Genomic DNA, 115343 nt, shown 5'->3' with positions numbered 1-115343 from the left:
CTTTTTTATCTAATGGCGGAATTACAAACACTTTTTCCTTTTCTTCAGAATGATCGACAATCCATTTATTAATGAGCAGCTGAAGCCGTTCGGAAGATAGGATCATGATGCCGATTGTCAGGAATACATACGGGACCGGGATGAACAAGCGCACCTTATCTGCCTTCACTTTGACGCGCATCATTTATTCGATAAACACGGAAACCGTATCGCCGTCAGCCGATTTGACATCCACGATTTGTCCGTCTAATTCATTATCAATTGCCTCGATAAGCACATCGATATCAATGTCTTTCACGTACTTCTCGGATTGAGGAATGTTCCCCGCAATATTATGACCCGCCTTTAACAGGACTTTGATAAGCTTGATTGGCAAGTTGACAGAAACATTGTCGTTATCCGCCGATACGACACGAATTTTCAATGTCTTATCTGTATATGCAGTCGGCTTAGATGATACGCTTCCTGAATCCCTATTTTTCAATACTTCAATTAGCTCTGACGCCTTCTCCGCGTCCACTTTCCCCTCTTGTACAAGCATCAACACTTTTTCAATTTCCGTTTTCATTATGAATTCCCCCTATTCATCTTTTAACAGTTTAATTGCTTCTTCCGGAGTGATTTCTCCGCTTTCTAACATGGCAACGACTTTCTTCTCATCCACCTCGTTTTTCTTTTTTATCTCATAGCCGAGCGAGCCGACAACTTCATTCAGCTTGCCTCGGACAGTCGGATACGAAATTCCAAGTTCTTTTTCAACTTCTTTAATATTGCCTCTGCATGCCAAAAACACTTCGACAAAATGGAGTTGTTCCCCAGACAACGCTGCCAATTTGGAAAGCTCAAATTCATTTTCAATGGATGTATGGCATCGGTTACAATGAAGTTTTGTAACTTTCAGCGTTTCGTCGCAAACAGGGCAATGACTAATAACGGGATATGCCATAATTATCTGAATTCCCCTTTCATTTGAATTCATCATATCTCATCTATTTCTAAATAGCAAGCATGAAATTAATTATTTTAACTCCAGAATTAATAATATTAATTATAGACTTTAATTTCATCACTATTTTCAAACTTACATTTAAAAAGGTGAAGGAGTTTGAGCTCCTTCACCTTTTGTGTCGATAAATCTTTATTTACGATTCGCTTTCAACCAGCCATTGTTCATAGTACTCATCCAGCTTTTTCTGCAACGCATTAATTTTCGCCGTCTTAGATTCGTAATCACTCCAGTCGGTTTCCATAGCTATATTCTTTTCCAAACGTTCTATTTGAAGTTCCAAAGAAGCGATTTCCTCTTCTATGTTTGTTTCCTTACTCGACCTCGGCTTCTTGTTAACCGGTGTTTGCTTTGGAGATTCCGCGACTTTCGTCTGCTGCAATTCAACCCATTTCTGCCGAGCCCAGTCGAAAGGACCTTCAAACATCGTCATCATTCCGTCTTCAAGCCACGCCGTGCGGGAAAATAATTTATTCAAGAAATATCGGTCATGTGAAACGGCGAGAAGCGTTCCTGGAAAATCTTCCAATGCATCTTCGAGCACTTCCCGTGATTCGATGTCCAAATGATTTGTCGGTTCGTCCAATACGAGGAAGTTCACATCTTGATGCATGAGCTGGGCAAGCCGCAATCGCGTACGTTCGCCACCGCTTAAATCACCAATCCTTTTAAATACATCCGGTCCGTAAAACATGAACTTCGCAAGTATATGCCGTGCTTCGCCTTCCTCAACGCCAATATCTTTACGGAATACGTCAATCAGACGGGCTTTAGGTTCATTGATCGCGAAGTGTTGCGACAAGAATCCCACTTTTACACTGGCCCCCAATTTGCAAACCCCTTCGTCGGGGGCAAGCTCGGCTAGAAGCATTTTCAGTACAGTCGTTTTCCCGCTTCCATTCCGTCCAACAATCGCCGCCCGGTCCTTCCAAAGAACCTGTAGATTGGCGCCGCGCAATAATTCATTTGTACCGAATGATTTTACAGCTTCTTGCATGATGACGACTTCCTTGCCGCTTCTCGGCGCAGCCTCAAAGGACAATGCCATTTTTCGAGGATCAATTAACGGCTTCCGCAGCTTCTCCATTCGTTCAAGCGCCCGCTCCATATTTCTCGCTTGCCGATGCAAACCCGCATTCGGCGGATTCGCTTCGTTCGCCCATATACGAAGCCGCTTGATTGCCTCTTTCATTTTCTTGATCTTCTTCTGTTGCTCCTCATAGTCCTGGAATTCGCGCAGGAGCCGCTCTTCTTTTTCTTTGACGAATGAACTGTAATTGCCGTAGTACAGATGAAGCTCTCCGTCTTCCAGATCCGCTATCTTTGTCACGACGTTATCAAGGAAATAACGGTCATGTGAAATGATGACGACTGTCCCTGCATATTCCGTTAAATATGCCTCCAGCCATTCGACCGCGAATAGATCCAAATGGTTCGTAGGTTCATCTAATAGAAGTAAATCCGGCTCTGTGAGCAGTAGCTTCCCTAACATGATTTTCGTCTGTTCCCCGCCGCTCATCTGGCTGAAATCCTGCTCGACGAACGCACGTAATTGTAGACCGTTAATAATCTTTTCGATTTCCGAATCCATCGCGTACCCGTCGCGACGGACAAACTCATCCTGCAATTGGCCGTATCGAAGAAGCAGCCGCTCCATGTCCGCCGTATCCGGATTCGATAATTCCATTTCCATTTCGGATAGCTGCTGTTGAATGGTTCTTAATTCCGCAAATGCGCTTTGAAGCACTTCATATCCGGTCATCGGCTGTTCGAATGAAGGGATTTGCGATAAATATCCGATTTTGGAACCTTTCTTAAAATGGATGCGCCCAGCATCCGGCCGTTCGACATCCGCAATGAGCTTGAATAACGTCGTTTTCCCGCTTCCGTTTCGTCCGACGACACCTAGTTTGTCACCTGTTTTAATGTCCAATGAAAGATTTTCAAAAATGGTGTTGCCACCTAACATTTTGCTTACTTGTTGTATTGTACAGATCATAATTTTCCGCTTCCTCTCTGATTTCACAGCAAGGAAAGCACAAAAAAAGACTGCGTCTAGGCAGCCTCAGACTGTTGACAAGCGCTCGCATTCTTCGTTGCTTGGATTCGTTGTAAGCTCATGAACTAAAGTTCTATTCGCTTCCGCCTCATCCTGCGCGCCTCGACTGACAAGCGCTTTCAATCAGTCTGAGGAACGCACCAAAGAATAATGAGATTGTCTACAATATTAGACTGCCACTGAGCAATCCCTTCCTACTTCAATAGTAAGAAATGATGTGCTAAACAGCTGTGTGATTACTGAAATTGTCTAAAAAAGGGCATACGTATCCCGTTGACGGTAATTTCATGAGTAATCGCACATGAAGTGGCTAAATATTCCAGTAAACTTTCACGTGCATACACAGTGTCCAACATCATTCCTCACCTCCGTCCGATTTATAGTAAGAATAGTTTAGCATGAATGTTTCGTTTTCACAATTGAATTTTTCTACATTTCAGGATTCGCGACAACGCCCATGAACAAAACAACTCCTGTTTCATCATCGGTAATCGCAAAGAAAAACGGTCGGTTCACATCCATGACGAATGGGTCGTCTACAGGCGCAGAAGTAGTGTCCACTTGAATACCTGTCACAGCAGCTGCTTCGGTTCCTTCTTCATTCACATCGATATATGTTTTTTGTTTAACTTTGCTAATGAACAGCGAAGCATCACCTTCAACCATCTTGCTAAAATCTGCATTACCAGAGAATGCGCTTACCATGCCGAGGGCTTCCAGTGCATCATTTAGTTCCGTTTCATACGACATTTTGAACTTCGGAAGAAGAATCGTTCCACGCGTGCTATTCATCCCCGATTGAATTTCTTCCCATTTACCATTTGTTAAAGTACTTTGAAATACATCTAAACCAACGCCTTCATTCGGCAAGATGACTGTCATGCTCATTTCGCCATCCGCATACGGCAGTTGAATGGCTTGGAATTCACTGTTCGCCATGTACAATAACTTCTCCTGCAACTTCATGAAAGATACTTCTTTATCAGTTCCGTCATTGAGATAGAACGCTTTATCATTAGTCTCTTTTTTATCAAATGGATATGTCCAATCTCCTTTGAAATAAATGGCGTTCAACAGCATCGCAACTAGATTATCATCCAACGGTTCATCGACCATTTTGTCGATTTTGCCATTTGTCGCTTTTTTCACCCAGTCATTGATTTGTTTTGGCGAATCATTGCTCGTAATGTCAATTTCCATGATTTTCGCGTTGAAATAATCCTTTGATTGATTAGCAAATCCGTCTTGAAACTTATATTGGTCGTTTAGCCAAATGGAGTTGGCGACTTGAAGTTGAATGGCGTCGTTGTCTTTATTCAGCATCGTCATAAAGGAGGCATTTGCTTTATTCAGGTCTATCGGGTCTATCCCTTCCATTTGTAAAGCTTTCGAGATTTCTTCCTTCGTCACTCCGTCCGCGCCGTTATAAACCATCGCCAGCGCCATCATTAGACTCGTCGGAGAAATGAACAGATTACCGTCATCATCCGCTTCGATTTCTTTTAGTAACTTGAAGCCCAATTCGTTGTTCGGTTCAACGATTGTTTCATAATCCATTTCTCCAAATTCAACTCCTTCAGCAATTTGAAGACTGCTTTGATTAGTACTTGTTCCACAGCCCGTCATAGGCAGCAATAGGATCATTCCAATAAGTGAAGCGGTAAATTTCCTTTTCAAATGAATCACCGTCCTTGTAAACGTAGACTTCATCGGGATGGAAAAGGTTACAAGAAACATGCCTGCTTCTATATTTTCAAGCTAATTGATTTCCCTTTCTAATTTCTCCGTATATGTACTGATTTCTTCTTTGCCCGCTTTCTCGACAAAGAAATGATCGCCAATTGTGATTGTCGCTTTTCGGCATTTCCAAATGTCTTTCAAATTCGCTGGCCCTTTATATGTGACCGGAACAATCGGGACTCTTGCCAGACCAGCTATGGTGACGGCTCCGCGCTTTGCTGGGGCACCCTCTGCTGTCCTTGTTCCACTTGGAAATATCCCAACAATTTCTCCGGACTTCAGTAATTTTATAGGCTTTTTAATACTACTAGGTGACGGGTTTTCACGGTCAATTGGAAAAGCTTTAATGTTCGTTAAGAAAGCAGCAACTATTTTTATTCTAAAGAGTTCCTTCTTTGCCATGAAGTGAATCGGTCGAGGCAATGAAATACCGAGCGCGATAATTTCCAACCATCCTCGATGTGCACACGTAATTACGTATCCCCCATTTTCAGGTAGTTTGTGTATATTCTTTAATTCGATTTTGATAATGATGAAAAAGATGAACTTTGCCAATGCGGCTGTTAATTTATACATGTTGCCCTCCCGTTATCATCAACATTTAGTACCTGGTACTAATTATAAACTAACTACATTATTTTACAACTAACCAGGCACTTATCCCGCTTGTATGATCGAAAAAATCCACGTTTACCTTCAAAATTGACAGGTACTTTTTGCGGTTAAATGCAACAAATTTAATTGAATATAAACCGTCATCGTACCAAGAAGAACGGAACTTCATCCTTCCTCCACTTATAATAATTAGACTTATTTATATATTTAATCTTCAACAAAACTAATAAACTTAGTTGACATTATTTTTAATCGTGGTAAAGTTGTAAGCAATTCAAATTTCATACAAAATTTCTTATCAAGAGAGATTGAGGGACAGGCCCTATGACATCTCGGCAACGGTTTTTTTAAACTACGTGCCAATTCCTGCAAACAGTTTTCTGTTTGGAAGATAAGAAGAGAGAAGCTTTTTCATATTCTACAAATTTAGTAGAAACGCCTTCTTTTTTCATATCTTCTTATAGATATGGAAAAAGAAGGCGTTTTTATTTGGAGGGGATTTTATGATTACATTCGAAAATGTATCGAAAACATTTGTTGTCGGAAACAGGAAAGTCGAAGCAGTCAAAAAGGTGACATTTGACGTTGAGGAAGGCGATATTTTTGGCATTATCGGATTCAGCGGGGCCGGAAAGAGCACATTGATCCGACTTGTCAACGGCCTGGAACGTCCGACTGAAGGGAAAATTCTTATCAAAAAAACTCCCTTGCATGAACTGAAGCCTAAACAGCTTCGGGGAGTGCGCAGAAAGATCGGAATGGTATTTCAAAACTTCAATCTCTTTTCTTCCCGCACTGTGGAACAAAATGTCGAATACCCTTTGAAACTATCAAAGGTACCTAAAGCAGAACGGAACGCAAAAGTGAAACAACTTCTTCAATTCGTAGGTCTTGCGGATAAAGCGAAAAGTTATCCCGAGCAATTATCAGGAGGGCAAAAACAGCGTGTCGGCATTGCCCGCGCACTTGCAACAGACCCGGAAATTCTGCTATGCGACGAAGCGACGTCCGCACTTGACCCGAACACGACGCGTGATATTTTGAATCTATTGCAAAAAGTGAATCGGGAATTAGGGATTACAATCCTGCTGATCACACACGAAATGCAGGTTATCCAATCTGTCTGCAACCGTGTTGCCGTAATGGAGACGGGGATAGTTATTGAACAAGGCGAAGTGTTCGAAACATTTACCAATCCTCAGCATGCAACGACAAAAGAATTCATAGCCGCCACTGAACAAAGCTTGCCCTCCCCTCAACTGCTTAATGAATGGCGGGCAAAAGGCGGAACCACTTTGTACCGCATCATTTTCAAAGGGGAACGGGCAAGCGACCCTATTTTATCAACAGTTACTCGAAAGCATCAAATTGATTTCAATATCATTTACGGTTCTATCCGGGAACTGCAGCAACAGTTTTTTGGCAATCTAGTCGTTTCATTCGAAGGAAAAAATGATGCAGTGACAGCTTGTATCCAGGAATTGAAAGATATCGTGGACATTGAGGAGGTGAATACAAATGAAAGTTAATTGGGAGACGTTTTGGATTCGTATTGTAGAGGCGACCGGTGAAACGATTACGATGGTTTTAGGAACTTTGGTTTTTAGTTCAATTATCGGGATGGCATTAGGCATTCTTCTGTTTACCACAAGAGAAGGAAATATACTTGAAAATCGGTTCATTTCAGGTTTACTAAATTTCTTTATTAACATCATTCGTCCGATTCCTTTCATCATTTTGCTTTTCGTTCTTTCACCTGTTACACGCGAAGTGATTGGAACGACGATCGGGACGGCGGCTGCCATTTTCCCAATGACGATTGCTGCATCGTTCGTTGTCGCAAGAGTCGTCGAAAACAACTTGATCAGTATCGATCCGGGTGTCATCGAAGCTGCTGAAGCAATGGGAGCAAGTCCGCGCCAAATCATTTTCACAGTATTGATCCCTGAAGCGCTTGGACCACTCATCCTTGGATTGACTTTCGTTACGGTCGGTTTGATCGACTTTTCAGCTGTTGCAGGGACAGTTGGCGGTGGCGGATTGGGCCACGTTGCGATGACGCATGGCTACCAACGATTCGACAGTTCAGTCATGTTTGTTACGGTCGTTATTCTGATTATTCTTGTTCAGTTTGCGCAATGGATCGGAAACTTCTTATCTAAGAAAGTGATGCGCCGTTAACAAATTCAAATTGAAACATTTTTAAATAAAAAACAATTGGAGGATTCACTATGAAAAACATTATTAAATCACTTGGAATTCTTTTACTGCTATCCATTCTTGCTGCCTGCGGTAATAATGGATCTGCTAACGATGATGTTGTAGTAATTGGTGTTACTGGAGCAGACGGTGAGCAGTGGAATGTGCTAAAAGAGTTGGCGAAAGAAGAAGGCATTACAATTGAGTTGAAAGAATTCGCGGACTACACATTACCGAACAATGCGCTTGCCAATGGCGACATCGATTTGAATTCATTCCAGCATATCGCATTTTTAAGTCAATTTGCTGAAGAGAACAATGTTGATATCGTACCGATTGGTTCAACTGTTATCGCTCCGCTCGGCATTTATTCCGATAAGCTTGACGATATTTCCGACATAAAAGAAGGCGACAAAATTGCGGTTCCCGATGACCCTTCTAATTTAGGACGTGCTTTACGATTATTGGAAACTGCAGGCCTCATCAAATTAAAAGAAGGCACTGGACTTTTCGGAGATACAACATCCATAGAAGAGAACCCTAAAAACTTGGAAATCATCCCTATGGTTGCGCAACAGACGCCCCGTGTACTACAAGATGTTGCAGCATCCCTTATCAACAACGGGATCGCTGGACAGGCCGGGTTCAATCCTATTGAGGATCCAATCTTTTTGGAAGATGGCGACAGTGAAAACGCCTTACCTTATGTGAATGTCTTTGCAGCACGTGCGGAGGATGCACAAAACGAGACGTATTTAAAAATCATCGAGCTTTACCAGTCTGAACAAGTGAAGAAAGCAATTGAAGAAGAAACGAATGGCGGCTCAATTTTATTGAACATACCGCAAGATCAGCTAATCGATACATTCGAACAATTGAAGGGGGAAGAGTAAATTGACGACGACAACCAATCAAATCCATTCATTTTTAACGGAAAATCGTGCACGCTTTGTTGAAACGAGCCTATCGATCCACGCCAACCCTGAAATCGGAAATGAAGAGTATTTTGCCTGTGAGCAATTAACGACTTTGCTTCGCTCCGAAGGGTTCGAAGTGGAAACAAATGTTGCAGGTCACGAAACCGCGTTTTACGCACAGTTCTCAAGTTCGAAACCAGGTCCGACAATTGCTTATTTGGCAGAATACGATGCCCTGCCAGGAATCGGCCATGCTTGCGGACATAATATTATTGGAACGACGAGTGTCGCCGCTGCGATTGCACTTTCCAAAGAACTTGAATCTACTGGCGGAAAAGTGGTCGTCCTAGGAACTCCTGCAGAAGAAGGCGGTCCAAACGGCAGTGCCAAAGGAAGTTTCGTCCGCCACGGTTATTTAAGTGATGTAGACGTTGCATTAATGGCCCATCCTTCCGGAAAAACAGGCGTAACGTCAAACTCGTTAGCTGTCGATCCATTGGATTTCCATTTTTACGGCAAGCCAGCCCATGCTTCAGGTGCACCCGAGCATGGCATTAACGCACTTGACGCAGTCATATTACTCTTCAACGGTATTAATGCACTTCGTCAACAATTCCCGCAAGATATCCGTGTGCACGGCATCATTACACATGGCGGCGAAGCGCCGAACATAATTCCCGAATATGCTTCAGCACGGTTTTTCATTCGCGCGTCCACTTGGAAACGGACAGAAGAAATCGCGGCAAAAATACGGAATATTGCAGAAGGTGCCGCACTTTCTACTGGCGCTACTGTCAAAATCGAACGCTTTCAAAATGAAGTGAAAGATTTCGTCATTACAGACGCACTTGATCAAGCAGTGAAAAACAACCTCGAATCTCTTGGGGAAATCGTCTATACTGAAAAAAGAAAAGGTCTTGGATCGACAGATGCAGGAAATATCAGTTATGAAGTGCCTACTGCCCATCCTTATATTAAAATTGGTGATGATGATTTGATCGGACATACTGTACCGTTCCGCGAAGCAGCCAAATCTGATCGCGGTATGGAAGCGCTCCTGATCGGCGCAGAAGCGCTTGCAAAAACAGGGCTTGACTTACTGACAGACGCAGCACTTTTAAGCGAAGTTAAAGTAAGTCACGCGCAAGCATTGGAAGCAAAATCACATCAGTAAACATAGCAAACCGGACAACACTTTCCATTCGTGTATTGTCCGGTTTTTTAATGCATATATACCCCATGTAAAATAGAGCAGAATAAAAAGAACAAAAACGTAGAAAGGCTTCCTCCTTGAAGTCTTTCAGCAAACGCAACCTCTCAAAGGAATATATTAGCCAGTCTCATTTACAATTCATTCAAACGGCCATTCCGGCAGCATATGGCTTAACTTTTTATCCTCACGGTAGCCTAATACATATTCCGCTTGCATGATCGTATGGATTTCACGTGTTCCTTCGTAGATGACCGGCGCTTTCGAGTTACGCAGGAAGCGTGCGACCGGATATTCATCCGAATAGCCGTACGCGCCATGGATTTGGAAAGCGTCGTCCGCTGCTTTATTGGCAAAATCACATGCTTGCCATTTAGCGAGGGACGTTTCGCGTGTGTTACGCAGTCCTTTATTCTTCAACTCGCCTGCACGATAAACAAGGAGGCGGCTCATTTGGTAGCCTGCTTCCATATTAGCGAGCATTTGCTGGACGAGCTGGTGCTTGCCGATCGGCTTGCCGAATGTTTCGCGCTCGTGGCAATACTTCACGCTTTCCTCGATGCAGCCCATAATCAATCCGACTGCGCCTGCCGCCACTGTGAAGCGTCCGTTATCGAGTGCGGACATCGCGATTTTGAACCCTTCGCCTTCCTCGCCTAACAAGTTTTCTGCAGGGATGCGCATATCTTCGAAAAATAATTCGCCCGTATTGCCCGCACGGATACCGTATTTCCCTTTGATCGCTTTCGATGAAAAACCTGGTGTCGTGCGCTCGACGATGAATGCGCTAATGCCGTGATGCTTCTTTGATTTATCCGTGTATGCGAAGACGAGGAAATGGTCTGCAACGTCGCAAAGAGAAATCCAAGTCTTTTGCCCGTTGATGACGTATTCATCCCCATCGCGCACTGCGGTCGTCGCCATCGCTGCAACGTCGGAGCCCGCGCCAGGTTCCGTTAGCCCAAATGCACCGATTTTTTCACCTTTCGCTTGTGGGACCAAATATTTCTGCTTCTGCTCTTCGGTTCCCCATTGCATGAGCGTCATGGAATTCAAGCCGATATGGACGGAAACCGCCGTCCGGAATGCCGTATCCCCGCGTTCCAGCTCTTCGCAAAGGATCGCGAGAGAGTTATAATCCATCCCGCTGCCCCCATATTGTTCAGGAACACAGACACCCATGAACCCTAAGTCCGCGAGCTTTTTCCAAATGGCCGGATCGAATCCGCCCTCCGCATCCCATCGCTGGATATGCGGCATGATCTCCTCATCTACGAATTGACGTGCCGTCTTGCGCAGCATTTGTTGTTCTTCTGTGAACATAAAATCCACTTCCCCAACCCCTTTCCCTTACTAGCTATTACACATGAGCTTCCTGTGTTTTCACTGTTTCTCCAATGACAACTCCGCGCTTTTTCATCTCTTCGATATATTGTTCTCCTGGGACGATTTCTTCCGGTGGATGAACGCCGCGTTTCGTAATTGTCCCGTTGCCAATCATTTGGGCGACGATCGAGATTGTGTTCGCTGTTGCACGGGCCATCGCCGTTTCATTCACCGACAGATCCTTTTTCGTCACTAAGTTATATTCATACGTCGCTGGCATTCCGTGCGCTTCGCCGCTCACAATGACTCGAAGAAGGACGGCATCAGACTTGTCGCCCAATCGTAATTGCGGGGAAAGCTGTTCACGCATGACATCACGGACCTTCACTTGCTTATCGCCTACTGTTACTTTATTGTCGCGCGACAATAAGCCGAGATCGACAAGCAATTGGAACTTTTCAGCATGCCCTTTATAACGGATTGTCTTATACTCCAGCGTCTGTACGTTCGGGAATGTCTTCGTCAACGTTGACGTACCGCCTGACGTATGGAATGCCTCCAATTCACCGAATTCATCAAAATGGATCGTTTCCACTTCGGATAATGAAGGAACCTCCATCAGCTGTCCATTTCGGATAACGTGGGACGGGTCAGTATAATGATCGAAGACCCCTTCCAGTGAGAACACTACATTGTAATTAAGCGGAGGCTCCGGCTTTACAGGTATCCCGCCTACGTAAAGCTTGATGCTTTCCACCTTGTCAAGTTTGCTCGCCCCGTAGCCTGACAAAATGTTGATCATTCCCGGCGCCACTCCAAGATCCGGAATGATCGTTACGCCTTTCGCTTCGGCTTTTTCTGCCAACTCCAATACTGCATCAGTCGCACCGCCGATATGTCCGCCAAGATCGATGGAATGGACGCCGATATCAACAGCAGTTTTCGCAACCTTTTCATTGAACGTGTAGAACAGCGCATTAATGACGACATCCCCAAGCGCCATCACTTCCTGCAGCTGAAGATCATTCGTCGCATCAAGCTGCAAGAGATCCAATTTGTCGGACATGAGCTGCTCTGCAAAATCTTCCGCCGCTCTTAGATGCAAGTCCGCCAAATACACTTTCGTCACATCATCACTTTTCACTAGATCGCGTACTGCCTCTTTCCCCATTAAGCCTGCTCCTAGTACAACCACTTTCATATGAACATCCCCTTTTACCCAAGATTATCCCGCATTAACTGGCTGTAAGCCCCCCTGCTAGGGGGCAACAGCCAGTAATTGCCCGATTGGTTCAACTAACAATCAGTGGAAAAACGTCACTGATTGAAGTTTCACTTTAGTCCGTGTCGATTTGCGCCCGTTGCAGTTTTCCACTGAAATCGACGTAAATGCTCTTCCACTCTGTGAATACGTCAAGCGCAGCAACACCTGAATCGCGGTGTCCATTACCAGTTCCCTTCGTTCCCCCGAATGGAAGATGGATTTCCGCTCCCGTCGTTCCTGCGTTCACATAGACGATTCCCGTATCGAGATCCCGTTGAGCTCGGAATACTTTATTCACATCCTGCGAGAAAATGGAGCTGGACAAGCCATAAACGACGCTGTTGTTCACTTCGACCGCCTCGTCCAAGCTTTCGACTTCAATGAGTGACACGACCGGGCCGAAGATTTCCTCCTGCGCCAATCGGCTATCCCATTTTACATCTGTGAATAAAGTCGGTTCGAAGTAATGGCCTTTCTCAAAGTCGCCATCTGTCAGTACATTTCCCCCTGCCAACAGCTTCGCGCCTTCTTCTTTCCCGATTTCCACATAGCTTTGGATTTTCTCCAATGCCTTTCCGTTGATGACCGGCCCGATTTTCACAGACTCGTCCAACCCGTCCCCAATCGTCAAATGCTTCATTGACGCTAATAATTTCGTTTCCAACTCTTCCTTTACATCTTTATGCACGATGACCCGGCTGCATGCGGTGCATCGTTGGCCCGCTGTACCGAACGCGCTCCAAAGGATTCCTTCCACCGCCAGGTCGATATCCGCATCATCCATGACGATGACCGCATTTTTTCCGCCCATTTCAAGCGACACTTTCTTCAAATGACGGCCTCCCGTTTCCGCAACATGACGGCCTGTTTCCGTTGATCCTGTGAATGAAATGACACGGACGTCCGGATGCTCGATCATCGCAGTGCCGACTTCTGATCCCGATCCGAATACGATATTGGCAACACCCGCCGGCAGCCCTACTTCTTCGAAAATCTTCGCCATTTCATACGCCATCATCGGCGTTTCCGTAGCCGGCTTCCAAATGAATGTATTCCCTGCAACGATTGCCGGGAATGACTTCCACGTCGCAATTGCCACCGGGAAGTTCCAAGGCGTGATCAATCCGACGACCCCGATCGGTGCACGGACGCTCATCGCGAATTTATCCTGCAGCTCAGAAGGAACTGTTTCCCCAAACAGCCTCCGACCTTCTCCGGCCATATAGAAAGCCATGTCGATCCCTTCCTGTACTTCGCCGCGGCCCTCTTCGATCACTTTCCCCATTTCACGCGTCAACACTTGAGCCAAATGCTCTTTTCGCTCCTTCATAAGATTGCCGATTGCATATAAGTAATCTGCCCGCTTTGGTGCCGGAACGAGCGCCCATTTTTTCTGCGCTTCCTTCGCCGCCTTCACAGCCAAATCCACGTCTTCACTCGTCGATAAACGCACTTGCGCCAGCTCTTCCCCGTTTGCCGGATTCGTGACAGCTGTATATTTCGCACCCCCGCTATCCTGCCAGGAACCTCCGATAAAGTTGTTTAATTGCATGTCCTCATTTCCCCTTTCCAACACGTACTTTTTGAAACCGCTTACAGTCTATCTATTTCGACATTATCCTTCCGAATTCCTTCTTTTATTTAAATTAATTATGGAAAAACCCACTAAAATTAAGCTTCAAAATCGAGTAGGAGGGAGTGATTAACTCCCGACCTCTCACACCACCGTACGTACCGTTCGGTATACGGCGGTTCAATTAAGATTGATAACGCAAGTCTTCGTAACGAGATATCAGACTTTTAAGCCCTTGGGAACTCCAATACGGGTCCCCAAGGGTTCTGTGTAGTATCGGACTTTTAGATATTCTCCAGTAACTTTTACGTGAATTGCCCCATTCATATGCTTTTCCCCTCGGGACGCCTAGTCCAATGAGTTTTCTCACCTTTGTACTTGGTTTCTTCCAGTTCTTCCACATACACATTCGTAGTCTTCTTTTAATCCACGAGTCAAATTTAATAAACACACTTGGCGTGTCAGCCAGTGCGAAATATCCACACCATCCCATCAGATATTGATTAAGTTTCTTGATCCGGTATTCCATCGCATAAGGTATCTTCCTTGAAGTGATTTCACGGATTTTGTTCTTCATTCGCTTCACACTTTCCTTGGCAATGCGAACCTTCGGTTCCTTACCACTTGTGAAACTAAAGCCAAGAAACTTCCTTTTCCATGGACGGTCAACTGCGGACTTATTCAGGTTCACTTTCAACTTAAGTTTACCTTCAATAAATGAAGTGATGGAGCTCATGACCCGATTACCTGCTTTCTGTGTTCTCACGTAGATATTGCAGTCATCGGCATATCGGACAAACTTATGCCCCCTCTTCTCCAATTCATTATCAAGTTCATCAAGGACGATGTTGGAAAGGAGTGGACTCAAAGGTCCTCCTTGCGGAGTCCCTTCTTCACTCATTGTCACGATACCATTTATCATGATGCCCGATTTGAGATATTTACGGATTAATCTAAGAAGATGTTTATCTTTGATTCGTTTCGCAAGTGTCCCCATGAGTCTGTCATGGTTCACTTTATCAAAGAATTTCTCCAAGTCGATATCGACAACCCAGCGATTTCCCTCCTGTATGTACCCTCTTGCTTTTCTGACTCCATCGTGAGCACTTCGATTAGGACGAAATCCATAACTATGGTCTGAGAATGTCGGGTCATATAGAGAAGTTAATACTTGGGCTATCGCCTGTTGGATAAAGCGGTCTATCACGGTAGGGATACCTAATAGACGCACACCCCCGTCAGGTTTCGGGATTTCGACCCTGCGGACAGGTTGCGGTTCATAGGTTCCCTGAAGAAGTTCCATTTTCATGGATTCCCAATGTTCTAGGATGTGCTTCCGTAGGTTTTGTACGGGCATTTCATCCACACCGTAGCTTCCTTTATTGCGCTCCACCCGTTTCAGGGCAGAAAGCAGGTTTTCACGTGACAGTATTCGCTCCATCAACATGCGTTACGCCTCTTTCCGTGAACAACGGTTCTTCTTATGCCAGTCCTGCTCCACCATCTCGAAGTCCCCCGTGGAATTCACCACTTCCTCCTTCAAGCATGCCTTATCGGTTATCTGTGTTCTTCGCAGGTTGCTGAATGCCAAGATGTTGTTCTCTCTTAATTGTTCAGCCCTTCCCATTCTTCTCGAGTTCGAATGGTACTATGGCGTCTGCTGACTTCTGATTGTTCAGCTACCCATCACTGAGTAGGTTACCAAGTGTACTTGGCATACCAATCAGACCTCCCCAGGTAAGAACGTAGTCTTTCCCTCCATCTATCTGCTTCATTTACTACATATGACCTTCGGCAGAAAGGGCTTTGTTTTGAATTGCAAACTCACCCAATCATACATAGCCTTATATGAAGTTCGTGTTCCTCAGACCGGAGGTTTGCCGCTCGCTTCCTTCAGATTCCATGTCACCATGGACACCCTTGCGTTAAGCTAACTGCTACTTCTGCCTTCACAGTTCGGGACTTGCACCCTATAGACTACGCCCATGCTGGGCGCACAATATAAAAAAGGCGTAGACGAGTTGTCTACACCTTTTTTATTCCTTCACAGTCTTCGTTTCAATTGAATCATCCGCAGTCGGAAGGTTCATGTCTTCATATTTCGGAGGTAGTACTCTTTTAATGAACAACGTGAGAATCAAGGCTACAACAGCAATAATGGTAGCAATGAAGAACGAGTAATTGATGCCGTCCAGCATCGCCTTCAAGCCAATTTCATGCTCCAACGCCGCCATTCCACCTTTATCAGCAGGTATATTCCCGCTTGCCGCTGCATCTTTAAAAAGGGATTCCCCTGATTTCTCCATCCGCTTCGTCATGATCGTAAGCAGAATCGCAGAACCGATTGCACCGGAAACTTGTTGCAGCGTATTATTCATCGCCGTTCCGTGCGGGTTCGATTTCATCGGCAACTGATTCAAACCGTTTGTCATGATCGGCATCATGACCATCGACATCCCGAACATCCGGATTGTGTAAAGCGCCATCAAATAGTAATACCCTGAATGCAATTCAAGTCTACTCAAATAAAACGTCGTAACGACCGTGATCAACAGTCCAACGATCGCAAGTGTTCGAGCACCATATTTATCGAACAGGCGACCTGTGATCGGCGACATGATTCCCATGAGCACTGCACCTGGAAGCATCAAAATTCCTGCTTCAAACGGCGAAATGCCGCGAACTTCCTGAACGTAAAGCGGCGTCAGGATCATCCCTGAGAACATCGCTACTGACAAAACAATCGAAATGACTGATGCAAGAGCAAACATCGGGTACTTATAAATTCTAAAGTCCAACATCGGATCTTCCATCCGCAACTGGCGAAGGATGAATACAATTAGTGCAATCGCTCCAATTGCAATTGTCCCATAAACAACCGGGGCACCCCATCCTTTTTCTCCCGCTGAGCTGAATCCATACAGCAGACCGCCGAAACCGACGCTCGACAAAGCGAGGGAGAAAACGTCTAGCTTCACAGACGTATTCGGCGTAATATTTTTCAACTTCCAAAGCGCAAAAAGGATCGTAATGATCGCAAACGGCAACACGATTTCAAAAAGTGTGCGCCATGAATAATGTTCGACAATCCAACCTGACAATGTCGGCCCGATTGCAGGCGCCGTAAACATGACAAGCCCGAACATCCCCATCGCCGATCCCCTTTTCTCAATTGGGAATGCGACAAGCATAACGTTCATTAATAACGGCATCATTAACGCGGAACCCGATGCCTGGATCATACGCGACGCAACGAGCAAACCGAATGTCGGCGCAAAGATGGCGAAAGCCGTTCCAATCGTAAATAACGTCATCGCCGTTAAAAATAGTCTACGGTTCGTAAACTTTTGGACAAAGAAAGCACTCGCTGGAATCATGATACCGTTCACAAGCATATAGCCGGTCGTCAGCCATTGAACCGCAGACGGCTTTACCGCAAACTCATTCATGATAGAAGGCAAGGCAATATTCAATAATGTATTGTTCAAAATCGCGACGAACGCCCCGAAGAATAAAATCGCTATCATTCCGTAAGGAGGCTTTTCGTGCATTTTCTTTATATCCATTTCCAATAGAATTCCTCCATTCATAATCATTCAATTCACGTACACAATTTAATAGTTTATACTCACAGTCCAAAATGAGCAAGTAAAAAATTCGACTTCTAATAAAAAAAGTTTTCACCACTGTCATTAAAGCGTTTTGTCTGATAAAATCAATTTATACTTCAAGTCTAAAATGTAAGGTGAGATAGATGAACGAGCGTAAACGACAAGTCATGTTAACCGCAAAGAAGCTATTTATTGAAAAAGGATTCACATCCACTTCCGTCCAAGACATTTTGGAGGAGGCGAAAATCTCCAAAGGAACGTTCTATAATTATTTCACTTCCAAAAACGAATGCCTCATGGCCATATTGGAAGATGCTCATAATGAGTCTGTCATTCGAAGGCGCGAACTGCTCGCTGGTCGGGATAAAAAGAATAAAGACATATTGGCAGAGCAAATCCTCGTCCGGATGCAAGTAAACCGGGAGCTAAATTTACTTCCGATTTACGAGGCAGTTTTTTATTCCAATGATGAAGAGCTACGAAATTTCGTGAAAGCGTACCATCTCGGCGAGTTGAAATGGATTGCCGGTCGCCTCGTCGACGTCTATGGCAAGAAAGCGGAACCCCATGCATTCGATTGCTCCGTCATGACTCTTGGGATGATCCAACAACTGAACCACTTCTGGAAAGCCGGCTCCTCCAAAGATCTAGACATCGGAAAGCTTGTCCATTTCACGTTTCGGAGGATGGACGCCCTTATGTCCGACTTAATAGAACAGAAGGACGTCCTTCTTGAAAAGCATATGATTACACCTATAGGGGTTCCTTCCAAAGAGTTGAAGGAAAAAATCCATGAAGTACTAGTCGCACTGAAAAGGGAGTTGGAGCTGGATGAAAGCAGTCTGGAATATACGGAATTCCTATTAACGGAGCTGCAAACCGAAAAACCAAGGGTATCCCTATTGGAAGCGGTCGGTCGTTCATTCCGCGAAGCGAGCAACGGCACACAGCTTGCCGATCGTGTGAATGAAGTCTTATATTTACTTTGGAAATATATCGATACAATTAATACAAAGTAATGAAACTTTCGATGAAGTCTGCCGTACAATTAATCAGCAACTAAATTGGAGGAGGCTATTTATGAACAATCACGAAATCGATTTCAAACTGTATGGAGACGATATGCAATTTGTAGAGGTCGAACTCGATCCCGGCGAAACAGTCGTCGCAGAGGCCGGTTCTTTGATGATGATGGAGGACGGAATTGAGATGGAGACGATCTTCGGAGACGGCTCTGGCAACTCAGGCGGCGGACTTATGGGCAAATTGATGGGAGCCGGAAAACGTTTGTTGACTGGGGAAAGCCTCTTCATGACAACGTTCACGAATGAAGGTTCAGGTAAAAAGCACGCTTCCTTTGCAGCTCCTTATCCCGGCAAAATCATTCCGATGGATTTAAGTGAATATAACGGCAAGATCGTCTGTCAGAAGGATGCATTTTTAGCAGCTGCAAAAGGCGTTTCTGTCGGGGTTGAATTTCAAAGGAAACTTGGCGTCGGCTTTTTCGGCGGCGAAGGCTTCATTATGCAGAAGCTTGAAGGGGACGGCATGGCGTTCGTTCACGCGGGAGGAACAATCATCGAGAAAACCCTTTCCCCAGGTGAAACACTACGTGTCGACACAGGATGCCTCGTCGCTATGACGCAGGACGTCGACTATAATATTGAAATGGTGAAAGGCGTCAAAACGGCATTGTTCGGCGGCGAAGGATTGTTCTTCGCAACATTAAGAGGGCCGGGCAAAGTATGGATTCAATCATTGCCGTTCTCCAGACTCGCAAGCCGCGTCTTCGCAGCAGCTCCGCAAACTCCAGGCGGCGGCTCACGCGACGAAGGCAGCATCGCAGGCGGATTGTTCAATATGCTTGGCGGAAAATAAGAAAGTAAAACCGGAACGCCTCGGCGTCCCGGTTTTTTCATGCTCGAACCACTCATAAAGTTGCAAAATCACGCATAAATTTGTCGAATGAAGCATAAATCCAAAATTCAACGCATAACCGCTGTCAGACGCGCATAAATCCTCAAATTGACGCATAAACCGCCAATATCGCTCATAAATGCAGAAATTCACGCATAAACGGACATATTACTTTAATTTGCGCCATTCAACAACAGCCAAACATAGCGCGCTTCCTCTTCACTTCCCGGTTGGATGTTCATCTGTTTCGGATAATCGATTGTTTTCGCCTTGAACGTCATCAAATGCATGACGTGGCCATTCGCCTTCGCCGCTTTTTCGAGCATTTCCCTAGCTTCTTCCGATTTCCCGCCTGATGCATCAAGCTCCAATTTCCAATCAAGGTATAAATACGTCGCATCACTTTGTGAACCTTTTTCATAGCGGACCATCAGTTCAGCAGCTTCGTTAAATCGCTCGGCATGGATCAAACAAGCAACCGCTTCAAAGCGTGCGCCTTGATTATCTGTCGGGTTCATTCGGACGAGATCCTTGAATACGTCTGCCGCCTCATCAAATTCTCTTTGTTTGAATAAATGGACGCCATACGCGAAAGCGGCTCGCATGAATGGCCGGTTCGGAAGATTCATCCACGGATTTTCACCAGGCTCGAACGTCTTGCTCGCATTGCGAATCGCCTTTTCGTATAGGGCGGACGCTTTCTTCATATCACCTTCTACTTCCGCCTCAAGCAATAGTGCATCCGGAAGTGTAGGCGAAATCGCTATCGCCTTCGCAGCGAGCTCCCGACGTTCCTCTTCGCTTTCTGCGGCAAACGCTTCATATGCAAGCATTTGCGCCCTTCCTTCATCGACATCAGGCTTCCGTTCCGGTTCAACGACACCAGCCGTCGTCATCGCCGTTTCCCAAAGACCTTTTTCTGTAAGACGCGGATCGGTGCCGATGTCGTACACAACATTCGCCATCGGTTCATCGAAGCTGCCCATCATTTCTTCATATAAGGAGGATAAATCGTCAACAAACGGCTTCATCCCTTCACATGACGCTTCATAGCGGGATGCAATTTCCGCCTCACTATCTTCTAGACCTCTCACGACGCCGAGCTTTGCACCCGTCCAAACAGCAGCTGCAACAAAATCATTCACCGATGGAATTTCCTGCTGAACATTCATGAAGTACGCGACCGCTAATTTATGCATATTCTCCCGCGTGTCAGCGTCCTGTCCGAGTTCACGCAACGCCACTTCCAACGCTTTCAATGCATCCAATTGCGAAGGAACGAGTACTTCCTCGACCAATTCATTAAGCGACGCCAAGCTCCGTTTAATGAAAAGCTCATAAATATCGAGCGCATGTGCACGCACGAATTCCTCAGGTGTCTTCCCTTCATTGTCTTCTCGCAATTCCATCAACGACCGCTTCGTCTGCTTGCTCCATTTTGCGAGGAACATCATCGAAGAAACCGGCGCGATTGCGTCTTCCCTTTTGCGCGGATCACGCAACACCGCCCCGAACATTAACGTTCCTTCGTCGACTGGCATTCCTTCATTGCGGGTGACATAATATTCTTCTCCGGTGAACAGCTGACGGACTTTCAGCATGCTCGTTTCAGCGCCGACCACTTCCGCGAGAAGCATGAAAGGCTCGTCCCACGCCTTTAAAACCGAAACGACCGCTTCACGCTTCGCTACCCCTAATTGCTCCTGTATGTATTCATGCCAGCCGGTCGGATTGTAGACGAATAAATAAAATTCACCCGCTGCCTCTTCGATATCATCCTTCATCCAGCTGTCCGAAAGACGAAGTAGCCACTCCCGCATCATCCGGATCATCTCTTTCCGGTCTTCCCCTTTTGGATAAAGCTCAAAGAAATTACCAAGGATTTGATCCACCTCTTCATTCACAAGCATTCCGACTAAATCAGGCCCCGTCTTCCCGCAGCATTTCTTATACTTTTTTCCACTCCCGCACGTGCAAGGATCATTTCTGCCAATCATCATACAACCCCCTCTTGATGCTTTCCCTCATCATAACAAATATGATGTGGCGATGTCGCTTCGGCTATTTTTTTGTAGTTCAATGGTCCTGAAATGACAATAACTCTTAGGAAATGATCGATAACTTCCGGGAAATGAACGATAACTCACTTCAATTGACCGATAATTTCTGGGAAATGATCGATAAACCTTTAGAAATGATCGAAACTAAAAACACCCGGGGCCTCCCGGGTGTTTTCAACTTCCCCTATAGCAATAAATACGCAATTGGCGTCACGATAATGATTGTCAAAATGACACGTTGCACCCAGATCGCAATGAGCTGCGGAATGGAAATCGGAATTTCTGTTGAAACGATACACGGCACAACCGCAGAGAAAAAGATGATGGACGAAACCGATACGACCGCAATGACGAACTTGACGACCAATGCCGATTCCACAACGAGCAATGCCGGCAAGAACATTTCCGCGATGCCGAGCGCGCTCGCTTTTGCAACTAACATCGGCTCCGGCAGCTGCAATGCCCATGTGAACGGATAGAAAATATATCCGAGCCAATCGAAAACAGGTGTGAATTCAGCCAACACAAGCCCCAACAGTCCGATGGATAAGATTGAAGGCAAGATTGCCATTGCCATCAGAAGTCCGTCTTTAACATTCATGACGATATTTTGCCCGAGTGTCGGCGCTTTCGATACTGTCTCCATCGCTTCACTCCAAGCAGTTACAAAGCGCTTCCCTTCCGGCTTCACTTCGGGCTGAGGCGTCGATCCTTCATAATACTCGTTTTTAATAGAACGCAACGGCCATAAATGCACCGTAATTGCCGTGACGATAAAAGTGACAACTAACGTCACCCAGAAATACAAATTCCACATGCTCATCAAGTCGAGCGTCTTCGCCACGACGACCATGAAAGTCGCAGAAACCGTCGAGAAGCCCGTCGCAATGATAGCGGCTTCCTTTGCCGTATATTTCCCTTCTTTATATACACGATTCGTAATTAAAAGCCCTAACGAATACGATCCGACGAATGAAGCAACGGCATCGATCGCAGACCTGCCCGGCGTTCTCCAAATAGGACGCATGATTGGCTGGACGAGGACACCGATGAATTCCAATAGGCCATAGCCGACTAATAAAGCTAGGAATATCGCGCCGATTGGGACTAATAATCCTACAGGTATAACTAACTTATTTAACAAAAACGGTCCCATGTCAGGATCAAAAAGCCATGCCGGTCCAATGTTGAAGACGAGCATGATGCCGACAACTAAACCGATCACTTTGAAAAAGGAAAAAACGACATCGACCTTCGATTTTTTCCAAGTGCCTGAAACGAACGGATAAACTGCACCGGCTAAAATAACGAGCAACGCATAATACGGCAGTGCCCCGCCGCCATACGTTTGAATCCATGTGACGATATGATCCAGCATAATTGAATTCTTTCCGCCGATTGTGACAGGAACGAAAAACATAAATGCCCCAAACGCGCTAAAGACAAAAAACTTCCACATGCCAGGATTTGATTGCGTTTTCACTTTCTCCCCTACTTGCGCCATAAACTTTCCCCCTTCTCCTAATGTTCCAATAACTTCAATTGAAAGAAAGCCGTGAATGAATCCAGCATCTGTTCATCCACGGCAAAACCTTACCCTACGACCAATTCTCCCTTTTTCCAAACCTTATCGACATGATTCACGCCGAATAAATATTGAAGCTCCTGATAGTTCGAGATGTCCCACATGACGATGTCCCCTTGCTTGCCGACTTCGAGCGACCCGACTTTGTCCTCCATCTTGATTGCGCAAGCGGCATTCATCGTTGCCGCGACAAGCGCTTCCGCAGGAGTAAGTCGCATTGAGATGCACGCCAAGTTCATGACGAGCGGCATTGAAGTCGTCGGTGACGAGCCCGGATTACAGTCTGTCGAAATAGCGACAGCTACGCCTTCATCGACCATTTTCCGTCCCTTTGCAGCATCCTCGCGTAAGTACAATGCAGTTGCTGGCAATAAACAAGCGATTACTCCCGCTTCTGCCATTTGCTTAATACCTTCGTCAGATGCTTTCAATAAATGCTCCGCCGAAATGGCGCCGACTTTCGCCGCAAGCTCCGCCCCTCCGTACGACTCAATTTCGTCCGCATGGATTTTCGGAATCAGCCCAAACTTCTTCCCCGCCTCCAAAATGCGTTCAGATTGCTCTGGTGTGAACACGCCCACTTCGCAGAACACATCATTGAAAATCGCGAGCTTCTCTTCTGCCACGACAGGAAGCATATCGTTAATAATGCTATCAATATATTCATCTTCATTGCCTTTATATTCTTGCGGGACGGCATGCGCACCCATGAATGTCGGTACGAGGTCGATCGGATGGATTTCATTCAACCGCTTCATCGCCCGAAGCTGCTTCAGTTCCGTCTCAAGATCGAGTCCGTAGCCGCTTTTCCCTTCGACAGTCGTCACACCGTGCTTTAGGAATGAATCCAGTCTGCGCAACGTTTGCTCCACGAGTTCATCTTCTGTCGCTTCACGCGTCATTCGTGTTGTCGCATGGATACCGCCGCCCGCATTCATAATTTCCATATACGTCGCGCCTTCGAGACGCATTTCAAATTCACGCTCGCGGCTGCCGCCGTAGGCAACATGCGTATGCGGATCGACGAGGCCAGGAGTGACGAGTCGTCCTGTTGCATCGATGATGTCCGCCTCAGACGCACGGTCGCCGAATTGACGCTCCAATTCCTCGGTTGTGCCGATCGCTGCAATGACGCCATCCTCAATCCACACACTGCCATCTTCAATAATGCCTAGTTCAGACATTTCCTTGCTCTTGCGCGGCTCGTTTTTACCCGCAATTGTCGCTAGTTGTGCTGCATGTTTAATCCAGATCGGTTTCAAGAATTTCCACCTTCTATCATCGGGATGTTAACCCCTTTTTCCTTCGCTGTCTGAATAGCGAGATCATAGCCCGCGTCGACGTGGCGTGCGATTCCCATTCCAGGATCCGAAGTCAACACACGCTCAAGTCGCGCTTCCGCTTCCTTCGTTCCGTCCGCGACAATAACCATACCTGCGTGCTGGGAATAGCCCATCCCGACGCCACCGCCATGATGGACAGATACCCAAGTTGCCCCGCCAACCGCATTGATCATTGCGTTTAAGATCGGCCAGTCGGAAACAACATCCGAGCCATCCTTCATCGCTTCCGTCTCACGGTTCGGGGAAGCAACTGAACCAGAATCGAGGTGATCGCGTCCAATGACGATCGGCGCACTTAATTCACCGCTAGCAACCATGTCATTGATGATTTTTCCGAAACGTGCACGTTCACCGTATCCCAACCAGCAAATCCGTGAAGGAAGCCCTTGGAATTGGATTTTCTCCTGCGCCATTCTGATCCAATTGCAAAGATGCGTATTATAGCTGAATTCACGTAAGATGACTTCGTCCGTCTTCCGGATATCTTCCGGGTCTCCCGAAAGCGCCACCCAGCGGAAAGGTCCTTTCCCTTCGCAGAATTGCGGACGGATATACGCTGGAACGAAACCTGGGAAATCAAATGCCCGTTCAACGCCTTCATCCTTCGCCACTTGACGGATGTTGTTTCCGTAGTCAAATGTAATGGCACCTTTATCCATCATCTCGATCATTGCCGCAACATGCTTCGCCATTGAAGCTTTCGACCGTTTCACGTACTCATTCGGATTTGAAGCGCGAAGATCCGCAGCTTCCTCAAGCGACATGCCGGATGGAATATAACCATTCAGTGGGTCATGCGCAGACGTCTGATCCGTCAATACATCCGGGTTGAATCCACGTGCAATCATTTCTGGCAATAAATCCGCTGCATTCCCTAGAAGTCCAATCGATAGCGCCTTCCCTTCCGCCTTCGCCTCTTCCGCGAGTCGGATCGCTTCATCGAGAGAATCCGTTTTCACATCTGTATAACGTGTTTCAATACGGCGATCGATACGCGTTTCATCGACTTCAATTCCGATGCAGACGCCGCCCGCCATCGTCACCGCCAATGGCTGCGCACCACCCATGCCGCCAAGGCCAGCCGTCAACGTGATCGTTCCTTTCAATGACTCCCCGAAATGCTGCTTTGCTAGTTCCGCAAACGTTTCGTAAGTCCCTTGCACAATTCCTTGCGATCCGATATAGATCCAGCTGCCCGCCGTCATTTGCCCATACATCATTAAACCCTTCTTGTCGAGCTCATGGAATGTATCCCAATTGGCGTAAGCCGGAACGATATTCGAGTTGGCAATCAATACGCGAGGTGCATCTGTATGGGACTTAAAAATAGCAACCGGTTTACCCGATTGGATCAATAATGTTTCATCATTCTCAAGATCCTTCAAAGAACGGACGATGGCGTCAAAGCTCTCCCAGTTACGCGCCGCCTTCCCAATCCCCCCATAGACGACGAGCTTCTCAGGATGCTCCGCCACATCAGGATGCAAATTGTTCATGAGCATCCGAAGCGCCGCCTCTTGTTGCCACCCCTTCGTATTCAATTCTGTGCCTGTATATTGAACAACTTTCTCCACTGTATCCGCTTTCATTTTATAACATCCTCCCTTTCGTTACTATCATTCTATAGGGAAGGTTCAGATAATTGTTTATGAATTGATAGCAAAACTATACTTTATTGACTAACTAATAATTAATTAGTGCATATTTTTGACGAATTTAATTTCCATTACTATTGAATAAAAGAGTGAACCATTTCTCGACCCACCAAGAAACAGTTCACTCTATTAAAGCAACATCCCTAAAAACGTTTCGAAATTCACACCGTCTTGGCTTATTATCCTTTCCTTCACGGTCGCTTCGATTGCGGCAGATAAAAACTTCTCTGCAAGCTCCATTGTCTCTGCAACGTCTTGGCCGCGCATCATGCCACCCATAATGACAGATGCAAATAAATCACCCGTTCCGGAATAACTTTTTCCGTTATATTCCTGAAGACTGTGAAAGGTGCGGAATCCGTCGATATACATATTGCCAACATGTCTTGTTTCCGAAATGGCTGGCGGATTCAAGCCGGTAATGATGACTTTCGCATTTGTTGCTGACTGCAGCTGCCGGCCCGCCTCCTCAATCGCGGATAAATAATCTTCGTTCGTTTGATGGCTTTGCAGCTTATCATACGACAGGCCCGTCAGCAGACAGCACTCCGTTACATTCGGCGTGATAATATCCGCGCGCCTCGCTAGTTCTTTCATATAATCAATCAGCTCACCAGACAAAGCCTCATACATCTCTCCTCGATCCCCCATTACCGGATCGACAAGAAGCGTTGTCCCTTCCTTGTAAAACGTATGTAAAAACGAAAAGATATTTTCGATTTGCTCTTTGCCTGTCACGAAACCCGTTTGAATGCCGTCAAAAGCAGCGCCCAACTTGCTCCACTCGTCTACAAAATGATTCATCTTCGACGTCAAATCCTCGCAATAATAGCTCGGGTACTCTGTCTGTGATGTCAAAATGGCAGTCGGCAGCGGCACTGCCTGCACCCCCATGACAGATAAAACCGGAATGGCCGCTGTAAGCGAGCATTTTCCGAAGGATGACATATCTTGGATGACCGCAACTTTTTTCATTAGATTTCCCACCTAACTCGTCGGTACTTGCACTTTCTCCATCGTATCACAATAAGGGGTAATCAAGAATACAGGAGACGAACAATTTCCTCTCTACTTATCTGACCCCTATTACTTTCGTCGAACTGGCACTTTTGTGATGGTCAGTCTTTCAGTAAAATGAAAGTACTCAAAATTCCATGTAGTGAGGAAGTGGATTCGCATATGCAAAACATACAGCGTAAAAAACAATCGGAAACTGACATCGTGCTTATACAACGACAAACGCGTTCGAAAACTTTCGATTTAGTGCTTACCGCTATTTTGTCGGCATTTGTACTTATCGCAACCATGATCAATATAAAACTTCCAATTGGGCAAGGCGGATTAATCCACCTTGGAACAGCGATGCTGTTTATCGTAGCCATTTTATTCGGGCCAAAAAAGGGAGCACTTGCCGGAGCCATCGGGATGGGCTTATTTGATATTTTTGGCGGTTGGGCCATTTGGGCTCCGACGACCATCGTCGCTCGTGCTTTGCAAGGCTATATCGTCGGAAAGATCGCCTGGTCGAACGGTCACCGGGGAGATAATGTTAAACTCAACATCTGGGCGGCCGTTGCTTCCACACCAGTCATGCTCGCGGTCTACTATATCGGGCAAGGCATTATGTATAACAACTGGGTGGCGCCACTGGCATCCATCCCGGGCGACCTCATTCAAAGCGTCGTCGGTCTGCTTATTGCCATACCACTTTGCCTCACTTTGAAAAAAACACCGTTTTTCCGGAAGAAATTTTAAGTAAAAGCCGTGAAGAAATAGAAATGGATTCGGATGATAGGGAGAAAAACACTAAAAAGTGCAATAGCAGTTTGATTAGCATGAAATTTAACAGTAAATCGACCAATAAAAGAACAGGACTTAAAAATGCTTAGAATTCTAAGCGTTTTTTAAGTCCTGTATTTTTCAGAATACCGTTCTGCACATCTATGCTTTCTGGACAATCCTATTTACGCAGTTCTCCATCACTAAATTTATAATAGAGACCTTGCATAAAGAAATAATTCAATTAAGCCAATCATTACAACTAGAGCGTCTCATCCAATTTATGAATCTTCGAGTGAGAAATTAAATATACATTGCCTAAGATGTCGATTTTGTCTCCCTTTACACGTACAGCGCAATCTTTGTTCGACGCATAAACATTCATTTCTTCCGACAGGAGAGATAGTTCGCTTTGAACCAGGGCAATGTTATTTTCGAGATCAAAATGAGACAAGATGGAAAAATTGTCAAGACCGATTCCGTTGTAAACAGAGCTCATTTCAACTTCATATCCAAAGTTTTTCGAGCATAACCATTTAGCGGACATGTTAATTGCACCAGCGCTTGCCCCCATCACAACAGCGCTGCTTTTTTTAATTGACTTCGATATTTCATATTCCATTAAAAAATCATTTTGTTTAAGAGTATTCCCACCCAACAAGAAAATGACTGAAGCATTTTGAATTATCGTTTGGACATCTTCCTTCTGTACGCGATAATTAATTAAATGATATTCCTCAAACCTAACGCCAGCCTGGTCAAGCCACGAGCGTTCAGTAGCACCATCATCTTCATAAAAAGATGGATTCGAGCTAATCATAGCAAGCGATTTTCTATCAGTTATATCCTCCTGTAACACCCTGACAAGATTCTCTGGAAATAAATTGGTAAACCAACCTAAATAATAGTGAGTTTTCATCAGTACCCCCCTAGCAAAGTATAAATAACTTTTATTCCTTTCTCCCAATCAACCAAACCCGTTATCCTTTTTTCGCTGCCTTTTCTTTCACTTAATCTCTACCTCATCCTGAACTGATACGGCGTCATCCCCGTCTCCTCTTTGAACCGCCGGCTGAAATACGGGGAATGTGTGAAGCCGGCGGACTTTGACACTTCTGCAACGGGCAAGTCGGTCTCTGTCAACAAACGCTTCGCTTCCTCGATCCTCATTTTCAGCAACGCTTCGCTGAAAGGCTTCCCTGCCTCCTTTGCAAACTTGCGGCTCAACGTACTTTTGTGAAGCTTCAGCTCATCGGCGCAAGCCGCCAAGCTCCAGGAAGCATCCCAATAATTTGCCGCAATCCGTTCCTGCACTTTTTCGACCAAGCTGCCTACCTGATTCGATTGACCCGCAGATGACTGAAGCAATTCCGCAATGAACCCGATGAAAGATTGAATGATATCGTACATGACCGGCTCGCGGATAACCGTTTCAAACAGTGAATGGTAAGCTTGCTCCATCGGCTGCGACTTCAATGATTTCGCGGTCATATACCGGCGGATTTGCGCGAGTATGCTCGTCAGCCGTACACGGACCATTTCAGGGTCTGGGAATGGCGATTCAAGCGTCAGGAAATCCTGTTCCATCCACTCTCGGATTTCCGCCACTTGTCGTTTCTCGAGCATCTCCACCCACTTCCGTTGCTCAAGCGGCGATAAAAACGGATCCATGTCCCTCCAATGAAGGTCCTCCTGCTCGGTCGTCAAAATATCATAACCATCATAGAAGATCCGCTCATGATACTTGCGCATTTTTTTATAAAGCTCCCGGTACATCCGGTTTTCATCCGCATGCAAATAAATCGTCAGCAACGCGTCCGATTGGCGTTTCCATTGAGCGAAAAAAATCGAATATGCCTCTTGTAGGATGTGCACATCTTTCAGCTGATGGACGACAAGGACAAAATTCGAAAATGGGAAAATATCATATACCGTCGGAAAATCGTGCAATTCGAGTTCGCGGACGAGATGGTCGAGCTCATCCAACCGCGATGGCGCGATTAAACTTAAAAGCACTGGATGTTCCGCCTTTGTCTCCCCGATGAGAAAATCTTCGTATGTGACGACTGCTTCCCGCGGTTGGACGGGGCCTTTCAGCTGCGTCCTTTCATTCCGCCAGCGGAAGCGGATTTGCTGGACTTGTTTGACGAGCCGGTCGGGTTGGAATGGCCGGAAGAGGATGTCTTCCGCTTTTAGGGAGAGCGCTTTGTAGACTGTTTGGAATGTCCTTTCGGAGGAAATGCCGAGCCAGATGGCGTGTGTCGGCAGTTCGAATTCCGCTGTCATGATGTAGGTCATGTCGATAATGTATAGGTACGCATCATCGGAAGTATCTGCCCTCTCCGCAATTTCCACTTGGACGTCATTCCATTGAGAAGTAAGCAGCCATTTTAGCCCTTGCGCTTCGAGTGAATCTTTAATAAGCAGTCGTATTTTCATGCGATCACCTTTTTCGGGATTTGATTTATTTCAATCTAGCTTTATACTGATGGCAAGAAGTCTTTCATTTCAGAAAGGATGAGTGTTTATGAATAAAGTCAATGAATCTATTTGGATAGGCCGGGTTGACGATACGGAGGACCGTGCTAGTTTCCGCTATCATCAAGTCGTTGAACTGGCCGATATCGAGCAAATTTCAGGCGGCTGCGCCATCATTGGTTTCGAATGCGAGGAAGGCGTCCGGCGGAATAAAGGCCGTCTTGGCGCAGCTGAAGCTCCGAATGCTTTGCGCAGTGGGCTTGCGAACCTTCCGTGGCGTTTCCAGGAAAGTGCGCAGGTTTATGACGTCGGCAATATTGCGTGTGACGGCGAAGACTTGGAGTCCGCTCAACAGCAACTTGGCGAAGCGGTCACGGCTATCCTTTCGAAAAATGCAAAGCCGATTATTCTTGGCGGTGGTCACGAAACATTGTACGGACATTATCTCGGAGTCCGTGAAGCCATTGGCAAAGATACGTCACTCGGCATCGTCAATATCGATGCGCATTTCGATTTGCGCCCGTATGACGAACAGCCTTCTTCCGGTACGATGTTCAGGCAAATTTTAGAGCAGGATTCGAATGCTTCGTATTTCGTCGCTGGTATCCAACGTTACGGAAACACACAGGAACTGTTCGACCGGGCAGATTTGTTAGGTATTACATACGTGCATGAAGACGAAATGATTCCTGGGCATCTTGATGAGTTGATGAATGCACTTGATAATTTCATTGCGGAGCACGACACGGTGATGCTCACGTTATGTACAGATGTATTGAACGCAGCGTTCGCTCCCGGCGTCAGCGCTCCTTCCCCATTCGGGCTGGAGCCGTCTACGGTGCGCGCCATTATCCGGAAAGTCGCGGAACATGAGAAAACGCGTTCCTTCGATATTTGCGAAGTGAATCCCGCTTTGGACGAAAACGGACGGACAGTGAAGCTAGGAGCTCATTTTGTGAATGAAGCGATTGTGAATTTGATGAATTAAGTGATGCCCGCCATTTGATCGGCGGGCTTTTTTATTCAGACGACACGATTTTTCGGTTCTATTCCTTCGAGCACGTTCATGATCGCTTCTACGTTCAATTTCATCATGGTGCGGCGCGTTTCGACGCTTGCGCTTCCAATATGGGGGACTGCCGTGACGTTCGATAATGTGAGCAGTGGATTCTCGAGAGGAATTGGCTCCGTTTCAAAAACGTCCAGCCCTGCTGCAAAAATCGTTTCATTTTTCAACGCGTCATAGAGGGCGACTTCATCGACAATACCGCCGCGTGACACGCTAATGAGAGTCGCCGTTTTCTTCATAAGCGACAGTTCCCATTCGCCGATCATCCCTTTCGTCTCTTCGGTGAAAGGCACGAGAATCACAACATGATCGGCCCGTTTTAATAGGTCGTCCAATTCGGCGTATTCGACGCCAAACTCTTCTTCTGTTTCAAGCTTTCGGCTACGGTTATGATAAAGTACATGCATATTGAACCCTTTCCCCCTACGCGCAACCGCTTCGCCGATCCGCCCCATTCCGATAATGCCGATGGTTGTCCCATGTACATCCATTCCTGTAAAGCCCATCGGCGTCCATGAAAGCCAACCGCCTTCCCGCAATTCCTTCTCTGCCGAATTGAAACGGCGCGCCGTGGCAAGCAGTAAGCCGAATGCAAGGTCCGCAGTCGTTTCCGTCAACACATCGGGCGTATTCGTCACGATAATGCCCTTCTCCTTCGCCGCTTCCGTATCTATATTATTGAAGCCAACCGCCAAATTCGAAATTACTTTTAAGTTTGTGGCGCTTTCCAGCATATCGCGGTCGATCGTATCCGAAAGCATCGTCCAAAGCGCATCTGCTTGCGCAATCTCTTTTCGTAATATCTCGTCAGGCACCGCCACGTCTTCCGAATCCCACATCCGGACAGTGAACTTCTCTTTTAAAGGTGCCACGAGCTCATCAGGCAGCTTTCTTGTAATAAAAATAGTCGGTTTCATCGCAATCCCTCCTGTTTCATTTATTTTAGCATAATTCAGTCGGTTCTTTTTTATGGTTATCTATCGAGTTCACAAATTTATCGATTGAATATGGAGAGTTATCTATTGAATCGCGTGGATTATCTATTGAATGTGGAAAGTTATCTATCGAATCATGAAAGTTATCACCATTTCATGACTTTGGAGCTATCCGAGAGTTTCCTCATAACACCTAAATGGCCGCCCGAAAAGTTATCGATCATTTCCTAGCGAATATCGGTCATTTTCACATTTTTATCGGTCATTTGAGCCGACTTATCGTTCATTTCCCAACAGTTATCGATCATTTCCCGAGAGTTATTGTCATTTCATGACCTAAGACCTACTTAAAAACAAACAAAAAGTGCTCCGCCTTTCAGCGAAGCACATACATTTATCCACCAATATAACTCATATTAATCTTCTTCCGATTCTTCACTGTCTGTTCCGTTCGTTCGTCAGAATAACGGTCTCCGCGGCCTTGCCAAACGCCAGTAATCGCTTCGAGCAGCTCTTCGTCCGACATGCCGCTGCGAATCAATTCCCGCAGATCAAAACCGGATGAAGCGAACAAGCAAGTGTACAGCTTTCCATCCGATGAAAGCCTTGCCCGCGTACAAGTTGAGCAGAACGATTCCGAAACCGATGTAATAAAGCCGACTTCCGCTCCGTTGTCCAAATACCGATACCGTTTCGCCACTTCACCGTAATACTCCTCTTCGGCAGGCTCCATTTCGTATTCCGCGCGAAGCATTTCGTAGATTTCTTTCTTAGTCACGACTTTCTCGAAGCTCCAGCCGTTGTCGTTGCCGACGTCCATGAACTCGATGAAACGCAATGTAATGCCGCGTTCTTTGAAGTAGGCCGCCATCGGGAGAATTTCGCTTTCATTCACACCTTTTTGCACGACCATATTCATTTTAATCGTGAAGCCGATTTCCTTCGCGCGATCGATGTTCTTCAGGATAAGTTCCGGTTTAATGCCGCGCCCATTCATTTTCCCGAACAGCTCGGGGTCCATCGCGTCTAGGCTCATATTCAGCCGCCGGAGGCCCGCGTCATACAACGGTTGTGCATATTGACCGAGCAGCACGCCATTCGTCGTCAATCCGATATCCTCGATCCCTTCAATCTTTGTCAGCTTCGCGATCAAGTCGGGGAGGTCGCGCCGCATTAACGGCTCGCCGCCCGTCAACCGAAGCTTCTTCACACCAAGAGACGCAAATAGCTTCGCAAACCGCTCCATTTCTTCAAATGACAACAGCTCATTTTTCGGTAAAAACACATAATCATCACCGAAAATCTCTTTTGGCATGCAATACGTGCATCTGAAATTACAACGGTCTGTCACCGAAATACGCAAATCTCGGATCGGCCGGCCTAATTTATCTACAATCGGATTCATCCTCGTCAACTCCTTTCCAGGACATCCGGAGTGTTCGCATTCATGAAAATCTTGCTGGCGTCGTCTTCCGTCAGCAACTCGCCTTCAATCCACCGGACACCATGTTTCTCTTGAACATCCATTACCCGCCGCTTCCCGTTTTCAAGCGCTTTTCGCAAATCAGGCAGCACAACAGCGTCCCACACCGATACGAGTGGGTGAAACTTTCCGTCCAAAACGACGGCAGTCACACCAGAACTATGGCAGTCAAGCAACCGCCCGATCACGTCAGCTGTCATGAAAGGCATATCGCATGGAAGAACGAGATAACGTTCGGCGGGCAGTCTTTTCATCCCAGACAAAATCCCTGCAATCGGACCTTGCCCCGCAAAAGGTTCCATGTCTGTCGTTACAAGCAAGCTTTCAGGGAAACGGTCTACTAATTCGGGGCGCGTCACAACAATGCACTCTTCGCAAAACGGCGACAAAGCTTCCAATGACTGTTCATAGAAAGGCCTTCCATCCCATTCGGCAAATGCCTTCGGGGAACCGAACCGGCTCGATAAACCTCCAGCAAGGACAATTCCAGCCGTCTTCATCAGCCACCGCTCACCGGAGGAATGAATGCGCAGACATCACCTGACTCAATGACATCATCTTTCAATGCATATTCTTCATTAACTGCCACTTGGACATTATCCGCGCCAAATCCAGGATAGGATTCTTCTGCCCAGTTCAGCAGTTCGGCAACTGTCATCGAATCGCGGTCAAGCGTCTCAGCCCCTTTACCCGTCAATTCACGCAGTCTCGCAAAATAATTCACTTTAATCATTTTTGTTCAACCCCCTTTTCAGGATATTTCTTCTGAGCACCGATCCATTCTTCCCCGTCTTCCCAAATTTCCTTCTTCCAAATCGGCACGACTTCTTTTATGCGATCGATGGCATATTCATTCGCTTCATATGCCGCTTTTCTATGTGGTGATGAGACAGCGATGACGACGGCAATGTCCGAAATTTGCAGTTCACCGATCCGGTGGGCGATAGCGACATGTACGCCCGGCCATTTCTCTTCCATTTCCGCCCCGATTTCCGCCATTTTCTTCTCTGCCATCGGGACATACGCTTCGTAAGAGAGATAAAGTGTCTTCACCCCGTGTGTCCACTCCCGTACATTGCCTGTGAAAACTGTGACAGCTCCGGCTGAAGGATGAAGCACATAATCCATATATTTTTGAACCTCTATCGGTGTTTCTACGATTTCATATTGTTTCATTGCCATCTCCCCTTCCAATCCACTTCACAAACCATTCGTCAATTTGTTCCAAATGCTCACGCGAATGAATATGGGAGCAATCCGACGAAATTTCCGGACACCCGATCACGAGCTGCCGCCCTTGCAAATGACAGAGCGTATCCCAATCCTCTTCATTGCGTAGCAAAACTACTTTATCTCCAACCTCACCTTTATATCCTTCAATCAATAACACATCCGGCTTTCCGATCGTTGCCAATTCTTTAAGCTTGTCAAAATCGGGCTCTTCATTCCAACTGAATTGAATCGCTCCGCCACCCGCAACGAGTGTCGCATCCGCTCCATTTACTAAAAACTGCGACGTATCGGTCGTAGAACCACTCATATCCGGCTTCCCGCCATGTCCATGATGCTTCAGCACCGCGACAGACAAACCGTTCTTTTTTAATAAACGAACCCATCTCGCAATCAAAGTCGTCTTTCCGCTATTTTTATAGCCAACGACGTGCAATGTCTTCATAACGTCCATTCGCTGACGCCTTGTTCACTGCCGATTAACAGGATATCGACTTCATCCCCTTCAGCAAAGCCCCTCGTTCCACTTGGGAGCACGATCAAGCAATTCCCCCGGGCAATGGACGATACGGCATTCGATTTATTGAATCCCGCAGGCACTGCAACAACTCCGTCCGGCGTCAATTTCCAAGTCGCACGGATGAAGCGCGTGAATGGATTCGGCTTCGTAAAGTCCTCGTCCAATTTCGCCGTCATTCTTGGCATATAAGGAGCTGTTCCTCCCATCATCCCAAGAATTGCAGGTCTTGTAAACAGTTCAAACCCTGTGAAGCAAGCAGATGGATTGCCCGAAAGACCGAATAATAATTTATTTCCAAGCGCCGCGACAGTCGTTACACTGCCCGGACGCATTGCCACTTTGTTGAATAAAACCTTCGCGCCGAGCCGTTCATAAATGGCGGGCAAATAATCATAATCACCGACCGACACGCCACCCGTCGTAATAAGAAGATCAGTTTCAGCAATCGCCTTCTCAACGACAGCTGTACAAGCATCCAAATCGTCCGCCATCATACCGTATGAGTGGCATTCGATGCCCATCCGCTTTAATTGTGCGCGGATCATTGGACCGTTTGAATTCCGGATTTTGCCTGGTACGAGTTCATCAGCTACATCTAACAATTCTGTCCCTGTCGACAAAATTCCTGCAACCGGCTTTTTCGCCACTTTCACTTTTGCATAACCGAACGTTGCGAGCAATGCGACAGTCCCCGGATGGATGAGTGAACCCGCTTCGATAAGCAGCTCCCCTTCCTTCGCATCCTCGCCTTTATACGAAATATTTTCGCCAACCTCAAATGGTTTCCGCAGCGTAAATCCGTCTTCCATTTCGACTGTCTGTTCAAGCATGACGACGGCATTTGCGTTTTCAGGAATTTTTGCGCCTGTCATAATTCGATATGCTTCCTTTTCACCGATCGGCTTGTCTCCGACATAACCGGCGCCGATTTCCCCGATGACTGTGAGTGAAATCCGGTTGTCGCCAGATGCTCCTTCAGAATCGGTCGACCGGATTGCAAATCCATCATAAGGTGATCGGTCAAAAGGAGGTACATCGTGTTTCGCGATGATTGGCTCAGCCAACACTCTTCCATAAGCGTGTTCAAGGTCAATCATTTCTGTTCCTACAGGTGTTGTGTGCTCCATTACGAGCCTGACAGCTTCCACCACGGGAATCGGCTTTCTCATTTCCACCATTACGTTTCCTCTCCTATCTTCTGATATACTAAATGTACTATGTTTGAAGGGATTGAATCCAATGTCCGAATTGACGCATTTCAACGAGCAGGGGCGCGCTAAGATGGTTGACGTTTCCGATAAGTCGGTGACAACACGAACCGCCATCGCTGCTTCCTCCATCATCGTGAATGAAACGATCCACTCGCAAATTACGGAAGGAACAAATAAAAAAGGCGATGTATTTGCCGTTGCGCAAGTCGCAGCAATTATGGCTGCGAAAAACACGTCTTCTATTATCCCAATGTGTCATCCACTTGCCCTTACCGGCGTCGATGTCCGCTTTGAATGGCAAATCGACGAAGCAAAGGGTCATTACGAAGTGCTCATCGAAGCCGAAGTGAAGACGAAAGGCCTGACCGGCGTCGAAATGGAAGCATTGACCGCCGCTTCTGCAGCCGCCCTCACGATTTACGATATGTGTAAAGCAGCCGGCAAAGAAATGGTCATCGGCCAGACGATGCTTTTGAAAAAGACCGGCGGGAAAAACGGCGACTTTGAACGCGCTCCGATGAAATGAGAATCTTCAGGTCACTTCCGATGCTTCGTCAGTTCATGCACGATATGATGAAGCTCCGGAAGGATCAGTTTTTCCATCGCCAATTTCACTGCTTTCGAAGATCCCGGCAAAGCGAATAAAACTTGTTCGTCGATAGACCCTGCAGTCGCCCGGCTCAACAACGCTTTTGACCCGACGTCTTCCGTATAGCTCAAGAACCTGAACAATTCGCCAAATCCATCGATCATCTTCGTGAAATACGGCGTCACCGTCTCAATCGTTACATCGCGGAAGCCGATTCCTGAACCGCCCGTTATGATGATCGCTTCAATTGCAGTGTTATCTAGCCATTCTTCCACGTTTCGAGATATTTCCATTGGTTCGTCCGTACAAATCCGGTAATCCTCGATATGATGACCCGCATCCTCTGCCATCTGGATGATCGTTCGCCCGCTCTTATCCGTATCCTTATCCCGCGTATCGCTCACCGTCAAAACAGCGATGGCGATTGATTTCTTTTTTTCCTTATCCGTAAGATTCGACAATCGATCCACCCCCTATTAGCCGAAAAATTGATGGTATAGCTTCCGTCCTTGTTTCATATCTTTCAACCCGTGAATGAGCAAACGACCGTTTTGGAATAAAACACAGCGATACCCTTCCGCATGGAATTCCACGAAGAATGGCGTTGTCCGATATGTTGAGCCCAGTCGTTCGGCCACTTGCACTCCGTCCGCAACAGACAACGTCCGGCTACTGTCGGGTATGACTTGGACAGTCTCTCTCCCGCAAAGGACGGCATAATACGTGCCATCGGATTGATTCAATGAAGGATATGTAGGCAATTCTCCACAAGTTTCACAATGTTCGTTTCGGATGCGCGAAATGCCTGCTTCCACTTGTGTGTTATTCCAAACATCAAAATGCAGCAGTTTCGTCATCATCGCGTCCACGTTGCCCGTCAGCCATTTCAATGCCTCCGCGGTCTGCCTTGCCGCGACGATTTGGACAGCAGGTGCAATGATGCCGGCTGTATCGCAAGTTTCATTCACCGAAGGGAGGACTGGCAGCAGGCAACGGAAACAAGCCGACCGTCCCGGGACGAATGGAAATACAGTTCCCGAACTGCCGACACACGCGCCATGAATCCAAGGAATACCCTTCTTCCAGGCTACGTCATTCATAAGAAGTCTCGTTTCAAAATTATCCGTCGCATCCATGATCAAATCGGCATCTGCTGCAAGCTGTTCAAGCAATGGACCGTCGACATGGTCGAGCACCGTCCGTATTTCGCAATCTTGCCGGATCTCTTTCAATCTACGTTTAGCAGCGACGACTTTCGGGACACCGTCTAGCGCGTCCTGTTCAGTGAACATTTGCTGTCTTTGCAAATTGGACATTTCCACATAATCGCGGTCAGCTATCGTCAGCTTGCCGACTCCAGCTCTGACTAGCGTCTCGGAAATAGGGGATCCGAGCGCTCCGCAGCCAATGACTATGACGTGCGCATTTTTCAAACGTTCTTGCCCTTCTTCGCCAATCGGCTTAAAAAGCGTCTGGCGTGAATATCTCGTTCCCACTTCCCCTTCACTCCCTACTTTTGATCTATATCTAAACTCCGTCAAGCCGCCTTCGCTTTTGAATGAAGCAAAGGGCTTCCGGTCATTGCGACCGGCCGCCCTCTTTTTATGAAGGAGTAATGTCACTGAATGTACCGACATACCGCTCGACTTCACCTGCATCGTCTTTAACTGCATTGATTGTTAGCAGCTCCAAATATTCTGTTCCGTCTTTCCGCTTGTTCCAAATTTCACCTTGCCAAGAGCCCTCTTCACCGATGATGCTCCACATGGTCGTGTAAAATTGCTTGGATTGCCTTCCGGAACTGAGGACATTCGGATTGCTGCCGATCACCTCTTCTTCAGTATAGCCTGTAAGTTGTGTAAATGCAGGATTTACTGACAATATTGTACCATTCGGACTCGTTACGAGGATTCCTTGACCTGTTGAATCGAAAACTTCTTTCGCAAGCGTCAACCGATCCATATAGTACAGCCAGATGACGAGGACAAGGCTCACTAACGCAACTTGTGAAAATGCCATGAATCCAATCGAATAGGAACCGGTGATGGAATGGATAGTTGCAAGCAAGAGTGGAGGGAAAAATCCGCCGAGTCCACCCATCATGGAAACAATCCCGTTCACGATCCCTGCTTGTTTATTGAAATAGAATGGAACGAGCTTGAAGATGACACCGTTGCCGATCCCTGCCATAGCCGCAATTAAGATGCTGCCGACTGTATAGAGCCCGATGCCAGGTGAGAATGCCAAGACGATAGCCGCCAAAGTCAGCCCTGCGAAAGCACCCATCAATAGGAACAACGGCTGGAATCTATCCGCAAGCCAACCGCCTACAGGACGAAGCAATGTTGCCACGACAATGAAGCCGGCTGTCCGCATACCTGCGTCGACTTTCTCTAGTCCAAAATAAGTGACAAGGAAATTCGGCAGGAACACTGTAAATGCAACGAACGAACCGAATGTGATGAAGTAGAACAAAGAGAAGAACCATAGCTTCTCATTTTTATAGACGCCTTTGATCTGTTCAACAATCGGTGTTTTAATCTTTGTTTCCTGCTTATCGCCGAAAATGAAGTTCAAGACGGCAAAAATGAGCAATAGCACTAAATAGAGTTTAACGGTCATTGACCATCCGATTTGCGTCGCAATGACGGGCGCAGCAAACGTCGATACTGCTGTACCGATATTCCCCATCCCGTAAATCCCGTTGACAAGTCCGTGCTTCTCTTTCGGATAGTATTTCGGCAAGGACGTAACACCTACCGAGAATACGGCTCCCCCGATTCCGAGGAAAGTTCCCCCGATAATGAGCCCGGTGAATGATGACGTTTCACTTATGTAAAACACCGGGAACAGAAGGAGGATGAAGCTGACCATGAAAATGATCCTCGCTCCGAAAATATTTGCATAGTATCCTAGAGGTATCCGTAAAATGGATCCCAACACTACTGGTACAGCGGTTACGATCGCAAGTCTTTCAGGCGGAATGGAGATGTCCTCCGTAATGAACGGCAATAGGGAAGAAATCAACACCCACACCATGAATCCGACTACTAAGTTAGCTGTTTGTAAAGGTAATTGGATTTTTTTAATCATGTAAATCAGTCCATTTCTGAAAGTAGTGAACTACTTTAACCATAGGCTTCCGACGATCAAATGATGGATGTGTACAGTTCTTTGAATAGCTGATCCTGCTCCGTAATGCGAAGCGTGTTGATAACCATCGGAAAGACGATCGACTGCTCCTTCACGAAGTGGATCGTAATCACTTCAAATGCTTCACCGGCATCCTTGACGACGTCCTTCATATCCTGCAAGGACAATTCTTCAAGATTCCCGCGCGTATGATGGAGGAAATGGCCGATATACGTATCAATTTCTTCATGCTCCTCTTCAAGCGCCAGGATTGGGCCTTGCTCATCACCGATATATTTCGATAGCATCGGAAAAAGGAATTCCTCTTCTTTCTCCGTATGATTTTTTAGCGGGTCGATAAATTCAATGATGAGTTTTCGCAACGTCTGCAAAGCTTCCCTCGCTTCTTCCACATTGTAAATATCCCTCTCGAAACCAAGGACGATCGCATGCCAGCCATCCATTAGATAGGACAAATAATTATGTTCGTTTTCGAGCACTCGCAATGCAGGCAGTTCAAATTTGAATTGTTTCGCTGTCGTCAAACTTCGCACCTCCCGTTAGAAGTTTAGGAACTTCTTGCGTAATGCATATTCCACAAGCTCCGGCCTGCTTTTCAAATTCAATTTTTCCATGATCTTCGATTTATGTGCCTCTACCGTCTTAACGGAGATGTACAGCATTTCTGCAATCTCTTTATTCCCATAGCCTTTCGCGACTAACGGAAGGACTTCGATTTCCCTTCTCGAAAGGATTTTATAAGGATCCGTCTCAGCTTCATTGAAATCCTTTGTCACGAATTGACGCACGAGAGAGGTCGCCATCGAAGGATGGATGTAAGTTCCTCCGTCATATACAGTTCGTAACGCGGAAAGCAATTCTTCGTCGGGAGAGTTTTTTAATACATACCCGGAAGCTCCGTTTTTCAATACATGGAAAAGATATTCTTCGTCATCGTGCATTGTCAGGATGACGACTTTCGTTTCGGGAAAATCCTCTTTAATTTTCCCTGTGGCAATCAAACCACTCTCCCCGGGAGGCATGCTCAAATCCATGAGCAAAATGTCCGGGCGATGCTTCGCCACTAGTTCATACGCTTCCAATCCATCAGCGGCGGTCGCTACGACTTCCATATCGTCTTGATAATTCAAAATGTGCATGAACCCGCTGCGGACGACCGCATGATCATCGGCAATGATGATCTTCAATCGTCAACCCCTCCTTTAGCAATCGGGACTTCTAATTGGATAACCGTCCCTTTCCCGATCTCAGAACGGATTTGAAGGCGCCCCTCAACAAGTTCTGCACGCTCTTTCATGCTATAGAGACCTAAACCCGTACCTTTCGGATCCGTATTTTTCAGCTCGAATCCTTTTCCTTCATCCATGATCAATACATGAAGCAACCCTTCCGTTTCGTACAAGCGGACAACCATTTCATCGACATCCGCATATTTTAATGCGTTAAATACCGCTTCCTGGCAGATCCGGTAGACAACCGTCTCGATTTCGCCTTCATACCGTTTGGAGTCGAGCTCCGGATTGAAATGGATGACGAGTCCATAATTCTTTTCCACCCATTTGAAATGAGTACGGAAAGCCGCCTCCAATCCTAAATCATCCAGAGTAGCCGGACGCAGCTCGACGGATAGGTGGCGAATGTCATCCAATAACCGCATGAGCGAACCTTCCGTTTGCTGCACTTTCTTTAAAACATCTTCTTCGATGTTCATATATTTCAAGACACGTAAATCGACTAACGAACTAAGCATTTCCTGCGCTACACTGTCATGAAGCTCTCGGGAAAGCCGTTTCCGCTCATCCTCTTGAGCTTTGATTACTCGTTTCATCATCAGTTTCTGATTCAGTTCTTCTTGTGTCTTAATTTGCTGCGTTAAATCTCTCAGCATGAAGACCCGGGTTCCTGTTTCTTCATCAATTGTCTGGATGCTGCCCGTATAAGGAATGAGCCCCCTCCCTTTCGTTTCGAAATACACTTGGAAGGAACTGATATCCTCATCCGGATTAGCCATATAGCAGGAAACGCAAGTCTGCGGTTCATCTGAGCTTGTATAGCCTTTGCATACTGTGCAGATGGCTTTCGTGCTGCCCGCCATCATTTGATCATAAACATCTTTATCGATAATTTCTTCCGCTGCGGAATTCATCGCTAACGTCTTCCCTTGCCGATCAAAAAAGAAGATGGCTTCATCGGAATTGCCGTAGAGTTTCATTAATAAATCCGACAAATGCGTATTATTGTTTCGACTCATCCTTCACCAACTCCTTATTGTAAAATGGACCGAACTCCGTCCCGATCTCTTGCTGGAACTGCTCAAACTGTTCTTCGGTCAGCTGCCCGCCAGAACGGTATCCGACAAGCATGACGCCTTTCACACGAGTGTCTTGATAGAGAGGTATCGCTCCTAAACTTTTGAGCCCTTCAATAGAAACAATCGGATAATTGAACAGGTCGCCTGCACTCCATTCTTCATCTGCATCTTTGACATACATTGGCTTGCCCGTCTTAAAGACGAGCCCTGCTATCCCTTTACCTGACTGCAATTTAATGCGCCGATAGCGCTCGCTGCGATTTCCCGTCACATACACCCATCTCAATTCAAATCGACGTTCCGGCGATTGGACGAGCGCTATGCCGACGAAATCGAATCCAAATAATTCTTTTAAACGCTCAATCTCTTGCTCGTAATTAAATCCCGCCCGTTCTTTCATCACCATTGCTCCCTATGGAAAACCGTTTATCTTTTGCCCGCTTTTACAGGCGATCTTCTATACAGAATATAGCTCCTGCCGACATAATTCAATGGCACGCTCCATACGTGGACAAGCCTTGTGAACGGCCACATCGCGAAAATGAGGAAACCCGTCAAAATATGCAGCTTGAATGTCAATGGAACGGAAGCCATATACCCTGCTTCAGGCCTGAAGATCAGCAATGATCGGAACCAGACCGAGATGGAATCACGATAATCGAATCCCGGGTTCAAGTTATTCGTCACCAAAGAAGCATAACAACCGATAAACACGATGAATAGAAGTAGGCAGTTGACGATAATGTCAGAAGCCGAGGAGAGCTTCCGGACATTCCGGTGGGTAATACGCCGTGCTGTCAGGATCAGCATTCCAGCAAATGTGACGACGCCGAAAAATCCTCCGCCCCAAATCGCTCCCATATGATACATATGGTCACTGATGCCAAGCGCACGCGTCCACTCTTTCGGTATGCCAAGCCCGGCAACATGCCCAAGAATAACGGGAATGATACCGATATGGAAAAGCAAGCTGCCGATCATTAGTTGTTTCTTCTCAATGAACTCACTCGACTTTGCGGTCCATCCGAACTTGTCGTGCCGATACCGGAAAACATGGCCTACGACGAATACTGCCATGCAAATGTAAGGGAAAATCACCCATAAAAATTGGTTACTCATTGGCAGGAACCTCCTGTTGGATACAAGACTTGAATACCTCCCTCATCCCTTTGATGAGGTGGAAGTATGGACTCTCGTATTTTTCGAGAGCCTTCATCAAATGATAGGATCCGTCCTCCAACACAGCCAACAGCATGGAAAAACTTTGTTGGGCACGAGGATCCCCTCTCCATTCCGCTGCATAGATGAATTCACACATGAGCGGAAGTAAATCCGATAATTCGTTATCCGGCATGACAAGCCCGAACATTTCATAAAGCACTTTCAACCGGGCTAGCATTTGCCCGCGTTCCTTCGAATCTTCATATTTCACATACGTCATGAAAAGTGTGCAGTCTTTTTGAAAATCAAACGTATTAATATACATCTCTTGAATTTCTTCTAGACTATGTTCATGCATTAAATCCCAATACCGCTTTACTTCGGGATAGGAGGGATCGGAAGAGTCAATCGACTCTTCCAATACCGACGGATGAAATGTGATTTTTTCTGGGTAGGACAACTGGCTGGCGAAAAAGCCAAAGACGCTTTTTTCTTCGTATAAGCGGTCTAAATTAATCACGCCAGATCCCTCCATAGAAGTTTTCTTCGTAAATCTCCTTGCCCGTTTTTCCTGGAGAGACCGGTCCGCATCCGTCACAATCGGTACCGCCCACCATCGAGTAGCTGAATTGGTTTTGCGTAATGCTTTCGCCATATGTGCCCATCTGTTCGTTATAACCAGCAGATCCTTGTGAACGATAGACGTTCATCGTTCCTTCCTTATGGGAAGTCGGGATGACGAAGCGATCTTCGTATTTCGCGATTGCGAGCAATCGATACATCTGCTTCGTCTGTTGGGCCGTCAAGCCGACACGGGCAAGTCTGGATTCGTCAAATTCCTTGCCGGACGAAACTGCACGCATATAGGAGCGCATCATCGCCATTCGCTGAAGTCCCTCTTTCACGGTTTCCGTATCACCTGCCGTTAGCATATTTGCCAAGTATTGAATCGGAATTCTCATTTCTTCGATTGCAGGGAAAATCATATCTGGATTCTTAATGGAATCCTTCCCTTCGAAATAGTTCATGATCGGGCTTAGTGGCGGCACATACCAAACCATCGGCAATGTGCGGTATTCCGGATGGAGCGGGAATGCAAGCTTGTATTCAATCGCCAATTTATAGACCGGTGAATTTTTCGCTGCATTGATCCAGTCCTCTGAAATGCCATCTTTCCGCGCCTGTTCGATCACTTCAGGATCATTTGGATCAAGGAATAAATCACATTGCGCCTTATACAAGTCTTGCGGATCTGGCGTCGATGCCGCTTCGAGCACACGGTCAGCGTCATAGAGTAGAACGCCCAAATAGCGGATCCTGCCTGTACATGTCTCCGAGCAGACAGTCGGCAATCCGGATTCGATGCGCGGGAAGCAGAATGTACATTTCTCCGCTTTGTTCGTCTTCCAGTTGAAATACACTTTTTTGTAAGGGCAGCCCGTCATGCAATAACGCCATCCGCGGCATGCTTCCTGGTCGACGAGCACGATGCCGTCCTCTTCGCGCTTGTAGATCGCTCCTGCAGGACAGGAAGCGACACAGCTCGGATTGAGGCAGTGTTCGCAAAGACGAGGCAAATACATCATGAATGCTTGCTCGAAATTGAATTTGACTTCTTCTTCAATTTTTTCAATGTTCGGATCTTTTGGGCCGGTAATATGGCCACCAGCCAGCTGGTCTTCCCAGTTCGGCCCCCACTCCAAGTCCATATAATCTCCGGAAATGACTGATTTCGCACGTGCAACTGGCGTATGTTCACTTTCAGGAGCCATCGTCAACTTTTCATAGTCATACGTCCATGGCTCGTAAAACTCTTTAATTTCCGGCATATCCGGGTTATAGAAGATTTTCCCTAAAGCGATTTTCGAAAGTTTCGAGCCGGATTTCAATTCAAGCTTTCCGTTCCGTAAATTCCAGCCGCCTTTGTAAATCTCCTGGTCTTCCCAACGTTTTGGGTAACCGATGCCCGGCTTCGTCTCAACGTTGTTGAACCACATATATTCGGCGCCTTCCCGATTCGTCCATGCCGTTTTGCATGTTACGCTGCACGTATGGCAGCCGATGCATTTATCCAAATTCATGACCATTGCTACTTGTGCTTTAATTTTCAAGCCAGTTGACCTCCTTCATCTTGCGGACCGCCACGTATTCATCACGCTGGTTTCCGATCGGTCCGTAATAATTGAATCCGTAACTCAGCTGAGCATAACCGCCGACCATTTGCGTCGGTTTCATATGGATACGAGTCGGTGCATTATGGCTTCCGCCTCGTTCCTCCGTAATTTCAGAGCCTGGAACTTGGATATGCTTATCTTGCGCATGATACATGAACATCGTTCCCTTAGGCATTCTGTGACTGACAACTGCCCTCGCTGTCACGACTCCATTCCGGTTGTACACTTCAAGCCATGCATTGTCGTCGATGCCATGCTCCTTCGCGTCGAGATCAGAAATCCAGACAGTCGGACCTCCACGGAACAATGTCAACATATGCTGATTGTCCTGGTACGTCGAGTGGATGTTCCATTTGCCGTGAGGCGTCAAATATCTAAGGACGAGTGCATCCTGCCCACCAACAATCGGTTTATCCCGTGGACCTAATACCATTGGCGGCAATGTCGGCTTATAAACCGGCAATGATTCGCCGAAATCCATGAACAATTCATGGTCTAAATAGAAATGCTGTCTTCCTGTCAATGTCCTAAACGGCACGAGCCTTTCAATGTTCGTAGTGAATGGCGAATAGCGTCTGCCCATTTTATTCGAGCCGCTGAAGACAGGTGTCGGGATGACTTCTCTCGGTTGGGCTGTAATATTGGCAAATGTGAACCGTTCAGCCGCCCGGTCTGCTGAAATATCCTTCAGCTCTACGCCTGTATCCTGTTCTGCCGCTTCAAAAGCACGTTGTGAAACGCGTCCATTCGTTGCGGATGAAAGGGTGAGCATTGCCTCGGCCGCATTTTTCGCGGTATACAATTTCGGCAACCCGTCTTTGATCGTTCCATCCGTGTACACACCATTGATGCCCTTCATCAGTTCATACTCTTCCGCCACCGAGAACGAGACGCCATGAGCACCCACTTTTCCGGTTGAAAGCATTGGACCGAGCGTGATGTACTTGTCATACACTTTTGTATAATCACGTTCGACAATTGTCATGCCCGGCATCGTCTTGCCTGGAATCGGCTCGACCTCTCCTTTTTTCCAATCCTTCACTTCTCCATAAGGTTGAGCGATTTCTTGCATAGAATCATGTCCAAGCGGCGTCGTCACCAAGTCTTTGTAGACACCAGGCAAATGTGTTTTCGCCATTTCAGCAAACGATTCGGCAAGTGAACGGAAAATATCCCAGTCGGAACGCGATTCCCACAGCGGATCAACAGCAGGATTGAACGGATGGACGAATGGATGCATATCGGTTGAGGATAAATCCACTTTTTCGTACCAAGTCGCCGCCGGCAATACGATATCGGCGTATAATGGCGTCGCTGTCATCCGGAAATCGAGTGCTACGAGAAGATCCAGCTTCCCTTCCACTTCATCGCGCCAAACGATTTCTTCCGGCTTCATGTCTTCATTCGGCTGCGCAATCAATCCTGAGGATGCCCCGAATAGATGCTTCATGAAGTATTCCTGCCCTTTCGCGGAGCTCGAAACGAGGTTCGAACGCCAAACAAAAAGTGATCTTGGGAAGTTTTCCGGTGCATCCGGATCTTCGATGGCAAAATTCAGTTTGCCGGATTTTAATTGATCAACCATATAATTTGCTATTTCTTCAGTTGTCGTGCTGCCTGCTTGTCTTGCTTCCTCAGTCAGTTGCAAGCTGTTTCTATTAAATTGCGGATAGGATGGCAGCCATCCAAGTCTTGCGGCAAGCACATTGTAATCCGCCGGATGTTCATAACGCGATTTCTTCCCTAGCGGCGAAGCCAATGCACTTGTGCCGCCTTCTTCATATTTCCACTGATCTGTCGCGAAATAGAAGAACGACGTTGCGTTTTGCAAACGAGGAGGAGCCTGCCAGTCTCTAGCGAAAGCGATTGTACTCCACCCTTCGATCGGACGGCATTTTTCCTGGCCGACGTAATGCGCCCATCCGCCTCCGTTGTTTCCTTGTGACGCAGTAAGGGTAACTAGATTAAGAATGGCCCGATAGATTGTGTCGCTATTGAACCAGTGGTTGATACCTGCCCCCATGATGATCATTGAACGTCCGCCTGTATCCAAGGCGTTCTGCGCAAATTCGAGAGCGATCTGGATGACGAGCTCCGGTTTGACGTTCGTCACTTTTTGCTGCCAGGCAGGCGTATAAATTGATTCGGCATCATCGTAGCCTTTTGCATCCCATTTGCTGCCCGATCTTCTAATTCCATATTGACTCATCATGACGTCATATACAGTTGCAACAAGACGCTCCGTGCCATCAGCGAATTTTACTTTCTTCGCCGGTATTGCACGTGTGAAAACTCCATTCCCTGAATTATCGAAGTAAGGGAATTGGATTTCTTTCCATTCAGCGCCTTGGTCAAGTACAGATAACACCGGCTCCACTTTCGTTCCATCCTTGTTTTCAAGAATGAGGTTCCATTTCGCATCTTTTTCCCAGCGTTGCCCCATTGTCCCGTTCGGAACGATGATTTCATTTTTCGCCCCGTCGATGATGACCGGCTTCCATTCAGCGTGTTCGCTCTCCTGCCCTAGATCGCTCGCACGTACGAAACGCCCTGCTTTGTAAGCATTATTATGCTCATCAAGCGTGATGAGGAATGGCATATCCGTATATTGCTTCGCATATTCGAGGAACATCGGCTCTTTCCGCTGCTCATAAAATTCATCCAAAATGACATGGGTCATCGCTTGGGCAACCGCTGCATCCGAGCCAGGGTTCGGCGCGATCCAGTCATCTGCATGGACGACGCTTTCCGCATAATCTGGCGCGACGGAGACAGTTTTCGTCCCTTTATAACGGACTTCCGTCATGAAGTGCGCATCCGGCGTCCTCGTCAAAGGAACGTTCGAGCCCCACATGATAATATAGCCGGCATTGAACCAGTCGCTTGATTCCGGAACGTCTGTCTGCTCGCCCCAAATTTGCGGAGAAGATGGCGGAAGATCCGCATACCAGTCGTAGAAGCTCAACATTTCTCCACCTAATAGCGATAGGAAACGTGCACCCGACGCATAGCTGACCATCGACATCGCAGGAATTGGCGTGAAGCCTGCAATCCGGTCAGGTCCATATTTTTGGATAGTGTAAATCAATTGAGCGGCAATCAAGATTTTCGCATCGCGCCAATGGATTCTTACATGTCCGCCTTTGCCGCGCGCTTTCTTATACTCGGCAGTCTTTGCAGGGTCTTCTACGATACTTGCCCACGCCTTGATCGGATCTTTATGCTCCGAAAGCGCACGGCTCCACATACGCCACAACTTCCCCCGTATGTATGGGTATTTCACCCGCAACGGACTGTACTCATACCATGAGAAGGATGCTCCCCGCGGACAACCCCTCGGTTCGAATTCAGGCATGTCGGGACCACATGATGGATAATCGATTTGCTGATTCTCCCACGTAATAATTCCGTTCTTCACAAAAACTTTCCAGCTGCAAGAACCGGTACAGTTAACGCCATGCGTCGTCCGAACAACTTTGTCATGGGACCACCTTTGACGATACATATTCTCCCAATCCCTGCTTTTTTCTTCGAGTACGGACCAGTTTCCAGAATACCGTTCAACCGGTTTGAAATACTTCATACTAAACTTGTTCATGGACATTGAATAGTTTCACTCCTTTAATCAGAATGACGTGCAGATAGGGGAACTCGACATACCTACCTTTACCTTATACCCTTAATGTTATAGATTAATCGGAATAGTACCATTAGGGTTTTCCCTATATCACCCCGGGGAATCCACCAATTAAAAAAGCCGCCTTGGAGGCAGCTTTTTTTGCACGTATGCAATTGGAAATGTGCAAACACGCATAAATTGAGAATCTCACGCATAAAAGCCAGTAAATGCGCATAAATTATTTCAATTACTCATAAACGTTTAAAACCGCACATAAATCGTCGCAAACACGCATAAACGTCTACAAATGATCATAAATCTCCGTAAGCGCTCCTAAACTTACTAATTATAACGCCTTCGCAACTCGCTCAAACAATACGTTATTCTCTAGATGTACATGCTCAAACGTGTCTTTTTCAAGCTGCTCAAGCCTTGCATAAACGAGTCTATATGTTCCACAAGCTCCTTCAGGAGGCGTAAAGTTGTCAGTGATTTCCCTAAGTTCAAAAAGCAGTCGGCCCGCATTGTCATGCTCCTCTTCCAGCTCGGATACGCGAGGCTTCAATTGCTCTTTTACTTCGGGAGTCGGATTATTTAAAAACTCAAGAATAAAAGGGAAAACATTTTGATCTTCATCATACGTATGGTCCAGTAATTCTTCGTGCAACGCTTTGAAGATCTTTTGCACACGCAGTAAATGCGGATGGTTTTCACCATGTACCCGAGCGACCTTCGTAATATAAGGCGCAAGCATCGACAGCTCGTCACGCAAGCTTTCATGATATTTCTCCTGAATGTAGGCGATCAATGTCTTCTCCCCAAATGAAGAAGGTTCCATGCTAAGACGGTTTTCCCGTTTCTCTTCTATTGAATGGATGTTATTTAAAACTTCTGAAGGGTTCAAGTTCCGCTGCTCTGCCGCTTCCTTCAATGGAATCTTCCCACCGCAACAATAGTCGATGCGAAGACTTCTGAACAAGTCGGCGCTTTGCGGCAATGCCGTGACAATATCCGAGACGCGCGTATCGATGGTAAGTGAAGACATAATGAATTCCTCCCCAAATTTTCTTTTCGATTTACATGATAATGAATGTACCGCGGAAGCGATATTAGGGAATTGCCTATTTCCCTTCCGTCTACTCCATCATAGATGACTCGCCGAGCGCGAGATGTGATGTATATCACAGTTTTACCAGTGTCATAAATTGTTCAAAAAGTCGGAGGTGGCTAGTTATTATAGGTTCTCGACACTTTAACGCTGATTAACCATTTTGCCCCATAAGTAAACACTTTCAATAGATGGTTCATTCACAATTGAAATAACTGGTATACTACTTTTAATAAATAGACTTTGTAAACGGGGGATTTTGGGTGTCACTTCAATTTATTAACGCAGAAAAGAGAATTCATGATTCTGTCGTTTTCCCTTCATTTGATTTATCAATCGACTTAGGAAAAGTCGTTGCCGTCTATTCGAGCGTCAATGTGCGCGAGCAGCTTATTGAGCTATTGCTTGAAAAGTCCAAGCTATCGAACGGTGAAATTCGTATTGGGGAAAGCGGCATTTCAGAAAACAAAACAGAAATTGGTTTTTTCTTTCTACATGATGGCCTATATGAACGATTATCCGTTGAGGAAATGATTCGTTTTACAAAACGGCTTTATACATCAAATCAATCCATCGAGGAAGCTATTCAGACTGCCCAATTGGATTCCAAACGCCGTGTAAAAATAAAGAACTTATCCTTTTCGGAACGAAAACGGGTTCAACTTGCCCTTTTGCTAATACAAAACCCAACTATTTGTATTTTCGAAGAACCTGATCAAAATATTGATTTGGAATCAAAACGAATTTTCCTCTCTGTTCTTCAAAAGCTCAAACTAGACGGTCGCAGCGCATTCATTTTAACGGGGAATATGGAAAGTGCCGTAACGGCTGCCGATGAAATCTTCCGTTTGGATGAAAACGGGCTGCATTCCGTCCATACCGCAACGGATGAAGAGAAAGAGATAGAAGATTCACCAGCCATGGCTGAATCGATCATACCTGTCCGTTTCGAAAAGATACCAACGAAGGTCAATGAAAAAATCGTTTTATTTGATCCTCCTGAAATCGATTATATTGAAAGTAATGACGGCCAATCCTTTTTGCATATTAAAGGAGAAGCCTTCCCTTCTGTATCTACATTGAATGAATTGGAGACACGACTACTCCCGTTCGGTTTCTTCCGTTGTCACCGTTCGTACATTGTAAATTTGCAGAAAGTGCGAGAGGTCATCACATGGACGAGGAACAGCTATAGTCTTGTTTTGGACGATGCAGAAAAATCGACAATACCTTTATCAAAAACAAAGATGGTGGAGTTAAAAGAGATGCTTGGCCTATAACTTTGTAGAAAATTGTATTATTTCCTCGGAAATATTTTGACAGTATCCGACGTTTCAGCCCGGCAATTACTCCGTTCATGATTTGTGGGAGGAAATCAACTTCGCAATACGGTTCATTCACAGTGAAATTTGCTCTACTCACCCTCTATTTCACTCTTTTCGTCCGAAATATAATGTGCTCCATTCCGATTTCACTTATTCTGAAGGTGCAAATACGATATGTACGAAACCTACGACAGGAGGATGGAAATGGAAAACATTATTGAGGTGAGCAGTTTAGCAAAAGTTTTTGCGAACCAAACAGCAATTGAAAGTGTCGACTTCCACGTTAAAAAGGGTGAAATTTTTGGCTTCCTTGGACCGAGCGGATCAGGAAAAACGACAACGATAAAAATTTTAACCGGGCAATTAACACCTACTAGCGGGACGGCGAACGTTTTTGGAGAATCTGTTTCTCAGCTAAAGAAATCGGAATACCGTAAGCGATTTGGAGTTCTTACAGATAATAGCGGCTTATATGGAAGGTTATCAATCTACGATAATTTGAAGCTCTATTGCGATCTATATGATGTATCCTACTCAAAAATCGATGAAGTACTCGATGCTGTTAATTTGAAAGAAGAGAAATCGAAAAAAGTTTCTTCCTTATCAAAAGGAATGACCCAGCGCGTTACACTTGCACGGGCTTTGATCCACGAACCGGAATTGCTGTTCCTCGATGAGCCGACGTCCGCCCTTGATCCGACAAATTCACTTCATATCCATGAGGGATTACGGGCGCTTAATGAGAAAGGAACAACGATATTTTTGACGACGCATGATATGCACGAAGCGGAAACGTTATGTGATAGAGTCGCTTTCCTAAATAAAGGTAAAATCCAACTTTTGGATACGCCGGACAAATTGAAAAAGAACTACTCAGATTCGACGATCACCGTGGAATTGACGAACGAAGAAAAGGTGATCTTGCCTGCAGGTTCTGAAGGGGCAAGTCAGTTATTCGAGTATATGAATACGAATCAAATTGTAACGATCCATTCGAACGAGCCAACTTTAGGGGACATATTCGTGCAAGTGACAGGGAGGAAATTGGCATGATGATTTCATTGAAACGCGTGAACGCGATATTGCAAAAAGACTTTAAGGACTTTTCTCGGAACTTTGCTGTGTCGACAGTTATTTTTATTCCCGTTATTTTAGGTGCTTTTTTCGCACGCATGGGTGTTGATTCGCTTGAAACCCATTTCATCCTTATTAATATGACGTTTGGAATGGTAGCTTCATTTGTCCAATGTTGTTTGATCGCTGAAGAAAAGGAGAAGAACACATTGCGCGGACTGATGCTTTCCCCTGCAAGTACGACTGAAATTCTTGGCGGAAAAAGCTTGCTGACATTTATTATGACGATGCTTGTCGTCTTTTTCACAATTTTCTTGGCGGAATATAAACCTGCCAACTTTGCTGTTATAGCTGTGGCGATTATTTTATCATCATTTTTCTATATTGCGTTAGGAACACTGCTCGGCCTATATTCGAAGTCTGTTATGGAAGCGTCCGTTCTTGTCATGCCTGTCATTATCGTCTTTTCGCTTGGATCGTTTATTACGATTGCTGCGGAAAAATATCCGGTATTACAAGTGGCGACATATTTGCCAAATATCCAATTAATTGAATTGGCGACAAAAGTGGAAGCGGGAGCCGGCTTTGCGGGTGTTATCGGTGAATTGGCTATCATTTTAGGATGGGTCATTGCCGCTACCATTTTGACGGTTATCATTTATCGGAAAAGGATGGTCGATTAATATGAAGCAAGCGCTTAGATTTGTAGCGGGAATTGGCATGGGAGTAATAGCCATCCTCGTCTATACGATGTTTTTCAAATAAATTGAGGTGCAATATGAAAAAAATCTTTTCATTTTTATTAGGAGGCTGCATCGGGTTCACCGCTGTCCTTTATTTCATCCTGTTTCCAGAGCCAATGTCGATGCGCACCTTACTTATCGTTGCGGCAAGCGTCATAATCAGTTTTCCTTTATGTATTTTACTTCATGAAACGGGACACTTCCTTGCTGGTCGTCTTCAAGGGATGCGGATGCTCAATGTGAGCGTCGGTCCCTTCGTCATCGAACGGCATGAAGGAAAGCTTCATTTCCATGTTGTTCGATCCGTTCTCGGCTATCTTGGAAGGGCAATGATGGGGTTTTCTGAACAGTTAGAGAAGGAAGTGATGCGGGATAAGCTGATCCGCTATATATATGGCGGACCGTTGATCAATGTCGTAGTAGGCGCCTTATCGATCGGAATCGCTTTCGCTATATGGCATCATCAGTTTTTCATCCTATTCGGTTTGATAAACGTCCTTCTCGGCATGACAAACTTGCAGCCTGCAATGTCCAAAAGTGCTATGACGGATGGATTGGTCATCCAAAGGCTTCGGACTGTCCCCATAGAAGATTCCGTCATCATGGCAGGTTATTCGGCATTAACGGAAGACATGAAAACGACAGACATAAAAAAGTGGAATTCAGATCTGATCGTACAACTGGAAAGGTTATTACAATCCGAGGATTCAACTGCGAAAAGCTTCCTTACAACAATAGGTTATTACTATTTGCCAGAATACGCAGAAAAAGTGCTCGATATCGGACGGGCATCGGCCTTTACGCGAGAATCGGCTTCACATGATTATTATGCGGATTGCGCAGATATCACATTCGCGACAGCCCTTTTCTTTACTGAAGAATTGAAGGAGTACCCGGAAATCGAGTTAGAACTAGGTAAAATCGGCAAAACAGAGACCGTTATGGATTTGAAACGGCATGCTTTGCTGTCATACATAAAAGGAGATGTTGCAAGTGCTGTCGGCCATCTTGAAAAAGCCAAGGCAGCACTCGGCAAATGGCATCCTCATTATTTGCGCGGAGTGATGGAGCGGGAATTGCTGCAAGTAATGATTGATAAAATGAAAATAAATAATGATCATCTCTATCCGTCCGCTCATCATCCAAATGATATATACTTATAAGAAAGAAAATACAGGGGTGAATGAATCATGAATAAAATTCAAATTCAATCATTGAATGTCGGCAAACCGCGTGACTTGCAGTTTGGGAGAAAGGAAGTAACGACGGGGATTAATAAAAAACCGGTTGCGGAACCCGTTTATTTATCCTTAGTGAATTTTGAAGGGGATGGGCAAGCCGATCTTGTTAATCATGGAGGTCGAGACAAAGCCATATGCGCCTATCCTTCTGAGCATTATCCGCATTGGGAGAAGGAGTTAGGAAAGTCGTTGGATGCTAGCGCATTCGGCGAGAACTTGACACTTCGGGGATTGACGGAGGATGAGTTATGCATCGGGGATTCATTCCAAATGGGTGAAGCAGTCGTCCAAGTGAGCCAGCCACGCGAGCCCTGCTTCAAGCTATCGCTTATCCATGAACGGAAAGACATGCCTTTGCTCATACAAAACTCAGGCTATACCGGCTTTTATTTCCGTGTATTGAAGGAAGGAGTCGTCTCCCCCTCCGACGAGTTAGTACATATTTCGCGTCCAGATTTAGCCATAACCGTGACGGAGGCGAATCGACTTATGCATCATGATAAAAACGATTTGGATGGGATGCGGACTTTGCTGGAAGTCGATGAATTATCGGAAGACTGGAGAAAGACATTTCAAAAGCGACTCGATAAGAATGTAGCCGCTATGAGTTCACAAATAACTGGTGGAAATTAAATTGAAAAGGTTATTCTGACGCTTACTTTGGACGTGGGACTGCACGCTTTGGACGCGAGATGGCTCGCTTTGGACGCCGGACGGCTTGCTTTGGATGCGGACTATTTATTACAAACAAGCAAAAAGGGCTGCAGCAGACTTTCCATGCAGCCCTTTCATTATGAAGATGGTTCCCATCGTTTCGTACTGAAAATATAAATGGTTAGAAGTATGCAAACTGCCAAGGTCGCATGAAAAAAAGTATGCAATGTGTTTGGTACGATTCCATTCATGACTGGCAAGAAAGAATGTGTGTCTCCAAACATTCTCGTATAGGAATCTCTCTTCTCCTCTGAAACGCCTCCAAATACATACGGTATCCACCAAGCAACTAAAGCACCTACGAAAATACATGTAGGATGAATGATTAACCATAGCTTAGCCCATATTGGATACCGTTTTCCTACGAAAAGGAATAGAACGCCCATTAATAAAACAATTTGGATGACACCACTCAATGTCAATGACATTAATTCACTCATGGACTTTTCCGATGCAATAGCCTGAATATCGTTCAGTTTGCCGAGTGGCACCCAATCCTGAACAAACATGAATAATAAAATCAATCCATATCCAACTATCAATGATTTTTCAGAAAAACGAATTCTCCTAGTCAACCATGTACCTCCCCTATGATATTTACTTCACCGTACTCATCATAAAGAAGGTTTAGAATTGAGCGAACAGTCCTCAACCGTATCTTCAGCTACTTCGGAAGTCGTATTTCACAAATCATCAAATCCGTTCAAATCACTTGTCTTAACGTATTGCCTTGACGTCTGCTCGAAGAAATCGGTTTTTGTATCGTCGAAGTTGTCAACATACGCACGAATCCATTTCATTGGATTGTCCGTAAATTCCGGATAGATTTCGCTTAGTCCGAGCATGCGCAGCATTTTATTTGCCCGATATTTCACGTAGCCGGCCATTTCATCGAGGTCGATTCCGTCGATTTCGCCTAGCACGTAGCGACTCCAAATAATTTCCTGTTCGACGGAATGGCGGAATTGATCATAAATCCAATCCGTGAAAGCCTCTGTATTGCATTCAGGATTTTCGGCAAGGGTCGCGCGAAAAATGTCGCTGATCGCTTTGCCGTGCTGCAGCTCGTCACGGTTAATATATGAAATCATCGTCGATGTGCCGACCATTTTCTGATGTCGTGCGAGATTGTAGAAAAATGCGAAGCCGCTATAAAAGAACAATCCTTCCAATAACGTCGTGTATACCATCGCTTTCAATACGGTTTCAATTGTTGGTTTCTCCGCGAATTCATTATAAATATCAACAATACGCTCATTCCGTTTCATAAGAACTTCATCCGTACGGCCCATTTCGAATGAAGCCATCTGGCTGTCTAAAGTTGTTACGGACGACAGGACGTACGCATAGCTATGATTATGTTCACTCTCCTGATCGGCGATTGTCGCCATAATTGATTTCACCGAAGGATCGGTTGCGAAATCTGCGATTTTCATGGCGATGACAGTTTGCGGCCCATCCAATGTCGCAAGCAATCCAATGATTTTAAGGAAAGCCTCCTGCTCTGCTTTTGATAAGCTCGGGAATTGTTTCACATCCTGCGTCATATCGACTTCATTCGCCGTCCAGAATAGGGAGCGTATCTTTTGTCGCAATGTGTAGAAATGAGGATGGGCAAGGTCATTCCAGTTCAAAATTCCGCTCGCTTCCCCACCGAAAATCGCTGTTGATTTATTTGGATTAGCCGGATTCAGCACCTTAACGCGTGTAAGTGTTGCCAATGTTGAAAAACTCCTTTCGACCACTCGATGACTTTCTTCTCTTGCGTGCCACGGGGGCTTTGCTCGATTTTAAGAGGCTCTATTGCCGATCCGTAAAACCGAGCCAGTTTGGCAGCGGCATTGCAAAACAACACGTCACCGCCAAACTGAGTATCTCCGGTTCCGAAGACATACACATTCCTCGGTTTGTAACCGACATCCGCGACGAAATCCTTTACTTCGTCAGGCGTGGAACCCTTGTCCCATGTGAATGAACCGATGATCATTGCATCGAACTGCCGCGGATCAGGCATCGGACCGATTCCGATCCGATGCACCGTCACTTCCATTCCTTCTGACAGCAGCGTCTCCTCCACGATTTCCGCCACTTCTTCCGTATTGCCGCTCCACGATGCATACGCAATCAGGAATGACACCATTCGCACTCCTCGATATCGGAAGCTGTCGACCGCATGTAATACGTTGATTTCATGCCCGATTTCCACGCTTGAATATGCAAATCGAGGAGGACGGATGCGCGGATGTTGTTCGGAACGTATATATTGAATGAAATCGCTTGATCGATATGGCGCTGCCTTGCCGCATTCTGCATAATGGACCAGCGCTGATCGACGATATACGCAGAGCGACGGTACACATCATATGTGTTGTGATCAAGATCGGGCGCAATGACCGGCAGCTTGTAATCTTTCTTTTCCTCATGGTAGAAAGGCTTGAAAATCGGATCGATGGAAGCGGTAGATCCTGCGATGACCGATGTCGAGCTGTTTGGCGCGACCGCCATCAAATAGCCGTTCCGCATGCCATTTGTCGCGACATCAATGCGTAGCTCACACCATTCCTTCGAATCGTATCCACGTTTCTCGAAATAAGCTCCACTTTGCCAATCCGATCCTTCGAATAAAGGATACGCCCCTTTTTCATTCGCCAATTCCATCGAAGCCTTAATCGTCAAATAAGCAATTCTTTCATACAGTTCATCTGCATAATTGACCGCTTCATCCGATTCCCATTGGATATTTTTCAAAGCGAGCAAATGATGCCAGCCGAACGTTCCGAGCCCGATGCCTCGGTAGCGTGCATTCGTCCGTTGCGCTTGGACGACTGGTATTTTATTCAAATCGATGACGTTGTCGAGCATGCGGACTTGGATTGTGATGAGTCGTTCCAATACATCCGCGGGTACGGCTTTTCCAAGATTCACGGACGACAAGTTACAGACGACAAAATCACCTGGCTTTGAACGAGTTACGACGATATCATCTTCAAGTGTGACCGATTCGAATTGTGTCGGACTCTGATTTTGCGTTATTTCTGTACATAGATTACTTGAATACACCATGCCTTCATGCTTATTCGGGTTCGTCCGGTTCACTTCATCCCGGTAGAACATAAACGGAGTCCCTGTTTCAAGCTGGCTGCGCATGATGCGTTTCAAAATTTCAATCGCTGGAACCGTTTCCTTCGTCAATTCTGGGTGGTTGGCACATTCCTTATACTTCTCGCGGAACGACCCTACCCCCTTCGTTTCATCATAATAATCCTCAAGTGAATATCCCATTACCGTGCGCACTTCATGCGGGTCGAATAAATGCCAATCACCGCGCGCCTCTACTTGCTCCATGAAAAGATCCGGCAAGCAGACACCTGTGAAAATATCATGCGCGCGCAGGCGATCATCACCGTTATTCAGCTTGAGATCGAGGAATGTGAATATATCTTTATGCCATACATCAAGGTAAACGGCGATCGCCCCTTGGCGCTGGCCGAGCTGATCGACGCTCACCGCCGTATTGTTCAGTTGTTTAATCCACGGAAGGACACCGCTCGAAGCCCCTTTGAATCCTCGGATGGACGATCCCCTCGAACGGACCTTGCCCATATAAACGCCGATGCCGCCTCCGTATTTTGATAGATTCGCAATATCGGTATTGCTGTCATAAATGCCTTGCAGTGAATCATCGACCGTATCAATGAAACAGCTAGACAACTGTCCATGCGGCTTACCCGCATTCGCAAGCGTCGGCGTCGCCACGGTCATGTACAGATTACTCATCGCCCAATACGCTTCCGCAACTTTTTCAAGGCGATTTTCCTTTTCATTTTGCATAAGCGTCATCGCGATGATGAGCCAACGTTCTTGCGGCAATTCGACAGGCTGTTTATTGAAATCAACTGTGACATACCGGTCTACGAGAGTTTTCAATCCAATATATGTAAATAGTTTATCCCGTTCCGGCTCTATGATTTCACAAAGCTTGTCCAATTCTGCACGTGTATATTTTTCTGTCAGGGTAGGTGTATACAGACCTTTCTTGACGAGCCGTTCTACATTGTCGGCAAAATCCGTATAGACGTTAGCGCCTCGCATGCTTTCCTGGCGTGAATAAACTTCCTGCAAATAAATCCGTGCAGCGACGAATGTCCAATAGGCAGATGCTTCGTCGATATTGCTCAGCACCTCTAAAATCATCGCCTTTGACCAATCGGATTCACTTCCCGCAGGGTGACGCTCATTCCAGCGGTCGCTCGCCGTCAAAAGCGGTTGGAGTTTGTCCACTCCGAATTCAGCTTGCAGCTTGTCCAATATGTACGTCTTGTTTGCTTTCTCAATGATGGTTGTCATCTGTTCCATCTCTCCTTTTCGTTAATGGCTTAAAAATGAAAAAGCGATGAGTCCACTTTATCGGTGGAGTCATCGCTCATGGATCTGAATGTAGGAAACAAATGGGCTTGAACATCGAAAACACAAAAAACCCGCTCGCTCCCACCTCTCAACCCCCGAAGAAAGTGTCGCTTGACGATGGACGGCAGGTCTACTGGCTAACGCTTCCTCCTTCCATCTCCCCTTCCCGCGGCTACATGCTGCAGTGGATTTTGAGACGGTTGTCTGCGTTTACAGTTGCGGGGACAGCTCCGATTTGCGGATTCCCTATTAAACCGATAACGGTACCATTCCATCGTTCGATACTATATGTTGTGTGTTATTTACTCTTAATACCCTAACATGTAGTGTTTAAACAGTAAATAGGTAGAAAGAAGCTCTTCTTTTAATTGACAGTTTTTTCTGTATGACCGAGAATTGGTGAAGAGACAGGGTTGATTAAAGGTGGAGGGGCTTCTTGTGAAAAACATTTTATATGTTGAGGATGATTTAGAAATCGGACAGATCGTCAAAGAGGATTTGGAGCAACGCGGGTATGGAGTTCAATGGCATACTTCGGGCGATCGTGTAGATGAAGGTGTCCAAGAAACGGATATTGTAATTTTGGATGTAATGCTTCCTGGACTAGATGGATTTACAGTTGGACAACGGATTAAGCGCAATTATCCTGAAATACCGATTCTGATGTTGTCCGCCCGCACATCCGTTGAAGACAAACTAGAAGGATTGCAGTTTGCGGATGATTATGTAACGAAGCCTTTTCATCCTGAAGAGCTAGTTGCACGAATTGAAGTACTGCTCAGAAGACATCGGCGGGCAGTTCCCGATACTATCCAAATCGGTCATTTAACGATTCATATGATAGAAAATCGCATTGTTGCAAGCGATGGAAATGAAATTCTGTTAACTGCAAAACAGCATCAGATCTTTATGTATTTATTACGTCATCCAAATCAGATTTTAACGAAAGAGCAGCTGTATGAAGGTGTCTGGGAAGAGCCGTACATTGATGGGGATAAAACGTTAATGGTCCATATCCGTCATTTAAGGGAGAAAATCGAAATCGACCCGAGTGCGCCTGCAATTATCGAAACGATTCGAGGCATCGGTTATCGGGTGAAGCAATGAAAAGGTTAAGAAATTCTTTATTGGCACAGTATCTGTTATTACTCATTACCGCAACGATGATTATCCCGATTGCCATTCCTACAATATCGATCATTTTCTATAACACGCTATATTCCGTCGAGGAATCTCCACGGTATTATAACGGCACTGATTTGGAGTCGATGTGGCACAAAACGGCAAAAGAGCTGTCGGGTGCTTCGGATGATGAAATCCGGGCGAAACTAGTTGAGCTCAAACAGCTTTACACAGATGCTTCGTTATATTGGGTCGATGCATCCGGAAAAACGCGTGATAAATTTCCTGAATCCCTATCAGTTCCGGACAGATGGACAGCATCTTATGCGATCGATTTCGTAAAGAAGAACCGCGGATACACAGTGGATCCGTTCACAGTTATTGCTTTTATTGGCGCTGATGACAATGAAGGCTTCATGGTCATGCAACTTCCACGTCTAGATATGGAAAACCCGAGTGATAAATTGAGAGCAAAGTATGATTATTTATTTCCAATCGCACTTTTACTCGTCTTTGGCTTGTTCATTTTAATATGTACACTCTTTTTCTATCGAATCCGCAAAAGGCTGCTTCATTTACAAGAAGCAATGACTGCCTCTGAAACAAACGGCATCCCTGCACCTGTTGTAGTGAACAGGGAGGATGAAATCGGGCGCCTTGAGCAATCCTTCAATAGAATGGTGAAGGAATTGGAGTTAGGAAGGCTTCGTGAAAAGGAAGAAGAGGAACTGCGGAAAGATCTAATTGCCAATTTATCGCATGATTTGAGGACGCCATTGACGACAATCCGGGCACATGCGTACCGCTTGCAAAAAGAACCGATTAGTGCGCAGGGCTATGAATCCCTTGAATTCATTGATGAAAAAATAAATTATATGGGTGAACTGATCGATAATCTATTGTCGTATACGTTGTTGACAACCGGAAAGTACCCTTATAGCAATGAAAAAACGGATATCGTCCGCCTCATTCGCACCTCGTTTGCGGCATGGTATCCATTGTTTGAAAATCATCAATTTGAAATTGTTTTGGATATTCCTGAAGGACAGGCTATATGGGATATCGACCCGCAATGGATGAATCGAATCTTTGATAATTTATTTCAAAATATTTACCGACACGCGAAGAGCGGGAAGTTTGTAGCCGTCCGTATTAAAGATGAAGCGATTTATATTCAAGATTACGGACCTGGAATGGGCGCTCAATCACACCAAAAGGGAGTTGGCGTCGGCCTATCCATTGTTTCCCTCATGCTCAAGGAAATGAATTTGAAGTGGGAAATTCAGACAAAGAAAAGCGGAACGACGATTAAAATATATCCATGATGAAATCGAAGGTTGTTGTACATCGTACTAGATGTTGCAGCAGCTTTCGATTTTTTAAACGAATCTTAAACTTCAGCGCCCCTTCGTTTTAACCTTCCTTAGCTAAGATAAGAGTGAGGTGAAGGAAAATGAGTGATTTAATTATTAAAACGAATAAGTTGACGAAAAAATTTGGCCCGAAGCGTGTTGTCAATCATGTGGATTTACAGGTTAAGAAAGGAGAGATTTATGGATTTTTAGGGCCTAATGGAGCCGGTAAAACGACGACGATCAGAATGCTATTAGGATTAGCCCGTCCAACAAAAGGATCGATTGAAATCTTCGATAAAGATATTAAAACAGACAAGCTTTCGATTTTAAAAAGAGTCGGGTCACTCGTTGAATACCCGTCTTATTACGGGCATTTGACGGCTTATGAAAACTTGGAAGCGGTACGGATATTATTGGATGCCCCTAAGTCGAGAATTGATGAAGTGTTATCGATCGTCCGTCTTACGAAAGATGCTAAAAGACCGGTAAAAGGTTTTTCACTTGGCATGAAACAGCGGCTCGGCATCGCAACCGCTTTACTCGGCAATCCGGAGTTGCTTATTTTGGATGAGCCGACAAATGGGCTCGACCCTTCAGGCATTATTGAAATCCGTGAACTCATTAAAAGCATGCCAAAAGAGCATGGCATTACAATTGTCGTTTCCAGCCACCTATTATCGGAGATTGACCAAATGGCGACGCAAGTCGGGATTATTTCAAAGGGTCAAATGATTTTCCAAGACTCCATTTCCAAACTAAGAGAACGCGCTTCGAGCAAGATAAAGATAACGGTCGATAATAGCGAACTAGCTTGGAAGATGTTGCTATCAAACGGCATTACAGCCGACCTATCGCAGCAAGCGATTTATCTCGAAAACAGCTCTGATGAAAAAGTGGCTAACGTTGTAAAATCGCTCGTTAACAATAATTATTCAATCTTCCGGGTCGAAGAGGAAAAGAAATCGCTGGAAGAAATTTTCTTGGAATTGACCGGTAAAGAAGGTGGGTTATAATGGCGCGGGTATTGGCCTCTGAATTCATTAAAATCAAACGAAAAATGATTTTATTCCTTGTCTTTTTAGGACCATTCGGCGTCATTGCATTGGAGGCGGTCAATTTCGGACTGCGATATGACTGGCTGACAGGAATCTATAAAGATGACTTATGGAGAGGACTCATTGGAGAGGTCTCCATGTTATCCGTGCCTACGATACTCATCGGGTTGACGATACTTACGTCTATGATCGCGAACATTGAGCACCAGACAAATGCATGGAAGCAGCTATTAGCTTTGCCGATTTCAAAAACGCAGGTATATACAGCAAAAGTCTTGCTGACGGTCATTCTTCTGCTTATTTCCTGTTTTCTATTGATGATTGGCACAATCATTCTCGGGTTAGCATTGAAATTCGGCACAGCCATTCCATTCGTTTATCTTTTCAACATGTGTTTCTACCCGTTTCTCGCCGCATTGCCTTTTCTTGCATTGCAAATATGGCTGGCAATTACGATGAAGAATCAAGCGATCCCTTTAACGGTTGGGATTTTAGGAATGATCATATCGATGTACGCTTCTGCTTTTCCGGACTGGGTGCCTTTGAAATGGCCACTGTTGCTGAATGAATGGGGTAAACCGATCTTTTCAGTAATTGCCGGTATTTTTCTAGGATTCATTATTTATTTAATAAGCATTATAGATTTTTCACGAAGGGAAGTGAAATAAATGGGGAAGTACTTACAATCCGAATTTTTAAAGCTTCGGAAATCCACAATCTGGCTGCTCATCTTTGTTAGCCCCCTTCTTTCCACGCTAATCGGGTTTGGGGAGGCGACCTTTATTAGTGAAATAACGGAAGCCCAATGGATTCCAACGCTAGGCGTTATGACGATTGCCCATTCCATTTTATTTCTGCCTTTATTAACAGGCGTATTTTCAAGCTTCATTTGCAGATATGAACATATCGGCGGAGGCTGGAAGCAATTACTGTCATTGCCCGTTTCAAGAAGGAATGTGTATATTGTCAAATTCCTTATTGTCAGCATTTTAATTGCAGTTACACAGCTCTTATTTGTCGCTGGCTTGCTATGTGTCGGGTGGATGAAAGGATTTTCGACGGAGATTCCTTGGGGTGAGATTCTTCCGAGTGTCGTTGGGGGTTGGATTGCATGTCTGCCACTTATCGCACTTCAATTATTCGCGTCCGTTTCCTGGTCGAGCTTCGCAGCACCCTTGGCCATTAATGTAATATTCACGATCCCAAATATTCTTATCATTAATTCGGAACGTTTTGGCCCTTACTATCCTTGGGCGCAGCCTTTTTTAATGATGATGCCAGATTCTGCCGACAGTTTCGGTGCATTGCATGTTTCGATTGATACGCTGTTCTTTGTCGTTTTAGGAAGTCTATTGCTGTTTTTCTGCTCAGGGTTTATGTATTTTACGAGAAAAGAAATTTGACGGAAGGTGTAATAGGCGCATGCAAACTACTTCGCATGCGCCTGTTTTATAACGGCTTCAATGCTTCCGTCCGATTCACAAATACAAACCCGTCATACCGGCTGCCGACTCTTGACGGTACATAATTCCCGTATGTTTCAAGCTCCGGATTATAGACGACCCCTATCGCACGGTGCCCGATCCATTCATTGAATAAATGCCGGTTTTCTTCTGTGAATAAAATGACTTGATCCTCCGCTCTCGCCGCATGCATCTGCCCTTCCCATGAGTTGAATTTAGCCGGCGGGACAGTCATTCGGTGGAGCGGCTCGCCCCAGCTTTCACCGGCAATGACCGTTCCTTCGTATGTGCCGAAACCGATCGCAAACGTATCCTCCCTACCGTATTTCTCGCGGATGAGCTGCCCGACATTGATCATTTTATGGTCGGCCATCGATGTTTCCGACGCATCACCGACATGGGTGTTATGCTCCCAAATGATGATTTTTGCATCAGCGCCATGATAGTTCAAAATCTCACTGACCGCCTCGACCATATGCATGTCGCGAATATTCCAGGAGATGGCGTCGTCCTGCATCATCGCCCGGTAATAGGACTCAGCGTTTTTTGCGACGAGGGCATTCATCGTCACATTTAAATCCTGTTCATGTTCATTCGAATAAAGATCTTCGTGACTGCGGATCGTCGTGAGCAAGTTCGTCACTTCGCGAATGCACTCGTCCGTGAAATGTGCAGCCGATAATGCATAGTGCTCCGGCATCCGGTTATATGGTTCGAAACAGGAAAAAGCTTTTCTCGCGAGATCAAGGTCAGCATTGAAACGAGGATTTTCCTGAAGAAAGCGAAGCACTTCATCGATCGATTCATACAAGCTGTACATATCGATTCCGTAAAAGCCCGTTTTTTCTTTGGCCACTTTCGAATCATTGTCATTTTTTAACCACTCAACAAGCTCCGCTACTTCTTCGTTCGCCCACATCCACGTCGGCCAGCGGTGAAAGGATTCCATTAACACTTGCTGAGCAGTTTTTCCTTCTTCATCAAACCCTTTCACATAGCGGTTCACCGCCTGAGCAGACGGCCAATCGCCTTCTACAGCAATGATTGTGAAGCCTTTTTCCTCGATGAGGCGCTTTGAGATTTGCGCACGAACCTTATAAAATTCCGAAGTTCCATGCGTCGCTTCCCCGAGCATGACAATTTTGGCATCGCCGATTGCTTTTAACATTGTGTCAATTGCCTGGTCATTTAACGGTAGGGCCTGCTCTTGTATGACAGACATTAGTCTTTTCGACAAATCAATCCCCTCCTCTGTTGATAGCATACCCATGGGCAGCGGTTGGAAACCGGGAGCGATGGATCGGGTCTATTTTAACGCGAATTTCAACACGAAAAATGGTTACCACCGATTCGGACGTGTTTGCCACCTACTGAAGCAAATTAGTCATCGTGTGGCTGTAATTTGGCATTATTCGGAATGAATTTCTGGTCAAGTCCTATAGCGGAAAACGGTTATCACCACTCAGACGTACTTTATCACCACTTAGGGGGATGTTATCACCTCTTAGACAGCGTTTATCACCACTCGGACGATCGTTATCACCACTCAGCCGGGGTTTATCACCGTTTATTCCCCATAAAAACAACCGTCCACAAGTGACGGCTGCTCTACTCTTATTGATCCACAACTTCCAGCGTCCCTTCCCCATCATCCGGCAGAAGCTTGAATACCCACTTCTTTTCATTCTCGTCAAAAGAAACTTCATCAATCAACACGAAACCATTGGATAATCTTTCACCCGCTATGTCCAATGCCTTCGCGACGGCCTGCGACTCGGAAAGTTTGGCATTCACCGGCTTGTAGTCCGGCATGACCTCCACAAACTTCGCACTTCCCTGTCCAGGATAAGATTCCAAAATCGGCCCGGATGCTTCCACTTTCACACGCTTGCCGACTTTCAACTTGTCGGCTTCCGCGAATTTGTAAAACACTGCGCTTTCAGTTCCTCCTGCCACAAAAATTCTCCCTTCATCGGCGGCCAATATGAATCCTCCTTCTGTCACCGGTGTATCCGTGTACGTTTGTTCAGGTTCAATGATGGTTGATTCCCCCGGCTCCGCTACCATCCTTCCATCTTGCGTAAAATTGATCGTATGGCCGGCGAATAGCTCCCGCAGCTTCTTTTGCTGCTCAGGTTTTAGATAATCATGGGAGATTTCAATCTCGCCCGTGATGACATCGACGTACAGGCCGAATGATCCCCGTTCCGATTCTATCCCTTTCATTGCTTTAGCAACTTCGTCCTGTAATTCGTAAAGTTCCTTTTCCGTATGAAGGCTGCGGAAAATATAGATCGGTTCCGCTAGGATTTCTCCCGCATCCACTTTCGGCTGCAGTAGATCCAGTAATTGTTGAACGCGTTCATCCGGCTCCTTTAGCCCGATCCACACGCCGGATTGCTCGGCGCCTCTCGTCTGGTTTTCGATAAAGATGACCCCTACATCATGAATACCGCCTTCGCCATACACTTTTTCCACCGCCTGGATTGCAGCTGGCCCCTCAATTCTTTGGACCGCCATATCCTCAGCCAACTCCTTAGAAGGCTTCTCATACTCTGGACCCGGCGTTTCCAAAGTGGCCGATTTGTCCCGCTTCGGCGTCTCTTGGGCGGTTTGATTCAGTTCGGCAATGATTTCTCGCCCACTCACTGTTTTCAACGTCTTCCATCCACTATGTTTGGCCGCAGTATTTTGAGGCGACTCACCCGTTCCACATCCTCCTAACAATAAAGCAGCACCAATAAGAGTTAATAAGATTTTTTTCATTTCAAAACCTCCCACTTATGAAGTTAGACGGATGAATCGCGTTAAAGTTACGACAATTACCCATTGACACCCGGCCAGCGATTTGATACATTCAACTACAATATCGATGATGAAGAGAGTAATGGGTCATCACTTCTGTAGCGAGCCGGGGTTGGTGGAAGCCTGGCGGAGTGGATTCGTGAAGCGCACTTCAGAGATGCTTTTCTGAATGAAGTAGGAGAAGCCGGTGTCTCGCCGTTAGGAGAAAGGGGCCTCTATCCAAACTTATAGGGGCAATTTGAGTGGTACCGCGGAACAAGCTTTCGTCTCATTTATTGAGATTGAAGGCTTTTTATTTTTCCTAAAAAGGGGTTCGTGTATATGAAAAAGGATATTTTGCAAGCTTTACAGACAGTCAGCCCAATCCAGTTGGAGGAGCATATGCTAGAGCGGCCAGCAAATTCAAAGTTAGGCGATTTTGCCTTGCCTTGTTTTCCGTTCGCAAAAATTTTACGGAAATCACCCGTCGCCATAGCGGATGAAATCGCAAGTTCAATAACACATCCATCTATTCGAAAAGTGGAAGCTGTCAATGGGTACGTGAATATTTTCCTGAACCGCAATGCGATTACTGACGATCTTCTGCATATAGTTTTAGACAAATCCGCAGCTTACGGTTCATCCAATGAAGGCAATGGTGGTGTCGTGACGATCGACCTATCGTCACCAAACATCGCAAAGCCGTTTTCCATGGGCCACCTCCGCTCTACGGTCATCGGAAATTCCATCGCTTTATTGCTAGAAAAAAATGGCTACCAACCGGTGAAAATCAATTACATCGGTGATTGGGGCACGCAATTCGGGAAGCTGCTTACCGCATACCGGAAATGGGGCAACGAAGCGGATGTCCGTAAAGAGCCAATCAAGACATTGCTGAAGCTGTACATCCGTTTTCACGAAGAAGCGGAGGCGGACCCTTCCTTGAACGATGAAGGACGTGCTGCTTTTAAAGCATTGGAGGACGGCGATGCCGACGCACTTGCCCTTTGGGAGTGGTTCAAAACCGAGTCATTGAATGAATTCCAGCGGATTTATGATCTGCTTGGCGTCTCCTTCGATTCTTATAATGGCGAAGCGTATTATAATGACAAAATGGAACCTGTCGTCGAAGAACTTGAGGATAAAGGTTTATTGGTTGAATCCGACGGCGCCATGGTTGTCGAACTTGAAGAAGGCATGCCACCGTGTTTAATTAAAAAATCAGATGGAGCAACGTTATACGCAACACGTGATTTAGCTGCTGCCATTGATCGAAAGAACAAATATGATTTCGTCAAATCCATTTACGTCGTCGGGAATGAACAAAGCCTTCACTTCACGCAAATCAAAAAAGTACTTAGCAAAATGGGGCATGACTGGGCAAACGATATCACGCACGTACCATTCGGACTCATCTTACAAGGCGGCAAGAAAATGTCGACACGTAAAGGAAAGATCGTCTTGCTTGAGGAAGTATTGAATGATGCGATCGAACTCGCACAAAAAAATATCGAGAAGAAGAATCCTGCACTGGTCAATAAAGCTGAAGTGGCAGAAGCAGTCGGTGTCGGCGCCATCCTCTTCAGTGACTTGAAGCAGCATCGGAAGCATGACATCGAATTCGACCTTGAAACGATGCTTCAGACAGAAGGCGAAACTGGGCCATACGTCCAATATGCACATGCGCGGGCGAACTCTATCTTGCGCAAAGCGGGTGTATCCAACTCGTTCGCGATTGACGAAGTGAACGATCACGAATGGGATGTCGTCAAGTTGCTTAGTCAATTCCCGCAAACGGTTAAGCGAGCAAACGATGAGCTGGACCCTTCTGTCATTGCAAAGTATGCAGTCGACCTCGCTCAAGCATTCAACTCGTTTTACGGCAATGTGCAAGTGCTGTCCGACTCTGCAAACAAGGCGTATCGGACTACGCTAACACAATGTGTCGTTATCGTATTGAAGGAATCCTTGCGCCTACTTGGCATGAAAGCGCCTGAAGAGATGTAAATTCAAAAGCGGAGGGGTTTGATCAGATGCGACAGGCATAAGGCGGATCCACGAAACGGCGCACTTTGCCGTGCAGTGGAGCTGACTTATGACCCGAGCATCTAGCGCCCGCAGCTAGACGAAAAAGCAATCGTTCCACCATTCTGGCGGACGATTGCTTTTTCTTATGCCAACTTGAATTTCTCTACTATTCCCTGTAACTCAGAAGCGATGTTCTTCATGCGAGTTGTCGATTCCGCAACGCGCTCCAATTCTGCTTGCTGGGCAATCGACGAAGCGCTGACTTGTTCTGCGGAGGCAGCCGTCTCCTCTGAAACGGCCGAAACACTTTGGATAGACAAAATGACTTGATCTTTATGCGTAAGCATTTCAGCCAATTCGGCTGTCAATTCCAAGATGGATTGACTCATCTGCTCCGTCAGTTCCGCGTTCTGTTTGAAGGACGATTCAGTGCTTGTCACAGATTCATTTTGCCCTTCCATCATTTGAAGATTCGAGTCAATGACCGACACCGTTTGTCGTGTTTCTTCGATGATCTCGTGAACTGTTTGTTGAATGACTTCTGTTTCTTTTCTTGACTGTTCAGCAAGTTTGCGCACTTCCTCTGCAACGACAGCAAATCCTTTGCCATGTTCTCCGGCACGAGCCGCTTCGATGCTAGCGTTTAATGCAAGGAGATTAGTTTGTGCAGTGATATCTTGGATAGAAGCAATCACATTGTTGATTGCAGTAATTTTATTCGAAAGCGCGTCCATTTGCTGTTGGACTTTCGTGTTCATTTCATTTGCAGAAACATTATGCTCCCGCAGTTTACCGACTTCCACCATACCTTTATCTGTTGATTCAACAGTCTGCTTGGATAGCAGAAGCATCCCGTCTGCAAGCGTGGAAAGTGCATTAATTTGCTCTGCCAACTCAGCCATACGATTGCTAGTCTCTTCGGTATCTTCGGATTGATTTGAAGCTCCTGTCGCAATTTCATTCGTCGCCAATGACACTTCGTCGCTGGATGCTACAATCTCTTCAAAAGCATGGTGAACTTGAGCTGTAGAATCACTTAGCTCATTGGACGAAGAACGTACCGCGCCAATTGCTTCGTTTGTCTGACGCAGCATATTATTATAAGCGCTCGCGACAGCACCGATTTCGTCGTTATGGATATATTTATCGTCTACGTATTGTGTAATGTCGCCAGTTGCAGCCGTTTCGATTGACCTTTGCAAGTAGGAAAGCGGCTTTAATTGTTTAAAGATGAACCACGCAGTCACTCCCGCCATTATCATTACCATGACAATTGCGGCAATTACCGTGACGAGTAAAATAGAGTTGAAAGTCGATAGGATGTTAGATTGCGGCAACACAGTTTGCACAGACCAGACATCATCTATGTTATCAAGCATAATTGGCGCGAATGTATTAAATGACTTCTCATTTAAACTCTGAGAATCCACGTATAAAGTTCCAATCTCTCCACGATCCAACTGCGCCTTCATGTTGTTCCAATCAATTGAGTCTTTCATATTCGTTCCAATCATTTCTTCTTTCAAGCTGTTCGCCGTCAAGTTGCCAGTCTCAGTTATGATAGAGGCATACCCGCCGTCAGGTTGAATCGATGTCACCAAATCATTCAGGAAGTCAATGGTTAAGTCTGCTGCCAATACTCCTATAAGCTGACCCGATTCAGTCATAAGCGGCACAGCCATGGTCGTCATTAACACCGTTTTGTCGCCTGCATCATATTCATGCGGTTCTGTCAGGACAGCACGCTTTTCGCTTTTAGGGATGGAATACCAATCCCCATCTCCAGCAACGTCGTACCCAACCAGTCCTCTCAAGTCAATACTGTCGCCTTCCTTATATAAATAAGGGATAAATTTTTTGGATGAATCAACTACATTTTTATTCACATGATCATCTAGCGGAATCGAACCACTTTCGAACACAGCAGCCATGCCGATTGCGTCCGCATTATCTTTCAAATTCCTTTCCATTACACTGAGAATCTCCTCAGTTGTAAGATTACCTTGCGAATGCAACGTCTCAAAAATACGCTTTGTAGTATGCAGCATCTCGTCTGTTTTGCCAAACCTGGCACTGATCGCTTGAGCATTGGACCGAGTGCTTTCAATTGCATTCTTTTCAGCTTCTGTAACGGTTTTCCCATGTAAAATGGTACTTGTTATTAATGTATAGGTAATAAACAGCAGTAAAAATAACCCAATAATTAATCTGGATAACTTCCAAGCGATGCTTTTCTGTTTCTTCAACCCCAAATACCTCCATTAGTACTATAGTAATAGAATTATAGCAGACCAATACATACAAATAAAGAACAGTCGTAAAGTTCCGCATTTCAAAAAACATAATAAAAAAAGAATGATTCGCCAATTCTAGCGAAACCATCCTTTTTATTGATAAGTTTTATTCTTCCCTCCAACAGTCGGCACCTTTCAAACTAGAATCCGCTTTAAACACGGGGTTCTTCCCTTGTTTCCGCTGCTTCGTATAATCATCCAAAACGCGGAAAGCAACTTTTCCAAGAGCAAGGATGACGAGGAGATTTATAATCGCCATTAAGCCCATGAATAAGTCCGCCATGCTCCAGACGATATCCACTTTTGCCATCGCTCCGAACATGACCATGACGAGAACCAAAATGCGGTAAAGCGTCATCCAAGACTTATGCGCGTTAATGAATTCAATATTTGTTTCACCGTAATAGTAATTTCCGACAATCGAGCTGAACGCGAAGAACAAGATTGCGATTGCGACAAAATAAGGTGCCCAAGAACCAACGTGAACAGCCATCGAACTTTGTGTCAGCAAAATGCCGCTCTCTTCCCCTTTATCATATAGCCCAGCAAGGATAATGATGAAAGCCGTCGCAGAACAAATGATGATCGTATCGAAAAATACACCAAGACTTTGAACAAGCCCTTGTTTCGCCGGATGTGTAGCAGTCGCCGTCGCTGCAGCGTTCGGCACACTCCCCATACCAGCCTCGTTTGAGAATAAACCACGTCTAATCCCTTGCATCATGGCAGCACCAATACCGCCGCCAGCCATTTCCTTAATGCCGAAAGCATGCTCAAAAATGAGGGCAATCATTGCAGGAACTTCCGTAATATTAATGGCAACAACGTAAAGCGCTATAAGCAAATAAAATACCGCCATGATCGGGACGATTGACTGCGTCACTTTGACAATCCGCTGTACGCCGCCGAAAATGATTATCCCAGTCAGCACGACGAGAACTAGTCCAACAACCCAATATGGAAGATTGAATACATCGTGGAACGACTGGCTGATCGTGTTCGATTGAACTGAGTTGAAGATAAAACCGAAGCACAATGTCAATAAAATCGCGAAAACGATTCCAAGTTTCCGAAGGCCTAGCGCCTTCTCCATGTAATACGCCGGCCCCCCGCGGAATGTGTTGCCATCACGCACTTTATATACTTGTGCAAGCGCGCTTTCAATGAACGCCGTCGCCATGCCGATAACAGCAATGACCCACATCCAGAAGACAGCACCCGGTCCGCCAATTCCAATTGCAAGCGCAACCCCGGTTACGTTCCCCGTACCCACTCGTGAAGCTGCACTGATTGTAAACGCCTGGAACGCCGAAACGCCATGGTCGCCTTCTTTTTTCTCAAAAATAAGTCTGAACATCTCCCCAAACAAACGAAACTGGACAAATTTCGTCCGAATCGTAAAGTAAAGACCGATGAGCAATAAAAGCCCGATCAGTATGTATGTCCAAATAAAATCATTCGCCGGTCCGACGAGCCACTCTAATACTCCCACACTGTTCACTCCCTCTTTATCATAGTAAATCTCTTGCTATCTTTACCCTGTCACGCTAAAAAAACTCACGTTTGGAAAATTGAAAAACCGCTGAGCCAACGTGGACTCAGACGGTCTAGAAGCTGTCAACTGTAAATGTAATCGCTTCATTTTTTTATCAACTTGATTATTTTATCACCGAATCTGCATTTTTCAATCCATATTTGGGGAAAAAGCATCGAATCTCGTATGGGAATTGTTGGGTGCGGCCGACTTTCGGAGCGTTACCACCGATGCGGATGAGTTTACTACCGTTGCTCGGGCATACCACCGATTCGCATGAATTAACCACCGTTTGACTACAATTCCAAGTTGAAAAATAGTTATCACCACTTGCAAGCTGTTTATCACCACTCAAGCGGACATTATCACCACTTAGGCGTAGTTTATCACCACTCAGAACAGCATTATCACCACTCAGCATATTCCCATAACAAATCTCCTTGCCTAGACAAATTCAAACTTAACACAAAAGCGAGCCACCCTAAGGCGACTCGCTATGTGGATCAATCAAAGTGCGGCCTTCACCGTTTTCCGGTAATATCCAACCGTTAGGAAGGCGAAGACGAGATAAATCAACGCATAGATGCCCATTGCGAATGAGGCGGGCAATGTAATATCAGACATAAACATGAACGATGCTGCTTTTATCGCGAAAATGGAGTGCAGCAAACCAATCAACAACGGCAAGCCGAAGACGAACACTTGCTTACGAATGATGCCTCGCATAATATCTTGCACAGTGAAGCCCAATTGGCGCAATGTTGCATAGCTGCTTCTTTCCTGTTCCGCCTCCGTCATTTGCTTGAAGTACAAAATGCTGCCTGTCGAAATGAGGAACACAAGGCCTAAGAAGCCAGAGATAAAAATGAGCAGTCCATTGTTTTCCATTGACCGAACATATTGCGAATAGTAATCAAATCCATGCTGATCATTTTCCTCATTGATACGCTTAAAGATGGCAGATGCCTCAATAAGCTGATCTCGATCCGGCACATTGATAGCATAGGTGTTTGATATGCGCCAGCCGTTTTCATCATTCACAAATTGATCTTTTAATTCTTGATAGAACGCATCTTTCACAACAAGTTGTGTCGCCGATGAAGAATTTAATGCATTTCCTTCGCTCACTTTCACAACTTTCATTTTAGATTCTATTTCACCATTCGATAAATCAACATTGAATGGGACTTCAATTGATTTCAATAGCCAGTAGATGCCTGCATCATAAAGGTACGCGGCATCGGAATCGGGGATTTCAATATCCGCACCTGCTTGCTGCAATTGTTTGTCGCTTATAATATTTGCTCCAAACGATGTGGATATCATTTCTGGCGCACTGCCATCTTCAAATTCGCCTTCCACTTGCAAGGTTTCTATCGTTGAATACGTATACGTTATATTTTGCTTATCCAGTTCGCCGACAAATTTTGCGGACGCTTCTTGACCGTCTTCATACCAAAAATCATCAAAAGAAAAATCAAAAGGATATACAAGACGCAGTTCTTTATCCGTCGAATAATAAAGCGAATACGCACCCGCCAACATCGTCAATGTCATCGCAGATAAGACTGTAATGATCGTCAGTGAATTCGCGTTGCCCTTCATCCGATGCATGATCGGCGCAATCGACAAACTGTTATTCAACCCGAGATGGCCTTGTTTCCGTTTCCGGATCTGGTAAAATAACCAGCTGATCGTCACGCGGAAGACAAGATAAGTTCCTAAAATTGTCGTAGCCAAAACCACGATCATGTTAATGAAAAGCAAAGCATTCATCATATTACCGGACAGCCAATATCCGAAGGCGATAAGTGCCATTCCTAAAATGGCAAGAAAGGCTGATCTGAATGCTTTCGGCTTTTTCGGATGCTCGCCCTTCTTATCCGCATTGAATAATCCAAGCAATGTGTTGCGGTAGACTGCGACGATCATTTGAATCGATGTGAGAATGATGATTCCAAGGAATACAATCACCGTCTGGATGACTGCCGCCGTCGAAAACTCCACTTCGATAAATCCATCAAAGCCGATTAGCTTCATTAACAACAATAAAAATACGCGTGACACGAGAATTCCTACACCGATCCCAATGGCTAACGCCCCGGCGCTAAGCAAAGAGTTTTCGATAATCAACAGACGTGAGACAGAACCTTTCGTCAGGCCAATCAATTGATACAGCCCGATTTCACGGCTTCTTCGTTTCAAGAAAATCGCATTTGCATAGACGACGAAAATTCCTGCGATGACCAGCAAAAGAATGCCCGCCGCTTTGAATCCTGCACCCATGCTGCCGCCCGAACGCGCCACAACTGCAGGGTCATGCTGCAACGTCGCGAAGACGAAGTACAGGACGACACTTAAAATAAGCGCGAAAAAGTATAAATAGTAATGCTTAATGTTTTTCCGCATGCTGCGGATGACGAGGTCAAAGAGCGTCAACGCTGTCACCCCCGAGGACACCTTGCACTTTCAGGATTTCCTGGAAGAAGGCTTGTCTCGTTTTGTCGCCGCGGTACAGCTCCGAGTAAATATTGCCGTCTTTCAAGAAGACAACCCGACTGCAATAGCTCGACGCGACAGGGTCATGCGTTACCATCATGATCGTGACGCCACGTTGTTTATTGACATCCTCCAACGTTCCAAGCAAGGAAGACGCTGATTTCGAATCAAGCGCGCCTGTCGGTTCATCCGCAAACACCATCGATGGCTTGTTGATGAGCGCCCGTGCAGCAGAAGTCCTCTGTTTTTGACCGCCCGAAATTTCATGCGGATATTTGTCAGCGAGTTCTTTAATGCCTAAAATATCGGCAATCGACTTGAATTGATCCTCCGCCACTCGCTTTTTCATTTTGCCTAGCGAGACTGGCAAGAGGATATTTTCTTTCACCGTCAATGTGTCGAGAAGATTATAATCTTGGAAGATGAATCCTAATTTGTCTCGCCTGAATGCAGAGAGTTCACGATCTTTCATCTTCGAAATATCAGCATCTCCAATGAGGATCGAGCCTTCCGTCGTACGATCGATCGTCGCAAGAACATTCAATAGCGTCGTTTTCCCGGCGCCTGAAGCCCCCATGATTCCGACGAACTCCCCTTCCATCACTCGCAAGTCGATCCCTTTCAATACTTGCTGGACATTGCCCCGCGTTCCGTACGATTTCCGGATATTTTGAGCATGTAAAACTGTTTTATGTTGGTCCATCATTGTACCCTCCCTGTTTGCTATATCCTTATCTTAATGTGTGTACTTCTTCTGGTCGTTTGATTTAGATGACAAACAGGTCGGTCAATGTGACATTATTGTCACGTTCGTGTTGCGTCAAACTCATTTTCCGTGGAAAACGTCATGTTCATCGTCGTTCCTTTATTTATTTCGGAGTGCGCCGATAAGGAAATTCCGATTTTCCCCGATACTTGCTGGGCAAGATACAAACCGAGTCCCGTTGCCGCATTATATAGCCTTCCCGTACCCCCGGTGAACCCTTTGTCGAAAACACGGGGAAGATCGTGAGCCGGGATTCCCGGACCTTCGTCTTTAATTGATAAAACCGGATGTCCCCCTGGCGAATCGCCTGCCGTAATACAAATGGTGCCCCCGTCCGGACTATATTTCACCGCGTTCGTCAGCAATTGCCGGATGATGAAGCGACTCCATTTGCTGTCCGTAAGCACTTCCATTTCCTCGCCTTCAATTTCAACCGCAATATTTTTCTCCATGCACCATGACCGAAGCTCGCGAACTTCAGGTGTAATGAGCTGATGCACTTTGATCTTTTCCAATACATAATCCGTTCCGAGCGACGGCAGTCGTGAAATATAAAGCTGCCGATCGATCAGCAAATGGACTCGCAGCCAATCGGACTCGATTTTCCGGATTGCCGCATCTTGCCGGTTCGAATCAATCGTCATTTTCATCGAGGTGAGCGGCGCTTTCACTTCATGCACCCAGGCTGCGGTATAATCACTTTCCATAAGGTTTACAGCTTTCATTTCCGACAGCTTCTTCAAATGATCATTCGCCACTTGCCGTAGCAGATCATTCGTCGTCTGGTCCCTCGTGAAAAGCGGCTCCGGCAACCCCTCCTGCCAATCCCTAGAAGGATCTTCGGAAATACGAAGAAGTTCTTTCGTGAAATGCATCTCTTTGTTGTAACGCCAGATGAGGAATAAAATGAAGATGGCAATCAAAAGCATGTTAAGGTAAATGAGAGAACTCAACCTCATCGCAAGACCTTTATCAATCCAAATGAGAACGTCTGTCAACACAAGTGAAGTGGCGAACAGGAGTATCCAGCTTTTCATATCCTTTACATAATGAATAAACATTTAACTCCCCCTACAGGCTGACCGCCATATATCCCATTCCTTTTTTTGTGAGAATCGCGTCACCAAGTCCGATGTCCGCAAGCTTTTGGCGCAGCCGCGTCACATTGACCGTCAATGTATTGTCGTTGACGAACCGCTCATCATCCCATAATTTGCGAATCAGCTCATCACGCGATACGATTTCATCCTTCGCCTGGACGAGCACCGCCAAAATGAAAAACTCATTTTTCGTCAACTCCACTTCATTGCCATCGAGCCGAATGATGCCGCGCTTCATATCAATCACCGCACCATTCCATTCAAGCACATCCGCTGCCTCATCCGCCGTATACGCATACGTCCGCCGAAGCGTCGCCTGGATCTTCGCAAGAAGTACGTCCGTATGGAACGGCTTCTGCATATAATCATCCGCCCCCATATTCATCGCCATCACCATATCCATCGGATGATCTCGCGACGACAAGAAGAGGATCGGCACCTTCGAAACTGCGCGGATCTCCCTGCACCAATGGAACCCGTCATACGCGGGAAGCTGAATATCAAGTATGACGAGATGAGGCTTCGTTTGAATAAAAGACTTCATCACATCATGAAAATCCTCCGGCCCCGACACATGAAGCGACCACTGGCCAAGTCGCTCTTTGAGTGAATTGTAAATCGCTGAATCATCCTCCACGATGAAAATATTCATATCCATCTCCGCTGCACTCCCTTCCTACGCTTATTATAAAGGTGCAGGGCTTAGATGGAAAAGATTATCACTGGGGGGCGGGGGTTTACCACCGCTTGGGTCGGCTTTATCACCACTTAGCTCGAAGTTATCACCACTCAGAAGGATGTTATCACCACTCAGACTACTTTTATCACCACTTAGCCAGTTGCCACTGAAAAACTCATCCCCGGAAAGGCGACAAGCGTATATCAATGCAACTTTCAATTTATCACCACTTGGAACGAAGTTATCACCACTTAGAGCAACTTTATCACCACTCAGAAGGGTGTTATCACCACTCAGACTACGTTTATCACCACTTAGCAAATTTCCAACAAAAAAGCACACGATTATGTGTGCTTTTTCTGACGTGACGGTGACCACATCATATAAGTTCGATTACGATTTGCTCCTTCGGTATGTAATTCCATATCCCGAAGCAGCCGATTTGCATTTTGCTGCCTTTCAAGATGAAGAAATTCCCTGCAATCTTTATTCGTCATTTTACCGCCAAATAGTAAAAACCAATCTTTGATTGCTTGCTTATGTGCTTTACTGCATCGGAATCCACAATTCATGCATTCCCATTTCCGTTTAAGCCAAATCATTCCTAAGTTTTTGCACCCCGGACAAATCACACCCGTCCGAATGTCGTTGTGTCGAATGGAATAAGTTTCACAAATAGGCGAAGGAATGAATTGACGATGGGAGCTGCTGAGCTGCGATAAAAGATCGGCGAATGTATCATCATCCAACAATGGGGGGGTTGTTGGCAGTTTGCGGATAAATGGGGGGACCGCGCTTGGGAATAAAATAGGGATAGTCGTGTCGAAAACTTCGATACGTTGCTTTGCATAGGCGAGAACGACAGCGCCGTATACCGGCAATGATAGATTGCGGCTGTACAGCCAATCTTGAAACAGTTCACAGTTGCTTTCCAATTGGGCGATCGGGCTTTTGAAGCCGCTCACCTTACCTGACTCGAGCACGCGGATCATTTGCGGCGGATTTTCCGTCACAGTCAATTCACCCGCAATGTTTTTCACTTCAAACAAAACCGCATACGATGGGGTGATGAAGAGCGTGTCTACTTGAAAATATGTACTAGAGGCTAACGATAAATCGTGAAAAATGCCATGCTTCATCGAAAAAGCATAGCTCTCAAACACTTTGTCCAATTCCTGCTCTCCGCCAAATCCGGCTTGTACCGCCGCATGCTTCGAGCGCAAAGCAGGAATCGCTTCGTGGTGGCTTGGCAATCGCCGAATCGCTGCCTCCAGCCCTTCCAACAAGAGTGGTGCTTGTCTTTCTTTATGAATGAATAGTATCAGCTCCTCTTTTTTTATTCCGCTATTTACTAGTTTAACGTATTAGTCTAATTATTCAATCAAACTCCAAATACTCCCACACATTCCCAAACGGATCGCGGAAACTAATATATTTTCCTGGCGGGCAGTCGGCAGGCTCCCCAATGATCAATTCCACCTCGTGTTCTTTAAGCACCGCAAGGGATTGATGGATGTCATCGCTTTTCAACGTCAGCACCACTCCTGAAGATGCTTTATCATATCCCGCATTCTCCATTTCCTCCAAAACGATCGGCAGCTCCCCATGGACAAGCGTTACAATTTTCGGGCCGTACTCTTTATTCACCTGAAACCCTAATACTCCGGTGTAAAATTCAACCGCCTCTTTCATATTCGGTACATAAATGCTAATTACACAAACTTGTGTCATACTTCTTCCCCCTCCCTTTCCCCTATGTACATATCAATCATTCTTCGTAAAAATATCATCGATTGATCTTCCACATCAATCTGCAGCCGAATCCATTCATACTCCCGTTCAAGCAATCGGCTTATCAGAACAACCGCCTCCGCATGCTTTCCGGGCGTAATGAACTCCAGAATTTCCGTCAACTCCGCTACAACGGAATCTGGCAACGACCGTTCAATCGTCTTCAACCCTAATTTCGCGCGTTCCGGTGCATATCGATAAAGCAGTACCCTCCCTAAATGGTGAATAACATTCGTCAGCATCTTAACCGCCCAAATGTCATTTCCTCGTGCAGCCGTCTTCGAGTATTGGAATAAAAACCACCCCACATCCATGACATCGTCCTGATATTCATCCTCGGGCAGCGCTAACCCTTGCGTCTCCATAAATTCATCCATTAACCGATGCGGATCATACAGCACCTTGAAATGGTCACCGCCAACGAACGATTCCTTCGTCACCGTGAATAAATCAATATGCAACAGATCATCAAACACCACAATTATCTGGGGTGCGACAATGAAAATATCATCCATTAATATAATGTCGCGATATGCCCTCAAATGCTCCACCCGACCGGCAAGAAACTCCTTCTTATCCTCGTCGTTCACTAAGCAATAGAGATCGACGTCAGAATGCGCATCATACTCTCTCCTACCCATCGATCCTTTCAAAAAAATCGCCTGTACAAGCGGGTCCCCCTTCAAACTCGCAACAATCTTTTCTACAGCCAACTCTTGCGGTAACATATTCCTCCCCCTTACTTGTACACTTCCACGTACTCCTCATAATCCAGCACTTCGATTACATCCGACCAATGCAGCACCGTCCCGACAAAATCCCGAATATCCAGTCCCGGCAACTCGTATGTTTCGTCTGTATTCGCAGTTCCTGTTGCATCCTCAATGAATGTCACCTTAAACCCGCGGTCAAAAGCGGAAATCGCCGTAAACATACAGCAAAACTCCGTATTGAAGCCAGTAATGAATACATGATCCACTTCCAACTCTTCTAACAAGCCCGCCAATTTGGTTTTGAAAAATGAACTCGGCGTCTGCTTTTCCACTACAACATCTGCAAACCCTTTAACAGAAGTATGTAATTCAGAACCAACAGAACCCCTATAAAGCGGACTTTCCTCTTCATCATCGAAGTGTCTAATGAAAATAACCGGCTTCCCTTTCCCTTTAAAGTCCTCGATTATATTTGTAATCAAGCTTAGTTCAGCACCAAAATCACCAGATTCAACAATCGCGTTTTGCACATCAATTACCAATAAAGCTTCCATGCTCACACCCCTTTTCAAAATTATGTTCTATACCAACAGCCGTTTCTCCTTTATTTATTGAAATAAAAAGAAAAGGAGGCACCGCATGATTCAACCAGCAAAGGGTATTCTAAACTGTTAGGAGGTTGATATACATGAAGCAATTTTGCCCAGAAAGTTGGCCGGAGGATCCGACTCCAGTAAGCCAGTTGAACTGTGAGGAATGCGGACTTTATAAACAAGGGACACGGATGGTGTGGGGAGAGGGAAATTCGAATGCGCCTATTATGGTGATCCTCGACAATCCAGGCGCCCGTGAGGATCATGAAGGAAACCCGTTTGTGTGTGGAACGCGACAGGCGTTGCAGCAAGCCGTTCATGAGGTCGGTTTGGATAAAGAACTAATCTACGTAACGTACATTCTAAAAAGAAGGCCCATCCGAAAATACGATAAAGAATGGACACGGGAAATCTGCATGCACCTCCACCTTGATGAACAGCTCAATCGGCAGAATCCCAAAATCATTATTTGCATGGGCAACGTTGCGGTACAATCCTTCTTCGAAAACGCGGAAGTCGATGTAAAAGGATTGCGTGGCAGCTGGCATGATGTGAAGGGTTTTCAAACTACTGTCGCCTACCACCCGCTAGCCGTCCGACGCCGGCCTAATTTGTACGGACTATTAGTGGAAGATTTAGCGCTCGTAAAGGCTGCCATTCAATGACAATTTTCTGAGGATTCGCTTCGAGGTTCCCAATCAATCTTCATAGTTAAGACTCTATTCCAATATATACTGGAATAGAGTCTTAGCTACTCAGCTTTATGCTACAGCTTTTGTTCCAAGAGCTTTGCCGCAATATATTTGCGAGCTTCGGCAGTCGTAATCTGCAAACAAACTTCTTCTTCCTGCCGTTTAAACTCGACGAACATGCCACTTAAGTTTTCCCGTACAGAATGGACCTTAAAGCCACTGGCTAAATAGCCATCAACTTGTTTCATTTCATCCAAACTTAACAAGTGATCCGACATACAAACACCCCGCTTTTCTAGTTAGCACCTTTTCCTTCCATCTCCTGCGTGACGATATCGTCCCAGTCGTGACCGGCTGTAATCCCTAAATACTCCGCATCACTCGGATTAACCAGTTCAGCTTGCGGATACTTCTTAAACCACCAATATTTTGCTAGCACATAGTAGACAATCGCTCCAACGAAAAAGCCAACCAATGAAGAATACGTCGGGAACATATTCGCTAACGCTCCACCAATCACCCAAGCAAATAGCCCTGCTAAGTTAAAACCTTTCATATACTCATATTGGCCATTTAACTCGTACAGATCTTTTACATTCACACGACGTTTACGGATTAAATAATAATCGGCGAACAAAATTCCCACAATTGCTGTTAAAATACCGCCAATTATTAATAGTGCTTCTACCAACACGCCAAACAGACTCCACGGCTGTGCCAAAACCCCGATTACACCCGCAATGATGACAGCAGCCCAGAATGGCACTTTCGGTCCGCCGATGTTCGAGAAAATCGTTGCTGCTGGGATAACGTTTGCGGATGTGTTTGTTGACCATTGCGCCAACACGATCATCAGCAATAAAACCCCCAGCACAATTCCACTTGCACTTTGCATCAAGGCATTTATCGGATCAGCAGAGGCCACTGCCATGTAAGCCACTGCCCCTATCGTTACGATAAATGTATTCGTAATCGGCATCACTATCAAAGAGCCGACTAATTGTGTTTTATTACGTTTGAACCAATTGCGTTCATTTTTTGGTGCTTTAAAGAAACGTGACAGTGTCGGCATATCAGCTGCCAACGTCGCCCAGAACCCCATATTCGCCATCATTACAACCATGAAAGCTGTAAAAGCCGCTATCCCTGTTGTAGGGGATTCCACCCAAGCCCACACATCTTTCCCTTGAACCGTCGCTTTATCGGCAAGCGTAATGTACATCCAGCACGATATTAAAATAATTACCGGCGCTGCAAAATCCGCAAAGCGCTCAATGGATTTAATGCCGCGCGCTGTGTTGAATAACTGTAGTGCCGCAAACACAAGGAAACATAAAAACCAATTATTGAAGTCGAATAATAAATTCAAAATCCCGTTGATAGCCATCGCGCCAAAATAGGTGTTAAGTCCAAACCAGCAAGCTGCTGTCACTCCGCGGACGAGCGAAGGTATATGCGTGCCGATTGTGCCGAACGGTGCACGCATATACACCGGGAAGGACAAGCCATGCTCAACGCCAATATCACCGATTAACGTCATGAATACGCCGATTAATACGGAACCGGCTAAAGTCGCTAAAATCACCATCGGCAATGACAAACTCATAATAGCCGAACCACCAATTGCAAAGGCGGCTAAAACGATCGCCATCCCTATCCAAATCACTGCAAAACCAAATGTGCCAACGCTTCTTTTTTGATGTGTCACTGGAAGTAAATCTGGGGATTTTAAATAATCTCCGCCATTCGCCATACATTTCTCTCCTTTTTAGTGGGTTTCCAGTTTACGCACAACCATTTCTCTTCTTTTCACTTTGCGCCTATATTCGGTCTGCTTTTTCATCGGGTAAAATTGCTGATAAGTGATTGACGTTCGTTCCAGGTCATCGGTGGAATCGTAGACTTTTTTTCGATCATAGATATTGCACCATCTACCGGGCATACAATTGCGCATAAATTGCAGCCAACACAATCCTGTTCACGCACTTTCAACATTGGACGACCATTCTCTGTGTACAGGTCAATGCATTGATGTGACGTATCTTCACACGCGATATGACATTTATTGCAGTTAATGCAGACATCATTATTGATTTGAGCAACAATATTGTAGTTCAGGTCCAAGTCACCCCAGTTAGAATAGCGCGGCACGGACTGACCGACTAAATCCATCACTGAGGCAATGCCCTTCCCATCCAAATAATTATTTAGCCCATCTATCATATCTTCGACAATACTGAATCCGTGGTGCATCGCTGCTGTACAAACTTGTACGCCTGTTGCACCCATCAGCATAAATTCTGCAGCATCCTGCCAGTTTGAAATCCCGCCAATCCCTGATATAGGGACATTGACGAGGGGATTCCGCGCACATTCCGCGACCATATTCAGGGCAATCGGCTTGACGGCCGGACCGCAATATCCACCATGTGCCCCTTTCCCGCCAACATGCGGTACGGTATTCCATGTATCCAGATCAACACCTGCTAAGCTGTTGATCGTATTGATCATACTTACAGCGTCTGCTCCACCGCGTACTGCCGCTTCTGCCGTCATCGTAATATCCGTTATATTCGGCGTCAGCTTGACGATAACAGGTGTGCGTGCAACTTCCTTCACCCAATATGTCTGCTTTTCAACCAATTCAGGGACTTGACCAGAGGCAGATCCCATTCCCCGTTCCGCCATCCCGTGTGGACAACCGAAATTCAGCTCTAGTCCATCAACTCCTACGGCTTCTACTTTTTTGACAATCTCATGCCATTTTTCCTGCTGTGGTTCTACCATTAAGGAAGCGATAATGGCATGATTGGGAAACCTTTTTTTCGTTTCAAGAATTTCTTTCAGATTAACCTCTAATGGACGGTCTGTAATCAGCTCAATATTATTGAAGCCCGCTACTCTTTGTCCGTTGAAGCTAACAGCCGCAAAGCGCGATGAAACATTCAAAATTGGTTCGCCCAATGTTTTCCATACTGCACCGCCCCACCCCGCTTCAAATGCCCGTTGCACTTGATAACCTGAATTAGTCGGTGGTGCTGATGCTAACCAAAATGGATTCGGTGATTTAATCCCTGCTAAGTCAATTCGTAAGTCTGCCATGCACGATCCCCCCTATGCGATCCCGCTCTGATTTTTAAAACGTTCATGAATGATGTTTGCGGCATCTTTTCCTTGCTGTGCAGCTGTTACGACCATCGCTTCACCTTGGCCGTTGCCGAATACGACATCCCCGCAGGCAAACACTTTGTCATTCGACGTCTGCATAGTCGTTTCGTCAATATCTACAACTCCGTCTGTATGCTGCAATCCAAACGCTTCAATGAGCGGGACAAAACGCGTTTGTCCAATTGCTTTAATGACTGCGTCCACCTCTATGATAAATTCAGATCCCTCGATTGCTTCAGGTCGTTGCCTGCCGTCTGCTCCGGCCTCTCCAAGCTTCATCTTGATGCATTCAAGGCCCACCACTTTCCCTGCCTCATCACCAATAATTCGCTTCGGTGCTGTCAGCCACTTGAATCCAACACCGTCCTGCTTGGCAAATTCATATTCATATTGATAGGCGGTCATCTCTTTTTCCGTTCTTCTATAAAGAATGTCAACTTGCTCTGCACCTAGCCGTACAGCACAAGTCGCCCCATCTATGGCTGTATTGCCAGCACCGATGACCGCCACACGCTTCCCGATTAAGTCTTCTGTCAGTACACCCATTTTTGTGCGCTTGACAAATTCAATGGCATCATGAACGCCTTCCAGTTCCTCACCTTCAATGCCTAGGTCAGGTACAGACCCCATCCCAACCGCTAAAACAACACTGTCATATTGCGTTAAAATGTCCTCAACAGAAATATCTACGCCTACTCTAGTGTTTGTTTTAATGTCTACACCAAGCTTTTCAACTTGAGCCACTTCCCAATCCACTACTTCATTCGGCAATCTGAAGGACACGATGCCATAAGCACCCAAGCCTCCCGCCTTCGCCTCCGCTTCGAAAATTGTGACACTATATCCGAAGCGACTAAGCTCACGCGCTGCCGATAAGCCAGCTGGACCAGACCCCACAATCGCTACCTTATATCCATTTGCTTCACCTTTTTTAAATAGCTCGACGTCTGTTTCCATCGCCCAGTCTGTTGCATAACGTTGCAATTGTCCTATTTTAATAGGTTTGGTCGATGAATTCAGCACACATGCCCCTTCACATAATATCTCGGTCGGGCATACCCGCGCACAACTTGCACCAATCGGATTGGCATCCATAATCGTCATGGCCGAACCTTTCATATTACTAGTAGCTATTTTTTTGATGAAATTCGGAATTTGAATACTTGTCGGACACGCGGTAATGCAGGGTGCGTCATAACAGTACAGGCAGCGATTAGCCTCTTCCATTGCTTCATTTTTCGTCATCCTGCCCGTCATTTCCGCAAAATTACGTTTGAGTTGAGAACTCATTTAATCATTCCCCCTAATGAATTGATGTTCAGACGTTGATCCGTTCTGCAGTCGCCGGCTGTACGGCACGCCTAATATATCGGCCACTGCCTAGTGCGCCTACGAATTGTCTGTTTTTAATGACGTATTCACCACGGACAAGTACACTGATGGGCTCCCCCGTCACTTCCCATCCTTCGTACGGGTTGTAATCGACATTCATATGGTGGGTGTCCGCAGAAATTTCACGTTTTATCGCAGGATCAAAAATTACGATATCTGCATCAGAACCAATAGCAATCGTTCCTTTTTGCGGATATAAGCCGAAAATCTTTGCAGCACTCGTCGAAATCATATCGACGAAGTCATGAATGGAAATCCGTCCTTTCGCCACACCTTCAGAATATAAAATGCTAAAACGATCTTCGATGAACGGTCCACCATTTGGAATTTTAGAAAAGTCATTTATCCCTAATTGCTTTTTACCGTTAAAACTGAATGAACATTGATCCGAGCCGATTGTTTGCAGCTGCTTGGCTTTTAACGCATTCCATAAGTGCTCTTGATGGTATTTCGGACGAAGTGGCGGCGACCAAACATATTTCGCCCCTTCGAAGCCTGGCTGCGCTAACGCTGATTGATCGAGCGTTAAATAAGGTGGACATGTTTCCCCATACACGTCATAGCCTTTTTCACGCGCAGCGATAATTTCATCTAATGCCTCTTTACACGTCACATGGACAACGTAAAGCTTGGCGCCTGCGATATGCGCCAGTTCAATGGCCCGTTTCGTCGCCTCGCCTTCTACTTCCGCGGGACGCGTCAGTGCGTGATAAATTGGCGCCGTCTGGCCAGCTTGCCTTGCCTCCTCTACTAATTCATCAATGACTGAACCATTTTCACAGTGCACCATCACAACAGCGCCCACGTCTTTTGCGATTTTAAAGGCTTTGAACAATGTACGATCTGTCGCCTGGAATTCTTTCGCGTAAGCCATGAACACTTTGACAGACGTAATCCCCTCCTGCTTCAGTATCAACGGCAACTCGGCCTCAGTTTCAGGCGTTAAATCACCAATCATTAAATGGAAACCGTAGTCAATAGCCGATTTGCCCTTTGCTTTTTCATGCCACTTTTCCACAGCCATCGCAAGTTTTTCTTCACCCGCAGACAAGCAAAAGTCTAAAATGGTCGTCGTACCACCGAAGGCAGCGGCAATTGTGCCAGACTTCCAATCATCATCTGTTACCGTGTTATTGAACGGCATATCCAAATGTGTATGAGGATCAATTCCGCCAGGCAACACGTATTTGCCCGTTGCATCCACAATTTCCGCTCCGTCAGCTGATAAGTTTTTGCCGATTTGCACAATCTTGCCGTTTTCGATTAAGATATCTGCCTCATACAAATCTGAAGCTGTCGCGATGAGTCCGCCTGTAATCATTTTTTTCATACTAACCTCACCTTTCCATTAATAACTGTAAGTTTTTTAGATTTGCCAATGCGCAAGTTCATTACGACGAAGTACCTCATCCATCATTGGTTTAGTGTGTATCGATCACTCATGCTGAATTTCGTTTGCAGTGCCAAGACGGTTTCCAATAACACGTCTGCTCCCTTTGCACAGTCTTCAAATGTCGTTTCTTCTTCTTCGCAATGACTTTTCCCGCCAATGCTTGGCACAAAAATCATTGCAGAAGGAATGAAACTCGCAATATATTGTGCATCGTGTCCCGCCCCGCTGAACATCCTATGATGGGAATAACCGAAGTCAGCACACGATCTTTCCACTTCATCGCAAATAGCTTCGTCAAAGAATACTGTCTCCCGTCCCCATAGCTTGACTGGTTGAATGCGGCATCCGTTTTCTTCTGTAGCTATTCCAGTCAAAAGCTTCTCCACTTGACGCATCACCTCTGGAGATTGATGACGCGAATCGATAGTAAACACTACTTCGTTTGGAATGACTGTATGGATATTAGGCGTCACATGCATACGTCCAAAAGTGAAAACTAGCTTTTCGTCGATCTTGCCCAACTGCTCGTGCAATGACGAAATTAAACGAGATGCCACGATCATCGGATCTTTACGCATCTGCATCGGCGTTGTACCTGCGTGATTTGATTCACCTGTTACAGTAATCTCATAGCACACCATGCCTAAAACGCCTTCGACCACTCCAATATCACAATGCTTAGCAGCTAACACCGGGCCTTGTTCAATATGCAGCTCAATATAAGCGAGGGCTTCTTTTAATCGATTTCCTTGCTCCCCCTCATAGCCACTCGCCTGTAGTGCTTCTTGAAAAGTAGTGCCGTTTTTATCGGAAGAGCTCAGCATTTTTTCTCTACTAAACTTGGAAGCTAGGACACCGGAACTCATCATCGCCGGATCGAAGCGCGCACCTTCTTCATTCGTAAAATTTACAAGCATTAATGGAATCTCAAGCTCAATGTCGTTATCCTTTAACGTTCGGATTGCCTCTATTCCCGTTAAAATACCGAGCACCCCATCAAACTTGCCGCCTTTTTCAACCGAATCCAAATGCGATCCGATTACGATTGGCGGACAATCTTTTTTTCCCGGCAATGTTGCATAGACATTGCCCATATCATCTGTTTTACTATCCATGCCTAGCTCTTTGCATATTTCAATAAAACAATCTCTTGCCAAAATATCCTCTTTTGACAGGGACAGACGGGTTACTCCCCCATTAGCAGTCGCACCAAACTGACTGAACCGTTCAACTAATGCCTGCAATCGACTCCTATTACATGCATACATATGCAAGTCCTCTCTTTCATAGTTATTGAACTATCTACCAATTAAAAAACTATAGAGTAAGTGTATTCGGAGGGGGCGGATATAAGACTACAAAATATGGGCAAGCGCATATTTTGGGGAAATTGTTTATATAATAAGGGGCTGTGTGTATAACGCTGTTTTTCTACGGAAGTTGAATAGTGGATTGATTGGCATAAGATAAATGAAGGAGTGATGATTTCCATGACGAACTTAACAAGTCAAAATTGGCAAGTAAAAGATGAGCAGTATGTATGGCATGCCATGAAGCCGTACAACCCGAATGCTACGTCAATTATTCAGAAATCGGAAGGCGCTTGGATAACGGACATTGACGGGAAACGGTACTTGGATGCCATGTCCGGTTTGTGGTGCGTGAACGTCGGCTACGGTCGGGAGGAACTCGCCAAAGCCGCTTACGACCAGTTACTGGAAAATGCCTATACACCCCTATCCATAGGACACGTTCCTGCCATACAACTAAGCGAAAAGATTAGCGAATTATTAGATGATGATTATGTTGTCTTCTACTCCAACAGCGGCTCGGAGGCGAATGAGACTGCATTCAAAATCGCACGTCAGTACCATCAACAGAAAGGGCATATCAATCGCACAAAATTCATCTCCCGCTATCGGGCCTACCACGGCAGTACAATGGGGGCGTTGGCGGCAACAGGGCAAGCCCAGCGTAAATATAAATACGAACCGTTAGCACCCAACTTCATTCATGTCGCACCACCAGACGCCTACCGTGCAAACGAAGATCATATTACAGAGCCAACTACCCTGCCGTCTGTTCAGGCGATTGATAATGTCATGACGTGGGAAATGTCCGAGACGATTGCTGGCGTTATTCTCGAGCCCATTATTACGGGCGGCGGCGTGATTATGCCGCATGAGGACTATTTACGCGGGGTAAAGGCGGTTTGTGAAAAGCACGGGGCATTGCTCATTGCCGATGAAGTCATTTGTGGCTTCGGACGTACTGGCAAAGCATTCGGCTTTCAGAACTATGGCATTCAGCCGGATATTGTCACAATGGCAAAAGGTTTAACAAGCGCATATATGCCGCTATCTGCTACAGCAGTGCGCCGAGAAATCTATGAAGCCTTTATAGGAAGCGAGGAGTACGACTTCTTCCGCCACGTCAACACATTCGGCGGTTCTCCAGCGGCTTGTGCGGTTGCCCTCAAAAATATTGAAATCATGGAAAATGAAAATTTATTCTCTCGCTCAGAAGAAATTGGCGCTATTCTCCATGCGGAACTGCAAGAAAGCTTAAAGGAACATCCAAATGTCGGCAACATCCGCGGAAAAGGATTACTGGTCGGCATTGAGCTTGTAAGTGACAAAAACAGCAAAGCGCCACTTGATGTAACTGCTGTCAACAAAGTCATTGCTTTATGCAAAGAACAAGGGCTAATCATCGGGAAAAATGGTGTCACGGTTGCAGGTTTCAACAATGTTTTAACACTCGCACCACCACTAATTATTTCGATGGCAGAAAAAGATTTTATCGTTGAAAAACTCACTCGCTCATTGCAAGAACTACTGCCACAAAGGGGAAATGAATGAATGGTGACGAATACAGAGGTAAAAGAACTGGGGCACTTTATTAATGGTGAAATCGTAGCTGGCAAAAGTGGTCACTTCTCAAATGTTTTCAATCCTAGTACAGGTGCAGTAATCGCACATGTCCCTATTGCAACGAAAGAGGAAGTGCAAAGCGCCATTGCAACTGCTCAAGCTGCCTTTCCAGCATGGCGCGCTCTGTCAGTCAGCAAACGTGTTGAGATTGTCATGAAGTTCCGTCATTTGATGACCGAACGTATGGATGAGCTCATCGATGTCATTTGTACCGAAAGCGGAAAAACAGTCGAGGATGCGAAGGGGGAAATCACACGTGGCCTGGAATCTGTAGATTTAGCCATCAATGCCCCCCACTTATTAAAAGGCGAGTACTCCGTCAATGTCGGCGGGAATATTAATGCTTATTCGGCAAAAGTTCCACTCGGCGTCGTTGCAGCGATTGCCCCCTTCAACTTTCCGGTGATGGTGCCCCTTGCTATGACAAGTATGGCGGTCGCAGTCGGCAATTCCGTCATTTTAAAGCCTTCCGAGCGTGTACCTTGCTCTGCATTATTCTTTTCGGAGCTATGGAAAGAAGCGGGTTTGCCCGATGGTGTTTGGACAGTCATCAATGGAGACAAAGATGCGGTCAACGAACTATTAGAAAACCCTGCTATTGAAGCCGTTTCGTTTGTCGGATCCACACCAGTCGCAGAGTATATTTACAAAACCGGTTCAAAATACGGCAAGCGCGTTACGGCTTTAGGCGGCGGTAAAAACAATATGATTGTCATGCCAGATGCAGATCTGGAACAGGCCGCAAACGCATTTTTAGGTGCTGCTTATGGGGCCGCTTCCCAGCGCTGTATGGCCATTTCGACAATCATTCCCGTCGGCGAAGAAACAGCAAATAAGCTTGTAGGAATACTGGCAGAAAAAATTGCAAAGTTAAAAGTAGGACCATACACAGATGCAGAGGTTGACTTCGGACCTGTTATTACTAAGCAGTCAAAGGACACAATCATCGGCTTTATCGACCGCAGCTTGGAGGAAGGCGCTACACTTGTATGTGATGGCCGGAACCCGGACATCGCTGAAAACTCCAACGGTTTCTATCTTGGCCCTACTCTGCTGGACAATGTCAAACCCGGCATGGAAATTTATGAGCAAGAAGTATTTGGTCCTGCCCGCAATGTCGTCCGGGTCAATTCTTTAGAGGAAGCAATCGACCTAATCAATGCGCATGAGCTCGGCAATGGTGTGACAATCTTCACGAATAACGGGGCGGCTGCCCGCAAATTCACAACGGAAATTGACGTCGGCATGGTCGGGGTAAATGTACCCATTCCCATTCCTGTCGGTTATCATAACTTTGCCGGCTGGAAACGATCCAGATTCGGCGAGGGGCATATGTTCGGGCCTGACCATGTCCGCTTCTTTACTAAAACCAAAACCATTTCAGAAAAGTGGTTTGAAGAAAACAGCGAATCTGCGTCAACCTTTGCTTTTCCGAGTAATGAAGGCTAAGGAGACCATATAAACAGACCTATTAGGACAGATGCCTAGGGTCTGTTTTTTTCTATCAAATCTTTTGCCATACAAAGCCTTACGCATATGAATGCAATCCTGCAATCACAAGGTTGACAAATACTTGATTGAATACGATAAGACCGAAGCCAATGATGGACATCCAAGCTGTCCGCTTCCCTTCCCAGCCTTTGGATGTCCTTAAATGCAGCATTCCCGCATAAAACAACCACGTTATCAATGCCCAAACTTCCTTTGGATCCCAACCCCAAAATCGGCCCCATGCAAGATGTGCCCATATCATTGCAAAGAGCAATCCACCTAACGAGAATAACGGAAAGCCGATGATAACAATTCGGTATGACATCTCATCCATTATTATCGGGTTTACTTTTTTCGTAAATGGCTTTAGCAATTGAATCATACTTTTTCGTACAGACAGCCGCATTAGCGCATAAAGGATTGTCCCGACAATAAACGACCATAGTAAAGTATTGATCTTCTGAGCATCTAATGAATTTGTTAATTCAACGAATCCGATAGATTGTTCATTCCCCACAATCTGTGCTCCATCATTTACGATGATAGGCGGCATTTTATACGTGACTTGCTCTATTTTTTGTACCTTGTTTTCAAACTGAATATGATTCTCCTCAGTGAAAGTCGAAAATGTCATGGAACTAATCGTGAATCCTACAACTAAGAATAGACAATACATGACAAATTCCAACGATATTGTATGTATCGTCCTCTCCTCAACATTTAGTATTCGGAGCAAATAAATGACCCCCGTTGCGAACGCGATGGAAAAGATGGCGCTAGAAAACGCTACCGTAATTACGTGGATGGCGAGCCAATGACTTTGCAAAGCGGGAATCAACGGAGATGCTTCTCTTGTAAAAGCGCCTCCAAACCCAATAATGATCAATGAAACAGGAATTGAAAATAGTACAACTACAATTTGTCCATAGATTTGGTACAGTAGAAGAGTACTTGCAATTAGCATAATACCGAAAAACGTCATGAATTCATACATGTTACTGACTGGCGCATGTCCAATCGCCATCCATCTAAGAATAAAGTATAAGAACAATAAAGATAGAGAGAAATAGGTCAATCCGATACCAATTCGTCCAGCCCAACTATGTTTTGATTTCACAGCAATTGCTACTGGTATAATAGTAATTAATAATAGAATGAATGCCCAAAATAAAGATTGGTTACTCAGTTCTAAGAGACCGTATGCTTTCATTCGAAAAACCTCCATCTTCTACGCCGATTCAATCGCTAAGCTAAAATCATACCCATTATAGTTCCGATTGAATGATTTGAGGTTTTTTTATCTTCAACGTGCTGAAAAGCATCTTTATCGTCTCTACATAATACGAGGTGACATGATGACAACCCCGTTTTTCATCTTTAGTCTTTTAAATTTCCTTATTATCTATGGATCGACTTTTTATATCATGCATCTCAAAGTGACAGTACAACGGATTCTTGCATGTTTACTCGTCAATACAACTGTCTCTTTATTGGCGGTTCAATTCCCACAATTCCTTTGGATATCAATGATTTGCAGCATCGTTTTCAGCGGTGGAGTATTCTATTTACTCACTAGACAGCAGATTGTTTATGTTCACCTTATCGTCATCCATATCATAAGCATTCTTGCCGAATATACAGCTTTGCTTTTTGTCGAGGCGTTGAACTTATCGCTTTTTATTCATGGAAGTTTGATTGTTATTCAAGTCGCAGTTGTCGTTGTTTTATATAAAAGGCTTCTGCATCACTATAAAGAAAGTATTCGTTTGTCCATCCAATCCCGCATAGTTCTTAGCCTAATTGTATGCATTACCTTTTTCGTTTTTTATACAATGGTTTTTATACCTTTTGGAGAAAACGGGTTGGAAGTTTCGGTGACGACACTGCTACTCTTATTTTTTTATTTTTTAATTATGGTTGGCCTTGTAAGTATTCTTTTGCATACAATCGACAAGGAAAACCGTTTGCATAAAAAAATGGTCGAACAGCAACAATTCAAGAATTATATGCATGCTTTAGAACAAGTTAATCGTGATATGCAGACGTTTCGCCATGACTACGCAAACATCCTTTTGTCTTTGCGAGGTTATATAGAACACGAAGACATGGAAGGACTTCGTCACTATTTTCAAAAAGAAATCGTGAAAGTCGAACAGCGGACCCTTTTTAAAAATCAGATATTTAGCCAACTTGATCGATTACAGCTAATTGAAATCAAAGGGGTCATCGCAACGAAAGTTTTAATGGCCGATGAATTTGGGATACCCTTGAATGTCGAAATTCCGGAGACGATCGAGGATATTTCCATCGACAAAATTCATTTATCTCGTGTATTAGGAATATTGATAGATAATGCAATTGAAGCATCTGTTTCTATGGAACTGCCTTGTATAAACTTGGCTTTCCTCACTGTCTCCAACCAGCTCGTCATTGTGATTGAAAATCGGTTAGCCAGCCATATAGAATTCAATAGATTATTTGAGGAAGGGTATTCAACGAAAGGGAATGATAGAGGGAGAGGCTTGCCTACGGTTAGACATATTTTATCAAGCTACCCTTCAATTATTTTCAACTCACGATTTGAAGATCAATGGATGATTCATGAAATCGTTATTGAGGGGGAAAACTAACATGCGGGTCATCATATGTGAAGATGATGCACGTCAGAAACAATTTTTACACAAAGAAATTATAAGCTATGCCAGCTTTCATGCACCGAGCATTGAAGTTGTTTTATGTACAAGCACACCTGACGAGGTATTTACCTACTTGGAAAGCAAAGAAGCGGATTGTTATTTCTTAGATATCGAGCTCAATCACCCATTAACTGGAATGGAGGTGGCTATGGAAATCCGCAGAATGGATCCTTTGGCCACAATCATCTTCATAACTTCACACGCGGATCAATTGAAGCTAACATTTACATATAAGCTTGCAGCCCTTGATTTCATCGTGAAGGAAACACCTGATCAAATCGCTTCACAAGTGCGGGAAGCATTGCAAGCTGCATTCAATAAATACAAACAGTTAGGTGAAATCGAGCAACCCGCAATGGTCCAAATCGCAATTGGCGAGCGCATTAAAAATATCGCCATGCAAGACATTTATTTTATTGAAAGCTCCTCAACCCCACATAAGCTAGCACTACACGAAAAAAATGGGTACTATGAATTCTATGGCAAACTCGTAGATTTTGAAAATGTAGACCCGTCATTTTTTCGTTGCCATAAAAGTTATTTGATCAATCTCCGACATGTAAAAGAAGTTGATAAGAAAGAAAGGTTCGCGAAAATGACAAACGGGGCTGAGTGCATCATTTCATTTCGCCAGCTACGGGAGTTACAACGGAGATTAATGGATTTGCAATCAATAAAACAATAAATCAGGATTGCCGAGAGGAAAAACCATGCCAATAATTGTATATGAAATTACTATAAACGCACCGATCCATATTTGTTTTGACCTTGCCAGAGATGTAGATGTCCACACGGAAACAACGGCAAAGACGAAGGAAAGGGCTATCGCCGGAGTGACGACTGGACTAATGGAAAACGGTGATACTGTCACTTGGGAAGCCGTTCATTTGGGAATTAAACAAAGATTGACCGCGAAAATCATAGAGATGGACAGACCTTACAAATTCACAGATATCATGGTGAAAGGCGCATTCCACTCTTTTACACATACTCATGAATTTATTGAAAGCGACACGGGAACAATCATGAAAGATACCTTCATGTATCAATCCCCTCTTGGCTTTCTCGGAAAAATTGCTGACCGTTTATTTTTAGAACGATATATGAAAAAATTTATTGCCGACCGTGCGAAGGAATTGAAGAAGATTGCTGAAAGAAAGTAGAGGCACATCAAAACGAACAAACTAGACCATATTAAGAAAGCAATTGCAAAATAATATGGGAGGTTTTTGTAATGAAACAAGGTGCACATAGCAATTTATATTCCAATCCGAAAACACCGGGAAATCGACAAGACGTAAAGGAAGAGATTTCGATGGAATTGGCCGAGCTCGGCAATCTTCAACCGAAGCGCGAACCAATGACGCCAAATCATCGAGAAACTGCCGAGAGAGATAAATATAAAGGCTGAGAGTTGAAAGCCATGTCTGTTTAAAATCAGACATGGCTGCATCTTGACTTATTCCGTTTTCACTCTACATATATACACCATCGAAACGCTCTCAGCATGCAATTCATTCTCATCCCAATCGCCATACACTTGCACAATTTCAAACCCATTTGCGGCTACTAGTCTTTCCATTTCCTGCGGGAATGAATAGCGGAGGGAAATGCCGTCCTGCTCCTCAGCAATTAACGTATTATCTCGATAAATTCGACGATGTGTCCGGCAATCCAAGATCTGTGTTAAATGATCGTACACATCGCGATGGCTTTCAATCACCCGATTGCCATTTTTATCGACGTATTTTTCCTTGTACTCATCGACAGCAGAAAGCTCCTTCAATACTGGATTCCGTGTGTCAAAAATGAAGATGCCTCCATCCACCAAATGCCGACGGACAGATTGGAATAAAGCGTCCTGTGCTTCATTTGTTAGAAAGTGTTGAAAGGAATTTCCCGTCATAAAAGCTAGCGAACTTCTGACGGGAAGATTCAAATTCATGCAATCTTGTTGCATAAATTCAATCGTCACTTCCGCTTGTTCGGCTTTCCGTCGAGCCCTTTCCAACATGCCTTCATGAAGGTCTACTCCAACCATTTGGAATCCACGCTGTGCCATTGGAATCGTCAATCTGCCTGTTCCGCAAGCTAGTTCCAATATGGGATGATCCTGATTAACCCATTTCAGAATGATGCCTAAGTCCTTCTGATACTTGTCATATAAATGATCGTACATTTCAGGATCGGCGTATTTTTCGAGGTTTTTTTCAAATATGTTTTGGTTCATTCAGTCATCACACTTCTTACTTTTTCAGGTATCATAACGACTTCTGTCTTTAAGTCCTCCGGTCGGAATGTTTCATCTATGCATTCATCCCAGAACTCCATATGCTTTTTATCTATCCAATGTTCAGATTGCTCTACTTCTTGTCCACCTTCACCTTGGACTGAATACCAATACAAATACTCATCACCGTTTAGGTCTTCTCTGAAAATAGTTTCAACATACATCTTTTCGCCCTCCAATGTTACGAGAACGTCTTTCATATTATCTTTCAAAAACGTTAGCCACTCATCAACCCTTTCTGATTTTCCTTTCTTCACGCGAAATCTTGTCAATTCTATATTCATCATTCATTTCCCCCTAATATACTGCTAACCAGCAATTGATTCTTTGCAGGATTGTCCCTTATAACTAACAACTTCCCCAAATAAGGTTGAAGGATCCCGTCCAGCTCTTCTCGTTCGCCTTCAAACTGCTTCGTCCATTTATACATGTTGCGAAGCATTTGAAAATCCGGTTTATACGCACATTCTTCCACGCCGATCATTTGCTTCACATATCTACTCAAAATCCTGATTTTCCGTTTCCATAATGGTGGATCCAGCCAAATGACAATGTCGGCCATGTCCAAAAGGATGTGATAGGACGGACGGTAAACACCTTCCGCAACCCAACTTCCCTTGGCATCCATTTGGTGAATGATTTTCACCTGTTCCTCAGGAGTCCGCTTGATCCGCTCACCATCCACGTTATAGTAAACAACAGCATCCAATTCAGTAAAAGGGAAACCCATTTGCTTTGACAATTCCTTCGCGTAAGTTGTTTTCCCACTTGCAACGATACCCATGATGAAGATTTTCATTGTCCACATTCCCGTTTTAAAATTTTCGTCTTTATTGCATTAATCTATATACTGTAATACCTCAATTACCTCTCCAATTTTATGAACATTTTTCGCTTCATTCGGTGCTTCCACATTAATCCCGAATCCTGTCATATCCATTTGGACAGCTAGTTCCATATCTACAATCGAGTCGCCTATTATAAAGGATTCTTCCAACTCAATTGCAGGGTACTATTCAATTGCTTGTTGAATCATCCCCGTTTGAGGCTTGCAACAATTGCAGCCTTCCTGCCGACTATGCGGACAGTAGAAAACATCTAAAATAGCTACGTCATTTCTGGTCAATTCATCCAACATTTTTCTATTTATCTCTTCATATTGCTGGAATGAAATATAACCTTCGTTAATCAAATATTGATTCGTAATGATAATAATTTTGAACCCACGTTCCAGAAACTGCTGTAACGCTTCTATCGAACCTGGAAGAAATTCGGGATGCGTAATAGTAGACCATTCCTCATCAAGATAGTCTTTTATGATTGTCCCATCCCTATCAAAAAATGCGATCTTCAACTTCCAACCCCCGTTCACATTTTAACTCTGAGACACTTCTCCGAAAGAATTCAATCGTCTTTTGCCAAGAATCCATGCTCGCCTGAGCGATATCATATTTATTCCCGCCTGTGAATGGACTGGCCGATACAGGAATGAAAGGAATTCCAACCTCATGCCCCGCCCCTTCGTATACGAGATGATTGTATTCATTCTTAAAATTGCTCTGCCGAAGCCTTTCCATTGTCCTTTCATTCAACCGCACGGAATCGAAACAAGCATCGTCCATTCCGGAAATCAACAATATCGATCCATTGATCTTTTCAACGGGAATGATCGCCTGTTCTGTTATTTGAGGATCTGAGATCAGGTAGTCGTACCACATGCGAAGCGGATTCTCCCCTGCTTGCCGCATAGCTCGACAGGCATTCGAAACTTCAACTGAATTGTCCGGACGTGCATACGGAATTGCTTTACCTTTATAAGTCCATGCTGGAGGCAATTCTTTTTGATCTGTCCATGGAACAATGCCGCAGTACACGACAGGCGGGCCGCTTAATGAAACCACTGCTGTTATGTCTTCAAAGTAGGTTGCTGCTAGTAAAGCAAGTTCTCCACCTTTTGATGTTCCATGCATTCCAAGCCACCCCTTGGCGACATCCGGTCGGGCTTTCAGCCAATGAATGGCGCCTTCTATGTACTCAAGTGGTATGTCAACAAGTTGTTTAGGTAAAGGCTCTTGTCCCCAATATCCTAAGGCAAGTACGTTAAACCCATGTGATGCTAATAAAGCAGCGGGAAACTCATAAATCCCACCTTCCGATCCACCAACTACGATAATCGTAGGTCTTACAGATGAATCGCCCGCATGAAAAAAAGTGCCTACTACCTCTTTTTCATTCACTGAAGTTTTAATTACGTCATCGGCGATCCACTTGCGTGTGATGTTTTTCGTATCGATCACCTTTCCATCACTTTCGAGCAAGATCGTTAAGGATTGAGGCTGCAGTTTATAAAATACTTCCTCGAAGTTTTCTTCTGTACGTTTAACCTGCAAAGACCAAAACAGGCCCATCCCATCGATGCCTTCATATGTACCTTCAATTGCAAAAGCCTTCTGCAAGTCGACGACACCATCTTCATCCGCCAAATATGTTCCATGAGATTCCATCAAATAAGTTGTAGATCCCCAATATGAATTTCGTTGTAATCTCACAGTCACCTTCTGGCTGTCCCCTAACCCTCTCACCCGTATACTAACTGGCCGATCAATCAATGGTGATTCCATGTAAATCTGTAATTGAGGTTTTTCCATCAGCGTTTCATCCCTTCCCCGTTGTTTCCCGATACCAAACGATTGCTTTCCTTTCAATCTCTAATGCAAGCTGCTCTTTCCCTTTTATGTACGATTCAATATCATAAGGAAATTGCTGCGCTAGCTTCTCTTTCAAATCCCCATATGTCTTCGCCTTTTCGGGATGCGCACGCAGGAAGTCGCGAAATGCAAGATGTCGATCGATTTCCGGAGAGCCATTCTCGTAAATATGAACATGATGCGTCCGGTCGTCCCCGCCTTTTTGAAAATAGCGACGTCCCACGATTCCATTCTCGCCCTTCGCTTCATACCCAGTTACGACCATTTTTCCGTCATACTGATCGACTTGCGTAATATCTTTCACGACAGGCATCATGTCGATGATAGGCTTTGCGGACAAACCGTGTATGGATGTGCTGCCAATATGGTGGATTTTGATTACTTCCGCACCAAATACTTCCTCTAATACAGCTGCTTCCTTTTCGAAATCCAGGCTCCATCTTTCAGAAAAAGGCATTACTTCTACCTTTCGCATAATGCACCTCCGCTCATCTGCTTATTGTCTGTTTTTTCATGCCATAGTTTCTTAGTTGAACAGCAATCATATTTATCCACGTAATGATTGGAATGAAAATGAATAACACTGTAATCCCTAAACTTCCAAATACACCTTGATCATTTTTAAGGAACGTATGAGCATCAATTTTATATAGAATGAAAAATACCAAACTCAGAACAACCGCATTTAGTAAGAAGGAAAAAACGACTACCCTTGCCCTACTCCATTTCCTAGGCATCACAAGACATAAATATGTGGAAATTATCAAAGTGGATAACAATACGACGATTACAATTGAATTCATAATAAATCCACCCACCTATCGACTCAATTTCCCTCGTACTCCTTATAAGCTGCAGTCCAATGATATGGCTGAACATCGGACAGCTTTTTGAACGTTAATTCCTTCCCGGGCAACGTGACCGCCACTTTTACATCAGGCCCCCAATAAAACAACCGCTCTTGGCAGACTCCACATGGTGAAAGCACCTTGAAGTCGGACGCTTCATCGTCCCGGACGACGCATATGGAGTGAGTAACCCTTTTATTCAACTTATGTGCCTCCAAAATCGAACCCGTTTCCATGCACAATTCCGTCGATGCATTAATAACTTCTGGGGCAACACTTGTTAAAATCGTGCCATCTTCCAAGCCCATAGCTGCTGCTCCGCCCCAGCCTGTAGGATATCGTTTCTTAATCAATTCAACAGTTGCATCATATAATGCTTTCTCAAAACTCATATATACTCCACCAATCCATTCAATATAAACTTCACAGGAAAAGGGCTAACAGAATGTATAATTGTTAGCCCCTCTATTGTCTAGTACTTATTTTTCCGAAGTACGAATCAGTTTCTTAATCAACCGAATTTGCCCGCGATGATTCAATTCATCTTCAAATACATGGAACCATTTAAAATACTTATTCATAGGCTCTCCTCCCCAATATGGAGCTGTTTCGAATAGCCATGAATCAGGCAATGTCCCGAAAGTGTCGATTGTCTTTTTTCTCGTTTGCTCCAGCTCTTCCAGATAGTATTCAATTGGATTCCCTTTAATTTGTTCCCGTGCTGCATCGCCAAGTTCCAATGCTGGATTCAGCAGTTGGATATCCTCTTCCGTGAAATCCCGGTCTTCAAATGTATCGATTTGATAAGCTTTTTCAACTGACACCATATGGGCGAGCAGCATACCGATGGAGTTAGCCTCTTCGTTATAGAGGAAATCCAATTGTTCCACTGTTAGATCTTTCACTTCCGCCAAAGTTGTCACCCTTGTATATTCCATCATTGTTGCCAATTTGCTAAACTCCAAGCTTAAGTCATCTTTTTGATCGATTACGTATAATCCTTGATTGCCCATTATAATTTCCTCCCATGTTCGAACCCATCTCTATAGTCAACTATTTTGGATTCCAGCTTCTTGCGCAACGCATTAATCCATTGAGGATTATTCAATTCGTTTTCAACATCTACTGTACGAAGGAGATCGGCAAAAGTAATCAAGTTATGAAAGCTTAAAAACATGGGGATTGCATTGATTTCATTATCTGTCACGTGTATTTTGCTTCTGTAACCTTCGAGAAACAGTTGAAAAGGTTTGTTCGAGAAATCAACATCCCCGTTAAAGACATCTCGCAAGGCAAATGCGATATCCGCCGAGTACCAATGCTCCATACTGCTCTCAAAATCGATCATATGGACATTGTCGCCATCCCAAATCAGATTATCGAGTTCGAAGTCAAAATGAATGATTCCATAATTGTCTTCATTGATTTCAAGGGTCATTAACCAAGCTTTGATTGCTTCAAGCTCCTTACGTGCCAAGCTTTCACTTTGAGGTAAAAAGCTCTCCAACTCGGCAAGTTGTTGAACATAATTATTCCGCGTACTGTTCTTTTGGGCAAACTGCTTTGAGTAACTATGAAGATTTCCTAAAGCTTCTCCCCATAAGTACAATTGCCTTTCCGATAGTTCTTCAACTTCATACTGGGTACCCGATAGATAGCGGAATACCACAGCCTGGAAAACACCCAAATCACTCTGCGCTTCCTCAACCATATTTCCGTTCTTCGATACAACAGGTATGTTTACACGAACCTTATTCATCGACAAGAAAGACAATAGTGCAACTTCCTCCACCAACTTATTTCGATCACCGTGTGGAGTCACCCGCAAAATGTACTTCTCACCGTTTCTTTCAAATACAAAAACGAAATTACTGCTCGCCCTCAAAAACTGGATAGAATCCTGTTCAAATCCCCAGTTTGCTAACAAACTGTGAACAAGTACATCGCTTTCATTTGACTCAAGAAAATCTCTCATTATGGACAACTGCATCATCTTTCTCTTCCTCCTAGGATTTCAAGAACAAAGATGTCAGGATAACGAGTCCATTCACCAGTCTTCCGCGGATGAAAAAAAGACTATCGATCCACGATAGTCTTGGATGAAGTAAAAGTCAGATTTCATCATCACCGGAAGGTACATAATTGGACATCGTGAATCTAATTGTTCTCGTATAAATTTCAAACCGACTCATGACATCACCTTCCTTTACGTAAATTTCCCAACAACTTAAATTCTACTATCCATTCTGATAATAGTAAATAGACTTTTACTTTCTTGTATCGTTTGACTGTTATTGTTATAATAGTCAAACGACTGTCACTAGGAGGATGGACATGGAGTTTGAAGTAAGCTTTAAAAATCCTGTACTTCGTGCATGGGTAATCATCATGGTACCTTCTTTCATTCTTGCGACACTTCTTTTATTTTTAACTAACATCCCTGGATCTTATATTTCTTTAACCTATTCAACAGGTTCTTGGGCAATTTTTGGTGCTTGGTTTCTACTTCATAAAAAAAGGAGAAAATTGACTAAAGGCTAATTCCCTTCCCTCCTGATAAGAAAAAGTATAACTGAATTATTCCTTATGAATTTCTCTGACCACAAATTCCTTTCAAATAATGAATCTTTTCAAAGTCCTTGAAATTATTATTCTCTGCCCTATAGCTATCTTTAGAGGAAGCTTGATAAACCGCCAAGTATTGTTCGACCGAAAGTAAATAATACTCTATGCCATCAGTGGAATGTACATCAAGCTCGCTTAATTGAATACCCGCAAAATCCGGGAGCGTATCGATAATGCCAAACTCAACTGACAGACTATCCTTCGTAAATTCATGTTCATGTAGATCAATCAATTCATAGCCAAGACGCTCCATGATCGACATAATGCCTGTCCAATCATGCAGCGCTGTCTCCGCAGGAGCTTCCCATCCCCTGCAATCTCCAGGAACATGAATATCGAGATCACTTGCATTCCAATTTCTTTTCGTGACAATTTCCAACCCAACCGATCCCATTAATAACGGAATGATATTGCTAGCATTTAAATCCTTTGCAATTTGTAGAAATGTATTGAACTTTTCATTAGCCATTCCCGTACTCCTTCAATTTTTGTTTCCAGTACTCCCATGCCTTCAAATACTCCTCCAAATCATGCGGATGCACTTTCTTACAAATGCCGATCCGTGTATACAACTGAAAAACAACTTCTTGTACCAAACGTGATGTACCCATCTCCACATTTTTTAATAAAGTAAATGCATCCAGCAATGTCACCATATCCAAATCATCCGGCGAAGAACAGAACGCATATGTGAAATCATAGATCACCGGGCCTACCATTGGATCCGGGTCAATTACACCGACAAGTTGATTCTGATGGAACACAAAGTTATGTACACCCGTATCGCCATGGAGAAGATATTTATCGGTTTGTCGCTCATCCCCCGCAAGTCGTTCGACAATCTGTTCCATTCGGACATAATCCTCATGCGGCAACAAATCCCCGACATTGTCATAAGCATACTCCAAGCTTATTCTGTTGAACTCAACCCAGTTTTGCCGAGGCGTTCCCCCTAATCGACCCCACGGAGCTTGCGAATCGTATTTTTCATAATGATTGAAAAGTCCTTCAACGAGAAGCTTCATCCAATCCGCCTTATTTCCTCGATTAACGTGAGTTGTTCCTTCAAAATATTCATAGAGAAAAAATCTCTTTTCTAGATCAACATAATAAACGTCAGGCAACAGCTCAATTTCTTTATATGTTTTTAAAAATTGCTCGACGACTCCAATATCTGCAGGATGATCATATTTTAGAATGCAAGAAGGATTGTCACTTTCTTGTACTACATACACCTGCCCATCGGTTGTTCCACTCGTCAGTTGCTTGATTTCTGCTTGGTCTCCTAAGAGCCCTTTGTTTTGCAAATCAATAATTGTTTGATTCATGTTAAATTCCTTCCCTATACACCTTCTGAAATTTACAATGTCCATCCGCTGTCGTTCCAATCAATGTAAACCCATTCTCTTCGTAATACGTACATAACTTTGGATTATTTGCGACACAATCAAGTCTAATTGTTTTATCTAGGTTTTCATCTATCCACTTTAAAATTTCTTTACCAATCCCACTTTTCATAAATTGCGGACGAACCGCCAATCGATGAAGATAAAGAACCTCCGAATTTTCTTCTAGCTCCCAAACATGCCGATCCCATTCACTCTGTTGGGAGTAGAGCGTGAAGGTAGCAATGATTTCATCGTTCTGACAGGCAAAATAAGTTACGCTATCTTTTATTGCTTGCCGTATTTCCTCATCCTCTCCGCCTTCCAATAAAAATCCCCATTGGTTGATGTCATTCTTGTGCAGCCAAGCAGCAACCTCTTTTAGCAAAGCTACGACGGTCGAAGCTTCTCCTATAGCTGCCTTACGAATTTCATATGTATTCATAATATCTCCCCCATTCCATTTATGAATTCTCTATACGTTTAGCAAATTCCTTTATTTCAAATGAAGGAGAAGATAGTTCATATGTCGAATGTATATTCCCATATAGATTTCTGGAGGGATTTACATGGGGAATGAATCACTTGTGTTGAATAAAAAAAGTTGGGATGAGGTGGCGCATCGGTTTTTCGGGCGGAATCCATTGCCAGAATACGGACCACTTGCGCCTCGGGAAGAAGATTTGAATTTACTTGGCGATATAGCTGGAATGAAGGCATTAGATATCGGCTGTGGAAGCGGACATTCTTTGAAATATATGGATTCCCGGGACGCTGCGGAACTATGGGGAGTGGACCTTTCAAAGACACAGATTGAAACGGCGAAGGAGTTGCTGATGGGTAGCAAAGCTCCTGTTCATTTATTCGAATCGCCAATGGAGGAAAATCCCGGGCTGCCTCTGTCATATTTTGATATCGTCTATTCCATTTTTGCGTTAGGTTGGACGACAGATTTGCGTCAGACGCTCACAAATGTGCACGACTATTTGAAACCGGGCGGTATTTTCGTTTTCAGCTGGGAGCACCCATTGCACAGCCGGGCAATCTTGATGGTTGAAGATTTTCATTTCAATAAATCCTATCACGAAGAAGGCGCTTATGATCACGAAGCTTGGCACGCTCCAGCGATCATGCAGCAGTATAAAGTGAGTACATATATCAATACATTAATCGAGTGTGGATTTGAAATTGAAAAGGTCGTCGAGGATGTTTCATTGACGGATGAGGATCGGGAAAGACATGCGAATCGGTGGTACTCGTATGAAAAGGCGAAGATGATGCCGACTACGTTGATAATTAAGAGTCGAAAGAAAGACAGATAAGGTACTGATGAAGGAGGAGATTCATTGGATATAACACTTGAAGCGCTACATATCAATGATGCGGAAAGTTTGTTTGAGTTTGAACTTGAAAACAGAACTTTTTTTGAAGAAATGGTTCCTTCACGAGGAGATGATTATTATATCTTTGAGGTTTTTAAAAGAAGGCATCAGGCTTTATTAGATGAACAAGCTCAAGGCAGTTCGTATTTCTATCTAATCAAAAATAACAATGGTTCTATCCTCGGAAGAATGAATGTAATAGATATTGATGAAACACAAAAAACTGGTCATGTTGGGTATAGGGTGGGGCAAAGATATATCGGGAAAGGCACTGCTAACAAAGCACTGAAGTTGTTACTAAAGGCCGCGAGCGAGATGGGGCTAGCTACAATTCAAGCGAAGACGACAACTAATAACAAAGCGTCTCAAATTGTTTTAGAGAAGAACGGATTTAAGCTTATAGCCACTCCTAATGAAGAATTTGAATTCGCGGGGCAAAAGGTGCAATTCCTACACTACGTTTGGAGTGATTCAAAATGAGAGAATTTATCGGTCTACTTTTTGCTTGAAGAAATTTGTTATGATTCGTAACGAAATGCCCGAATCCCCGTCTTATGGATAAAGGAGCGATATCATTGAAGAAAACGAGTATGCTGACTTTCATTTTGATTTTGCTATTATTGCCGGGTTGTCGGCTATCAGCTTTTGGTGGTCAGGTTGTAATTGATTGGGTGGATTTTATTCATTTTGACGGAAAAGAATACAACGGAATCCATTCCGGAGTTATAGCCGACAAAAGCTATATTGGAGAGAAGATTGGCACGGTTAAATTTAAAGTGGCGGACAATGTGAAAAATCCCAGTTATAAGATCAGAGACGGTGATGCCGCCTTCCACGAGAAGGGAACTGAAATCTTTCAAATAAAGGATCATCCGCATTTAATAGCCGTCAAGGACGATCGCGCCATCAATGGATATCGAGTTTACTTTTCAAGAGATGATGATATTGAATACCACTGGCATTTTAAAGATATGCCAATAGAAAAAGTCGTGATGATCGAGATTTACCAAACTGATCCTCCGGCAGACAGTAAATTGATTTCTAAATTAACAAAGGGCGAGGAAATTAATAGCTTCCTTCAATTATTAGTAAATAGCGAAGAAAATTCTAATTTCCAGTCAAACAGTGGAAGCGTAGACCCTATTTTTTATGAAATGATCTTTTATACTGATGAGCCAATTGCGTATAAATATTATATGCAATTCGATGGTGAAACTTATTATTGGAGCCCATGGAATACCTCTATTTTATCAGATGAGATACAAACGTTTATTGGCGGTAACTAAACCTTCAAATAACTGGCGCATATCCATAACATGGATTCGCGCCTTTTTGATTGAAGGATAGCTGTTAGCAATGCGGGCAAAATAAAACTTAAACCTTTAAGGAGGGATCGATGTGAGAGTGCGGATTTTATTACTACTCACCCTCATCTGTTTTCATTTTTCATCAATCGCAAGTGCAGACGCTCCATTAACAGCTGTATTTGTCCGTGATCATCAGTTATGGCTCAAAAAGGACGGGCAAGAAATACAACTTACAAAGGACCGTTATGTATACGCCCCGAAATGGTCATATGACGGTCACTTCATTGGCTATATTGATGGCGATGAAAAGGGAGAGAAGTCGGATTTATTCATTTACGACATGAAGGAAAAAGAAAGCTACCAGCACTATGTTAATTCCGTCACGTCGGACTTTAAATGGGCTCCGAATAAAAATCAAATAGCTTACACAGATCATGGTCTATTAAACGTGACCAAAATGGAGAATGGTCGACCGTATGGATTTGAAAATGTTTCATTAGGTGTAAGTGGCTTTGAATGGTTTCCAAACGGTAAAGAATTTATTGTCTCCTCTTCGTCCAACTTACTTCCAACTGGTTGGAGTCCTATCCCACTCTTTAGAATCCCAGTAGATGCAAATCTTGACAAAGATAAAATGAAACCTTTTTATACAATTCAAACTGAAATTCCTGACTTATTTGGGGTTGATGCCGATTATTTTAAGTGGAGTTCTGACGGGAAATGGGTTAGCTTTTTAGTGATTCCTACCGCTTCTTGGTCTATGGACAGTAATACACTAAGTGTTTTATCATCCAAAGGAAAACAATTTCAAGCAGTGGGAAAAATGTTAGGATTTAAAGATTGGTTTAAGTGGGCTCCTTCCGCCAATGAATTGGCTTATATATCAGGCGAGGGAAGGTTTTTTGTTGAAAACAAGAAAACGACGATTGCTGAAATCCCCATACTTAAACAACAAAAAGAATATACACCTAAAGGATTTGTTGACCTTGATTTGGAATGGTACTCCAAGGATTCAGTGATTGTAGCGCGTGCGCTAGAGAACAAGGAGTGGAAAGTAGGACCTACCCCAACTATGTTCACTTCCCTTTACACCATAAACATAAGAACCGGAGAACAAAAACAAATCACATTTCCAGGGAAGAATGAACTCGACGAAAATCCCCAAGTTGTCGGACCTTACCTTACTTGGTTGCGGAAGACAGCTGGGCAAGCTAATGGTGATGTATGGGTAAAAAACACGTTGAAGGGTGAAGAGTATAAATGGCTTGAAAATGTGGACTTTGCCCCAACGTTTTTTTCGGTCTCATCTTAACAATGCAGGAAGATGAAAGAGTAAATCAGAGCTGAGGTGGAACTTGATGGTTAAGTGGTACTCGATTTTATTAGGTTGCCTATTTTTGATATTTCCTATGCAAGTTGCTCAATCCGAAACTAATTATGAAATAGAAGGGATGTACGTCTCAACGGAAGACATTATTACTGATATATTATTTCCAATCATTGATAAAAGAGTAATCGAGGAGTATGGACAGGATACACTCATTAGCTGGGATTGGAAGAGAATCGTCGGTATAACCTACAATAACAATCATTCGTATGATGTTGCTGTAAGAATTGAAATCCCTTCAAAAAACTTTGTTAATGCTCAGGAAGATCTAGTTAAAGTACGAATATCCCCGTCTTGTGATAGTGACAAAATTAATAAGACAAAATGTAATCATGAGTTCGAAATTGAAATATTAGAATATATTCATTTGTCCTCATGAGTAATGTTTCCCAATAACTACAAAAACGCCTATGTAATCTTAGGCGTTTTTCATGTTCCCTTTATTCACAAGCCATTTCACCGCATCCAATAGATTTTCAGCAATATAATCCGGCTCTATGTCAGCCCATTCATCCCGCTATTGGGTTAAAGAACCTTCGCCCCACCCGGTCAAAACTAGAATTTTTATTGCGCCGACTGCGTGAGCGACCAATATATCTGTCGAACCGACATCGCCAATGAAGGCCGTTTTTGAAAGAACCACCCCATGTTTTTTTACGGCTTTCTGAAATATGCCGAAGCTGCTTATGTCATTCTTATCCTTCAGCATACAAACTTTCCACTTTGCACACCCTTCTTCCAGATAAGATTGCAATCGGAAGTTGATTGATTCCGACGTTAGGTTTTATTAAATGATTGTAACTTTTAACCTCATAGTTTTTTGAAAACTATAAGAAAGCTTATAGTAATACAAGCTATTGTACTTAAAGAATTTTCCCAATACCGATAATTTTTTTTATGTGGTAATATTTTATTCAATAGCTAGTTATTGCAGAAAATACAGAAAGTGTTGTTGCTAGTAAATAATCGCAATACAACCGTTCGCAGAAAAATATAATATCAGGAAGTTACAATAAAAAAAATCAAGAAAAACAAAACCTTAATTGCCAGCACTCTTGTATTAACATTAGGTTTCGGAACTGTTTATCCGGCTTATGCGAATTATTCCGAGCTCCCACCTTCAGAGGTATTTGTTCAAAAGGAATACGACTATAACGTTAACGGTCTTGATATTACAAGCAATGTCCCTTTAAATGATACTTTGTTAGAAAAGATTTATAATCAAGCAATTAATCTAGACTTGGGTGACAGCGGTGATATTTCTCCTTTTTGGGAAGACAATAGCGACACCTTAGTAAGAGAAACTAAACCATATTATAGGTATGTAAATAATCAAGCAACAAGAGAAGCAATAGAGATAATTAATGCATTGATTTTGAAGAAACTCCCTAAAAAAATCACAGATGATGTTCTAAAAAACTGGATTGCCATAAAAATACTTGGCTTTACAAAAAACTCAGTTGAAGATGCCTATGTAGGTTCATGGATTTCAAGTTCATGGAGTAACTACCACAATGAAAGACGTTATTACGCTACGCTGATTCATTTTACTGATGGAACTTATTCGACATCTATTAAAGTTGAATTTTGGGATTGTACTGATTGGTATAGATAAGCAAGATCAAATACAGGGTGTTTTTACACCCTGTATTTTGAATTTGATAATTGCAAAGCCCCGTTGTTGTGAACAGTGAAAAAAGAGAAAATAATCATAGTGGAATTGAAATATCAATAATTAGACAATATACCACTTATTTACGAGGAGGTTTATCAATGGAGAAAGGTGCCTCTGCACTAATATTATTTATTATTTCTTTCTTGATGTATAAGGACTTTTTTCCAGAAGGAGAAACCTATGCTTTAAGTTTTGCTATTTTTGTATATTGTGCATATTTATTATGTCGTTATATGGTGGAGAGAGGGCCAAGCCTTTCAAAAGAAGTTAAAGACATTATATCCCAATCATTACTAACTGCTTATTTCGTTTTGTTGATATTTGTTTTTACTATATTAAACGGTAAATCTTCGGTTGGAATATCTTTTAATAATATTTTCTTTTGGTTTGTGTTATTGCTTGTGATAATTGAATTGATTACACGTTGGCGAAAGGTTAAGAGAGCTATCAACTAGAAGAGCTAGATAGATTAATTAGCTTACAAGAAAAAAATTGCAAAGTCGCGAAAAACAATGACATGAAATTTTTAAATAACGCTTAGTATTTTATAACAGAATACCATGCAACATTAAAACGCCTATGCATTCATAGGCGCTTTCTTAGATATCTTCCTCTATTTAGAAGCAAGAACAAGCCTTTTCACCGCATCCAACAAGTTTGCAGCGATATAATCTGGCTCTATGTCAGCCCATTTATCCCGATATTGGGTTAAAGAACCTTCGCCCCACCCGGTCAAAACTAGAATTTTCTTCGCACCAACTGCATGAGCTGCTAACATATCTGTCGACCCAACATCGCCGATGAAAGCCGTTTTCGAAAGATCCACATTATGTTTTTTCGCTGCTTCCCAAAGAAGACCGGGATTTGGCTTGCGGCATTCGCATCCTTCCGAGGAGCCGTGCGGACATATGAAGGCATCGTCAAAACCAAACTTCATGAATTCATCGATAAAATCTTCAACGCTCGCCTGTCCTTTGCTTATCCGGTGCTGGTTTGTACAGGCGAAGGTCTTAATTCCGTTATCCCCCAAAAGTTCAAGGGCTTCTTTACTAAAAGTATAGGGTGTGAAATCTCTCGGGTGAATAAAGTGTCCGGTTCCTCCTATTGTTCCATCCCTGTCTATAAAGACTGCCTGCAACTTTTCCATTTGCCACACCCTTTCATATGACTTCCTTTACTGCATTGTCTGCCCATAAGGAACAGTCATCAGCTCCACTTCAAGTTGTCGGCCATCCCTCATTACGGTAAGCATAATCATTTTGTTAGGCTCTGTTTCTGAAACGATGAGTTCCACATTGTCATAAGAGTCGGTTTCGAGGCTGTTAACATGAGTTATAACATCCCCAACTTCAACTAATCCGTCTGCGGGGGTATTCGGTTGGATTTTGACCACTTTTGCCCCAGGAATGCCGCTTGGATTCGTCCGATGCAAAACGCCTATCCAGCTTCTCCAAAAATTCGAGCGCAAATCTTCATTTCCTTCATAGATGCTTTTTAAATTTCTCATGAACTGATACGTGCCGAACGCCATATTATCCGCTTGCATCATTTCAAAATCGCCCGACCAGATGCCTGTATATTCAATCGACACGACAGATCCGCCATCTTGCGGCGTGATCGTCCAAATGGTCAGTTCCTTTTCCTCCCCTTCAAGTGTGAGCTTCTGGTTTTCCTCGAGCTCGACGATCGTGCCGACATAGCTGACACCCCATCCGTAATCGAGACTAATAGTTCCCCCAATACGGATATCTAGCTCACAGTTCCGTGTTTCCCAACGATTCCGTTCTTCCGGTACAGTCAGCGCCTTCCACACTTTTTCCGGCGACACCTTCACAAAAATCTCGCGTTTTACCGAATCAATGACCTTCTCCATCGTTCTCCCCCTCTAAATAAGATTTCAATTTCGATAGCTTGTCTTCTAAAATAGTTCCCATTTCCTGCTGAAGCTTTTCATAGTGATGTGTAAAATTGTCCCTCTTTAAGCTGTAAATACGATATTTCCCTTCTCTCCTTTCCGCCACCAAATCCTCTTCCACCAAAATTGCAAGATGCTTCTTTATGGCAGGCTGCGAAATGGTAAATCGATCAACCAGTTCGGACTGCGTATACTCATGCAGTGACAATAAAGTTAGTATTTTTCTTCGAGTCGGATCTGCAATTGCCCGATAAATATCCGTCATGTCTAAGCCTCCACATCATATAACCATTTGGTTATAAATAAAGCATAACAAATAATAGATCGAAAAACCAATAAAAATCTGACTATTTATTAAAAATTCCTTCTAGCGGTTCCCACGGATAGATGGTCGCTTCAAACTTCTCCTCAATTACCGCAGGATCGTTATTAGCAAACAGCTGCGCCTCCTCCAAGCTATCCACTTCAAGAATGATCAATCCACCGGTATGATCCATGAATGGCCCGCCCGCAATCAGAATCCCTTTCGCTAATGCTTCCCTCACATACTCCCTGTGCGGGACAAGCCCTTGCTCCCAATGTGGCTTCCCTTCTTTCCACGCCTTCCCTGTCGTGAAATGAATGACGAATTTCATGTAAATCCCTCCCCTCCCCGCTTACTTCGACGTAACTTCAGCCAATACCTCTCGTGCGAAATGGTAGAAAGAGGAATGGGGCATGTTGTGGAGTTTTTCAATTGTTTTTCTTGCCAGTTCCTCGGCCCTCTTTTTATTGCCTAAATGATATAGGCAAATTGCTTCATAGCTGTTAGATAAGACGCGTATCGCCACATCACTTGGGCTTAATTGGATCCTTTCGTTGAGCATTATTGGATTTTCATTGAACAGTTGCAAGGCATTCTCGTACCGTTTTAACCTCGTTAGCACCCTTGCTTGTAGATTTTTCACAAATGAAATATAGCTATCTTTCGCCTCTTTAGAAAAATATGAAGACTCATTCACTTTCTTTTGCAACTGCTCAGCAATATATAATGCCTTTTCGTAATTCCCCTCAAAAAATTCTTCTAAAAAGATACTTGTCAGCTCATGTTCAAACTCTAACCCTTTATTCTTAACGAGTTGAGCGAACAGACGGCATTCTTCTACGTATTGTCTTGCTGACTCCATCTTTTGCTCACCATAATAAAGCCACGCTTTTGCATTAAGCAATGCATAATAATGTTGAAGTACTAGTTGCCCTTGGGAAAACTCAATGATTTCATCCAATTCCTTGTGCGCTTCCTTAAATTGGCCAAGTGCAGAATAAGTAAATGTTTTGGAAGAAATTAGACTGATATACATCGCTCTCGTTTCATAGCTGTCCATAATGGTTAATTGGTCCACAGCCTCTTCGATGATCCGAATCGTCTCGCTGTAATTTGCACGGTCAAACTCAATTTCCGCCAGAAACTCATAACATTTACAAATCCGCCACTCCATTTGCATCCCTCTGTAAAGTTCAATAGCTTTTGTTATAAAGGAACCCCAATCATTCGGGCTAATCTTGGTGTACTCATCAATCGCCAAAACATATAGCCGATACAAACTCTTCGCGTAAATTTCGTACAACCTTGCAGCCTCATAGCCTATCGGATTCTTCTCCAAAATGGGTTTCATCAAACTAACTGCTTCAACAACATTTTCCACACCATGCTGATTCAACAATTCAATTACTTCTTTGAGTAAAAGCCGCATCTTTTCACGGGGGACTTCCTCTACCAGTTCGGATATATCCACATCTAGCTGCCGAGCTATATGCTGTAGCCGCTCGATGGAAGGCTGTGTCTTCCCGTTTTCGATTAAACTGATCATCCCTCTGGAGACGTGCTCATTCGCGA

Annotated in this window: 116 protein-coding genes, 2 riboswitches and 1 other annotated feature (2 of these 119 cut by a window edge); of the genes, 35 read left to right on the top strand and 81 right to left on the bottom strand. The window is 44.7% G+C overall.

Annotated features, from left to right (window positions below):
• From AC0L13_RS01775 to AC0L13_RS01745, 7 genes are all read right to left on the bottom strand, one after another.
• Positions 1-169 carry the 5' portion of a hypothetical protein gene (locus AC0L13_RS01775; protein WP_473643342.1) on the bottom strand. The gene continues 98 nt to the left of window position 1, outside the view, so the window shows 169 of its 267 coding nt (coding positions 1-169); the start codon lies at positions 167-169; its stop codon lies beyond the left edge, outside the window.
• A 15-nt stretch (positions 170-184) separates the two neighbouring features.
• Positions 185-568, bottom strand: coding sequence for a hypothetical protein (locus tag AC0L13_RS01770; protein ID WP_473643340.1), 384 nt, complete (start codon positions 566-568; stop codon positions 185-187).
• A 12-nt stretch (positions 569-580) separates the two neighbouring features.
• Positions 581-946: a DUF2089 family protein gene (locus AC0L13_RS01765; protein WP_473643338.1), complete on the bottom strand. Its 366-nt coding sequence runs from the start codon at positions 944-946 to the stop codon at positions 581-583.
• 196 nt (positions 947-1142) lie between these two features.
• Positions 1143-3005, bottom strand: a complete 1863-nt coding sequence (gene abc-f / locus AC0L13_RS01760) for a ribosomal protection-like ABC-F family protein (protein WP_473643336.1) — start codon at positions 3003-3005, stop codon at positions 1143-1145.
• Positions 3006-3301: 296 nt separating this feature from the next.
• A complete protein-coding gene (locus tag AC0L13_RS01755; RefSeq protein WP_473646809.1) occupies positions 3302-3421 on the bottom strand; it encodes an RAxF-45 family protein in 120 nt (39 codons plus the stop codon).
• A gap of 73 nt (positions 3422-3494) precedes the next feature.
• Positions 3495-4742: a serpin family protein gene (locus AC0L13_RS01750; protein WP_473643334.1), complete on the bottom strand. Its 1248-nt coding sequence runs from the start codon at positions 4740-4742 to the stop codon at positions 3495-3497.
• Between the two features lie 81 nt (positions 4743-4823).
• The gene (locus AC0L13_RS01745) at positions 4824-5381 is read right to left on the bottom strand and encodes a lysophospholipid acyltransferase family protein (protein ID WP_473643332.1); all 558 of its coding nucleotides are present in this window, start codon (positions 5379-5381) and stop codon (positions 4824-4826) included.
• Between the two features lie 331 nt (positions 5382-5712).
• A riboswitch (SAM riboswitch) is annotated at positions 5713-5818 on the top strand.
• Positions 5819-5923: 105 nt separating this feature from the next.
• Here AC0L13_RS01745 and AC0L13_RS01740 point away from each other — a divergent pair.
• The 4 genes from AC0L13_RS01740 to AC0L13_RS01725 are packed head-to-tail and all read left to right on the top strand — an operon-like array spanning position 5924 to position 9710.
• Positions 5924-6949: a methionine ABC transporter ATP-binding protein gene (locus AC0L13_RS01740; RefSeq protein ID WP_473643330.1), complete on the top strand. Its 1026-nt coding sequence runs from the start codon at positions 5924-5926 to the stop codon at positions 6947-6949.
• Entirely contained in the window at positions 6939-7601 is a 663-nt protein-coding gene (locus AC0L13_RS01735; RefSeq protein ID WP_473643328.1) for a methionine ABC transporter permease, read from the top strand. The genes AC0L13_RS01740 and AC0L13_RS01735 overlap by 11 nt, the downstream gene beginning before the upstream one ends.
• A gap of 50 nt (positions 7602-7651) precedes the next feature.
• Positions 7652-8512: a MetQ/NlpA family ABC transporter substrate-binding protein gene (locus tag AC0L13_RS01730; protein WP_473643326.1), complete on the top strand. Its 861-nt coding sequence runs from the start codon at positions 7652-7654 to the stop codon at positions 8510-8512.
• Between the two features lies 1 nt (position 8513).
• Complete coding sequence (locus tag AC0L13_RS01725) at positions 8514-9710, top strand: M20 family metallopeptidase (RefSeq protein ID WP_473643324.1); 1197 nt, start codon at positions 8514-8516, stop codon at positions 9708-9710.
• A 177-nt stretch (positions 9711-9887) separates the two neighbouring features.
• Here the strand turns inward: AC0L13_RS01725 and AC0L13_RS01720 are convergent, their stop codons facing one another.
• The 5 genes from AC0L13_RS01720 to AC0L13_RS01700 form a co-directional block, all read right to left on the bottom strand.
• Entirely contained in the window at positions 9888-11078 is a 1191-nt protein-coding gene (locus AC0L13_RS01720) for an acyl-CoA dehydrogenase family protein (protein ID WP_473643322.1), read from the bottom strand.
• A 28-nt stretch (positions 11079-11106) separates the two neighbouring features.
• Positions 11107-12273 (bottom strand): saccharopine dehydrogenase family protein, encoded by a 1167-nt coding sequence (locus tag AC0L13_RS01715; protein ID WP_473643320.1) that lies wholly within the window; start codon positions 12271-12273, stop codon positions 11107-11109.
• A 136-nt stretch (positions 12274-12409) separates the two neighbouring features.
• Positions 12410-13888 carry an aldehyde dehydrogenase family protein gene (locus tag AC0L13_RS01710; protein ID WP_473643318.1) on the bottom strand — a complete coding sequence of 493 codons (1479 nt, stop codon included), beginning with the start codon at positions 13886-13888 and terminating at the stop codon, positions 12410-12412.
• Between the two features lie 205 nt (positions 13889-14093).
• Positions 14094-15356 (bottom strand): group II intron reverse transcriptase/maturase, encoded by a 1263-nt coding sequence (gene ltrA, locus AC0L13_RS01705; RefSeq protein ID WP_473640407.1) that lies wholly within the window; start codon positions 15354-15356, stop codon positions 14094-14096.
• A gap of 589 nt (positions 15357-15945) precedes the next feature.
• Positions 15946-17475, bottom strand: a complete 1530-nt coding sequence (locus AC0L13_RS01700; RefSeq protein ID WP_473646807.1) for a DHA2 family efflux MFS transporter permease subunit — start codon at positions 17473-17475, stop codon at positions 15946-15948.
• Positions 17476-17663: 188 nt separating this feature from the next.
• Here AC0L13_RS01700 and AC0L13_RS01695 point away from each other — a divergent pair, with 188 nt between their 5' ends.
• Positions 17664-18539, top strand: a complete 876-nt coding sequence (locus AC0L13_RS01695; protein WP_473643316.1) for a TetR/AcrR family transcriptional regulator — start codon at positions 17664-17666, stop codon at positions 18537-18539.
• A gap of 61 nt (positions 18540-18600) precedes the next feature.
• Entirely contained in the window at positions 18601-19398 is a 798-nt protein-coding gene (locus AC0L13_RS01690) for a TIGR00266 family protein (RefSeq protein ID WP_473643314.1), read from the top strand.
• A gap of 212 nt (positions 19399-19610) precedes the next feature.
• Here AC0L13_RS01690 and AC0L13_RS01685 read toward each other — a convergent pair whose 3' ends face one another.
• The 5 genes from AC0L13_RS01685 to AC0L13_RS01665 all read right to left on the bottom strand — a co-directional run bounded on the left by AC0L13_RS01685 (position 19611) and on the right by AC0L13_RS01665 (position 27055).
• Positions 19611-21434, bottom strand: coding sequence for a tetratricopeptide repeat protein (locus AC0L13_RS01685; RefSeq protein WP_473643312.1), 1824 nt, complete (start codon positions 21432-21434; stop codon positions 19611-19613).
• Positions 21435-21681: 247 nt separating this feature from the next.
• Positions 21682-23001 (bottom strand): YjiH family protein, encoded by a 1320-nt coding sequence (locus AC0L13_RS01680; RefSeq protein ID WP_473643310.1) that lies wholly within the window; start codon positions 22999-23001, stop codon positions 21682-21684.
• Between the two features lie 89 nt (positions 23002-23090).
• Complete coding sequence (hutI, locus tag AC0L13_RS01675) at positions 23091-24344, bottom strand: imidazolonepropionase (protein WP_473643308.1); 1254 nt, start codon at positions 24342-24344, stop codon at positions 23091-23093.
• Complete coding sequence (gene hutU, locus AC0L13_RS01670; RefSeq protein ID WP_473643306.1) at positions 24341-26014, bottom strand: urocanate hydratase; 1674 nt, start codon at positions 26012-26014, stop codon at positions 24341-24343. Before hutU ends, hutI begins: the two co-directional genes overlap by 4 nt.
• A gap of 195 nt (positions 26015-26209) precedes the next feature.
• Entirely contained in the window at positions 26210-27055 is an 846-nt protein-coding gene (locus AC0L13_RS01665; protein ID WP_473643304.1) for a pyridoxamine kinase, read from the bottom strand.
• Positions 27056-27259: 204 nt separating this feature from the next.
• On the opposite strand from AC0L13_RS01665, the gene AC0L13_RS01660 reads away from it, so the two are divergent.
• Positions 27260-27835 carry an ECF transporter S component gene (locus tag AC0L13_RS01660; protein WP_473643302.1) on the top strand — a complete coding sequence of 192 codons (576 nt, stop codon included), beginning with the start codon at positions 27260-27262 and terminating at the stop codon, positions 27833-27835.
• A 286-nt stretch (positions 27836-28121) separates the two neighbouring features.
• Here AC0L13_RS01660 and AC0L13_RS01655 read toward each other — a convergent pair whose 3' ends face one another.
• Complete coding sequence (locus tag AC0L13_RS01655; RefSeq protein ID WP_473643300.1) at positions 28122-28778, bottom strand: Type 1 glutamine amidotransferase-like domain-containing protein; 657 nt, start codon at positions 28776-28778, stop codon at positions 28122-28124.
• A gap of 98 nt (positions 28779-28876) precedes the next feature.
• The gene (locus AC0L13_RS01650) at positions 28877-30298 is read right to left on the bottom strand and encodes a helix-turn-helix transcriptional regulator (RefSeq protein WP_473643298.1); all 1422 of its coding nucleotides are present in this window, start codon (positions 30296-30298) and stop codon (positions 28877-28879) included.
• Between the two features lie 88 nt (positions 30299-30386).
• On the opposite strand from AC0L13_RS01650, the gene hutG reads away from it, so the two are divergent.
• The gene (gene hutG, locus AC0L13_RS01645) at positions 30387-31325 is read left to right on the top strand and encodes a formimidoylglutamase (protein WP_473643297.1); all 939 of its coding nucleotides are present in this window, start codon (positions 30387-30389) and stop codon (positions 31323-31325) included.
• Positions 31326-31360: 35 nt separating this feature from the next.
• Here the strand turns inward: hutG and AC0L13_RS01640 are convergent, their stop codons facing one another.
• The 7 genes from AC0L13_RS01640 to AC0L13_RS01610 all read right to left on the bottom strand — a co-directional run bounded on the left by AC0L13_RS01640 (position 31361) and on the right by AC0L13_RS01610 (position 36752).
• Positions 31361-32323, bottom strand: coding sequence for a 2-hydroxyacid dehydrogenase (locus AC0L13_RS01640; RefSeq protein WP_473643295.1), 963 nt, complete (start codon positions 32321-32323; stop codon positions 31361-31363).
• A 412-nt stretch (positions 32324-32735) separates the two neighbouring features.
• A complete protein-coding gene (gene moaA / locus AC0L13_RS01635; protein ID WP_473643293.1) occupies positions 32736-33746 on the bottom strand; it encodes a GTP 3',8-cyclase MoaA in 1011 nt (336 codons plus the stop codon).
• A gap of 5 nt (positions 33747-33751) precedes the next feature.
• Positions 33752-34324: a molybdenum cofactor guanylyltransferase gene (gene mobA / locus AC0L13_RS01630; RefSeq protein ID WP_473643291.1), complete on the bottom strand. Its 573-nt coding sequence runs from the start codon at positions 34322-34324 to the stop codon at positions 33752-33754.
• Positions 34324-34557 carry a molybdopterin converting factor subunit 1 gene (gene moaD / locus AC0L13_RS01625; protein ID WP_473643289.1) on the bottom strand — a complete coding sequence of 78 codons (234 nt, stop codon included), beginning with the start codon at positions 34555-34557 and terminating at the stop codon, positions 34324-34326. The genes mobA and moaD overlap by 1 nt, the downstream gene beginning before the upstream one ends.
• The gene (locus tag AC0L13_RS01620; RefSeq protein WP_473643287.1) at positions 34554-35000 is read right to left on the bottom strand and encodes a molybdenum cofactor biosynthesis protein MoaE; all 447 of its coding nucleotides are present in this window, start codon (positions 34998-35000) and stop codon (positions 34554-34556) included. Before AC0L13_RS01620 ends, moaD begins: the two co-directional genes overlap by 4 nt.
• A complete protein-coding gene (mobB, locus tag AC0L13_RS01615) occupies positions 34987-35508 on the bottom strand; it encodes a molybdopterin-guanine dinucleotide biosynthesis protein B (protein ID WP_473643285.1) in 522 nt (173 codons plus the stop codon). The genes AC0L13_RS01620 and mobB overlap by 14 nt, the downstream gene beginning before the upstream one ends.
• Positions 35496-36752: a molybdopterin molybdotransferase MoeA gene (locus AC0L13_RS01610; protein ID WP_473643284.1), complete on the bottom strand. Its 1257-nt coding sequence runs from the start codon at positions 36750-36752 to the stop codon at positions 35496-35498. The genes mobB and AC0L13_RS01610 overlap by 13 nt, the downstream gene beginning before the upstream one ends.
• 61 nt (positions 36753-36813) lie before the next feature.
• Here AC0L13_RS01610 and moaC point away from each other — a divergent pair, with 61 nt between their 5' ends.
• Positions 36814-37311, top strand: coding sequence for a cyclic pyranopterin monophosphate synthase MoaC (gene moaC / locus AC0L13_RS01605; protein WP_473643282.1), 498 nt, complete (start codon positions 36814-36816; stop codon positions 37309-37311).
• 11 nt (positions 37312-37322) lie between these two features.
• Here moaC and AC0L13_RS01600 read toward each other — a convergent pair whose 3' ends face one another.
• The 12 genes from AC0L13_RS01600 to ric form a co-directional block, all read right to left on the bottom strand.
• Positions 37323-37835 (bottom strand): MogA/MoaB family molybdenum cofactor biosynthesis protein, encoded by a 513-nt coding sequence (locus AC0L13_RS01600; protein WP_473643280.1) that lies wholly within the window; start codon positions 37833-37835, stop codon positions 37323-37325.
• A 15-nt stretch (positions 37836-37850) separates the two neighbouring features.
• Positions 37851-38870, bottom strand: coding sequence for a ThiF family adenylyltransferase (locus tag AC0L13_RS01595; protein WP_473643278.1), 1020 nt, complete (start codon positions 38868-38870; stop codon positions 37851-37853).
• Positions 38871-38976: 106 nt separating this feature from the next.
• On the bottom strand, positions 38977-40467 hold the full coding sequence (locus AC0L13_RS01590; RefSeq protein WP_473643276.1) for a nitrate/nitrite transporter: 1491 nt from the start codon (positions 40465-40467) through the stop codon (positions 38977-38979).
• A 56-nt stretch (positions 40468-40523) separates the two neighbouring features.
• Positions 40524-41051, bottom strand: a complete 528-nt coding sequence (locus AC0L13_RS01585) for a hemerythrin domain-containing protein (protein WP_473643274.1) — start codon at positions 41049-41051, stop codon at positions 40524-40526.
• A 15-nt stretch (positions 41052-41066) separates the two neighbouring features.
• Positions 41067-41714, bottom strand: coding sequence for a response regulator (locus tag AC0L13_RS01580; RefSeq protein ID WP_473643272.1), 648 nt, complete (start codon positions 41712-41714; stop codon positions 41067-41069).
• Positions 41711-42778 carry a sensor histidine kinase gene (locus AC0L13_RS01575; RefSeq protein ID WP_473643270.1) on the bottom strand — a complete coding sequence of 356 codons (1068 nt, stop codon included), beginning with the start codon at positions 42776-42778 and terminating at the stop codon, positions 41711-41713. The genes AC0L13_RS01580 and AC0L13_RS01575 overlap by 4 nt, the downstream gene beginning before the upstream one ends.
• On the bottom strand, positions 42762-43238 hold the full coding sequence (locus tag AC0L13_RS01570; protein WP_473643268.1) for a GAF domain-containing protein: 477 nt from the start codon (positions 43236-43238) through the stop codon (positions 42762-42764). The genes AC0L13_RS01575 and AC0L13_RS01570 overlap by 17 nt, the downstream gene beginning before the upstream one ends.
• A gap of 26 nt (positions 43239-43264) precedes the next feature.
• Entirely contained in the window at positions 43265-43957 is a 693-nt protein-coding gene (gene narI / locus AC0L13_RS01565) for a respiratory nitrate reductase subunit gamma (RefSeq protein ID WP_473643266.1), read from the bottom strand.
• Complete coding sequence (narJ, locus tag AC0L13_RS01560) at positions 43950-44519, bottom strand: nitrate reductase molybdenum cofactor assembly chaperone (RefSeq protein ID WP_473643263.1); 570 nt, start codon at positions 44517-44519, stop codon at positions 43950-43952. The genes narI and narJ overlap by 8 nt, the downstream gene beginning before the upstream one ends.
• Positions 44512-46110: a nitrate reductase subunit beta gene (gene narH, locus AC0L13_RS01555; RefSeq protein WP_473643261.1), complete on the bottom strand. Its 1599-nt coding sequence runs from the start codon at positions 46108-46110 to the stop codon at positions 44512-44514. The genes narJ and narH overlap by 8 nt, the downstream gene beginning before the upstream one ends.
• The gene (locus tag AC0L13_RS01550; RefSeq protein ID WP_473646805.1) at positions 46100-49771 is read right to left on the bottom strand and encodes a nitrate reductase subunit alpha; all 3672 of its coding nucleotides are present in this window, start codon (positions 49769-49771) and stop codon (positions 46100-46102) included. Before AC0L13_RS01550 ends, narH begins: the two co-directional genes overlap by 11 nt.
• A gap of 367 nt (positions 49772-50138) precedes the next feature.
• Positions 50139-50837 carry an iron-sulfur cluster repair di-iron protein gene (ric, locus tag AC0L13_RS01545; protein WP_473643259.1) on the bottom strand — a complete coding sequence of 233 codons (699 nt, stop codon included), beginning with the start codon at positions 50835-50837 and terminating at the stop codon, positions 50139-50141.
• 326 nt (positions 50838-51163) lie between these two features.
• Here ric and AC0L13_RS01540 point away from each other — a divergent pair, with 326 nt between their 5' ends.
• The 5 genes from AC0L13_RS01540 to AC0L13_RS01520 all read left to right on the top strand — a co-directional run bounded on the left by AC0L13_RS01540 (position 51164) and on the right by AC0L13_RS01520 (position 55916).
• The gene (locus tag AC0L13_RS01540) at positions 51164-52180 is read left to right on the top strand and encodes a LytTR family transcriptional regulator DNA-binding domain-containing protein (protein ID WP_473643257.1); all 1017 of its coding nucleotides are present in this window, start codon (positions 51164-51166) and stop codon (positions 52178-52180) included.
• Between the two features lie 249 nt (positions 52181-52429).
• Positions 52430-53278, top strand: coding sequence for an ABC transporter ATP-binding protein (locus AC0L13_RS01535; protein ID WP_473643255.1), 849 nt, complete (start codon positions 52430-52432; stop codon positions 53276-53278).
• Positions 53275-53982 carry an ABC transporter permease gene (locus AC0L13_RS01530; protein ID WP_473643253.1) on the top strand — a complete coding sequence of 236 codons (708 nt, stop codon included), beginning with the start codon at positions 53275-53277 and terminating at the stop codon, positions 53980-53982. The genes AC0L13_RS01535 and AC0L13_RS01530 overlap by 4 nt, the downstream gene beginning before the upstream one ends.
• Before the next feature lie 95 nt (positions 53983-54077).
• Positions 54078-55205: a M50 family metallopeptidase gene (locus AC0L13_RS01525; RefSeq protein ID WP_473643251.1), complete on the top strand. Its 1128-nt coding sequence runs from the start codon at positions 54078-54080 to the stop codon at positions 55203-55205.
• Positions 55206-55232: 27 nt separating this feature from the next.
• Positions 55233-55916 carry an MOSC domain-containing protein gene (locus AC0L13_RS01520; protein WP_473643249.1) on the top strand — a complete coding sequence of 228 codons (684 nt, stop codon included), beginning with the start codon at positions 55233-55235 and terminating at the stop codon, positions 55914-55916.
• A gap of 158 nt (positions 55917-56074) precedes the next feature.
• Here AC0L13_RS01520 and AC0L13_RS01515 read toward each other — a convergent pair whose 3' ends face one another.
• The 4 genes from AC0L13_RS01515 to AC0L13_RS01500 all read right to left on the bottom strand — a co-directional run bounded on the left by AC0L13_RS01515 (position 56075) and on the right by AC0L13_RS01500 (position 60353).
• Entirely contained in the window at positions 56075-56572 is a 498-nt protein-coding gene (locus tag AC0L13_RS01515) for a hypothetical protein (protein WP_473643248.1), read from the bottom strand.
• A gap of 108 nt (positions 56573-56680) precedes the next feature.
• Entirely contained in the window at positions 56681-57718 is a 1038-nt protein-coding gene (locus AC0L13_RS01510; RefSeq protein ID WP_473643246.1) for a ribonucleotide-diphosphate reductase subunit beta, read from the bottom strand.
• Complete coding sequence (locus tag AC0L13_RS01505) at positions 57688-58137, bottom strand: flavodoxin (RefSeq protein WP_473643244.1); 450 nt, start codon at positions 58135-58137, stop codon at positions 57688-57690. Before AC0L13_RS01505 ends, AC0L13_RS01510 begins: the two co-directional genes overlap by 31 nt.
• Positions 58122-60353, bottom strand: a complete 2232-nt coding sequence (locus AC0L13_RS01500) for a ribonucleoside-diphosphate reductase subunit alpha (RefSeq protein ID WP_473643242.1) — start codon at positions 60351-60353, stop codon at positions 58122-58124. Before AC0L13_RS01500 ends, AC0L13_RS01505 begins: the two co-directional genes overlap by 16 nt.
• Positions 60354-60510: 157 nt before the next feature.
• A riboswitch (cobalamin riboswitch) is annotated at positions 60511-60691 on the bottom strand.
• Positions 60692-60842: 151 nt separating this feature from the next.
• On the opposite strand from AC0L13_RS01500, the gene AC0L13_RS01495 reads away from it, so the two are divergent.
• The 5 genes from AC0L13_RS01495 to AC0L13_RS01475 all read left to right on the top strand — a co-directional run bounded on the left by AC0L13_RS01495 (position 60843) and on the right by AC0L13_RS01475 (position 65339).
• Positions 60843-61511, top strand: coding sequence for a response regulator transcription factor (locus AC0L13_RS01495; RefSeq protein WP_473643240.1), 669 nt, complete (start codon positions 60843-60845; stop codon positions 61509-61511).
• Entirely contained in the window at positions 61508-62851 is a 1344-nt protein-coding gene (locus AC0L13_RS01490) for a sensor histidine kinase (protein WP_473643238.1), read from the top strand. Before AC0L13_RS01495 ends, AC0L13_RS01490 begins: the two co-directional genes overlap by 4 nt.
• A 128-nt stretch (positions 62852-62979) precedes the next feature.
• Entirely contained in the window at positions 62980-63894 is a 915-nt protein-coding gene (locus tag AC0L13_RS01485; protein ID WP_473643236.1) for an ABC transporter ATP-binding protein, read from the top strand.
• Positions 63894-64604, top strand: coding sequence for an ABC transporter permease (locus AC0L13_RS01480; protein ID WP_473643234.1), 711 nt, complete (start codon positions 63894-63896; stop codon positions 64602-64604). Before AC0L13_RS01485 ends, AC0L13_RS01480 begins: the two co-directional genes overlap by 1 nt.
• Entirely contained in the window at positions 64605-65339 is a 735-nt protein-coding gene (locus tag AC0L13_RS01475) for an ABC transporter permease (protein WP_473643231.1), read from the top strand.
• Positions 65340-65385: 46 nt separating this feature from the next.
• Here AC0L13_RS01475 and AC0L13_RS01470 read toward each other — a convergent pair whose 3' ends face one another.
• Positions 65386-66636 carry an erythromycin esterase family protein gene (locus tag AC0L13_RS01470; RefSeq protein ID WP_473643229.1) on the bottom strand — a complete coding sequence of 417 codons (1251 nt, stop codon included), beginning with the start codon at positions 66634-66636 and terminating at the stop codon, positions 65386-65388.
• A gap of 377 nt (positions 66637-67013) precedes the next feature.
• On the bottom strand, positions 67014-68165 hold the full coding sequence (locus AC0L13_RS01465; RefSeq protein ID WP_473643227.1) for a DUF3221 domain-containing protein: 1152 nt from the start codon (positions 68163-68165) through the stop codon (positions 67014-67016).
• A 97-nt stretch (positions 68166-68262) separates the two neighbouring features.
• Positions 68263-68478 (top strand) — a binding site (T-box leader).
• A gap of 47 nt (positions 68479-68525) precedes the next feature.
• On the opposite strand from AC0L13_RS01465, the gene argS reads away from it, so the two are divergent.
• A complete protein-coding gene (argS, locus tag AC0L13_RS01460; RefSeq protein ID WP_473643225.1) occupies positions 68526-70190 on the top strand; it encodes an arginine--tRNA ligase in 1665 nt (554 codons plus the stop codon).
• Between the two features lie 164 nt (positions 70191-70354).
• Here the strand turns inward: argS and AC0L13_RS01455 are convergent, their stop codons facing one another.
• The 11 genes from AC0L13_RS01455 to AC0L13_RS01405 all read right to left on the bottom strand — a co-directional run bounded on the left by AC0L13_RS01455 (position 70355) and on the right by AC0L13_RS01405 (position 82141).
• Positions 70355-72457: a methyl-accepting chemotaxis protein gene (locus tag AC0L13_RS01455; protein ID WP_473643222.1), complete on the bottom strand. Its 2103-nt coding sequence runs from the start codon at positions 72455-72457 to the stop codon at positions 70355-70357.
• A 154-nt stretch (positions 72458-72611) separates the two neighbouring features.
• Positions 72612-73997, bottom strand: coding sequence for an alanine/glycine:cation symporter family protein (locus AC0L13_RS01450; protein ID WP_473643220.1), 1386 nt, complete (start codon positions 73995-73997; stop codon positions 72612-72614).
• Between the two features lie 166 nt (positions 73998-74163).
• Entirely contained in the window at positions 74164-74460 is a 297-nt protein-coding gene (locus AC0L13_RS01445) for a hypothetical protein (protein WP_473643218.1), read from the bottom strand.
• An 86-nt stretch (positions 74461-74546) separates the two neighbouring features.
• Entirely contained in the window at positions 74547-76487 is a 1941-nt protein-coding gene (locus AC0L13_RS01440; protein ID WP_473643216.1) for an ABC transporter permease, read from the bottom strand.
• Positions 76465-77241 carry an ABC transporter ATP-binding protein gene (locus AC0L13_RS01435; RefSeq protein ID WP_429918641.1) on the bottom strand — a complete coding sequence of 259 codons (777 nt, stop codon included), beginning with the start codon at positions 77239-77241 and terminating at the stop codon, positions 76465-76467. Before AC0L13_RS01435 ends, AC0L13_RS01440 begins: the two co-directional genes overlap by 23 nt.
• 101 nt (positions 77242-77342) lie before the next feature.
• Positions 77343-78365: a sensor histidine kinase gene (locus tag AC0L13_RS01430; RefSeq protein WP_473643213.1), complete on the bottom strand. Its 1023-nt coding sequence runs from the start codon at positions 78363-78365 to the stop codon at positions 77343-77345.
• A gap of 10 nt (positions 78366-78375) precedes the next feature.
• Complete coding sequence (locus AC0L13_RS01425) at positions 78376-79062, bottom strand: winged helix-turn-helix domain-containing protein (RefSeq protein WP_473643211.1); 687 nt, start codon at positions 79060-79062, stop codon at positions 78376-78378.
• 365 nt (positions 79063-79427) lie between these two features.
• Entirely contained in the window at positions 79428-80369 is a 942-nt protein-coding gene (locus AC0L13_RS01420) for a nuclease-related domain-containing protein (RefSeq protein ID WP_473643209.1), read from the bottom strand.
• A gap of 91 nt (positions 80370-80460) precedes the next feature.
• Positions 80461-80814: a VOC family protein gene (locus tag AC0L13_RS01415; protein WP_473643207.1), complete on the bottom strand. Its 354-nt coding sequence runs from the start codon at positions 80812-80814 to the stop codon at positions 80461-80463.
• Positions 80811-81602: a nucleotidyltransferase domain-containing protein gene (locus AC0L13_RS01410; RefSeq protein ID WP_473643205.1), complete on the bottom strand. Its 792-nt coding sequence runs from the start codon at positions 81600-81602 to the stop codon at positions 80811-80813. The genes AC0L13_RS01415 and AC0L13_RS01410 overlap by 4 nt, the downstream gene beginning before the upstream one ends.
• A gap of 11 nt (positions 81603-81613) precedes the next feature.
• On the bottom strand, positions 81614-82141 hold the full coding sequence (locus tag AC0L13_RS01405; protein ID WP_473643203.1) for an isochorismatase family protein: 528 nt from the start codon (positions 82139-82141) through the stop codon (positions 81614-81616).
• Positions 82142-82275: 134 nt separating this feature from the next.
• Between AC0L13_RS01405 and AC0L13_RS01400 the strand changes: the two genes are divergently transcribed.
• Positions 82276-82845, top strand: a complete 570-nt coding sequence (locus AC0L13_RS01400) for a uracil-DNA glycosylase (RefSeq protein WP_473643201.1) — start codon at positions 82276-82278, stop codon at positions 82843-82845.
• A gap of 101 nt (positions 82846-82946) precedes the next feature.
• Here AC0L13_RS01400 and AC0L13_RS01395 read toward each other — a convergent pair whose 3' ends face one another.
• The 6 genes from AC0L13_RS01395 to AC0L13_RS01370 all read right to left on the bottom strand — a co-directional run bounded on the left by AC0L13_RS01395 (position 82947) and on the right by AC0L13_RS01370 (position 90093).
• Positions 82947-83150 carry a hypothetical protein gene (locus AC0L13_RS01395; RefSeq protein WP_473643199.1) on the bottom strand — a complete coding sequence of 68 codons (204 nt, stop codon included), beginning with the start codon at positions 83148-83150 and terminating at the stop codon, positions 82947-82949.
• 17 nt (positions 83151-83167) lie between these two features.
• Complete coding sequence (locus tag AC0L13_RS01390) at positions 83168-84625, bottom strand: NCS1 family transporter (protein ID WP_473643197.1); 1458 nt, start codon at positions 84623-84625, stop codon at positions 83168-83170.
• Between the two features lie 86 nt (positions 84626-84711).
• A complete protein-coding gene (gene preA, locus AC0L13_RS01385) occupies positions 84712-85974 on the bottom strand; it encodes an NAD-dependent dihydropyrimidine dehydrogenase subunit PreA (protein ID WP_473643195.1) in 1263 nt (420 codons plus the stop codon).
• 12 nt (positions 85975-85986) lie between these two features.
• Complete coding sequence (locus AC0L13_RS01380) at positions 85987-87330, bottom strand: NAD(P)-dependent oxidoreductase (RefSeq protein WP_473643193.1); 1344 nt, start codon at positions 87328-87330, stop codon at positions 85987-85989.
• A 28-nt stretch (positions 87331-87358) separates the two neighbouring features.
• Positions 87359-88762 carry a dihydropyrimidinase gene (gene hydA, locus AC0L13_RS01375; RefSeq protein ID WP_473643191.1) on the bottom strand — a complete coding sequence of 468 codons (1404 nt, stop codon included), beginning with the start codon at positions 88760-88762 and terminating at the stop codon, positions 87359-87361.
• Positions 88763-88845: 83 nt separating this feature from the next.
• On the bottom strand, positions 88846-90093 hold the full coding sequence (locus tag AC0L13_RS01370) for an allantoate amidohydrolase (protein WP_473643189.1): 1248 nt from the start codon (positions 90091-90093) through the stop codon (positions 88846-88848).
• 222 nt (positions 90094-90315) lie between these two features.
• On the opposite strand from AC0L13_RS01370, the gene AC0L13_RS01365 reads away from it, so the two are divergent.
• The gene (locus AC0L13_RS01365; protein WP_473643187.1) at positions 90316-91686 is read left to right on the top strand and encodes an aminotransferase; all 1371 of its coding nucleotides are present in this window, start codon (positions 90316-90318) and stop codon (positions 91684-91686) included.
• Positions 91687-93207: a CoA-acylating methylmalonate-semialdehyde dehydrogenase gene (locus tag AC0L13_RS01360; RefSeq protein WP_473643185.1), complete on the top strand. Its 1521-nt coding sequence runs from the start codon at positions 91687-91689 to the stop codon at positions 93205-93207.
• 79 nt (positions 93208-93286) lie between these two features.
• Here the strand turns inward: AC0L13_RS01360 and ccsB are convergent, their stop codons facing one another.
• Positions 93287-94459 (bottom strand): c-type cytochrome biogenesis protein CcsB, encoded by a 1173-nt coding sequence (gene ccsB, locus AC0L13_RS01355; protein WP_473643183.1) that lies wholly within the window; start codon positions 94457-94459, stop codon positions 93287-93289.
• Between the two features lie 145 nt (positions 94460-94604).
• On the opposite strand from ccsB, the gene AC0L13_RS01350 reads away from it, so the two are divergent.
• From AC0L13_RS01350 to AC0L13_RS01335, 4 genes are all read left to right on the top strand, one after another.
• Complete coding sequence (locus AC0L13_RS01350; protein WP_473643181.1) at positions 94605-95879, top strand: sensor histidine kinase; 1275 nt, start codon at positions 94605-94607, stop codon at positions 95877-95879.
• Position 95880: 1 nt separating this feature from the next.
• Positions 95881-96630: a LytR/AlgR family response regulator transcription factor gene (locus AC0L13_RS01345; RefSeq protein ID WP_473643179.1), complete on the top strand. Its 750-nt coding sequence runs from the start codon at positions 95881-95883 to the stop codon at positions 96628-96630.
• A gap of 25 nt (positions 96631-96655) precedes the next feature.
• The gene (locus AC0L13_RS01340) at positions 96656-97108 is read left to right on the top strand and encodes an SRPBCC family protein (protein WP_473643177.1); all 453 of its coding nucleotides are present in this window, start codon (positions 96656-96658) and stop codon (positions 97106-97108) included.
• Positions 97109-97179: 71 nt separating this feature from the next.
• Positions 97180-97356: a hypothetical protein gene (locus AC0L13_RS01335; RefSeq protein ID WP_301241700.1), complete on the top strand. Its 177-nt coding sequence runs from the start codon at positions 97180-97182 to the stop codon at positions 97354-97356.
• Between the two features lie 48 nt (positions 97357-97404).
• On the opposite strand, the gene AC0L13_RS01330 is transcribed toward AC0L13_RS01335, so the two are convergent.
• From AC0L13_RS01330 to AC0L13_RS01285, 10 genes are all read right to left on the bottom strand, one after another.
• On the bottom strand, positions 97405-98175 hold the full coding sequence (locus tag AC0L13_RS01330; protein ID WP_473643174.1) for a class I SAM-dependent methyltransferase: 771 nt from the start codon (positions 98173-98175) through the stop codon (positions 97405-97407).
• Positions 98172-98519 (bottom strand): DUF6176 family protein, encoded by a 348-nt coding sequence (locus AC0L13_RS01325; protein WP_473646803.1) that lies wholly within the window; start codon positions 98517-98519, stop codon positions 98172-98174. The genes AC0L13_RS01330 and AC0L13_RS01325 overlap by 4 nt, the downstream gene beginning before the upstream one ends.
• On the bottom strand, positions 98519-99034 hold the full coding sequence (locus AC0L13_RS01320) for a P-loop NTPase family protein (protein WP_473643172.1): 516 nt from the start codon (positions 99032-99034) through the stop codon (positions 98519-98521). Before AC0L13_RS01320 ends, AC0L13_RS01325 begins: the two co-directional genes overlap by 1 nt.
• 213 nt (positions 99035-99247) lie before the next feature.
• Positions 99248-99589 (bottom strand): HAD-IIIA family hydrolase, encoded by a 342-nt coding sequence (locus AC0L13_RS01315; protein ID WP_473643170.1) that lies wholly within the window; start codon positions 99587-99589, stop codon positions 99248-99250.
• Positions 99570-100883 carry an acyl-CoA thioesterase/bile acid-CoA:amino acid N-acyltransferase family protein gene (locus tag AC0L13_RS01310; RefSeq protein WP_473643168.1) on the bottom strand — a complete coding sequence of 438 codons (1314 nt, stop codon included), beginning with the start codon at positions 100881-100883 and terminating at the stop codon, positions 99570-99572. The genes AC0L13_RS01315 and AC0L13_RS01310 overlap by 20 nt, the downstream gene beginning before the upstream one ends.
• Before the next feature lie 7 nt (positions 100884-100890).
• Complete coding sequence (locus AC0L13_RS01305; RefSeq protein WP_473643166.1) at positions 100891-101418, bottom strand: GrpB family protein; 528 nt, start codon at positions 101416-101418, stop codon at positions 100891-100893.
• A gap of 13 nt (positions 101419-101431) precedes the next feature.
• Positions 101432-101746, bottom strand: coding sequence for a hypothetical protein (locus AC0L13_RS01300; protein WP_473643164.1), 315 nt, complete (start codon positions 101744-101746; stop codon positions 101432-101434).
• A 23-nt stretch (positions 101747-101769) separates the two neighbouring features.
• Positions 101770-102183 carry a cytidine deaminase gene (locus AC0L13_RS01295; protein ID WP_473643162.1) on the bottom strand — a complete coding sequence of 138 codons (414 nt, stop codon included), beginning with the start codon at positions 102181-102183 and terminating at the stop codon, positions 101770-101772.
• A gap of 87 nt (positions 102184-102270) precedes the next feature.
• Positions 102271-102804 (bottom strand): DinB family protein, encoded by a 534-nt coding sequence (locus AC0L13_RS01290; RefSeq protein WP_473643161.1) that lies wholly within the window; start codon positions 102802-102804, stop codon positions 102271-102273.
• On the bottom strand, positions 102804-103784 hold the full coding sequence (locus AC0L13_RS01285; protein ID WP_473643159.1) for a phosphotransferase enzyme family protein: 981 nt from the start codon (positions 103782-103784) through the stop codon (positions 102804-102806). The genes AC0L13_RS01290 and AC0L13_RS01285 overlap by 1 nt, the downstream gene beginning before the upstream one ends.
• A 341-nt stretch (positions 103785-104125) precedes the next feature.
• Between AC0L13_RS01285 and AC0L13_RS01280 the strand changes: the two genes are divergently transcribed.
• A complete protein-coding gene (locus tag AC0L13_RS01280) occupies positions 104126-104332 on the top strand; it encodes a hypothetical protein (protein ID WP_473643158.1) in 207 nt (68 codons plus the stop codon).
• Between the two features lie 43 nt (positions 104333-104375).
• Here the strand turns inward: AC0L13_RS01280 and AC0L13_RS01275 are convergent, their stop codons facing one another.
• The 3 genes from AC0L13_RS01275 to AC0L13_RS01265 are packed head-to-tail and all read right to left on the bottom strand — an operon-like array spanning position 104376 to position 106246.
• Positions 104376-104885 carry a phosphoribosylanthranilate isomerase gene (locus AC0L13_RS01275; RefSeq protein ID WP_473643156.1) on the bottom strand — a complete coding sequence of 170 codons (510 nt, stop codon included), beginning with the start codon at positions 104883-104885 and terminating at the stop codon, positions 104376-104378.
• On the bottom strand, positions 104878-105744 hold the full coding sequence (locus AC0L13_RS01270; RefSeq protein ID WP_473643154.1) for a phosphotransferase: 867 nt from the start codon (positions 105742-105744) through the stop codon (positions 104878-104880). The genes AC0L13_RS01275 and AC0L13_RS01270 overlap by 8 nt, the downstream gene beginning before the upstream one ends.
• Position 105745: 1 nt before the next feature.
• The gene (locus tag AC0L13_RS01265; RefSeq protein ID WP_473643153.1) at positions 105746-106246 is read right to left on the bottom strand and encodes a GNAT family N-acetyltransferase; all 501 of its coding nucleotides are present in this window, start codon (positions 106244-106246) and stop codon (positions 105746-105748) included.
• A gap of 124 nt (positions 106247-106370) precedes the next feature.
• On the opposite strand from AC0L13_RS01265, the gene AC0L13_RS01260 reads away from it, so the two are divergent.
• The 5 genes from AC0L13_RS01260 to AC0L13_RS01240 all read left to right on the top strand — a co-directional run bounded on the left by AC0L13_RS01260 (position 106371) and on the right by AC0L13_RS01240 (position 110256).
• Positions 106371-107123 carry a class I SAM-dependent methyltransferase gene (locus AC0L13_RS01260; RefSeq protein ID WP_473643151.1) on the top strand — a complete coding sequence of 251 codons (753 nt, stop codon included), beginning with the start codon at positions 106371-106373 and terminating at the stop codon, positions 107121-107123.
• Between the two features lie 24 nt (positions 107124-107147).
• Positions 107148-107663: a GNAT family N-acetyltransferase gene (locus AC0L13_RS01255; RefSeq protein ID WP_473643149.1), complete on the top strand. Its 516-nt coding sequence runs from the start codon at positions 107148-107150 to the stop codon at positions 107661-107663.
• 95 nt (positions 107664-107758) lie between these two features.
• On the top strand, positions 107759-108469 hold the full coding sequence (locus AC0L13_RS01250) for a hypothetical protein (protein WP_473643147.1): 711 nt from the start codon (positions 107759-107761) through the stop codon (positions 108467-108469).
• A gap of 112 nt (positions 108470-108581) precedes the next feature.
• The gene (locus AC0L13_RS01245) at positions 108582-109802 is read left to right on the top strand and encodes a TolB-like translocation protein (protein ID WP_473643145.1); all 1221 of its coding nucleotides are present in this window, start codon (positions 108582-108584) and stop codon (positions 109800-109802) included.
• A gap of 46 nt (positions 109803-109848) precedes the next feature.
• Positions 109849-110256: a hypothetical protein gene (locus AC0L13_RS01240; RefSeq protein ID WP_473643143.1), complete on the top strand. Its 408-nt coding sequence runs from the start codon at positions 109849-109851 to the stop codon at positions 110254-110256.
• A 138-nt stretch (positions 110257-110394) separates the two neighbouring features.
• Here the strand turns inward: AC0L13_RS01240 and AC0L13_RS01235 are convergent, their stop codons facing one another.
• Positions 110395-110586: an HAD hydrolase-like protein gene (locus AC0L13_RS01235; RefSeq protein ID WP_473643141.1), complete on the bottom strand. Its 192-nt coding sequence runs from the start codon at positions 110584-110586 to the stop codon at positions 110395-110397.
• Between the two features lie 492 nt (positions 110587-111078).
• Here AC0L13_RS01235 and AC0L13_RS01230 point away from each other — a divergent pair, with 492 nt between their 5' ends.
• Both AC0L13_RS01230 and AC0L13_RS01225 read left to right on the top strand, forming a co-directional pair.
• Positions 111079-111492, top strand: a complete 414-nt coding sequence (locus AC0L13_RS01230) for a hypothetical protein (RefSeq protein WP_473643138.1) — start codon at positions 111079-111081, stop codon at positions 111490-111492.
• A gap of 158 nt (positions 111493-111650) precedes the next feature.
• The gene (locus AC0L13_RS01225) at positions 111651-112007 is read left to right on the top strand and encodes a hypothetical protein (RefSeq protein WP_473643136.1); all 357 of its coding nucleotides are present in this window, start codon (positions 111651-111653) and stop codon (positions 112005-112007) included.
• 158 nt (positions 112008-112165) lie between these two features.
• Here the strand turns inward: AC0L13_RS01225 and AC0L13_RS01220 are convergent, their stop codons facing one another.
• The 5 genes from AC0L13_RS01220 to AC0L13_RS01200 form a co-directional block, all read right to left on the bottom strand.
• Positions 112166-112699: an HAD-IIIA family hydrolase gene (locus tag AC0L13_RS01220; RefSeq protein WP_473643134.1), complete on the bottom strand. Its 534-nt coding sequence runs from the start codon at positions 112697-112699 to the stop codon at positions 112166-112168.
• Between the two features lie 27 nt (positions 112700-112726).
• Complete coding sequence (locus AC0L13_RS01215) at positions 112727-113425, bottom strand: SRPBCC family protein (RefSeq protein WP_473643132.1); 699 nt, start codon at positions 113423-113425, stop codon at positions 112727-112729.
• Positions 113409-113732, bottom strand: coding sequence for an ArsR/SmtB family transcription factor (locus AC0L13_RS01210; protein ID WP_473643130.1), 324 nt, complete (start codon positions 113730-113732; stop codon positions 113409-113411). The genes AC0L13_RS01215 and AC0L13_RS01210 overlap by 17 nt, the downstream gene beginning before the upstream one ends.
• Before the next feature lie 82 nt (positions 113733-113814).
• Complete coding sequence (locus AC0L13_RS01205; protein ID WP_473643127.1) at positions 113815-114102, bottom strand: YciI family protein; 288 nt, start codon at positions 114100-114102, stop codon at positions 113815-113817.
• Between the two features lie 21 nt (positions 114103-114123).
• Positions 114124-115343: the 3' portion of a helix-turn-helix domain-containing protein gene (locus AC0L13_RS01200; RefSeq protein ID WP_473643125.1), read on the bottom strand. 64 nt of this gene lie beyond the right edge of the window; 1220 of the gene's 1284 nt are visible here — the last part of the coding sequence; its start codon lies off the right edge, out of view; it ends in the stop codon at positions 114124-114126.

The organism is Sporosarcina sp. QA0331, from assembly GCF_055808055.1.
Note: the sequence above shows the minus strand (reverse complement) of the source record. Positions and strands in the feature narration are given on the sequence as shown.

Excerpts from the sequence above, each read along its gene's own strand:
- AC0L13_RS01770 (WP_473643340.1), bottom strand. The coding sequence starts at position 568 with ATGAAAACGGAAATTGAAAAAGTGTTGATGCTTGTACAAGAGGGGAAA.
- AC0L13_RS01765 (WP_473643338.1), bottom strand. The coding sequence starts at position 946 with ATGGCATATCCCGTTATTAGTCATTGCCCTGTTTGCGACGAAACGCTG.
- abc-f (WP_473643336.1), bottom strand. The coding sequence starts at position 3,005 with ATGATCTGTACAATACAACAAGTAAGCAAAATGTTAGGTGGCAACACC.
- AC0L13_RS01755 (WP_473646809.1), bottom strand. The coding sequence starts at position 3,421 with ATGTTGGACACTGTGTATGCACGTGAAAGTTTACTGGAATATTTAGCC.
- AC0L13_RS01745 (WP_473643332.1), bottom strand. The coding sequence starts at position 5,381 with ATGTATAAATTAACAGCCGCATTGGCAAAGTTCATCTTTTTCATCATT.
- AC0L13_RS01740 (WP_473643330.1), top strand. The coding sequence starts at position 5,924 with ATGATTACATTCGAAAATGTATCGAAAACATTTGTTGTCGGAAACAGG.
- AC0L13_RS01735 (WP_473643328.1), top strand. The coding sequence starts at position 6,939 with ATGAAAGTTAATTGGGAGACGTTTTGGATTCGTATTGTAGAGGCGACC.
- AC0L13_RS01730 (WP_473643326.1), top strand. The coding sequence starts at position 7,652 with ATGAAAAACATTATTAAATCACTTGGAATTCTTTTACTGCTATCCATT.
- AC0L13_RS01715 (WP_473643320.1), bottom strand. The coding sequence starts at position 12,273 with ATGAAAGTGGTTGTACTAGGAGCAGGCTTAATGGGGAAAGAGGCAGTA.
- AC0L13_RS01710 (WP_473643318.1), bottom strand. The coding sequence starts at position 13,888 with ATGCAATTAAACAACTTTATCGGAGGTTCCTGGCAGGATAGCGGGGGT.
- ltrA (WP_473640407.1), bottom strand. The coding sequence starts at position 15,356 with ATGTTGATGGAGCGAATACTGTCACGTGAAAACCTGCTTTCTGCCCTG.
- AC0L13_RS01700 (WP_473646807.1), bottom strand. The coding sequence starts at position 17,475 with ATGGATATAAAGAAAATGCACGAAAAGCCTCCTTACGGAATGATAGCG.
- AC0L13_RS01695 (WP_473643316.1), top strand. The coding sequence starts at position 17,664 with ATGAACGAGCGTAAACGACAAGTCATGTTAACCGCAAAGAAGCTATTT.
- AC0L13_RS01690 (WP_473643314.1), top strand. The coding sequence starts at position 18,601 with ATGAACAATCACGAAATCGATTTCAAACTGTATGGAGACGATATGCAA.
- AC0L13_RS01685 (WP_473643312.1), bottom strand. The coding sequence starts at position 21,434 with ATGATTGGCAGAAATGATCCTTGCACGTGCGGGAGTGGAAAAAAGTAT.
- AC0L13_RS01680 (WP_473643310.1), bottom strand. The coding sequence starts at position 23,001 with ATGGCGCAAGTAGGGGAGAAAGTGAAAACGCAATCAAATCCTGGCATG.
- hutU (WP_473643306.1), bottom strand. The coding sequence starts at position 26,014 with ATGAAAGCGGATACAGTGGAGAAAGTTGTTCAATATACAGGCACAGAA.
- AC0L13_RS01665 (WP_473643304.1), bottom strand. The coding sequence starts at position 27,055 with ATGAAAAAAGTTGCGGTCATCCAAGATATGTCATCCTTCGGAAAATGC.
- AC0L13_RS01660 (WP_473643302.1), top strand. The coding sequence starts at position 27,260 with ATGCAAAACATACAGCGTAAAAAACAATCGGAAACTGACATCGTGCTT.
- AC0L13_RS01655 (WP_473643300.1), bottom strand. The coding sequence starts at position 28,778 with ATGAAAACTCACTATTATTTAGGTTGGTTTACCAATTTATTTCCAGAG.
- AC0L13_RS01650 (WP_473643298.1), bottom strand. The coding sequence starts at position 30,298 with ATGAAAATACGACTGCTTATTAAAGATTCACTCGAAGCGCAAGGGCTA.
- hutG (WP_473643297.1), top strand. The coding sequence starts at position 30,387 with ATGAATAAAGTCAATGAATCTATTTGGATAGGCCGGGTTGACGATACG.
- AC0L13_RS01640 (WP_473643295.1), bottom strand. The coding sequence starts at position 32,323 with ATGAAACCGACTATTTTTATTACAAGAAAGCTGCCTGATGAGCTCGTG.
- moaA (WP_473643293.1), bottom strand. The coding sequence starts at position 33,746 with ATGAATCCGATTGTAGATAAATTAGGCCGGCCGATCCGAGATTTGCGT.
- mobA (WP_473643291.1), bottom strand. The coding sequence starts at position 34,324 with ATGAAGACGGCTGGAATTGTCCTTGCTGGAGGTTTATCGAGCCGGTTC.
- moaD (WP_473643289.1), bottom strand. The coding sequence starts at position 34,557 with ATGATTAAAGTGAATTATTTTGCGAGACTGCGTGAATTGACGGGTAAA.
- AC0L13_RS01620 (WP_473643287.1), bottom strand. The coding sequence starts at position 35,000 with ATGAAACAATATGAAATCGTAGAAACACCGATAGAGGTTCAAAAATAT.
- mobB (WP_473643285.1), bottom strand. The coding sequence starts at position 35,508 with ATGGACGTTATGAAGACATTGCACGTCGTTGGCTATAAAAATAGCGGA.
- AC0L13_RS01610 (WP_473643284.1), bottom strand. The coding sequence starts at position 36,752 with ATGGTGGAAATGAGAAAGCCGATTCCCGTGGTGGAAGCTGTCAGGCTC.
- moaC (WP_473643282.1), top strand. The coding sequence starts at position 36,814 with ATGTCCGAATTGACGCATTTCAACGAGCAGGGGCGCGCTAAGATGGTT.
- AC0L13_RS01590 (WP_473643276.1), bottom strand. The coding sequence starts at position 40,467 with ATGATTAAAAAAATCCAATTACCTTTACAAACAGCTAACTTAGTAGTC.
- AC0L13_RS01575 (WP_473643270.1), bottom strand. The coding sequence starts at position 42,778 with ATGAGTCGAAACAATAATACGCATTTGTCGGATTTATTAATGAAACTC.
- AC0L13_RS01570 (WP_473643268.1), bottom strand. The coding sequence starts at position 43,238 with ATGAAAGAACGGGCGGGATTTAATTACGAGCAAGAGATTGAGCGTTTA.
- narI (WP_473643266.1), bottom strand. The coding sequence starts at position 43,957 with ATGAGTAACCAATTTTTATGGGTGATTTTCCCTTACATTTGCATGGCA.
- AC0L13_RS01550 (WP_473646805.1), bottom strand. The coding sequence starts at position 49,771 with ATGAACAAGTTTAGTATGAAGTATTTCAAACCGGTTGAACGGTATTCT.
- ric (WP_473643259.1), bottom strand. The coding sequence starts at position 50,837 with ATGTCTTCACTTACCATCGATACGCGCGTCTCGGATATTGTCACGGCA.
- AC0L13_RS01535 (WP_473643255.1), top strand. The coding sequence starts at position 52,430 with ATGGAAAACATTATTGAGGTGAGCAGTTTAGCAAAAGTTTTTGCGAAC.
- AC0L13_RS01530 (WP_473643253.1), top strand. The coding sequence starts at position 53,275 with ATGATGATTTCATTGAAACGCGTGAACGCGATATTGCAAAAAGACTTT.
- AC0L13_RS01525 (WP_473643251.1), top strand. The coding sequence starts at position 54,078 with ATGAAAAAAATCTTTTCATTTTTATTAGGAGGCTGCATCGGGTTCACC.
- AC0L13_RS01520 (WP_473643249.1), top strand. The coding sequence starts at position 55,233 with ATGAATAAAATTCAAATTCAATCATTGAATGTCGGCAAACCGCGTGAC.
- AC0L13_RS01505 (WP_473643244.1), bottom strand. The coding sequence starts at position 58,137 with ATGGTGTCATTCCTGATTGCGTATGCATCGTGGAGCGGCAATACGGAA.
- AC0L13_RS01500 (WP_473643242.1), bottom strand. The coding sequence starts at position 60,353 with ATGGAACAGATGACAACCATCATTGAGAAAGCAAACAAGACGTACATA.
- AC0L13_RS01490 (WP_473643238.1), top strand. The coding sequence starts at position 61,508 with ATGAAAAGGTTAAGAAATTCTTTATTGGCACAGTATCTGTTATTACTC.
- AC0L13_RS01485 (WP_473643236.1), top strand. The coding sequence starts at position 62,980 with ATGAGTGATTTAATTATTAAAACGAATAAGTTGACGAAAAAATTTGGC.
- AC0L13_RS01480 (WP_473643234.1), top strand. The coding sequence starts at position 63,894 with ATGGCGCGGGTATTGGCCTCTGAATTCATTAAAATCAAACGAAAAATG.
- AC0L13_RS01475 (WP_473643231.1), top strand. The coding sequence starts at position 64,605 with ATGGGGAAGTACTTACAATCCGAATTTTTAAAGCTTCGGAAATCCACA.
- AC0L13_RS01465 (WP_473643227.1), bottom strand. The coding sequence starts at position 68,165 with ATGAAAAAAATCTTATTAACTCTTATTGGTGCTGCTTTATTGTTAGGA.
- argS (WP_473643225.1), top strand. The coding sequence starts at position 68,526 with ATGAAAAAGGATATTTTGCAAGCTTTACAGACAGTCAGCCCAATCCAG.
- AC0L13_RS01445 (WP_473643218.1), bottom strand. The coding sequence starts at position 74,460 with ATGCTGAGTGGTGATAATGCTGTTCTGAGTGGTGATAAACTACGCCTA.
- AC0L13_RS01435 (WP_429918641.1), bottom strand. The coding sequence starts at position 77,241 with ATGGACCAACATAAAACAGTTTTACATGCTCAAAATATCCGGAAATCG.
- AC0L13_RS01430 (WP_473643213.1), bottom strand. The coding sequence starts at position 78,365 with ATGTTTATTCATTATGTAAAGGATATGAAAAGCTGGATACTCCTGTTC.
- AC0L13_RS01425 (WP_473643211.1), bottom strand. The coding sequence starts at position 79,062 with ATGGATATGAATATTTTCATCGTGGAGGATGATTCAGCGATTTACAAT.
- AC0L13_RS01415 (WP_473643207.1), bottom strand. The coding sequence starts at position 80,814 with ATGACACAAGTTTGTGTAATTAGCATTTATGTACCGAATATGAAAGAG.
- AC0L13_RS01410 (WP_473643205.1), bottom strand. The coding sequence starts at position 81,602 with ATGTTACCGCAAGAGTTGGCTGTAGAAAAGATTGTTGCGAGTTTGAAG.
- AC0L13_RS01405 (WP_473643203.1), bottom strand. The coding sequence starts at position 82,141 with ATGGAAGCTTTATTGGTAATTGATGTGCAAAACGCGATTGTTGAATCT.
- AC0L13_RS01400 (WP_473643201.1), top strand. The coding sequence starts at position 82,276 with ATGAAGCAATTTTGCCCAGAAAGTTGGCCGGAGGATCCGACTCCAGTA.
- AC0L13_RS01395 (WP_473643199.1), bottom strand. The coding sequence starts at position 83,150 with ATGTCGGATCACTTGTTAAGTTTGGATGAAATGAAACAAGTTGATGGC.
- AC0L13_RS01390 (WP_473643197.1), bottom strand. The coding sequence starts at position 84,625 with ATGGCGAATGGCGGAGATTATTTAAAATCCCCAGATTTACTTCCAGTG.
- preA (WP_473643195.1), bottom strand. The coding sequence starts at position 85,974 with ATGGCAGACTTACGAATTGACTTAGCAGGGATTAAATCACCGAATCCA.
- AC0L13_RS01380 (WP_473643193.1), bottom strand. The coding sequence starts at position 87,330 with ATGAGTTCTCAACTCAAACGTAATTTTGCGGAAATGACGGGCAGGATG.
- hydA (WP_473643191.1), bottom strand. The coding sequence starts at position 88,762 with ATGAAAAAAATGATTACAGGCGGACTCATCGCGACAGCTTCAGATTTG.
- AC0L13_RS01370 (WP_473643189.1), bottom strand. The coding sequence starts at position 90,093 with ATGTATGCATGTAATAGGAGTCGATTGCAGGCATTAGTTGAACGGTTC.
- AC0L13_RS01365 (WP_473643187.1), top strand. The coding sequence starts at position 90,316 with ATGACGAACTTAACAAGTCAAAATTGGCAAGTAAAAGATGAGCAGTAT.
- AC0L13_RS01360 (WP_473643185.1), top strand. The coding sequence starts at position 91,687 with ATGGTGACGAATACAGAGGTAAAAGAACTGGGGCACTTTATTAATGGT.
- ccsB (WP_473643183.1), bottom strand. The coding sequence starts at position 94,459 with ATGAAAGCATACGGTCTCTTAGAACTGAGTAACCAATCTTTATTTTGG.
- AC0L13_RS01350 (WP_473643181.1), top strand. The coding sequence starts at position 94,605 with ATGACAACCCCGTTTTTCATCTTTAGTCTTTTAAATTTCCTTATTATC.
- AC0L13_RS01345 (WP_473643179.1), top strand. The coding sequence starts at position 95,881 with ATGCGGGTCATCATATGTGAAGATGATGCACGTCAGAAACAATTTTTA.
- AC0L13_RS01340 (WP_473643177.1), top strand. The coding sequence starts at position 96,656 with ATGCCAATAATTGTATATGAAATTACTATAAACGCACCGATCCATATT.
- AC0L13_RS01335 (WP_301241700.1), top strand. The coding sequence starts at position 97,180 with ATGAAACAAGGTGCACATAGCAATTTATATTCCAATCCGAAAACACCG.
- AC0L13_RS01330 (WP_473643174.1), bottom strand. The coding sequence starts at position 98,175 with ATGAACCAAAACATATTTGAAAAAAACCTCGAAAAATACGCCGATCCT.
- AC0L13_RS01325 (WP_473646803.1), bottom strand. The coding sequence starts at position 98,519 with ATGAATATAGAATTGACAAGATTTCGCGTGAAGAAAGGAAAATCAGAA.
- AC0L13_RS01320 (WP_473643172.1), bottom strand. The coding sequence starts at position 99,034 with ATGAAAATCTTCATCATGGGTATCGTTGCAAGTGGGAAAACAACTTAC.
- AC0L13_RS01310 (WP_473643168.1), bottom strand. The coding sequence starts at position 100,883 with ATGGAAAAACCTCAATTACAGATTTACATGGAATCACCATTGATTGAT.
- AC0L13_RS01305 (WP_473643166.1), bottom strand. The coding sequence starts at position 101,418 with ATGCGAAAGGTAGAAGTAATGCCTTTTTCTGAAAGATGGAGCCTGGAT.
- AC0L13_RS01300 (WP_473643164.1), bottom strand. The coding sequence starts at position 101,746 with ATGAATTCAATTGTAATCGTCGTATTGTTATCCACTTTGATAATTTCC.
- AC0L13_RS01295 (WP_473643162.1), bottom strand. The coding sequence starts at position 102,183 with ATGAGTTTTGAGAAAGCATTATATGATGCAACTGTTGAATTGATTAAG.
- AC0L13_RS01290 (WP_473643161.1), bottom strand. The coding sequence starts at position 102,804 with ATGGGCAATCAAGGATTATACGTAATCGATCAAAAAGATGACTTAAGC.
- AC0L13_RS01285 (WP_473643159.1), bottom strand. The coding sequence starts at position 103,784 with ATGATGCAGTTGTCCATAATGAGAGATTTTCTTGAGTCAAATGAAAGC.
- AC0L13_RS01280 (WP_473643158.1), top strand. The coding sequence starts at position 104,126 with ATGGAGTTTGAAGTAAGCTTTAAAAATCCTGTACTTCGTGCATGGGTA.
- AC0L13_RS01275 (WP_473643156.1), bottom strand. The coding sequence starts at position 104,885 with ATGGCTAATGAAAAGTTCAATACATTTCTACAAATTGCAAAGGATTTA.
- AC0L13_RS01270 (WP_473643154.1), bottom strand. The coding sequence starts at position 105,744 with ATGAATCAAACAATTATTGATTTGCAAAACAAAGGGCTCTTAGGAGAC.
- AC0L13_RS01265 (WP_473643153.1), bottom strand. The coding sequence starts at position 106,246 with ATGAATACATATGAAATTCGTAAGGCAGCTATAGGAGAAGCTTCGACC.
- AC0L13_RS01260 (WP_473643151.1), top strand. The coding sequence starts at position 106,371 with ATGGGGAATGAATCACTTGTGTTGAATAAAAAAAGTTGGGATGAGGTG.
- AC0L13_RS01240 (WP_473643143.1), top strand. The coding sequence starts at position 109,849 with ATGGTTAAGTGGTACTCGATTTTATTAGGTTGCCTATTTTTGATATTT.
- AC0L13_RS01235 (WP_473643141.1), bottom strand. The coding sequence starts at position 110,586 with ATGCTGAAGGATAAGAATGACATAAGCAGCTTCGGCATATTTCAGAAA.
- AC0L13_RS01225 (WP_473643136.1), top strand. The coding sequence starts at position 111,651 with ATGGAGAAAGGTGCCTCTGCACTAATATTATTTATTATTTCTTTCTTG.
- AC0L13_RS01220 (WP_473643134.1), bottom strand. The coding sequence starts at position 112,699 with ATGGAAAAGTTGCAGGCAGTCTTTATAGACAGGGATGGAACAATAGGA.
- AC0L13_RS01215 (WP_473643132.1), bottom strand. The coding sequence starts at position 113,425 with ATGGAGAAGGTCATTGATTCGGTAAAACGCGAGATTTTTGTGAAGGTG.
- AC0L13_RS01210 (WP_473643130.1), bottom strand. The coding sequence starts at position 113,732 with ATGACGGATATTTATCGGGCAATTGCAGATCCGACTCGAAGAAAAATA.
- AC0L13_RS01205 (WP_473643127.1), bottom strand. The coding sequence starts at position 114,102 with ATGAAATTCGTCATTCATTTCACGACAGGGAAGGCGTGGAAAGAAGGG.